This is a genomic window from Sphingobacterium sp. NGMCC 1.201703 (assembly GCF_047784615.1).
GTDB lineage: Bacteria > Bacteroidota > Bacteroidia > Sphingobacteriales > Sphingobacteriaceae > Sphingobacterium.
Genome location: NZ_JBLOHD010000004.1, coordinates 403699 through 519041 on the forward strand (window position 1 = coordinate 403699; position 115343 = coordinate 519041).

99 protein-coding genes and 1 pseudogene (2 of these 100 only partly in view) are annotated in these 115343 nt (G+C 39.1%); 46 read left to right on the top strand and 54 right to left on the bottom strand.

Features of this window, described 5'->3' with window-relative positions; all coding sequences use genetic code 11:
- From ACK8HY_RS10075 to msrB, 10 genes and pseudogenes are all read left to right on the top strand, one after another.
- A protein-coding gene (locus ACK8HY_RS10075; protein ID WP_416133555.1) for a DUF1772 domain-containing protein crosses the window boundary here: on the top strand, positions 1-112 show its final stretch. Its footprint begins 386 nt before the window's first position; the window shows 112 of its 498 coding nt (coding positions 387-498); the start codon falls outside the window, past its left edge; the stop codon is at positions 110-112.
- Positions 113-454: 342 nt separating this feature from the next.
- Complete coding sequence (locus ACK8HY_RS10080) at positions 455-958, top strand: hypothetical protein (protein ID WP_416133556.1); 504 nt, start codon at positions 455-457, stop codon at positions 956-958.
- Between the two features lie 44 nt (positions 959-1002).
- Positions 1003-1182: a hypothetical protein gene (locus ACK8HY_RS10085; protein WP_416133557.1), complete on the top strand. Its 180-nt coding sequence runs from the start codon at positions 1003-1005 to the stop codon at positions 1180-1182.
- 180 nt (positions 1183-1362) lie between these two features.
- A complete protein-coding gene (locus ACK8HY_RS10090; protein WP_416133558.1) occupies positions 1363-2445 on the top strand; it encodes a hypothetical protein in 1083 nt (360 codons plus the stop codon).
- Between the two features lie 67 nt (positions 2446-2512).
- The gene (locus ACK8HY_RS10095) at positions 2513-2914 is read left to right on the top strand and encodes a DUF3784 domain-containing protein (RefSeq protein ID WP_416133559.1); all 402 of its coding nucleotides are present in this window, start codon (positions 2513-2515) and stop codon (positions 2912-2914) included.
- An 82-nt stretch (positions 2915-2996) separates the two neighbouring features.
- Entirely contained in the window at positions 2997-3548 is a 552-nt protein-coding gene (locus ACK8HY_RS10100) for a sigma-70 family RNA polymerase sigma factor (protein WP_077438588.1), read from the top strand.
- Positions 3549-3559: 11 nt separating this feature from the next.
- The gene (locus tag ACK8HY_RS10105; RefSeq protein ID WP_077438587.1) at positions 3560-3829 is read left to right on the top strand and encodes a hypothetical protein; all 270 of its coding nucleotides are present in this window, start codon (positions 3560-3562) and stop codon (positions 3827-3829) included.
- Positions 3830-3906: 77 nt separating this feature from the next.
- Positions 3907-4359, top strand: a complete 453-nt coding sequence (locus tag ACK8HY_RS10110) for a DUF417 family protein (protein ID WP_077438586.1) — start codon at positions 3907-3909, stop codon at positions 4357-4359.
- A 6-nt stretch (positions 4360-4365) separates the two neighbouring features.
- Positions 4366-4935: pseudogene (msrA, locus tag ACK8HY_RS10115) on the top strand (peptide-methionine (S)-S-oxide reductase MsrA); the annotation flags it as partial.
- Positions 4936-5022: 87 nt separating this feature from the next.
- Positions 5023-5460 carry a peptide-methionine (R)-S-oxide reductase MsrB gene (msrB, locus tag ACK8HY_RS10120; protein WP_416133667.1) on the top strand — a complete coding sequence of 146 codons (438 nt, stop codon included), beginning with the start codon at positions 5023-5025 and terminating at the stop codon, positions 5458-5460.
- Between the two features lie 696 nt (positions 5461-6156).
- Here the strand turns inward: msrB and ACK8HY_RS10125 are convergent.
- Positions 6157-6963, bottom strand: a complete 807-nt coding sequence (locus tag ACK8HY_RS10125; RefSeq protein WP_416133560.1) for a hypothetical protein — start codon at positions 6961-6963, stop codon at positions 6157-6159.
- Positions 6964-7327: 364 nt separating this feature from the next.
- Between ACK8HY_RS10125 and ACK8HY_RS10130 the strand changes: the two genes are divergently transcribed.
- Positions 7328-7951 (top strand): hypothetical protein, encoded by a 624-nt coding sequence (locus tag ACK8HY_RS10130; RefSeq protein ID WP_416133561.1) that lies wholly within the window; start codon positions 7328-7330, stop codon positions 7949-7951.
- Positions 7952-8037: 86 nt separating this feature from the next.
- On the opposite strand, the gene ACK8HY_RS10135 is transcribed toward ACK8HY_RS10130, so the two are convergent.
- The 3 genes from ACK8HY_RS10135 to ACK8HY_RS10145 are packed head-to-tail and all read right to left on the bottom strand — an operon-like array spanning position 8038 to position 9351.
- The gene (locus ACK8HY_RS10135; RefSeq protein ID WP_416133562.1) at positions 8038-8535 is read right to left on the bottom strand and encodes a hypothetical protein; all 498 of its coding nucleotides are present in this window, start codon (positions 8533-8535) and stop codon (positions 8038-8040) included.
- On the bottom strand, positions 8492-8869 hold the full coding sequence (locus tag ACK8HY_RS10140; protein ID WP_416133563.1) for a hypothetical protein: 378 nt from the start codon (positions 8867-8869) through the stop codon (positions 8492-8494). The genes ACK8HY_RS10135 and ACK8HY_RS10140 overlap by 44 nt, the downstream gene beginning before the upstream one ends.
- A gap of 2 nt (positions 8870-8871) precedes the next feature.
- Positions 8872-9351 carry an N-acetylmuramoyl-L-alanine amidase gene (locus ACK8HY_RS10145; protein ID WP_416133564.1) on the bottom strand — a complete coding sequence of 160 codons (480 nt, stop codon included), beginning with the start codon at positions 9349-9351 and terminating at the stop codon, positions 8872-8874.
- Between the two features lie 470 nt (positions 9352-9821).
- Between ACK8HY_RS10145 and ACK8HY_RS10150 the strand changes: the two genes are divergently transcribed.
- The 7 genes from ACK8HY_RS10150 (at position 9822) to nudK (ending at position 17854) form a co-directional block, all read left to right on the top strand.
- Positions 9822-10550 carry a phytanoyl-CoA dioxygenase family protein gene (locus ACK8HY_RS10150; RefSeq protein WP_416133565.1) on the top strand — a complete coding sequence of 243 codons (729 nt, stop codon included), beginning with the start codon at positions 9822-9824 and terminating at the stop codon, positions 10548-10550.
- A gap of 214 nt (positions 10551-10764) precedes the next feature.
- Positions 10765-10896 carry a hypothetical protein gene (locus tag ACK8HY_RS10155; RefSeq protein ID WP_416133566.1) on the top strand — a complete coding sequence of 44 codons (132 nt, stop codon included), beginning with the start codon at positions 10765-10767 and terminating at the stop codon, positions 10894-10896.
- A 143-nt stretch (positions 10897-11039) separates the two neighbouring features.
- Positions 11040-13235 (top strand): ATP-binding protein, encoded by a 2196-nt coding sequence (locus ACK8HY_RS10160; RefSeq protein WP_416133567.1) that lies wholly within the window; start codon positions 11040-11042, stop codon positions 13233-13235.
- A 210-nt stretch (positions 13236-13445) separates the two neighbouring features.
- On the top strand, positions 13446-14336 hold the full coding sequence (locus ACK8HY_RS10165; protein WP_416133568.1) for a hypothetical protein: 891 nt from the start codon (positions 13446-13448) through the stop codon (positions 14334-14336).
- A gap of 53 nt (positions 14337-14389) precedes the next feature.
- The gene (locus ACK8HY_RS10170) at positions 14390-15211 is read left to right on the top strand and encodes a DUF2071 domain-containing protein (protein ID WP_416133569.1); all 822 of its coding nucleotides are present in this window, start codon (positions 14390-14392) and stop codon (positions 15209-15211) included.
- A 782-nt stretch (positions 15212-15993) separates the two neighbouring features.
- The gene (locus ACK8HY_RS10175; RefSeq protein ID WP_077438574.1) at positions 15994-17220 is read left to right on the top strand and encodes a hypothetical protein; all 1227 of its coding nucleotides are present in this window, start codon (positions 15994-15996) and stop codon (positions 17218-17220) included.
- Positions 17221-17272: 52 nt separating this feature from the next.
- A complete protein-coding gene (gene nudK / locus ACK8HY_RS10180; RefSeq protein ID WP_077438573.1) occupies positions 17273-17854 on the top strand; it encodes a GDP-mannose pyrophosphatase NudK in 582 nt (193 codons plus the stop codon).
- A 23-nt stretch (positions 17855-17877) separates the two neighbouring features.
- Here nudK and ACK8HY_RS10185 read toward each other — a convergent pair whose 3' ends face one another.
- From ACK8HY_RS10185 to ACK8HY_RS10205, 5 genes are all read right to left on the bottom strand, one after another.
- Positions 17878-18306, bottom strand: coding sequence for a hypothetical protein (locus ACK8HY_RS10185; protein WP_077438572.1), 429 nt, complete (start codon positions 18304-18306; stop codon positions 17878-17880).
- 77 nt (positions 18307-18383) lie between these two features.
- Entirely contained in the window at positions 18384-18815 is a 432-nt protein-coding gene (locus ACK8HY_RS10190; protein ID WP_077438571.1) for a MarR family winged helix-turn-helix transcriptional regulator, read from the bottom strand.
- 45 nt (positions 18816-18860) lie between these two features.
- Positions 18861-19496, bottom strand: a complete 636-nt coding sequence (locus ACK8HY_RS10195; protein WP_416133570.1) for a nitroreductase family protein — start codon at positions 19494-19496, stop codon at positions 18861-18863.
- 13 nt (positions 19497-19509) lie between these two features.
- Entirely contained in the window at positions 19510-19878 is a 369-nt protein-coding gene (locus ACK8HY_RS10200) for a DUF1304 domain-containing protein (protein ID WP_416133571.1), read from the bottom strand.
- A gap of 3 nt (positions 19879-19881) precedes the next feature.
- Complete coding sequence (locus ACK8HY_RS10205; protein ID WP_416133572.1) at positions 19882-20307, bottom strand: organic hydroperoxide resistance protein; 426 nt, start codon at positions 20305-20307, stop codon at positions 19882-19884.
- Between the two features lie 392 nt (positions 20308-20699).
- Between ACK8HY_RS10205 and ACK8HY_RS10210 the strand changes: the two genes are divergently transcribed.
- From ACK8HY_RS10210 to ACK8HY_RS10220, 3 genes are all read left to right on the top strand, one after another.
- The gene (locus tag ACK8HY_RS10210) at positions 20700-21266 is read left to right on the top strand and encodes a Crp/Fnr family transcriptional regulator (RefSeq protein ID WP_077438568.1); all 567 of its coding nucleotides are present in this window, start codon (positions 20700-20702) and stop codon (positions 21264-21266) included.
- Positions 21267-21325: 59 nt separating this feature from the next.
- Positions 21326-21907: an NAD(P)H-dependent oxidoreductase gene (locus tag ACK8HY_RS10215; protein WP_077438567.1), complete on the top strand. Its 582-nt coding sequence runs from the start codon at positions 21326-21328 to the stop codon at positions 21905-21907.
- A 121-nt stretch (positions 21908-22028) separates the two neighbouring features.
- A complete protein-coding gene (locus tag ACK8HY_RS10220) occupies positions 22029-22733 on the top strand; it encodes an adenylosuccinate synthetase (RefSeq protein ID WP_416133573.1) in 705 nt (234 codons plus the stop codon).
- 158 nt (positions 22734-22891) lie between these two features.
- Here ACK8HY_RS10220 and ACK8HY_RS10225 read toward each other — a convergent pair whose 3' ends face one another.
- The 13 genes from ACK8HY_RS10225 to ACK8HY_RS10285 form a co-directional block, all read right to left on the bottom strand.
- A complete protein-coding gene (locus ACK8HY_RS10225) occupies positions 22892-24127 on the bottom strand; it encodes a porin (RefSeq protein WP_077438665.1) in 1236 nt (411 codons plus the stop codon).
- A 301-nt stretch (positions 24128-24428) separates the two neighbouring features.
- Entirely contained in the window at positions 24429-25793 is a 1365-nt protein-coding gene (locus tag ACK8HY_RS10230; protein ID WP_416133574.1) for a RagB/SusD family nutrient uptake outer membrane protein, read from the bottom strand.
- A gap of 13 nt (positions 25794-25806) precedes the next feature.
- Positions 25807-28815, bottom strand: a complete 3009-nt coding sequence (locus ACK8HY_RS10235) for a SusC/RagA family TonB-linked outer membrane protein (RefSeq protein ID WP_416133575.1) — start codon at positions 28813-28815, stop codon at positions 25807-25809.
- Positions 28816-29534: 719 nt separating this feature from the next.
- The gene (locus ACK8HY_RS10240; protein ID WP_416133576.1) at positions 29535-30224 is read right to left on the bottom strand and encodes an energy transducer TonB; all 690 of its coding nucleotides are present in this window, start codon (positions 30222-30224) and stop codon (positions 29535-29537) included.
- A 115-nt stretch (positions 30225-30339) separates the two neighbouring features.
- The gene (locus ACK8HY_RS10245) at positions 30340-31272 is read right to left on the bottom strand and encodes a DUF1735 domain-containing protein (RefSeq protein ID WP_416133577.1); all 933 of its coding nucleotides are present in this window, start codon (positions 31270-31272) and stop codon (positions 30340-30342) included.
- Between the two features lie 10 nt (positions 31273-31282).
- Positions 31283-32869, bottom strand: coding sequence for a SusD/RagB family nutrient-binding outer membrane lipoprotein (locus tag ACK8HY_RS10250; RefSeq protein ID WP_077438559.1), 1587 nt, complete (start codon positions 32867-32869; stop codon positions 31283-31285).
- Positions 32870-32879: 10 nt separating this feature from the next.
- The gene (locus ACK8HY_RS10255; protein WP_416133578.1) at positions 32880-36017 is read right to left on the bottom strand and encodes a SusC/RagA family TonB-linked outer membrane protein; all 3138 of its coding nucleotides are present in this window, start codon (positions 36015-36017) and stop codon (positions 32880-32882) included.
- 564 nt (positions 36018-36581) lie between these two features.
- On the bottom strand, positions 36582-38177 hold the full coding sequence (locus ACK8HY_RS10260) for a SusD/RagB family nutrient-binding outer membrane lipoprotein (RefSeq protein WP_416133579.1): 1596 nt from the start codon (positions 38175-38177) through the stop codon (positions 36582-36584).
- A gap of 15 nt (positions 38178-38192) precedes the next feature.
- Positions 38193-41384 carry a SusC/RagA family TonB-linked outer membrane protein gene (locus ACK8HY_RS10265; protein WP_416133580.1) on the bottom strand — a complete coding sequence of 1064 codons (3192 nt, stop codon included), beginning with the start codon at positions 41382-41384 and terminating at the stop codon, positions 38193-38195.
- Positions 41385-41964: 580 nt separating this feature from the next.
- On the bottom strand, positions 41965-43551 hold the full coding sequence (locus ACK8HY_RS10270) for a SusD/RagB family nutrient-binding outer membrane lipoprotein (RefSeq protein ID WP_416133581.1): 1587 nt from the start codon (positions 43549-43551) through the stop codon (positions 41965-41967).
- A 10-nt stretch (positions 43552-43561) separates the two neighbouring features.
- Complete coding sequence (locus tag ACK8HY_RS10275; protein WP_416133582.1) at positions 43562-46759, bottom strand: SusC/RagA family TonB-linked outer membrane protein; 3198 nt, start codon at positions 46757-46759, stop codon at positions 43562-43564.
- 645 nt (positions 46760-47404) lie between these two features.
- The gene (gene serS / locus ACK8HY_RS10280; RefSeq protein ID WP_416133583.1) at positions 47405-48676 is read right to left on the bottom strand and encodes a serine--tRNA ligase; all 1272 of its coding nucleotides are present in this window, start codon (positions 48674-48676) and stop codon (positions 47405-47407) included.
- A 447-nt stretch (positions 48677-49123) separates the two neighbouring features.
- On the bottom strand, positions 49124-50197 hold the full coding sequence (locus tag ACK8HY_RS10285) for a class I fructose-bisphosphate aldolase (RefSeq protein WP_416133584.1): 1074 nt from the start codon (positions 50195-50197) through the stop codon (positions 49124-49126).
- A gap of 91 nt (positions 50198-50288) precedes the next feature.
- Between ACK8HY_RS10285 and rsmI the strand changes: the two genes are divergently transcribed.
- From rsmI to ACK8HY_RS10305, 4 genes are all read left to right on the top strand, one after another.
- On the top strand, positions 50289-50954 hold the full coding sequence (rsmI, locus tag ACK8HY_RS10290; protein WP_077438550.1) for a 16S rRNA (cytidine(1402)-2'-O)-methyltransferase: 666 nt from the start codon (positions 50289-50291) through the stop codon (positions 50952-50954).
- A 36-nt stretch (positions 50955-50990) separates the two neighbouring features.
- On the top strand, positions 50991-51716 hold the full coding sequence (locus ACK8HY_RS10295; RefSeq protein ID WP_416133585.1) for a PH domain-containing protein: 726 nt from the start codon (positions 50991-50993) through the stop codon (positions 51714-51716).
- Positions 51717-51730: 14 nt separating this feature from the next.
- Positions 51731-53353 carry an apolipoprotein N-acyltransferase gene (gene lnt / locus ACK8HY_RS10300; RefSeq protein WP_416133586.1) on the top strand — a complete coding sequence of 541 codons (1623 nt, stop codon included), beginning with the start codon at positions 51731-51733 and terminating at the stop codon, positions 53351-53353.
- Positions 53354-53678: 325 nt separating this feature from the next.
- Positions 53679-54815: a cysteine desulfurase family protein gene (locus ACK8HY_RS10305; RefSeq protein WP_077438547.1), complete on the top strand. Its 1137-nt coding sequence runs from the start codon at positions 53679-53681 to the stop codon at positions 54813-54815.
- A gap of 86 nt (positions 54816-54901) precedes the next feature.
- Here the strand turns inward: ACK8HY_RS10305 and ACK8HY_RS10310 are convergent, their stop codons facing one another.
- Complete coding sequence (locus ACK8HY_RS10310; RefSeq protein WP_416133587.1) at positions 54902-55321, bottom strand: copper resistance protein NlpE; 420 nt, start codon at positions 55319-55321, stop codon at positions 54902-54904.
- Between the two features lie 85 nt (positions 55322-55406).
- Entirely contained in the window at positions 55407-55778 is a 372-nt protein-coding gene (locus ACK8HY_RS10315; protein ID WP_416133588.1) for a tetratricopeptide repeat protein, read from the bottom strand.
- A gap of 474 nt (positions 55779-56252) precedes the next feature.
- Here ACK8HY_RS10315 and ACK8HY_RS10320 point away from each other — a divergent pair, with 474 nt between their 5' ends.
- From ACK8HY_RS10320 to ACK8HY_RS10340, 5 genes are all read left to right on the top strand, one after another.
- On the top strand, positions 56253-56990 hold the full coding sequence (locus ACK8HY_RS10320; protein WP_416133589.1) for an electron transfer flavoprotein subunit beta/FixA family protein: 738 nt from the start codon (positions 56253-56255) through the stop codon (positions 56988-56990).
- A 21-nt stretch (positions 56991-57011) separates the two neighbouring features.
- Positions 57012-57986: an electron transfer flavoprotein subunit alpha/FixB family protein gene (locus ACK8HY_RS10325; protein ID WP_416133590.1), complete on the top strand. Its 975-nt coding sequence runs from the start codon at positions 57012-57014 to the stop codon at positions 57984-57986.
- A 199-nt stretch (positions 57987-58185) separates the two neighbouring features.
- On the top strand, positions 58186-58812 hold the full coding sequence (locus tag ACK8HY_RS10330; RefSeq protein WP_416133591.1) for a bifunctional nuclease domain-containing protein: 627 nt from the start codon (positions 58186-58188) through the stop codon (positions 58810-58812).
- 45 nt (positions 58813-58857) lie between these two features.
- A complete protein-coding gene (locus ACK8HY_RS10335; RefSeq protein ID WP_416133592.1) occupies positions 58858-60228 on the top strand; it encodes a nucleoside permease in 1371 nt (456 codons plus the stop codon).
- Between the two features lie 38 nt (positions 60229-60266).
- Positions 60267-61580: a mechanosensitive ion channel family protein gene (locus tag ACK8HY_RS10340; RefSeq protein ID WP_416133593.1), complete on the top strand. Its 1314-nt coding sequence runs from the start codon at positions 60267-60269 to the stop codon at positions 61578-61580.
- Between the two features lie 546 nt (positions 61581-62126).
- Here the strand turns inward: ACK8HY_RS10340 and ACK8HY_RS10345 are convergent.
- The 3 genes from ACK8HY_RS10345 to ACK8HY_RS10355 form a co-directional block, all read right to left on the bottom strand.
- Positions 62127-63686 (bottom strand): calcineurin-like phosphoesterase C-terminal domain-containing protein, encoded by a 1560-nt coding sequence (locus ACK8HY_RS10345; protein WP_416133594.1) that lies wholly within the window; start codon positions 63684-63686, stop codon positions 62127-62129.
- A gap of 455 nt (positions 63687-64141) precedes the next feature.
- The gene (locus ACK8HY_RS10350) at positions 64142-64561 is read right to left on the bottom strand and encodes a hypothetical protein (protein WP_077438663.1); all 420 of its coding nucleotides are present in this window, start codon (positions 64559-64561) and stop codon (positions 64142-64144) included.
- Positions 64562-64736: 175 nt separating this feature from the next.
- Entirely contained in the window at positions 64737-65402 is a 666-nt protein-coding gene (locus ACK8HY_RS10355; protein WP_416133595.1) for a C40 family peptidase, read from the bottom strand.
- Between the two features lie 200 nt (positions 65403-65602).
- Here ACK8HY_RS10355 and ACK8HY_RS10360 point away from each other — a divergent pair, with 200 nt between their 5' ends.
- The gene (locus ACK8HY_RS10360) at positions 65603-66499 is read left to right on the top strand and encodes an EamA family transporter (RefSeq protein ID WP_416133596.1); all 897 of its coding nucleotides are present in this window, start codon (positions 65603-65605) and stop codon (positions 66497-66499) included.
- A 163-nt stretch (positions 66500-66662) separates the two neighbouring features.
- Here the strand turns inward: ACK8HY_RS10360 and mtaB are convergent, their stop codons facing one another.
- Positions 66663-67985: a tRNA (N(6)-L-threonylcarbamoyladenosine(37)-C(2))-methylthiotransferase MtaB gene (mtaB, locus tag ACK8HY_RS10365; protein WP_416133597.1), complete on the bottom strand. Its 1323-nt coding sequence runs from the start codon at positions 67983-67985 to the stop codon at positions 66663-66665.
- A 157-nt stretch (positions 67986-68142) separates the two neighbouring features.
- Between mtaB and ACK8HY_RS10370 the strand changes: the two genes are divergently transcribed.
- The 3 genes from ACK8HY_RS10370 to ACK8HY_RS10380 all read left to right on the top strand — a co-directional run bounded on the left by ACK8HY_RS10370 (position 68143) and on the right by ACK8HY_RS10380 (position 70784).
- A complete protein-coding gene (locus ACK8HY_RS10370) occupies positions 68143-68964 on the top strand; it encodes a thymidylate synthase (RefSeq protein WP_077438538.1) in 822 nt (273 codons plus the stop codon).
- Between the two features lie 72 nt (positions 68965-69036).
- Positions 69037-69531 carry a dihydrofolate reductase gene (locus ACK8HY_RS10375; RefSeq protein ID WP_416133598.1) on the top strand — a complete coding sequence of 165 codons (495 nt, stop codon included), beginning with the start codon at positions 69037-69039 and terminating at the stop codon, positions 69529-69531.
- Positions 69532-69575: 44 nt separating this feature from the next.
- Positions 69576-70784, top strand: a complete 1209-nt coding sequence (locus ACK8HY_RS10380; RefSeq protein ID WP_416133599.1) for a serine hydrolase — start codon at positions 69576-69578, stop codon at positions 70782-70784.
- Between the two features lie 135 nt (positions 70785-70919).
- Here the strand turns inward: ACK8HY_RS10380 and ACK8HY_RS10385 are convergent, their stop codons facing one another.
- Entirely contained in the window at positions 70920-71930 is a 1011-nt protein-coding gene (locus tag ACK8HY_RS10385; protein WP_416133600.1) for a D-alanine--D-alanine ligase, read from the bottom strand.
- A 116-nt stretch (positions 71931-72046) separates the two neighbouring features.
- On the opposite strand from ACK8HY_RS10385, the gene ACK8HY_RS10390 reads away from it, so the two are divergent.
- The 6 genes from ACK8HY_RS10390 (at position 72047) to ACK8HY_RS10415 (ending at position 78658) form a co-directional block, all read left to right on the top strand.
- Positions 72047-73048 carry a PASTA domain-containing protein gene (locus ACK8HY_RS10390; RefSeq protein WP_416133601.1) on the top strand — a complete coding sequence of 334 codons (1002 nt, stop codon included), beginning with the start codon at positions 72047-72049 and terminating at the stop codon, positions 73046-73048.
- A 95-nt stretch (positions 73049-73143) separates the two neighbouring features.
- Positions 73144-74184, top strand: coding sequence for an endolytic transglycosylase MltG (mltG, locus tag ACK8HY_RS10395; protein WP_416133602.1), 1041 nt, complete (start codon positions 73144-73146; stop codon positions 74182-74184).
- Positions 74184-74591, top strand: a complete 408-nt coding sequence (locus tag ACK8HY_RS10400) for an acyl-CoA thioesterase (RefSeq protein ID WP_077438532.1) — start codon at positions 74184-74186, stop codon at positions 74589-74591. The genes mltG and ACK8HY_RS10400 overlap by 1 nt, the downstream gene beginning before the upstream one ends.
- Before the next feature lies 1 nt (position 74592).
- Positions 74593-75561: a YihY/virulence factor BrkB family protein gene (locus tag ACK8HY_RS10405; RefSeq protein ID WP_077438531.1), complete on the top strand. Its 969-nt coding sequence runs from the start codon at positions 74593-74595 to the stop codon at positions 75559-75561.
- Between the two features lie 229 nt (positions 75562-75790).
- Positions 75791-77722, top strand: a complete 1932-nt coding sequence (gene rpsA / locus ACK8HY_RS10410; protein ID WP_077438530.1) for a 30S ribosomal protein S1 — start codon at positions 75791-75793, stop codon at positions 77720-77722.
- A gap of 99 nt (positions 77723-77821) precedes the next feature.
- On the top strand, positions 77822-78658 hold the full coding sequence (locus ACK8HY_RS10415) for a sulfurtransferase (RefSeq protein ID WP_416133603.1): 837 nt from the start codon (positions 77822-77824) through the stop codon (positions 78656-78658).
- Here the strand turns inward: ACK8HY_RS10415 and ACK8HY_RS10420 are convergent, their stop codons facing one another.
- From ACK8HY_RS10420 to gyrB, 4 genes are all read right to left on the bottom strand, one after another.
- Complete coding sequence (locus ACK8HY_RS10420; RefSeq protein ID WP_416133604.1) at positions 78659-80560, bottom strand: ATP-dependent DNA helicase RecQ; 1902 nt, start codon at positions 80558-80560, stop codon at positions 78659-78661.
- Entirely contained in the window at positions 80557-82647 is a 2091-nt protein-coding gene (locus ACK8HY_RS10425; protein WP_416133605.1) for a ComEC/Rec2 family competence protein, read from the bottom strand. Before ACK8HY_RS10425 ends, ACK8HY_RS10420 begins: the two co-directional genes overlap by 4 nt.
- Positions 82644-84626 (bottom strand): ComEA family DNA-binding protein, encoded by a 1983-nt coding sequence (locus ACK8HY_RS10430; RefSeq protein WP_416133606.1) that lies wholly within the window; start codon positions 84624-84626, stop codon positions 82644-82646. Before ACK8HY_RS10430 ends, ACK8HY_RS10425 begins: the two co-directional genes overlap by 4 nt.
- Positions 84627-84841: 215 nt before the next feature.
- A complete protein-coding gene (gene gyrB / locus ACK8HY_RS10435; RefSeq protein WP_077438782.1) occupies positions 84842-86800 on the bottom strand; it encodes a DNA topoisomerase (ATP-hydrolyzing) subunit B in 1959 nt (652 codons plus the stop codon).
- Between the two features lie 191 nt (positions 86801-86991).
- Between gyrB and ACK8HY_RS10440 the strand changes: the two genes are divergently transcribed.
- Entirely contained in the window at positions 86992-87609 is a 618-nt protein-coding gene (locus tag ACK8HY_RS10440) for an OmpH family outer membrane protein (RefSeq protein WP_077438781.1), read from the top strand.
- Positions 87610-87772: 163 nt separating this feature from the next.
- Positions 87773-88678: a CorA family divalent cation transporter gene (locus ACK8HY_RS10445; protein WP_077438780.1), complete on the top strand. Its 906-nt coding sequence runs from the start codon at positions 87773-87775 to the stop codon at positions 88676-88678.
- Here ACK8HY_RS10445 and tsaB read toward each other — a convergent pair.
- The 5 genes from tsaB to mscL all read right to left on the bottom strand — a co-directional run bounded on the left by tsaB (position 88673) and on the right by mscL (position 90887).
- Positions 88673-89374 carry a tRNA (adenosine(37)-N6)-threonylcarbamoyltransferase complex dimerization subunit type 1 TsaB gene (tsaB, locus tag ACK8HY_RS10450; protein ID WP_077438789.1) on the bottom strand — a complete coding sequence of 234 codons (702 nt, stop codon included), beginning with the start codon at positions 89372-89374 and terminating at the stop codon, positions 88673-88675. The genes ACK8HY_RS10445 and tsaB overlap by 6 nt on opposite strands.
- 13 nt (positions 89375-89387) lie before the next feature.
- On the bottom strand, positions 89388-89642 hold the full coding sequence (gene yidD, locus ACK8HY_RS10455; RefSeq protein ID WP_077438779.1) for a membrane protein insertion efficiency factor YidD: 255 nt from the start codon (positions 89640-89642) through the stop codon (positions 89388-89390).
- Positions 89605-90021, bottom strand: a complete 417-nt coding sequence (locus ACK8HY_RS10460) for a ribonuclease P protein component (protein WP_077438778.1) — start codon at positions 90019-90021, stop codon at positions 89605-89607. Before ACK8HY_RS10460 ends, yidD begins: the two co-directional genes overlap by 38 nt.
- Positions 90022-90081: 60 nt before the next feature.
- Positions 90082-90240: a 50S ribosomal protein L34 gene (gene rpmH, locus ACK8HY_RS10465; protein WP_075991291.1), complete on the bottom strand. Its 159-nt coding sequence runs from the start codon at positions 90238-90240 to the stop codon at positions 90082-90084.
- Positions 90241-90479: 239 nt separating this feature from the next.
- Positions 90480-90887: a large-conductance mechanosensitive channel protein MscL gene (gene mscL, locus ACK8HY_RS10470; RefSeq protein WP_077438777.1), complete on the bottom strand. Its 408-nt coding sequence runs from the start codon at positions 90885-90887 to the stop codon at positions 90480-90482.
- Positions 90888-91169: 282 nt separating this feature from the next.
- On the opposite strand from mscL, the gene ACK8HY_RS10475 reads away from it, so the two are divergent.
- The gene (locus ACK8HY_RS10475) at positions 91170-91811 is read left to right on the top strand and encodes a response regulator transcription factor (protein WP_077438776.1); all 642 of its coding nucleotides are present in this window, start codon (positions 91170-91172) and stop codon (positions 91809-91811) included.
- A 44-nt stretch (positions 91812-91855) separates the two neighbouring features.
- Here the strand turns inward: ACK8HY_RS10475 and ACK8HY_RS10480 are convergent, their stop codons facing one another.
- From ACK8HY_RS10480 to mraZ, 14 genes are all read right to left on the bottom strand, one after another.
- Entirely contained in the window at positions 91856-92998 is a 1143-nt protein-coding gene (locus tag ACK8HY_RS10480) for a sugar phosphate isomerase/epimerase family protein (RefSeq protein WP_077438775.1), read from the bottom strand.
- Between the two features lie 89 nt (positions 92999-93087).
- Complete coding sequence (gene ftsZ, locus ACK8HY_RS10485) at positions 93088-94788, bottom strand: cell division protein FtsZ (protein ID WP_077438774.1); 1701 nt, start codon at positions 94786-94788, stop codon at positions 93088-93090.
- 140 nt (positions 94789-94928) lie between these two features.
- Positions 94929-96302, bottom strand: a complete 1374-nt coding sequence (ftsA, locus tag ACK8HY_RS10490; RefSeq protein ID WP_077438788.1) for a cell division protein FtsA — start codon at positions 96300-96302, stop codon at positions 94929-94931.
- A gap of 25 nt (positions 96303-96327) precedes the next feature.
- A complete protein-coding gene (locus ACK8HY_RS10495) occupies positions 96328-97164 on the bottom strand; it encodes a cell division protein FtsQ/DivIB (protein WP_077438773.1) in 837 nt (278 codons plus the stop codon).
- Positions 97157-98512 carry a UDP-N-acetylmuramate--L-alanine ligase gene (murC, locus tag ACK8HY_RS10500; RefSeq protein WP_077438772.1) on the bottom strand — a complete coding sequence of 452 codons (1356 nt, stop codon included), beginning with the start codon at positions 98510-98512 and terminating at the stop codon, positions 97157-97159. The genes ACK8HY_RS10495 and murC overlap by 8 nt, the downstream gene beginning before the upstream one ends.
- Before the next feature lie 9 nt (positions 98513-98521).
- Positions 98522-99625: an undecaprenyldiphospho-muramoylpentapeptide beta-N-acetylglucosaminyltransferase gene (gene murG / locus ACK8HY_RS10505; RefSeq protein WP_077438771.1), complete on the bottom strand. Its 1104-nt coding sequence runs from the start codon at positions 99623-99625 to the stop codon at positions 98522-98524.
- A gap of 13 nt (positions 99626-99638) precedes the next feature.
- On the bottom strand, positions 99639-100838 hold the full coding sequence (locus ACK8HY_RS10510; protein WP_077438770.1) for an FtsW/RodA/SpoVE family cell cycle protein: 1200 nt from the start codon (positions 100836-100838) through the stop codon (positions 99639-99641).
- 31 nt (positions 100839-100869) lie between these two features.
- Entirely contained in the window at positions 100870-102243 is a 1374-nt protein-coding gene (gene murD, locus ACK8HY_RS10515) for a UDP-N-acetylmuramoyl-L-alanine--D-glutamate ligase (protein WP_077438769.1), read from the bottom strand.
- Between the two features lie 2 nt (positions 102244-102245).
- Positions 102246-103490 (bottom strand): phospho-N-acetylmuramoyl-pentapeptide-transferase, encoded by a 1245-nt coding sequence (gene mraY, locus ACK8HY_RS10520; RefSeq protein ID WP_077438768.1) that lies wholly within the window; start codon positions 103488-103490, stop codon positions 102246-102248.
- Positions 103491-103494: 4 nt separating this feature from the next.
- Positions 103495-104955: a UDP-N-acetylmuramoyl-L-alanyl-D-glutamate--2,6-diaminopimelate ligase gene (locus ACK8HY_RS10525; RefSeq protein ID WP_077438767.1), complete on the bottom strand. Its 1461-nt coding sequence runs from the start codon at positions 104953-104955 to the stop codon at positions 103495-103497.
- Complete coding sequence (locus tag ACK8HY_RS10530) at positions 104955-107072, bottom strand: penicillin-binding protein (protein ID WP_077438766.1); 2118 nt, start codon at positions 107070-107072, stop codon at positions 104955-104957. The genes ACK8HY_RS10525 and ACK8HY_RS10530 overlap by 1 nt, the downstream gene beginning before the upstream one ends.
- Before the next feature lie 8 nt (positions 107073-107080).
- Complete coding sequence (locus ACK8HY_RS10535; protein WP_077438765.1) at positions 107081-107494, bottom strand: FtsL-like putative cell division protein; 414 nt, start codon at positions 107492-107494, stop codon at positions 107081-107083.
- A gap of 15 nt (positions 107495-107509) precedes the next feature.
- Entirely contained in the window at positions 107510-108424 is a 915-nt protein-coding gene (rsmH, locus tag ACK8HY_RS10540; RefSeq protein WP_077438764.1) for a 16S rRNA (cytosine(1402)-N(4))-methyltransferase RsmH, read from the bottom strand.
- A gap of 4 nt (positions 108425-108428) precedes the next feature.
- Entirely contained in the window at positions 108429-108890 is a 462-nt protein-coding gene (gene mraZ, locus ACK8HY_RS10545; protein WP_077438763.1) for a division/cell wall cluster transcriptional repressor MraZ, read from the bottom strand.
- Positions 108891-109324: 434 nt separating this feature from the next.
- On the opposite strand from mraZ, the gene aspS reads away from it, so the two are divergent.
- Positions 109325-111076 carry an aspartate--tRNA ligase gene (aspS, locus tag ACK8HY_RS10550; RefSeq protein WP_077438761.1) on the top strand — a complete coding sequence of 584 codons (1752 nt, stop codon included), beginning with the start codon at positions 109325-109327 and terminating at the stop codon, positions 111074-111076.
- 96 nt (positions 111077-111172) lie between these two features.
- Positions 111173-112561, top strand: a complete 1389-nt coding sequence (locus tag ACK8HY_RS10555) for a LutB/LldF family L-lactate oxidation iron-sulfur protein (RefSeq protein ID WP_416133607.1) — start codon at positions 111173-111175, stop codon at positions 112559-112561.
- Between the two features lie 354 nt (positions 112562-112915).
- Here the strand turns inward: ACK8HY_RS10555 and ACK8HY_RS10560 are convergent, their stop codons facing one another.
- Both ACK8HY_RS10560 and ACK8HY_RS10565 read right to left on the bottom strand, forming a co-directional pair.
- Positions 112916-113422: a hypothetical protein gene (locus ACK8HY_RS10560; RefSeq protein ID WP_416133608.1), complete on the bottom strand. Its 507-nt coding sequence runs from the start codon at positions 113420-113422 to the stop codon at positions 112916-112918.
- 128 nt (positions 113423-113550) lie between these two features.
- Positions 113551-114459: an energy transducer TonB gene (locus ACK8HY_RS10565; protein ID WP_416133609.1), complete on the bottom strand. Its 909-nt coding sequence runs from the start codon at positions 114457-114459 to the stop codon at positions 113551-113553.
- A 72-nt stretch (positions 114460-114531) separates the two neighbouring features.
- On the opposite strand from ACK8HY_RS10565, the gene ACK8HY_RS10570 reads away from it, so the two are divergent.
- Positions 114532-115343, top strand: the 5' portion of a protein-coding gene (locus ACK8HY_RS10570; protein WP_416133610.1) for a hypothetical protein. The gene runs 10 nt beyond the window's last position; only the first 812 of its 822 coding nucleotides appear in the window; the start codon lies at positions 114532-114534; its stop codon lies off the right edge, out of view.

Consider the following 115343-nt stretch of genomic DNA (forward strand, 5'->3'; position numbering starts at 1 on the left):
CGTTCTGATTGAGGAGCCTTGGGTATTCTGGAATAATTTGCGAACGCTGTTCTCTTTCCTGACGTTAGTTTGTTTAATTGTCAGCCTTATATTTTTTAAATCCAAAGATTAATAGTGGCGTGTGAAACGTTTTTCTTCACTAACGTTCACAAGTACATTTTCACTTTTAAGGGGCTGCTCAATCAATGTAGTCCGCTTTTCATCCCCAACTTATCTGTCAGGCTTCAACCTCTTCAGATTATAGCTTCCGGTATCGCCATTCCGGATAAAAGTCCCACAGCTAAACGTCATATAAAATACGAAAAAGGCAGAAGCGTCTACGAATTTAAATTCATTGATAGCGGATTTAAATCGGCCGGAAAATGCAACTTATTCTATTGTACTTTTATAAAAAATAAGAAGGAAAGATTTGGATAAAATCATCTTAAGTATAAACTGATCAAAAAAAACTCCAATGAAAACACAAAAAATAATCCCGGCCCTATTAGTTGCCGCCCTAGGTCTAACGTCGTTATCATCCTGCAATGGAACATCTGTAGACACGATAAAAGCAATGGAATCCAACTACGATAATCACAACAAAACTATCGAGCTAACGGGTGAATTTGACGCACCTTCTTTTACCTTTTCTTCGGGCAAGTCGAAGACCATGGCGATGCATTTTGTCGTGAAACCTCATGCCTTCAGTTCCGAGGAATTTACGGCATTCAGTGTGATATTGCCAGTGGGGACAGAAAAAAACAGTGTCCTATTTGAACTACCGGAGGACCAGAAAAACTACAGCCTAAAAAATTTCTACGTCATTGACAAAAACGGAGAAAAAATCAATCTCGATACCCATACTACCTTTAAAATGAAAGGAACCGTCCATTACAGCGAATTAGAAAAACCGGAAGCTGAACAGGACAAAAGTAATTTCTCCTATAAAATAACTGACGTAACCTTTGAAAAGGACTAAAAAATCAATTTATAAACGCGTTTACGCACCTTAATAAATGAAATATGATTAGTATTCAGCTCGGAGACAGCCTTTCTTTTGGATGGATAATTATTGGATTTGCCCTTATCATGGCTCTAGGAATTTACATTACTTACAGAAAACAACAGGTGATCAAAATAAAGTATGTCATTGCGGTTATCATTATGCTTATTGTAGGTATCAAATGGCTGTTTGAAAATTAAAAATCGCGTTCTTCGGAAGTGCGTTTTTAGAAGAAGATAACGAATTAGAAAAAGTAACTTAAGCTCCAACAAATTGGTAAGAGCACTTTAACACTTGAATAAATTTAAATTTGTAAATTTATTCAAGTGTTAACATTCTAATCGATGGGAATTGATGCCATTGTCAGCTATAAGTTTATTATGAAATTTATTTTCACCTTTGTTGTCTTTTTTATGCTGCTCGCTGTGTCCGCTCAAGATCGACCGCAGCTTGTTCCGTTCAAATCGGACGGTAAATTGGGATTGATGAGTGTATCCGGAATGGAACTTGTCTACCCTGCTTCTTTACGGGATGGCTCCAGTAGGTATGATGTCATTGAAGATTTTCGTAGTTATATTATCCAAAAAAATGAAAACGAAGACTGCGTCATTGATGCTTACTCAGGACAGGAACAGCTTTCCGGACATTTTGACCAAGTATGTGGACGTTTAAAGATTAACAAAGACAGTTATTATCACTTTGTCGTTAATGGAAACTCCGTTTTCCTAAAGCAAGGAAGCCCTCCAATAAAACTAACAACCCTTTACCGACAAATTGAACCCAATCAGGACGCTTGGAACAATGAAAGCCTTGATGGAAAGCAGTATATCTGGGCGCTGAAAACGGATGAAACCTATGATGTATTAAGTGCGGACAACAACTTTGACCGTATAAATTCCCTGCCAAATTTTGAAAGTTTTGATCTTGTATATCGGATAAATGAAGATGCCCCGGTAACTCTCGTGGGATTTGTTTTGGGGAGCAAGAATGCGATCCAACGTGTTTCTGGGCAGAAGTATGGTATTCCTGAATCCGACCAAATGGTTGAAGTCTATGATATCCATTTTAAAAAGTTAGGCACTACAGCTTACCAAGCTGTAGCAATCAAACAATTATTCCATCACGAAATCGAACTACAGGGCGGTATGATGCCACCGCCAAGCTTAGAAAATCAGATCATAATCCCTCAAAATAAAACAATTGTACTGAGCAACGAATTCAGCTTAGTCCCTAAAAAAGATGATCAGACACAATTGATACTCATTAACACACAACAAGAGAACACTCCTGTCTTGGGAAATTCCCGCTTCGACTACAGGTATATCAGTACACCTCAAAATTTGAAAGCACTCCTTCAGATAAGGCATGCCGAAACCGGAACTTTCTTTTATTTTGATTTTAATGGGCTGTATTTCCCGAAAGGAATCCCTTTAATCCCAGAGAATTATCAAAAATGGAACTGATGAAAGCAAAAAGAGCTTTAAATAAAGACTCTTCAAAATACAATTATAAAAACATCGCTTTTTACAAATGATTACTTTGGTTTTAATATTAAGCGCGGTGTTCGCGATAGTGGCTTTCCTCGTCACTGAAGAAAATGCGGACTCATCACTTTCTGGATATAATACACTTTCAACAGCCGAAAAACAGCAATTCAATATCAAGGAGTTTATTCCATTTTTTAAAAAGTTCCATCTGTTGCTGGCTCTCTCCTATTTGGTGATTTCTCTCCTTCTTATTTTCGCCATCAGTTCATATTGGGCAAAGATTTTTATCGTAACTTACCCTTTACTTGCTTATATATTTTTTATTTGGAAAGCGAACAGTTTCTTAATAAAAAGGAACAAAAAGCAACATATCCACTCCCTTATTGTTGAATGCCTTCTTTTTATTATGCTTTTAGTGATTATGATCCAGTTTTTTAAAAACTGAAACGCTAATTGATTTAAACCATTTTGATAAGATAGGAAGTATCCAAAAACTATTTTTATTTTTATAGGATTATATAGATTACATGGACAAGCGCTCGGAAGATATACAGCAATGGATTGATACCTATAGTGATATACTGCTCAATAGTGCTCTTTTTTTGCTATCTGACCGTCAGGATGCGGAAGATATTGTCCAAAATGTATTTATATCCGCATTCGAATCATACCACTCTTTTCAGAACCGGAGTACTGTAAAGACTTGGCTAATGGCGATTCTCAAAAATAAAGTCGCGGAGTTTTATCGTAAAAAATACCGACAAACGGGCAAGATTTCTTTAGATCAATATTTTGATCCTGATGGGTCATGGAAATATGATGATATACTGCAAGACTGGGATGATAAAGACGGCAACCTACTTGACAACAGCGATTTTAACCGTGTTATGAATGAATGTATGGATAAGTTGCCCATAAAATGGCTTATTCCCGTAAAACTCTATTATTTAGAAGAAAAAAAAGCGGATAATGTATGTCAGGAAACGGGCATTACGACAACTAATCTCTGGAAGATCCTCCAACGAAGCCGAATGCAGCTCCGGGAGTGCCTGGAACTTAACTGGTTTAATATTTCATGATCTCGTAAGAAATGATAAGACGACTCATTCATGCATTGATAATGCCCTGCAAGCAAGCAACATTGCTTATTGAACAGCGAAATGCTGATGAGATTCCATTTTTCCAAAAGATACGTTTAAGGATACATCTTACAATTTGTAAGTGGTGCCGTGCATATAACCGCAAAGTACAGACAATGGAGGGCATGATGAAAAACATGTTCACACAAGATGCTCCTGAAAAATTCACCAAAGATGAACTACAGCTCTTTAAAGACAAATTAAAAAACAAGCTAAAATAATAGGACTTTTTTGTCAGGATTTTGATGTACGTGCTACTAAGAGGAAAACAGTAAGTGCAAATTAAAATTTTAGAAAAATGCGTCTCATTACTCAAACAAAAAATGCTCCATCACCATCGTCGCCATGGGGCTTTTACATTTCCACATTTGGCATTGTCTTCATTCTCCTATGGCTTGGGATTTTTAAATTTACGCCTACCGAAGCGCTGGCCATAAAGCCATTGATCATGAATCATCCACTCTCTTCATGGTTATACAGATTATTGAGTGTACAAGCTGTCTCCAATATAGTTGGAATTGTCGAGATCGCTGTAGCCCTACTCATCTTACTGTGTTTGAAATTTAAACAGCTGAGACGATACGCTGGAATTGGGGTATGTATTATTTTTATAACGACTTTAAGTTATCTCTTTACCACACCAAATATGTTTAAATATGTGGACGGAATTCCTGTGACGGATTTCTTTATCCTTAAGGATATACTATTTCTTGGATTTGGAATCAATTTACTGCAATCTGCTAAAAAATAAAAAATCATGAAAATTATATGGACCATCACTGTGCTTGCGTTATTAGGCCTGGCACTAGTAAAGATCGGCTTTTCCCAAGGCGAGGAAAAAGCGTCAACTCCCGAAAAGGGCACAGCCTACAATGGTCAAACCAGGGAAATTTATTTTGCTGGAGGCTGCTTTTGGGGAACGGAGCACTACTTCAAACAAATAAGGGGTGTAATCGCCACTGAAGTTGGCTATGCGAACGGAAATCTCGCTAAACCGTCCTATGAACAGGTATCAGCAGGCAATACTGGTTTTGTTGAAGCCGTAAAAGTTCATTACAATCCTGAAGTAATTGATTTGAAATTGTTGATCGACTTATACTTTAAAACGATTGACCCAACAAGCCTGAATAAACAGGGAAACGATATTGGCACACAATATCGAACCGGAATTTATTTTACAAAGAAAGAAGATGAAGCAACAATCCGGGAAGAGATTGAACAGCTTGCGAAGAACTATAGCGCCAAACTTGTTATAGAAATTGGTCCGCTACGTAATTTCTATACTGCTGAAAATTATCATCAAAATTATCTAGAGAAAAACCCTCAGGGTTATTGCCATATTCCGGCTGGCCTATTTGAGAAAGCCCGGCAAGCAAACCCACAGCCTGCTAAATATAAGAAAGCTGACAAAAAAATCCTGAAAAAGGAGCTGACAGCGCTACAATACGACGTCACTCAAAACAACGCTACGGAAAGGGCTTTTGACAATGCTTATTGGAACGAATTTAGGGAGGGCATTTACGTTGATATCACTACTGGCGAACCCTTATTTATTTCTACCGATAAATTTGAGTCTGATTGTGGATGGCCGAGCTTCTCCAAACCGATCAGTGACCGTTTAATTGCTGAGAAAAAAGATAATTCTTTTGGGATGAATAGAACCGAAGTGAGAAGCAAAACCGGTGACGCTCATCTAGGTCATGTTTTTAATGACGGTCCCACAGAACAAGGAGGACTGCGCTATTGTATCAACAGTGCTTCGCTACGTTTTATTCCCAAAGACCAAATGAAAGCACAGGGGTATGAACAGTTTATCCCTTTGCTACAGACAAAAAATGATAAGTCGAAATAGACAATATCTTACCTTCAAAACTAATCAACCGTAACTTAAGATTAGATCTGGCAATCTATTCCTGGACAGCACAGGTTTATTATTTGGAGAGCTGCGTTTAAACACAAAAGCCAGGTTGAAAAACCTGGCCTTAAAAATAAACATATGATGGATTAGTAAATGGCAGCTTTGACAACAACCGATCATTATCCGGTATCCCTAGAACAATTCCCGAGTTGCTCTATGCGCACTTTTTATAGCATAGATCCAAGGAAATTGAAAGCAATGAACATGTAAGAATAATGAGCAACCACTGTTCTTTATGTATACCTATCTATGACAGCGTTTGTTATATATACTGTTCGACGCTAAGTCAGCCTACATTATACATGTTCATTTGCCTCCAACTCTATTCAAATATAGTAAATAAAACTAATTAAATTAGTTTTATTTACTATATTTTTTAGCTGCCAAACTTAACAAGTTAAGAACCATGGGTTTTATTTTTTCAGGATGAGGTAACACTCCTTTATTATTCCAATCCATTCAAAAAAGAAAAGCATTATTCGGCTACAAGCAGGTTAGTGAATGGCCCGATCCAGCAGCAATTGGAATCAGCTCTTTCAATAATACCTGTTTTATGGGGACAACAAGGTTTCATTGATCTTGGATCCTGAAAAGCTGTGGTCAAAGGCAATCTTCTATCTTCGTACAATTTTATAAAGAGCGACTGATATCAACCACATTAAAGATCTGATCTACATCATCCAGACTTACTTCAAAGTCGGGATAGGTAGCTTTGTCCGTATTGAGGGAACGCAATGTAAGTATCCCATTGGCGACATCATGATGTGCGATTTCCTTAATAATCACCCCTTCATATCGGTGTACGACAACCCAATATCTGTATTTATGGGTATGAAATTTCGACTGCCACAATTCGCGTTTAATCAACCTTCCGGTAACGATATCACCATCCAGTATACTGGCATCCGTTCCATCTGTCATACTATCTCCGCTAACTTCAAAAGAACGGTATGCGCCTTTGTGAAATTCGTTCACGGTAATAAAATGAGCCGGCAAATCATCCATGTATTCCGCATCCGAAAATCCAGAAAGATAACCAGCTTTTGCTTTCTCAGTTACGAGCTTGGTCTGCATTAAATAACGTCCGGGGGAAACCTCAAAAAAAATATTGTTTTTATTTTCGTCTATAAATTTAACATCATTGGAAAAATATCCAATAGACTTTCCATTCCCCACATGCACCATGGATACCGTGTCGGACTGAATAACGGCACCAGGCTGACTCCGCTCTCCCTTTCCGTAAAGCAACCAATCGTATTGAACATAAGGAAATGCATTTTGAATCCGGGTTTTCATTGTAAGCCCGATCGGATATTCGCCTTTTTTAATACGAGAATATACTTGTTCACGCACCCCCAATAAACCAGCAAATTCCCGATTGGTGATTCCCATCTCCAAGCGCAAAACCTCAAAATTATTATCCGGATAAGTTTCCATGTTTTTATAGGCATTTTAACAAATGTTACACTAATTCATAACATTCTGACACTAAGTTACACAAGATATTAAACCTAAACAAATAAATAAATCAAATAAAATCACTAAAACCTCATTATCAATGAATTAATATTAAACAAATAAGTTTAATAAATTTTATAAATGACAAATAATTTAAAAAAAATAGTATTAAAACCATTAAATGATTAACAAATTTGTTTAACTTTGTTTAACAAAAGCTACTGCTATTTATAGCTTATCATTGGGAAATCATCAAAAAGAAAAATGAGCCATATATGAGGTTGGGGTAACTAGTAGCTAGAAGACAGAAGAAAAAATAGATATACTTAAAAAGAACATCACAATGGAACGCTTTATCACAACAAATTTGCAGCTAAACAGGTCGACAGGAATGAACGATGAACATATCAGGAAACATGGTATGATTTCCGAAGAGCCCCAGCATAAGGAACTGATGACTATCCTAATGAAACAAGAAAATTTAACAACAATTACGAGTCAACGAAATGAAAAGACCAATGCCCAACGTATGAACACATTATATTATTCTTTCATTATGAGCTTCTTAAAAGAGAACCATCCTGAAATATTGAGATCAATTGATAAAATATATGAACCTGATCTTTCCAAGATAAGCCAGGTCATCGACTGTTATTGTGAGTTTAAGGGAATCCCTCCACAGCAAATTATGGGTGAATATATCAACTATAAAGATATACAGCATCGCTATAAGGCCATCGCAGTTGTATTACGTATTTTTCAGCCTGAAAAACTTGACAATCTAAAAGCGAAGGTAAAAAGTATGATATATAAAGAATTGGGGCCATATTTAAAGATAAATAGCGACACCTTGCAAAAATCTATTATCTGTGCATGTAACCAATTTGACTTGTATAACGATTTTAAGAAAGATATCAAACAGGCGGCAAATTATTATTTCATTAATAAACGTTTCAATGATAAATAAGGTTGTTTTTACAAGAATTATACCGATCATAAAACAGACGCGCATCATGTTTTCTTTGATCGGTATAATAGCGTTTTATTTAGTCATTACACCCTCTTTCGCTTCCACCATACCACAAGGATTATCGCTAGCAGACCTATCAAAAAATACAGAATATTTATTGCAGCCGGCTGCGCGGTTCGTTTTGAAGCCTTTGTATCCAGACGTAGTTTATCTTCTTTATACTGCGCACTGTGAACAAGCTCCCGACGCTGCTCGAAAAGATATCTGTCCTTTGCGATGGAGCTGTCGGAAGAATGTATCCGTTTTTTATTGACCTGTCCCCTGCCTATCCGTACCACACCATTTGGCCTGATCTCAATTTCTTCGCCCGCGATCTGGATCAGATCTTCAGTTTGCGTTGAAAGCCGATTATAGGTTTGCTCCATATCCAAGCGTTGTTTATTGGAATCCACATTTGACAGTATGGCCATTTTTTCTCCGGTTTCCAGCGTTTGCGACTCCTTTGTTTTAACATTTTTTTTAAATAGACCGCAGCTACTAACGAGCAGTAGCATTACGGTCAATCGAATTATATTTTTCATTTTTTACTCTTTTTAGTTCAATCTGTAATTCATTATAAAGCTTCATTAGATCATCGTATTTCAACTGCAATTCAGCCAATGTTTTTGAACAGGCGACACGGTCCTCATTGGCTAATTTCAGTCCTTCATTCAGATCTTCGATAATAGCTCTTAAATGTTCTATATCTTTTTCCAGCCGGTTTGCATACGCTTCCCATTTATCGATAACCTTTCCGGCATTCTCCACATTTGTAGCTTCTACTTCCGCCTGCTGTTTGGGACGGCCAACAAAATAACCTCCGACAGCAGTAGCAATAGGAATAAGTAGCTTTTCAAAAATTTCAAGTAGTTCCATAGTCATTCTTTTTTTAGTAGTGGCTTAAACTTCATCCAAGGGAACTGTATTCCCGGATCCTCCTTTCTCCCCGGAGCTATATCACTGTGCCCTAAAATTTCCCGAATGGGGTAATAGGCGATAATCGCCTGACAGACTTCGACAGCTGCATTGATCTGCTTTTCGGTGTACAGCTCTGATCCATTATTTTGTAGCTCAATCCCGATACTGTATCTGTTCAGATCAGTCAATCCAGCCCAGGAACTCCGGCCTGCATGCCAACATTCGACATTAAATGGTGCCAGTTGTGTCACTACCCCCTCACGGCTGATGTGTACGTGAGCCGAAACTTTACTCTTTGGATCTGACATCCAATAGAGCGCACTCGTGGCATTGGAAGCCCCATCATAATGCATAATGATATAAATAGGTCTTATATTACCGTTCTTATTGGGCGTATCCCGATAGGAAACCCCTGTCAATTGATGTTCTTTAATGTTCATGTCTACTTCTATTATATTGATGATTTACTTTGATAATAAGCGTTTCGCTTTTCGTCCTGGATCCTGTTACCGGCATTCCGGTTTATTCCAATAAGGACTGCCAATATTTATTTCAGGCCTTATCTCTATACAAATTTAAGTGGGGGCCAAGCCTAAAAAGTAGAATTTCAGGGGTATATAAGCGGTATGGAGCAGCTACCGAATATTAGCACAAAATGGGAAGCTTAATACCAATTAGCTCAAGACAAGAGCCACATCTGGAGGATGCGGCTCTTGTCTTTTTGGGATATAAAAAGTTAAACTTTCGACACTATCTATTAATTTAGTATCAAAGACTATGATTATGCCTATAAGTAAAAACGCAGTGTATATCGAACAAAATGGAGACTCCATTTCATTTGTTATTAAACAGACACAGATAATACCGTAAGTGTTAGAATAAAAAACACATCCAATAAAAGACAATCGCTATGCTTACAAACGAACACCTAACAATCAATAAAAACAAGATAAAAAAAGACGGTTTCACCATTATAAAAGATGTTTTTAGTAACAATGAAATTCGTGAACTAGCAAGGTTAATTGAACAAACAGACCAGTCAAGAGATACCTTTAGGCGCTCCTCTGAGCTGTTTGCAATTCGTCAGGTGATTAAAGAAATACCAAATTTAAATTCCATAATTTTCAATGACAATCTTAGAGACATCATTTCGCAGTTATTCGGATCAGATTATTTCATTGTAAAAAGCATTTATTTTGATAAACCAGAAACCTCCAATTGGTATGTATCCTATCATCAGGACCTGACGATATCCGTGCTCAAAAAAATCAATACAGAAGGTTTTTCAAACTGGACTATAAAACAGAAGCAATATGCTGTACAGCCACCATTAGAAATTTTGGAAAATATAGTTACCATAAGAATTCACCTCGATGACACTGATGCGGAGAATGGCGCATTAAATATTATTCCCGGATCGCATAACAAAGGAGTATATCGCCCTGAAACCATTGACTGGACAATCGAACGGGAGGAAAACTGCTCTGTTCCCGCGGGTGGAATAATGATCATGAAACCGCTCTTGCTCCATAGCTCCAAACGCACAAGTAATAACAAACGCAGAAGAGTAATTCATATTGAATTTGCTAATATAGAACTACCAAATAATTTACACTGGGCCGAAAGACGCAGCTATTAAATACTGTCCTACAATGATGGATAAAACATTTCAGTTATTTCTTTGTTATTTGATCGTTATAGCATAGGATGAGTTATATCGTGAAGGCTAGGAAATCGGTTCGCCTAGCCTTTTTTAATATGCTCATCCCGTTGCCAAAATTCATACAAATTATTAAGTCCCATTGTCGAACTCCTATGTTTCAATTTTGAAGGCTCTGGGGCAGGAATATTAGATGAATCAGTCCATCTTGTTCATAGATATGCGTATCGATCCGCAACAATTCCTGGTATCCCGCGAGATCAAATCCTGGTTTGAGCCGTTAGGCATCAACAACCGTAACGACAAAAAACAGACCGCTAAATAGCCGATATTTTATCATAGCAATACTTCTATTTGTGTAAACAACTTCAAAAAATAAGTTTCAATATATAATTAACACTTGTTCAACAGCAATAGCTATGCCTTAATTATTTATTTTGTACTTTAGGAGAATATATCAAAATGCGTATGATGGACTATAATCATTTTTCTAATTGTGATCAGGAACCGATCCATCTTTGTGGTCAAATACAGCATTTTGGTTGCCTCATCCTATTTGATGAGGCTTATAATTGCATAGGCTGGAGTGAAAACTGGACAGAAACAGGTTTACCCAAACAAAGTGTATTCCTGGGACAAAGCTTAACAAAATTTATAGACTGTCTGGATATTCAGCATGCAATCGATCTTGATCAGATTTTACATGATTATAGTGGCAGCTTCAAGCATCGTTATGTCGCTGATATTTATCTGGAACAGATCCCATATTATCTAAGCATCTATCCCTTTGACAATAAAATATATATTGAAATAGAACAACACCGTTCGCAATCGCATCAATTTAAAAATACATTCTTTTACGCCAAGCATATCAATGACAGTGAGGATATATGGAAGGCGCTGGCGGAGAATATTTTTACAGTAACGGGGTATGATCGGGTTATGATCTATAAATTATCAGAAAATGGAGACGGCCAAGTGATTGCAGAACATGTTGTCGGCGGCTTAGAACCGTTATTGGGTTATCGTTATCCTGAGTTTGATATTCCCCAGCAGGCACGCCAACTCTATACCAGGATATTTGCCAGGGTGACACCCGATATAGATGCCCCCCCGATACCTATCTGGGGCCTTGAACCAGAAAAATTAGATCTCTCTATGACAGGGATCCGTGCGATGTCCCCCATACATCTTCAATATCTTCGAAATGCGCAAGTAAAAGCAAGTGGTAGTTTCTCCATCATCATCAACGGAAAATTATGGGGATTGGTCGCCTGTCAGAATAGACTTCCCAAGTACATTGATCTAGCACAAAGACATCTTTCGATTTTCATTGTTCAATATGCCGTAAATAGTTTTTTGGCCAATAAACATATCGAGGAGAATAACTTCAAACTTAAAACCAAGAGTATCGCATTTGAGATCAGACAAAATCTATTTACAAAGAAAGATTTATACAGAGTAATCAGCGCGCTGAGCACTAACTTAATGGAAATCTTTCGAACTGATGGAATCGCGTTTAAGTATCTAGACAAGTGGCATATCGTCGGCGACGCACCAAAGAAGGATATGTTATTAAAGCTAGATAGTCATTTCAGTAAAACAATTACCGATCAGTTATTCTGGCAGTCGGATTTCAAAGGACCTCAAGGCGGGCATGAAACTGTTTTTCCATTCCCGGGTATTGCCGGTATAGATTTGGAAAATAGGCTAGACTTCAAGATCTTTTTTTTCCGAAAGGAAGTAAAGATAGAGGAAACCTGGGCGGGAGAGCCGGAAAAGCAACTTATTTACGATCCAACAAAGACCATAAATTTCCCTTCTCCCCGCACGTCCTTCAATGCATGGAAGAAAATTGTCGAAGGTACTGCCCCAAAATGGAAAGAGCGAGAAATTAATTTCTTAAAAAGCCTGAGTATTACAATCCAGGAAGCCTGTTTAAAGAAAATTATCGAAATCCAGTCGCTCAACGAGAAATTGATTGAAATAAACAATATCCTGGAAACATTCAGTTACACGCTGAGTCATGACCTAAAAAACCCCTTGGCTGCCCTACAAATGACAGCCCAGATGATCCGGGACAGGTCTGGATTAAGTCAGGAATTTCTCGGGAAGGCAGGCAGAAACATGATGGAAGCCATCCAGTTAATGAATAGCATGCTAGATAAAACAGTGGATTTCGCTCGCAGTAAAAGCTATGAATTCGAATACGAAACTGTCTATCCGGAAAGGTTTATTGAAAACATCATTGATGATTGCAGCGTGCGATTTAATGTCCAAAATCTGCAATTTGAAAAAGGACGGATCCTTCCAATTGATGGAGAAAAGACCTTGATCTATCAATTGTTTCTAAATCTTTTGGGCAATGCAATCAAGTATAGCAGCAATAAAACCACACCTATAATTGGCATAAACAGCCAAATAGAAGAAGGGTATGTTTTGTATAAAATATGGGATAATGGGATCGGAATGTCTGTGGAAGAAACCGAGCGTATTTTCGAAATCTTCCATCGATTACCGAATGCGATGCAATTTGATGGGTCAGGAGTTGGCTTATCTATTGTAAAAAGAATTACAGACCGCCTTAACGCAAAAATTTCTGTGGACAGCAAGCCGAATCAGGGAACTATTTTCGAGATCAAGTTTCCAATCATAGAAAACTGATCCCTCTGCTAAAAAGCTAATAAATGTACTATATATTACAGGATTGTTTCTCCAGTAATGGTTCAATATTCCCATTCCATTCATTCTTTTTTATTAAATTAGAAACGGTCGATCAATAGATTCGAATCTAACAACCCGAAATTACAACGTGTATTGTTTCATTTGGTTTTATTGGTCGACGTGGAAATCTTTAATAAATATTAATTGCAAATGAATAAATTCAGCTTGCTAGTTGGAAATGATATCAATAATATTTCTCCTGGAATCAGTTGGAGTGACTTACTGGCCAATATTAAAACAAAATATCATGTCACAGCATTGGAAAATGGGCAAAAACCTTTTCCGATGTTATACGAAGAGATTTTTCTAAATGCAATTAAAATACAACATCTGAATGAGAAAGAACTTAAAACCTATATCTCGGAGAGTGTCTCAAAGATAAAGCAGAATGAGATACATCAATTGATCCGAACCCTTCCCACCCAAAATATAATCACCACAAATTATGAATTTAGCCTAGAAGGATTGACGTCGAGGAAGAATACGAGCCTGGTCCGAGAAACAACGTATAGTGTTTTTCGTCGGTATGAAACTGCAGACAAAACATTTTGGCACATCCATGGTGATTGTGACAGTCCAGGCTCCATCAACCTGGGTTATGAGCATTACTGTGGGCAGCTTCAAAAAATGAGAGATTATGTTGTAAACGGCACCAATTACACATCAGAAACAGTATATAAGGCTGCTCTGATAAAAAGGTTGAAGCAGCAAAAAGACCTGCAACTACAGTCATGGATAGATCTGTTCTTTACACAGGATATTCATATCTTGGGCCTCTCGCTGGATTTTGTAGAAATAGATCTCTGGTGGTTATTGACCTATCGTGCACGAAATAAGTTTTATAAAAAAAGTAACTTCATTCAAAATCAGTTGTTTTTCTATACAACGAAAAAATGGTTTCAAATCGCTGTAGATAAAATGCAATTGCTCAAAGCCAATGACGTAGAAATTATTGTGATTAACGAATCTGACAAAACAAAATACTATAAAAAAATAGTAAAAAAGATCAGTGAGCGATATCAGCTTTCTTCTAATAAATAATCCCCCAGGTTATGTCGCTGTTGAAAAAAAAGTTTCGCTCATCAAAAAGAAACATGCTTGCTTCATGCGTTGAACATGTTCTAAATGGCTCCTTTTTACAAAAAATAAAAAATATATTTCCACCTCCCTTTTCAGATGTAAAATTAAGGAGTGACATCAGCAACGTCGTGTATCTGAATTGGATGATACCACTAGATAAAATTCGACACTTGATTCCGGAAGGGATACAGGTTGATGTTATTCATGGGAAGGTATTATTTTCTATTTTGACTTATCGTCACGGCCATTTCGGCCCAGCTGAACCCAATGGACTAAGGTCATTTTATAGCTCTCCTTTACAAAGCAACTGGAGATTTTATATTGCTACAGATGCCAAACTATTTAAAGAACCTACGGTCTTATTTGTTTCCAATTGCATGAGCAGTTTGCTCTATTGTTTAGGCAGCCGTTTATTTAGCAATATGATGTATACACATCACCCTTTATCTTTTACGCATCGATGTATCGATGGCGATATCCACACAAAAATAGATCCCGGGGCTGGCAGTGCAGCAGATTTGGAGGTCATTTGCCATGCCATAGACGAATGGAAAATTCCCGGTGATTTTCTGCCCATATCAACTCATCCCCGTGATCTTCTTGAAAAGATTATCGTTCAGAACCGTGCATTAACATCACAAGCTTTAAATTTGTCACATATAGCGACCATTTCACTGGATTTTGATTTCAAGGAGATCAAACCTTTAAAAATTGACTTTTTCAAAAGTCATTCATTATATGAAATCGTAGACGAGGAAGAATGTTTCGCATTTCAGATACCATCACTGACATTTTTTATGGTTAACGAAAAAAAAATAACAAAATGTTTTACTTAGACTTTTTTATTGCAGTATTGATAGCAAACGCAATACCGCACTTTATTTTTGGAATCGCCAGAGTACGATTTTTAGGACTTTTCGGCTATTCATCAAAAGGCAATATCTGCTATGCATTTTTACAATGCATTATCGCCGTATTACTTTACTCTAATCAATACGGATTAACAACTATATACACAAACCCTTTTGTAATCGGTGGTTTAACCGTACTTTTACTCTATTTTATATTTGGAAGACTGCTCATCGACAAGTTTCGTAAAAAGTAATTTGAATGGCACTACCACAACATTAAACCCATTTTTTGCACTTCAGATGCTATCCGGATCGGAACACTCCGGCTTTTACCATAAGCTAGGAGCGATTTTTCTATTTCCCATTTTTCAACCGAAACAAAAATGGACTTCCCTGAGGTTTGCAGTTTTATCTTGTGAATTCAATAAAACATCACAGGATATTACTCCATCTGGTTATTTTTGATAGCATCAATATTCCAAAAAAAGCTGTTCGCATTATCCAAGATCAAAACAATCAGCTTGTGTTGCGAAATCCTCCTTAAGGACGGTAAAATACAAAAGCTACAGCAAAGAAAATATTTGAAAATGAATTAAGCCTTAAAACTAATAATAGACTAATTATCTGAATTAATTTAACTATTACCGCTAAAAAATATATTTTGCGAAATAAAAAAAATATATCAATTTTGGCTTAGCTAAAATTAACGGGAAAAGTAATACCAAAAAATTGCCATATCTATATTATCTTATTTTTATTCTTCGACCATGTTTTTCAAAAGATTCACCTATTTCTTTTTAGGTTTATTGTTGCTTATTGGGTGTAGAAAAGACATTTCACCTCACAATCCCCCAGTTGATCCCGAACCTGTCGATAAAAGTAAAATGCCTATTCCAGCAGGATTTACAAACGATTTGGCCTCAATTAAGATTAATGCGATTGCAAACGCAAATCCACCGGGATTGTCACAACCTGAATTGATTAAGGATATATCCGGGAAAAATGCGAGCTATTGCCATCCTGATGTGGAGTATTTTCCAAAAGGCTTCAACGGGTATAAATATTGGATGGTCTTTACCCCCTATTTTGGTATATTAGGCTCTGACCGAGCAGCCTCTTTATATGAAAATCCCAGTGTTGTGGTTTCGAATGATGGTAAAGAATGGATTACCCCAATTGGATTGACCAACCCAATACAACGTCGCCCTGCTTTGGAAGATTCGTATATTCCTCCTAGCGGTATGCCTAATCAAGGCTATTGGTCTGATGTCGATTGGAACTTTAACGGAAAGGAGTTTGAATTATATTATAGGGGATGTTTTTTCTCTACTAAAATTTTAAAACAATGGGGAGCGAAGAGTGATAACAATACGAAAAAACTAGTTCAAGAAGCCGAGCGTATCGTTGTGCGTCAAACTTCAAGTGATGGAATTCATTGGACTCCACTTGAAGTCGCATATGCGAGCAATGAACCCGCTTCTGTTCAGGACAATCATATCTTATCGCCATCCTTTATCAGAAATGAAAATGAAATGTTCAGCTATGAAGTTGATTTCAAGCCTACTTATCCATCACCAATCATAACCAACATCTTACAACGTTCGTCAACGAATGGGTTGGACTTTACGCCATATAGAAATAGTAAACAGGTTAAATTCATCAATAAACCTTGGCTTGAATTAAACAAGAATTATTCAACCTGGCACCTACAAGCAGCCTATATTGATGGTTATTATTTTCTTTGCCTTGCAATAGGAAATGTGGACAGATATTCTTCCGATTTAAATTATCTGGCGTATTCAAAAGATGGTATACATTTCCGTGTGTTTGAAACACCTTTAGCTTCATCAAATGTATATCGTTCGGCAGTGTTTGTCAAATCTTCTTCAACAAACGACATCGAATTTGGTGCTGTTATTGGCTATAAATCAGGGGCGTTTGGTTACAGGGAATTTAAGTTAACCAAAAAGGTTTTGGAAGATGGGTTAAAATAGAAGAATATGAGCAGTAATACTTACTTTTATAGCTTGACCTTAACACTAAAAAATGGCAATCAAAGATATCGAAATCGTAAAGACAGAAATTTTATCTGATAACTGGTATACTTTAAAAAAAGTTACTTATCAATACACAAAACCGGACGGAACGGTACAACAGCAGAGCAGGGAAGCATATGATCGTGGAAATGGCGCTGTAATACTACTTTATAATACAGAATACCAAACTGTTATATTAACAAGACAGTTCAGAATTCCAACCTATATAAATGGAAATGAATCTGGAATGTTGATAGAGGCCTGTGCCGGTCTGTTAGATCAGGATTCGCCACAAGATTGTATTCGAAGAGAAACCGAAGAAGAAACTGGCTATCAGATTAAGGAAGCAAAAAAAATATTTGAAGCGTATATGTCGCCCGGCTCAGTCACTGAAATCTTGCATTTCTTTATCGCGGAATACACGAACAATATGAAGGTCAGTGATGGCGGTGGTTTGCAGGAAGAAGAAGAAAATATCGAAATCTTAGAAATCAATATCCAAGATGCGCTGGCTATGATCGAAAGTGGTGAAATCAAAGATGGGAAGACAATTATGCTCTTGCAATATATCAAATTGAAAAATATCATGTAAGGAGTTCCTTTTACCCGATCATGTTAATGGTCCACGCTGCTGAAAATAAATTTAGCTCGCTGAAAACTGATGGTTGACGGTATATAATGAGGAATACCCATATATACTTGTTCGGTGCCGGTCCCTAAAATATATTGAGACCCTTTCTTAAGTAAAATAAAGGGTCTCCTTTTTTTTTGTCCCCAGCCAAATGGCGTGTAGTAATAATCACCGGCCAGTGTATCATTTTTGATATCCCCCCGAACCTCTCCTGAATCGATTTCCCCCCCTGGTCTATAAAACCGTAGTTTTCCATGAAACCGACTTTCAAAAAGATCGAGTTCCAGTTGGGCACTATCGCGATTGCTATACGCTATATATCTCAACAATGCAGTATCCCTTCTCTTTTCTTCGCAACCTGCAAAGGAGAATATCAGCAAGACACAATAGACAGCAATTGCAATTAAACGCATTCTCTTGATAAAATTTAAAACCTCCAAAACTAGCTAAAAAGACAAGATTGTAACGGGATCAACCGATCATTTAGATATCAGCTATTCCCTGCATTCGCGACAACTTTATCCGCCAAAGCTTTAAGCTGCTGCATATCTGAATACTCCAGTTTTAAAGCTTCAAAAATTTGCATCGGAATACAGCTTGCTTTCTCCTTCAGTTGCAGGCCCAGATCTGTAAGGCGGATCACTACAACCCTTTCATCGGTCTTACTTCGTGTACGAGTAAGTAACAACTTCCCCTCTAGTCTTTTCAGTAGAGGTGTAAGGGTACCATTATCCAGAAACAACTTCTCTCCCAACTGGTTTACAGTTTGTTCGTTATTTTCCCATAACGCCATCATTGTAATATATTGTGGATAAGTCAGATCTACGTCAGCTAATATAGTACGATACTGCTGCATAATCTCCCGATGCAGAACATATACAGAGAAACATAGCTGTTTGTCCAATTTCAATAAATCATCCATCTTGCAAAGATATTGTTTTCTTAAGGTTTGAAGTATATGCTGTTTCTATTTATACTCAACAACAAATTCTTCTTTCGGTATCCGAACTTTTTTCATCGTGGAGATCCAGTCACGGGAAGCATCGGCAACTCCTACATACATTAATGATACACTTTTCAAGCCGAGTTTTTCCAGCTGCAATACCTCATCCACAACGCTATTATCAAAGCCTTCTGCCGGAGTGGTATCAACCCTGAGTTCCGCAGCTTGTGCCAAAGCTAAACCAAGAGCAATATAAGTTTGTCTTGCTGTGTGTGCAAAATTATGTTCCGCTGCCTCCTTCAGATAGATGGATTTCAATTTTTCCGTATATGATCCAAAACGGCCACGAGGTAAATCTCGCTCGTCGGTCGTGAAATCATATACTTTATCGATACGCTCGGCGGTATACTTATCCCAAGCTGCAAAAACCAGTACATGGGAACATTCTCGCATACATTCCGGATTTAAAGCTCCTTTTGCCAATTCTTCTTTCAAGGCCTGATTTTCAACGACCAATACCTTAAAAGGTTGCAAACCCGAAGAGGTTGGCGCAAAGCGTGCTGCCTCCAATATCTTATCTATATTTTCCTGGGAAACTTTTTTTGTCGGATCATAAGCTTTCACAGCGTGTCTCCAATGTAAATCTGTTATTAATGACATTTTATTTGTTTATTTATTTTGAAAAAAGAACGAATAGTATTGCCAGTAAAGCAGGAACTCCCTGCACGAAGAATATCTTTTTAGTTGCAGTGAGACCTCCGAAAAGACCTGCAATAAGGACACAGCCCAAAAAGAACAGGCGTATATTTTCACTCCAGATCGGATCATTAATAAAAAATGACCAAGCCAAACCCGCTACCAAAAAAGCATTATATAAGCCCTGATTTGCAGCAAGACCTTTTGTAGGTTTAAATAAATCCGCAGGTAGGGCTTTACCAAAGCTGCGTCTTCCGGCGGTTTCCCATGCAAACATTTCCATCCATACGATATAGACATGTTCTATAAGTACCAGTATGGTGAGTACTGTGGCAATATGATTCATCTATTATTCGTTGTTTGATACTGTTAATTTCACCTCCATATTACCTCTGGTCGCATTTGAGTATGGACATACCTGATGTGCTTTTTCAATCAGCTGCTGCGCAACATCCAAACCGACCCCGGGAATATTAGCATGTAATGCTGCGGCCAAACCAAAACCACCATTCTCCAGTTGTCCGATACTCACTTGAGCCGTAACGCTTGTCTCCCCTGTTTTTACACGCTCTTGTCGAATTACCAAATTCAAAGCACTGTCAAAGCAAGCTGCATAACCCGCAGCGAAAAACATTTCTGGATTTGCGTACTCATCGTTCGCACCACCAAGACCCTTCGGCATACGAACAGCCAAATCTAATACTCCGTTTTCACTTTTCACTTGACCATTTCGTCCTCCTTTGGCTGTAGCGCCAGTTGTATACAATGTTTTCATATCTAAATATGTTTTGGTTTCAATAACACAAATATAGATTGAAAAATTATATTTTGCAAAATATAATTGGAATATTGACATTAATATGAAAATAGTAGCTATTACCATTTCGTGATACAATCGAAACAGCAATACCCAAACCAGACTTGCCAGCTCAATTGCACATAAGAGCTATTGATATATTGGTCTTGGATTATATTATACCCAAAGATGTGTAATCACATCTTTGACACTATCTTGAATACGCTACATGGGCATTTTCTTTTTCGGTGCCCAATGAAAGATAATGGTAATAACGTTTATACAAGGTATAAAAGCACTACTCACCCATAATATGAATCCGAGCAGATTTATTTTGTATTGCTAAAGCAATTTATTTAAGTTTGATCTCCATGATAGCAGCTTATTTTCAGTCTTTAGGTTTCTTCAATCCGGAAGAAATTACCGAGGTTGCTCAGCTTTTTGAATTCAGGAAGCTGAACAAAAATGACTTTTTTGTCAAGGAGAGCCAACCTTGCAACGAGGTCGCCCTCATCGCATCCGGAATCTTCCGTTCGTATTATACAACTTCAAGTGCTGTAGATGTTACTTATTGTTTCAGATTTCCCAATAGTATGATCGCCGCCTACTCATCTTTTATTACCGGCGGGCCAAGTATGGAAACCATGCAGGCTATCTCTCCTGCTGAACTATGGGTCATTAAAAAAAGCGCCATTGACAAACTTGCCTCGGAAAGTCTAGTATGGACTAAATACCTTAAAATGATTGCTGAACAGCAATACTTGGAACTCGAAAAACGTATCTTTCAATTGCAGAAAGAAACTGCATTACAACGCTATACGGTCTTGCTCCGGGATCAGCCCGAATTTGTGCAACAAATACCATTGCAATATTTAGCATCCTATCTAGGCATCACACAGCGGCATTTAAGCCGTATTCGCAGTGAAATTAAATTTTAGACATTTGTCCTATAGTTCAAGTACCAGCACCACTACTTTTGTGTTATCAAAAGAATAACATGAAGAAGAGAATACTTATCATCAACGGACACCCCAATAGGGAATCCTTTAATTTTGGCATTGCTGCAGCCTATAAAGATGGGGCAGAGGAATCTGGAGCAGAAGTCCGTTCAATTAACATTGCTGACCTAAATTTTAACCCCAACCTCCAGTTTGGATACCAGAAGCGAACAGAAGTCGAACCCGATCTCCTGCAGGCCTGGGAAGATATCCTATGGGCCGAACATTTAGTTTGGGTACATCCTGTTTGGTGGGGTGGTCTTCCGGCTATTATGAAAGGTTTTATCGATAGACTCTTTCTACCTGGTTACGCTTTCCAGTACCGCGAGAATTCTCCTTTTTGGGACAAATTACTTAAAGGGAAATCCGCCAGAATTATAACAACCCTAGACCAACCCAGTTGGTATTATGCCCTTGTCTATGGCAGACCGAGTGTAAATCAACTCAAAAGATCTACCCTACAATTTTGTGGCATATCATCCGTAAAAGTTACTTACATCGAAATTATAAAGACTTCGAATACGACAAAGCGAAATAAATGGTTATTTAAAATCAAACTACTCGGAAAAAAACAAGGATAAAAACTGGCCTGATTTCTTTTTGATCAATTTTCAGGGAATAAATACGATCGCCTTTTTTGTCAAATGGCAATTGCCTCCTCCTCGTTATCTTCTAGCTTTGTTCCATAAATTCAATCGTAATATGGATATTTTAACTGGACTCCAGTGGGGAGACGAAGGTAAAGGAAAAATTATTGATCTGATCAGCCGCGATTATGACATTATTGCCCGCTTTAATGGTGGTGCAAACGCCGGGCATAATATTTTTCATAATGGCAAACGGATTACCCTCAAATTACTGCCTTCGGGAATCTTTTATCCCCATGTCAAAAATATTATCGGTACCGGTATGGTGATCGACCCTATGGCACTCCATGCGGAGGTGGAATTACTTCAACCCATTATCCCTGAAGCAGAGATAATCAATCGACTCCTAATCTCGAAAAAGGCCCATCTCGTATTACCCACTTACAAGTACTGGGATATCTACTTCGAGGAATCCCCACGATATCGCGCTATCGGAGCGACCATAAATGGTATTGGCCCCACCTATTCCAATAAAACACTTCGGCAGAATGTACTGATGGGAGATATCTTTTCCAACGATTTTGAAACCTATGTTTTGCAAATTTTAAATAAACAGTATACCGAATTACTGGTTTTGGGGCAGGATGTGCCACCAATAAAAGAATTATATGACAATTTTCTAGAGGCATGCGGCTTTTTAAAAAAGTTACAAATTACGGACACAGAAATCAGCATAAATGAAGCACTTAAGAATAATAAAAAGGTATTGGCAGAAGCTGCTCAGGCCACATTATTGGACATCGATCACGGTACGTCATAGTTCCGCGCGAACTTATGAGTTGTCACGGAACCACTGGTCAAATTGAGGTTTGGCAATAAAAAAAACCAAGTCTTTTACTCCACCAGGCAATCAAACATCCTCCCAAGTCGTAGAGTTTGCTTCAATTTTTAAACATTCAAATAAATCACTGGTAAATTTTACCAGCGGTATAACAATCTGGTCGTAAAAACATTATCTTTGAGATCATCAGAAAAATTCTTCAAGCTCGTCTTCTCATTGGTCACATGTTCATTGTAGACTGTAAGCTTTAATCTATTACTGATCTGATAAGCAAGACCATAACCCAATGTGCTAAATTTCACATCACCGTCCGCTGTAAAATTATCAGGCATTCCTATCGTCATGCCACTTGCTTTTGTATTGGGGTCATACACATCGTAAGCTAATAGCGCTGTCACACCTGTTTTTGCAATTTCTTGCGTAAACCAAAGGTAGTAGCCGTTAAATCTCCGTTGATATAAGTCTGTCGCAGGTTGTGTCGTAAAACTTCTACTTGCGTAAGGCCCTTTGATATCGGCTCCTCCAGCAACGCCTGGTTGATCACCGGCCACATATTCCGTTTTGAAGCTGGATTTTCCGAAACTGTTATCCAGTTCAACCTGCAAGTTTGCCCCATAGTAGTTTCGACCAATGGCTTTTCCTACGTTATCATCACTGGTATGCGCTGTATAACCGTTTGTGAGAGCTGTATAATATGTTTTGGTATCATTACGGACAGAACCTTTATAGAAAGATCCACCAAAACCGACATGCAATTTTTTATCTGCGAGGCTATCGAATTTAAAGGCTAAGTTACCAATCAGATCCTTTTTTGAGTCATAATCTTTGGCCGAGTGCCCACTTCCATTAACCAAAGCTAAATCTAGATTTAAGAATTTTATTTTCCCGCCGGGATGATAACTTACCATTCCTCCAAGATCGCGTTCACGTGGCATTAAAGTTTGGAAAACACGTGCCCGCTCAGGAAAATCGCGGTAACCAGAAGAATAAACAATTGAATACCCGAACGGCCGGTTGAAGAGACCCGCAGTCAGGCTCAAGCCCTTTTGATCAGGGTGTCGCAATTGGATGAAAGCATCCATTAATTGTACCCCGTCCTGTGTTGCATCGAGCTGGAATACAATACTGGAATAAGTGTCCACACGGTCAATCTTAAGTCGGCCACGTCGGATCATAAAACGATTGTCAGAATTCTTGGAAAAATCCCCACCAGAAAAGGATGTTATCCCCGGTGATTGCGCCTTTTGAAACTGCGTCTGAAGGTATCCTGTGATTTTGATATCATGTGGATCATAACTTGAAGGTGCATTGTTATTTTGCGCCATGGCTATTGCTGGGCCTATCAGACTTGCGAGTAAAAGTGCTTTTTTCATTGAATAAATTTTTGAAGCAATGGATATCATACAGACTTGTAAACATGTGTATAAACAAATCTTCTGTCCAGAGGGTTCATCAGTATAATAATAATCTCTAATATAATGAATGAATTTTAAGAGGATTATGCTTCTTATTAAAAATTATAAGCCTCCTTATTTCAACGCCGTAAAATTAGACTCTCAATATTAAGTTAATATTAATAAATTGTTAGACTATTAATTTATATACATAAAATTAATGATTTGGTAACAAAAAAGGCTACTCTTTCGAGTAGCCTTTTTATAAGATTTGAAAATGTTAATTATAGCCTGGATTATTTGGTAACAATTTCGGGTTTGTATTAATTGCCGATTGAGGAATTGGGTAAAGTTGATCATTAACAGTTCGTTTTTTCGCCTCTAGGAAAACAGCGGCCATAGATTTTGACGGATTAGATGGTGATGGCGTTCTCTTCATATCCATCCATCTCAGATTTTCAAAAGCAAATTCGACACGGCGTTCTTTAATGATATCACTTAATGTTACAGAGGTTAAATTGCCCAATCCTCTATTTTTCCTAACAATGTTGATGTTTGTAAGCGCATTGGACGGTAATGTTGTCAAATCACATTCAGCGATAATCAAATACATTTCCGATAGTCTAAGAATGTAGTACGGGTGGGCCCCATTTCCCGAAGCATCTTGATATTTCTTTGAATACCACCCTGGATTGGCTAAAGGAGATTTAATCTCTTGAACAGAAGCTGCTTTACGCTGATCTCCATCTTCATACGCTGATATCAAACTTTCGTCAACAGGTAGTTCAGCTCGTCCGCCACCCGGCATAGATGGATGCTGTAGAAAAAAGTCTAAAGAATTGTCACCTTCAGTAGCGGTGTTAGCAATCTTGAATATATGCTCACGAGATTCATATGGCGTTGTAAACATATTTGCATAGTTGCTTTCAATTGCAAATTTACCAGAATTTATTACCTCCATTGCATATTGTTTAGCAAGAGCTTTTTCACCTTTTATTAAATATACGCGAGCTAATAAAGCTTTGGCAGCCTCTAGAGATACTTTATTGCTATTATCAAATGGCGCAGGGTTTTCGATACTTAATTTAAGATCACTAATAATTTGTGAATAAACTTCATCTACAGAATTTCGTGGCAATTCGACAATATCTCTATTCGCAACAATTGGAACTGCACCAAAAATTGTCACTAATCTATAATATCCATATGCTCTAAAAAAATAGGCACTACCTAAAAGCCTTTTCTTTGTTGTTTCATCAATTGTACTTGAAGCATTAACAATTGAGATTAAATCATTAGCTCTTTGAATAGCAACATAAGGAAAATTAAAATATCTAGAAACCAGAACATTATCAACTAAAATTGCGTTATTATCTATCTCACCATGTTGAAAAAAAGTAGCTCTATATTTTAAATTATCTGCAGATAAATCTTCAGTTACATAACTTAGATAAGCATATCCAGAATTGATATTTCCGTTTTGAAATGCATCATATATTCCGTTCAAAAGTTTATCTCCTTCTGATCCACCAACCAATTCTGGCGCAACTGAGTCTCTTGGCAATAATTCCAATTTGCTATCACATGAAGCAACTAATCCGGCAATTAATACCAATCCTAGTGATTTTGTTATTTTATTTTTCATTGTCATTTCTCTTTTATAGTCCCAAATTTACTCCCAACATAAAAGTCTTAAATTGAGGAATAGCGCCTTGATCTACTCCTAAGTTCGAAACAGTCAATTCCGAACTTACCTCTGGATCAAATCCTGTGTATTTAGTAAATGTTAGAAGATTATATGCTGTAGCATAAATCCGTACATTACTAAATTTTGCTTTCTGGGCTATAGATTTAGGGAGATTATATCCTAAAGTAACAGTTTTCAAGCGAAGATATGATCCATCTTCTAGATATCTTGAGGAACGCTGCGTATTATAAGTTCCTCTCGTTCCCCCCACAGCACGAGGATATTTCGCATTTTTATTTTCTGGAGTCCAGCGCTCATCATAATATTCTTTGAACATATTGGTCGCGGGAGCTGTTCCAGTCACTACACCTCCCATGCTTCCGTAACCTCCAGTTCCCTCAGCACCTAGATTGTAAAGATCATTACCATAACTGTATTGAAAGAAGACATTTAAATCAAAGCTTTTATAAGAAAGGTTATTAGTAATACCGCCATAGAATTTAGGCAAAGGATTTCCTAAAAACTGCCTGTCTGCCGAAGTAACTGTACCAGAACCATCAATATCCTCATATTTCATATCTCCTGTCTCAGGATCTACGCCTAAAGATTTGATTAAGAAAAAAGAGCCTAACGGCTGACCCACCGCATGTCTAACAACAAATCCTTGATCAATAGGTTGATCGTTATACAACTTCGTCACCTCGTTTTTATAGGTAGAAAGATTTAATGATGTTGACCAATTAAAGTTACTTCCAGTAAAGTTTCTTGAAGTAATTTGGAAATCAAAACCAGATCCTTTAATATTTCCAATATTTTCCAAGATGGTTGTAAATCCTGTAGTATTGGGAATTGGTCTATTTAGCAGTAAGTCTTTTGTCTTTTTATTATAATAATCTGCAGAAATCTCTAACCTATTATTAAATAATCCCAAATCAATACCAATATCAATCTGATCCGTTGACTCCCATTTCAGATTAGGGCTACCAATAGCAGATAAGGCAAAACCAGGAGTATCGAAATAATTAAAACCTCCACCAATGGTTCTACGATAAGCGAAATTACCTATCCCCTCTTGATTACCGGTTGAACCATAGGAAGCTCTAACTTTCAATAAGCTAATTGTTTCTACACCTTTTAAGAAATTCTCCTGAGAAACAACCCATCCAGCCGAAACTGATGGGAAGTAACCAAATCTCCCTGACTTTGGAAATTTAGAAGACCCATCTCTTCTTATCGATGCAGAGAATAAATATTTACCCTCCCATCCAAGATTTACACGAGCTAGTGCAGAAGCCATTGCATATTCCGTAAAATTAGCGGTTCCTCCCGTAATAGATGCTGCTGAAGTTATATAAGGCGTTAAATCAGAAGGGAAATTTGACCCATCGACCCTATTATTCTCCCTTTGATTCTTTTGATACTCGTAAACGGCAATTGCGTTTAAATCTAAACGATCATTATAGAAGGATTTATCATAAGATAATGTCTGTGTAGCTAAAATATTTCTTGTTTGCACGTACCCAGACGCGGCGGAACCACTACTGCCAGCTCCTGATAGTGAGGAAATTGGATTATATAATCGTTGATCCAAATAAGAGAGATCAATTCCCAAAGCCGTTTTAAATTTTAAGCCAGATACTAAATCAAACTCCAAATAAGACGAATTAAATACATTCGACAAATTTACTAGGTTTTGAGATTGAAACATATGTACTGGGTTATTATAACTGTTGGTAGCAAATGTTCCATCTGGATTATAAATTGGCTGGTCTGGTCTAGCCACCATGGCACGAGGGAATGGGGAGAAAATACTGTTATCTATTGGTGTTTCATCTCTTTCTGTTCTTGAAACAGCTGTATTTGAACCAAATCTTATGAAATCATTTATATGATGAGTAAGATTAGCTCTAAGTGCATATCTTTTAAACCCTCCACGGAGTAACGCGCCATCTTGGTCCAAGTAGTTAAATGATGTATAAAATTGCGTCTTTTCGTTTCCACCAGAAGTAAGGGAAACCTGTGCAGAATTTATCCTTGAATTATCAGCTAGAATTTCATCCAACCAATTTATATTGTTTTCTGGTTTTGCCACTTGATCATTTGTAAAAACAGGGGCAAGACCAGCATTTACTGCCGCTTCATTATATAATGAACGGTATTCTGTTGCATTAAGCAATTCCTTTTTCTTGGTCAAAGATTGCCAGCCGGTATATGCTGAAGCCGCAATTATGGATTTACCAGCCTTGCTTCCACTTTTCGTGGTAATAATTACTACACCATTCGATCCCCTTGAGCCGTAAATTGAAGCTGCCGCTGCATCTTTTAAAACTTCTATCGAGGTAATGTCTTCAGGGTTTAAATTAGCCAATGGTGAAATTCCCGCTCCGACGTCGTTAGGAGTAAATGAATTATTTGATGGCAGAATAACACCATCTACGACGTATAATGGATTGTTACCCGCATTGATAGAAGATCTCCCACGTATCTGTACCGCCAATGGAGCACCGGGACGACCTCCGCCTGAAGTGATCTGAACCCCAGATGCTTTTCCTTGTAGAGCCTGCTGAATATTAGCTACAGGCATCTCCTTTAGATCATTTGCTCCTACTGTGGCGATGGAAGTTGTCAAATTCTTTCTAAGCTGTGTGCCATATCCAACTACCACCACCTCTTCTAAAGCCCTATTATAATTATCTAAAATAACATTAAAAGTAGATTGTCCTTCCTTAACAATCAACGTTGTGTCAGTATAGCCGACAGAGCGAAATACAATGACTTTCCCTGTTGGCACAGATAGCGAATAGTTACCATTCTCATCTGTTTGGGTAGCTACGTTTGATCCTTGCACTGTAATTGTTACACCGACCAATGGTTTACCATCAGCTCCAGTTACACGACCACTTACTTTCTTCTCCTGCGCGAACGCAACTGAAGTCAGGATCATACTACCCACGAAAAAACTGAGTAATTTGTGTTTCATATATGTGTTTTATTTAAAATTAGTAAGTTTACTTTCTAAAAAATTTGGTCAGCACGATGTAGCCTTTCCATAATTAATATATGCTAGTTAGTAGTACATTTTACAATAATTAGCCAGGCCAATTAGTAAAAAATGTTAAATACAAATTTATAACTTTTTTTAACATTTGCAATGTATGCATAATTTTAACATAAAATTTAAACACCAATAAAACTACAATCTACTGATATTCAGGATATTAATACAAATAAATTTTCTAAACAGATAGACACTTTAAAGAAAGTAAATGCATCGTATGTAAAATAGAAGACACAAGCAGTATCTTAAGAAATGTTCTACTATGTTAGTTTCGAAAAATTAACCGGAAGTAGCAGAAGATTGTTAATGAGGGTATTTGAATTCGTCGATAGCAAATTTATTTTTATTAGCCTGTAACTCATAAAAAACTGTAAAACAAATGGTTACATAGTAAAACTAGTCAAAAAATACTTTAACAAAAGAACCAAGCTGGGTTTATGTTAAAATAGCTATACCGTACTACATTTAATCAAAGACGATAAATAGAGTTTAGGCAAAAAAAGAGTCTTGTTCCACAAACGAAAAAATAGCTAAATAAAGAGAAGGCGCCTATCATAGTGCCTCCAAAAATTAGCTACTTTTTTTTGGAGATAACCTATGTTTAGGCGCCTTCTATGCTTTAAAATTAAACTATTTCCCTTTTAAATGTGTGTTCTAAATTGTTTAAGATTTAGTTTAAGTGGTATTACAACAGAGGAACGAACAGGTCTTCCATTTTGGCTAGCTGGCTTCCATCTACCAGACTTATTGAGCGCTCTCTGCACACTTGTTAAAATACCATAACCTGGGTCATTCTTTAATTTAACCGATGTTATTTTCCCATCTTCCTTTACCACAAAATTTATCTCATAATCTCCCGATATCCCTGCTTTTATTGCTTCTGGGGGATATTGAAAGTTGTTATATAATTTTTCCATAAACACCTCCATTCCTTCCACTGGGTCCGCTTTCTTTGTCACCGATGAAGACTCAGAGTCTTTAAAACTTAAAACTCTATAGGGAAATCGAACCCATGAAGCGACAATCGCTCCTCCCTTTTGGGCTGGGGCCCAATCGCCGCTCCTCTTTAAAATATCTATCAAGCGTAAAGCAATTCCATCGCCCAAATCACGCACGACGTCTATTGAATCTATTTTTCCATTTTCATTTATTCGAAAATCGAGAATAACCTCGCCAGCTATATCCTTTTGCATTTCCGCATCGGTCAATTTCAGCTCGCTATTGATCTTTTTAACAAATTGTTCCTGTCCCATCTTCGGGGTAGCGCCCCTTTCCTGACCAAATCCATACGTAAAGCCAAGCAGAGAAATTAATGTATAAAAGAGTTTCATAAGATAACAGTTTATAAACAATGAATAAATATAGGTAACTCTTAACGATTCTTAAAACATAAAAATCCAAAGGCTATCAATATGATAGCCTTTGGATTTGTGAAAAATTAACATTTTAAGGTCGAGCCGAATCAAATTTAATCTGAAGATCTAATATCTCCCGTTTATTTGTTGTTTGTGCCCAATCGAAATTCAAGGTAAAAGTTTTTGTAGCTGGATCATATTTATTCACCTTACCAGCGATATTTTTCAATGTCGGCCCACCAATAGAGAACATGGTTACCTCATTTGTTGTTGGGTTTACGGTGGCACGGAGATTATCGATACCCGCAATACCTGAAGTTCCACCTGCCCATCTCATATTTGTAATTTCCACTGTATTCGCATCAATGGATTTAAGCGTAACATTTGGATTTCCAGCTAAACTTCCGTTTAAAGCGTCTCCCGAATTTAAAACACCTCCTGTGTAACGTTGTACCGTTCCTTTCTCAACTGTATAAATACCGTCATATAAGTTTTTCGGTACTACACCCAAGACAATAGCGCCAAAATTGCCAGAAATTGTTCCTTCACTAACCGATTTGATCTTCAAACCTAATGCATAGTTCGCTTTAAAATCAAACTTTTCAGGAAAAAACTTGATATTTAAATTACCTATTTTCTGTCCTTTTGGAATTGTAATTTCATATGAAGACACCGTATAATTACTTGTTTGCAAAGGAACATAAGTTGCATTATTTTGACTGTTATATGCTGTAAGAATACTGTTATCCAATTCAACAGTTATTTTAACGTCTGCTTTCGGATTGTAGACACCTGCAATCTGCACTGGCACAGCAAAATCTGTAGTCGGAACCATATCAAACGCTTGTATATAAAGCGGATACCGACTAGAAGTTCCTGATGAAGGTGCTACAAAATTTTTAAATTCAATAATATTCTCAACGTTCCCCGCTGCATCAGGTCCAATGATAGCATCGTCCTTCAGACAGCCTGTTAGTAAAAACGGTAATAACAATACCGTTATATAATTTATAATCTTTTTCATTTCAAATCATTTATTTTGCCCAAAATAGTTTAGAAGTGTACTTATCAACAACCGGGATATTACCACTATTGTAACTGAATTCACTCGCTGGATAAGGTAGTCTTGCTAGATTTTTATCTGGAGCTGTAGAGCGAGATTCTGTTGAAATAAAGTTGTTCTTAGCATTCCCCGCGACATTCGAACCTGTGATTTTAGGGTATCCAATTCGGCGGTATTCATTATAAGATTCATGACCAAATAAAAAATTCATTGCTATATATTTCTGAGTTATAATAGCCTCTAACTTTTGATCCTTTGTTGAAGCAGCGGACCAGTCAGCCAAATATTTACCCTCATTTGCAGCAACATAATTCTCTAAATACGTATTTGCATTAGCACCGTTTGCAACTACGTCAGATTCGTTCTTATTCAAATAAATATAAGATGCTTTGATACCATTTTCAAAATAAGTTTTTGCGTCACCACTTAACAAACCTTCAACAACTGCCTCCGCACCAAGAAAATTTCCCTCGGCACCTAACATGAGAGGTTGACCAGCTGACGGGCCTTTGATTGCCCCATAGCCGCGATAGTTAGTTGCGCTTATACTTCCCGAAGCAGGTCGCATTACCCAAGCGGAAGGAGCAACACCTACAGGTGGGTTCGTTGTATTACCCAGCTGGTTTACATTTGTAGAAATACCATTCGCAAAGAATAAACTGGCACGGGCCTCATCCGACAATTTAGAGCCATCGAAGAATGCCATAATGAATGGTGTTGGAATAAATTGTGTTCCCCAGGTTCCAACAGCAGCACCATCAGCTCCGTAAGCCCAAGTATTCCACATTGGGTTTTGTTTTCCCGCAATTTTCGTAAACCCTGGCTGAACAATAACATCATCAGTAATTACGCCAATAGGATCAATTGTCTTATTAGCAAAAGTTGCTTTGCTACCTGCCCGAAGTACTAATCTCAACTTCAATGTGTTCGCAAACTTAGCCCAAGACGTATTATTACCTTTAAAGATAATATCAGATTTTTTAAATACATCAGATGCTTGATTTGCTTTAAAATATGCGACCGCAGCATCCAATTTTTTTGCGAGATCTACATAAATATCACTTGCTTTGTCATACTTAGGGGTTAAAAATGCCGCCCCCTGTAATGCCTCTGAATAAGGAATATCATTATAAGTATCAACCAGGTTGGCAAAATTATAGGCCATTAATACCACAGCGGCCTGATTGAGATCTTTGTAGTTTGAATTCTCATTTGTATTCTTAACTACGTAATCCAAGTCGGTTAAAGTATTGTAAATTCCACTCCACAAGCCACCAAAAGCACTCGTCGCATAATCATAGGTCAATATATCTCCCCAACCGGACACGCCACCTGAAGTGGCATAATATCCGACGAAACGGCCACCGTAGGTATTAAATCCTGGTACTTGTTGTGCAGTGGCTACCATCGCCTGAGGTAATACCAATTCGGGTGTTGAATAAGTAGGTGAGTTGGGATTGGTATTAATATCCAAAGCTTTTTTACAGGATTGAATTGTCGGCACACCAAGCGCGACTGACAATCCCAATATGATGTATTTTTTAATATTTCGTTTCATTTTAGTAAAATTAAAAAGTTAAGCTAACGGAAAATCCTAGATATCTAGAAGGAGGTGTTTGACTTAATCCCGTCAAACCAATTGCATTACCATTAGATGATCCGTTTCCGTCAGAATATTCTGGGTCAGTATAAACGTTAGTGGCTGGTGTCCATAAGAACAAATTACGGCCTTGAGCGCTTACCCGAGCTCTTTTAATCACATTCTGCCCAGCTAACCAAGTCTTTGGAATATTATAGGTTACAGACATTTCCCGTATTTTCCAGAATGCTGCAGAAGTCACATAAGTTTCATCGATATCTCTTCTAACACTTCCCATTGTCCAATAATCTGCCCCACCATCATACACAGTGATATTGGTATTTGCGACATATGATTGCGACGCATCATCCCAATAGGAAGAGTTTGGAATAACAAAACGCTCCCTATCATAACCTACCGTATTAATTCCTGAACCGGAAAAATCAAAACTGCCGGCACCTCTATGGTAGATGTAGTTTCCTGTACGATATTCAGCACTTGTATAGAATGTCAGGTCTTTCCATGATAAACTCAAATTTAAACCAAGGGTATGTGTTGGCATAGCTGGTCCCATGTTGATTAGATTCTCCGTTTTCGTAGGGTATCCTGTAGTTTTATCTACAATAATTCGACCTTCGGGATCCCTATTATAACCATATCCCATGATTACAGGAAACTTTTCACCCGCGATTGCATATGAGCCTGTACTTCCACCATAGGTTCCTAAGGCCAACTGTGTCAAGCCTGCGCCTACGGCTTCAACTCTATTATCAATATAGGTAAAATTACCGCCTAACGTCAAATCCCAATCTTCAGTTCTGACAGGAGTTACAGTCAATTTGGATTCAATACCCTTACCTGTTGTAATACCGGCATTCACTAAATAATTACTATAGCCAGTCGCCCAAGAAATAATAGCAGGAACAGTGTTATCCGTCGTTCTATTGTTAAAATAAGTTGCATTAGCCGTAATTCGATTATTCCACCATTGCGATTCAAATCCAAATTCAATTGAACGAGTCATTTCAGGTTTCAATCCAGGCTGAACAATCTGATTTCCAATCGTAAATCCACCTACGCCATTGTATGGATAGCCTGCTCCTTGACTGAACGTTGGTACTGTAGCATAAGCACCAAAGGTTGATGTTGTTCCCACGTTAACCTGTCCCACTTTTGACCAGTTTGCAATCAACTTCAAAAAGTTCAAAGGTTCGAAATCCTTTAAACCTTCAATCGCGTCTGTTGCGACAAAAGAGAGTGCAACACCCGGATAGAAAAACGATCTATTTTGAGGATCCAAGATAGAAACCCAATCATTACGTCCGGTAAGGCTCAAGTACAAATAGTTTTTATAGGCCACATCAACTTTTCCAGATAAACCAAAGGTACGTGCAAGGTATGAAGATTGTCCTGCACTTGGATTATTTAATGAGTTACCTAAGTTGTAGATATCAGGTATAACAAGGCCACTCACCGAGGCATTCATACCAGAATATTGGTTCTGCAAAAATTGGAAAAGTAAGGTATAATCAAATTTAAAGTCACCATTGGTATGTGTAGCATGCGAAATAAAATCCGACGCAATGTTTGTAGTGTAATTAAAACCATCGGTAACACCTCCTGTAATGTTATTTGCTTTATATGACCCATGTAGTCCAGCCGCATAAGGTGTAAAAGAATATTTTCCAGTTGTATATTTATAGGACTGATTGGCCGTAGTCAAACCAACGCGGCCAGTAAAATCCAGCCATTCCAATGGTTTGAAACTAAGATCGACATTCCCCATAAAATAGTCGTTTCGAATGTTCTGGCGATTATTTGCTGCAACAAAGTAAGGGTTGTTGTAATACGCATTATAATAACCACTAGGATCCGCAAAAGGATTATTTTTCCAATCTTTATAACTTAATAAAGGGATATGTCCCGGTTGATTCAGTACAGCGTCATATATCGAAGAATTCACCGACGTCTGATCATAGCGATTTTGTGCATAATAGGACGAATAGGAAATATTCAATTTATCATTCAATTCCCGAGACCCGTTTACACGAGCTGCGGCTCTTGTGTATTTATCTCCAGGAACCGTTCCTGTGGAGTTAAGGTATTGACCAGAAAAGCGGAATGAACTTTTTTCAAGCTTTGACGCGACCGATAAATTCGTCATATTCGTTACTCCTGTTTCCCAGAAAGCATCTTTATCGCCATTATAGGAATAAGCGCCATATTGCGTCTGTCCATCCTCAAGAGGATCCCCAATTAGTACATTCGAACCATCGAATCGAGGACCATATTGTTGGTTCTCATAAGGTGTAAAAATTTGCACATATTTATCGGCCCCTGATCCAAATAATTTCTGCATTTTAGGCAGAAATACTGAGTTTTCAAAGGTCGTCGTGTTATCTATTGTAACCTCTAAGCCTTGGGAAGACGCACCTTTTTTGGTTTTGATAATTAATGCACCATTTGAAGCCTGAGACCCATAAAGAGCTGCTGCTGACGCTCCATTCAGTACCGTGATATCTTCGACATCATCAGGATTTAAATTCCCTAACATGGATGAGGGCGAAATCATATTGTCTATTACGATGAGCGCTTGGTTATTTCCCGTTAATGAACGCATACCGCGCAATACAACACGATAATTTGGGTTAACCCCACTACCTACCCCCTGAACGGTCAAACCGGCCACTTTGCCTGTCAGACCTGTAACAATATTGGTAGGTTTAGCTTGTTGTAAATCATCGGCTTTAATAGTCGTCTGGGTTACACCAACAGAGCGACGGCTCGCCTGAAGCCCTGCCCCTGTTACCACAACCTCATCTAGTACCGAATCATTATTGCTAAGTTCTACGTTATAAAAACTTGAGCTCGGGGATACTGTGATCGTCTTATCGGAATATCCAACAGAACGAAAGATCAATATCTTTCCAGTTGGCACGTTAATGGAATAATTACCGTTTGCATCGGTTTGTGTAGCTTGATTAGTACCTTGGACAACAATGGTTACACCTGGCAACCCCTCGCCATTTGCACCAGTTACTCGTCCACTAACCTTCTTTTCTTGAGCAAATGCTACCGATGTCAAGATAGCACCACCCAAAAGAAAACTGAGTAGTTTGTGTTTCATATGTTTATGTTTAATTTAAGTATGTTTATTTTAGCTCTTGGGGTATAAAATACCTTGGTTAGAATTTACTTTTCAATCTGTTTAATCTTTTGTCTCTTAGCCGTTAGTTAGTTAGTTAGTTAGTTAGTTAGTTAGTCAATAAGTCAGTCGACCACTTCAGAAGGTCAACTAAAAATATATCGGCATTTAATGTTTTTCAGGTCTCTGCGCTCTTTAATGCGAAGAGAGGCGGCATCACCAAAACTTTGTTAAAAGTGTTAAAGTTTTGTTAAAAACAAATATAAAACTTTGTTTTATATTTGCAACAATAATAATTTAATTTTCGTAGCCGATCCGCCACAAGGATAAAACCAAAAACGTAACAAGCTAATTTACAAAAGAATACATTAAACCATAGCGTCTTTTATGTTGTAACATCATACTTGTAAACTTTAAGCATTTTACAAGAGTAAAAAAAATTTGCTTGCTGAAACCGCTATAACTTGATACAGATAACTCAAAAAAAATACTCCCAGATTATCTGGGAGTATTTCCTTACATATTGATTGCTAGTTTAAGCAACTTTTATTTCGCAAACCATAGCTTTCTGTCAATTTCATCACCGCCAAGTTTAGTGGAAGCCTCCTTCCAATTTTGGCCGTTGAGCGTTTGTTGAGTGACCGGATATCTTACACGTGCCGGAAGATCCTTTGCAATGACGTTACCTGATTGGAGTGGAGTAAATACATAGGTAGATCCATCGTGAGGGCGTTTGGCTGTTTCGCCTGGCATTAACAACACCTGCGTATCAGGGTAACCAGTTCTCCGATATTCGTTCCATGCTTCATCGGGATTAAAGAACAAAGTCACATACTTCTGCGTAATGACATTTCTCTCATTGGCAGCGGGTAATGTTGTAATAAATTTATCGATTTCTAAATTAGATACACCTAAGCGCTCCATATTTGCTCTCACACCTTTTTCATAATTAACTTTTGACCAATTATTATTTTCACTTAATATAAATTCTACCTCAGCATATTCCATTAAAACTTCCCCTCTACTTGCAGTTAAAATGTCTTTAGAAAAGAAATTGATATTTTTCGCCTCCTGGTAATATGGTTCCACGTCAGGTAATGCATAAGGAACACCAATATAAAGTGTTAGATTAGGAGAATCACCATAGCTATTATTCTTATTGTATTCCAAAAATGTTAAACCCTTAGGTGCGGCTATCTTATAAAGACGTGGGTCAAATCCGAAGTTTGCTGTTTCTCCTTTTAGCAACTGTACAAAAGTACGGTTAGGCCAAAAATCTGTACGTGGTGTACCCGTATAAAACGTTTTCCACAAAGGATTACCTTCAACATCGGTTGAGCCAAACGCATGAATAGCGTTATCTTCATTGGACGTAAAGACACCACTAGCGATAGCATCTTTAATCTCCGCCGTTGCAGCAGGATATACTTTTTTGATACGGTTTGCTATACGGAGACGTAATGAATTAGCAAATTTTTTCCATTTAGCTGCATCTCCACCATAGATGTTATCGCCTTGAACGAACCCCGATTCTCCTGTCTTTAACTGAGCGGCAGCTTCCTTTAGTTCTTTTAACAGATCTTTATAGATCTCTTCCTCCGACGCATATACAGGCAGTGGATATTTATTCACGTTCAATGCTTGGAAATTTGGATTTTCTCTCTGCCCATAAGACCAATAAGGAACAGGTCCAAAATGGCTCACCAAATAGTCAAATGTGTAAGCCAACATAATACGAGCGGAAGCTATTTGATTATCCAGATTACCATTCTGTTCAGACTCTAATTTTCGTTCGGGTGTCTCACAAACATCAATAAGATCTTTAAAAGTATGCGCAGATCTGTACAAATAGGTCCAACCGTTAGTTGTTTGATTATCACGGTATTGATACTTATCTTCTTCCAAGTAGTTATTCTGCGCTGAATATTGCATCCAAGGCATCGACATCCTCGCCATTAACCATTCATCGCGCGTAAAATTGATTAAATATCTATTTGCCCCGTTGAACAAGGAATAAGTTGGCACCTTTTCCGGTGCATTCGGGTTTACGTTAATATCAGCAAGATCTTTTGTACAGGAGTTCATGGACAAAGCTGAAATTCCTATGACAGAAGACAACAATATAGCTTTTATATTTTTCATGTTAATATATTCTAGTTAGAATTGTAGTTTTAGATTGAAACCAAAGGTTTTAGAAGCTGGCAAATTTCCACCTTCAAAACCCTGGATATTACCACTACCTGTAGTCGCCATTTCCGGATCAAAGTTTTTATTGGCCAATCCCCAAGCAGCCAGATTTCTTGCAAAAGCTGAAATTGTAGCTCCTTTTAGATGGAATCTTTTAATAAAATCTGATGGCAGATTGTAACCTAGCGTGATTTCTCGTAATTTAATATAATCGGCATCAAAAACATTTTGTGCAGTAGGACCTGCGTAATAGTGTCTGAAATACGCTTTGCCAGTAACATTTTTAGTATTTTCGTTTACATCAGTAACCACATAAGATCCATCTGGATTAAAAGTGACTTTACCGGTTACTCCAGGAACAACTAGGCCATTTTCCCGCACACCATTAGCTGCTGTTTCTTCCAAAACACCTGTATAATGTCCAAACATATTAGAGATTGAGAAGAACTTTCCTCCTTTCTGCATATCGATCAAAGCGGATAACGTAATTGCTTTGTAAGTAAAAGTATTACGCCAGCCTGCATTGAAATCAGGCAAAATCGACCCTAAATTCTTATTCGGCGTTTTTAAATATAATCCAGAAGTTGGGGAAACAACTTTATTGCCATCGCTATCATAGACGAAATCCGATCCAAAAATCTGTCCGTAAGGCTGTCCCGGCTGTGCAATTAATGTCGCATTAAAAGGCGCGGTACCGATTGTTAAAGATTGTATTCCTTCGGCCAATTCCATTACTTTATTCCGATTCCGCGAGAAGTTAATGTTGGATGTCCATTCAAAATTTTCTTTGCGTACAGGAACCAAAGTCAGCATAGCCTCTATACCTTTGTTAACTGCCCGCCCAGCATTCAATACTCTCGAGCTATAACCGGTCTCAGCGCCGGAAGTTACCGCCATAATTAGATCGGTCGTTTCTTCGTTATAGTAGGTAACATCAATACCGACTCTATTTTGGAACATCTGTGCTTCCACCCCGAATTCATAAGATCTTTTAGTCTCCGGACGTAACGTTGGGTTCAATTTTGAAAGTCCCTTCAAAAAGTAAGGCGCATCTAGGAACGTAGTTCCTGTAAACACATTATTGAAATATACATCGGCTAAACGGTAGGGGTCAGTATCATTACCGACTTGTGACCATCCAGCACGAAGTTTTCCGAAATTCAACCAAGGTGCTTTCACGACTTGTGAGAAGACAAATGATCCGGTCACTGATGGATAAAAATACGAATTGTTGTTCTCTGGGAGCGTAGAAGACCAGTCATTTCTCCAGCCAAAATCTAAATAGACTAAGTCATTATATCCTGCGGAGAAACTTCCAAATACCGAATTCACACGTTTTTTTGTCGCGAATGTTTCGATTGTTGCTGTTTGCGTACTATTATTGATTGAATACAAGCCTGGTACAATCAAACCACCGGCTGTCGCAGCACTAGACCGATGGGTTGTTGTGTTCCGTCTATTTGCTCCTACAAATGAATTTAAAGAAAATTTATCCCATTTTTTGTCAAAATGAACGCGACCTTCGTAATTCATCTCCATAAACTCCCGAATGGCTTCCGAGAAAGATGATGTAGAAAGGGAGCCCACAGCTACCTGTTCGTTTATTTTCAAGGTATAATTATCACCATAGATATTTCCTGTAGCATACAATCCAGGAGCGATATCGTAACGCAATTCTACATTACCATAAAAACGGTCACGCTGATCTTTGGAAATGTTTTCATTGATTATCCAATAATGGTTATCCGAATAGTTTGGTGTCGGGTCGTTCCATGACTTTATATTCCAGGATTTTTGTGCCCCCGTAATAGTCTTATAGTTCTTAAGGCGAGAGTAATCCAACTGCGTTTGTCCCCATTGAAACATTTTTTGACCGATAGAGTTATCGCCATAACCTTGCTCAGGCCTATTAAAACCATTGGTCCGAATATAATTAATTGTTCCTCTAGCAGTCAGCTTATCTGAAAATTTGTTGTCCAAACTTAGGGCTACAGTTGTGCGTTTTAGATTACTATTTGGAACAATCCCCGATTGGCTTGTATTTGATAACGACAAACGAGCGGAGGTATTCTCATACGATTTAGCCAATGATAAGGAATTCGTATAAGTGGTACCAGTATTAAAAAATGATCTATAATCATTTTTTGGATAAACCCAAGGACGAGTTTTTAAATAATTATCTGGATCATTGGGATCAAAAGCATCCCAATGCAATACTTCTTGCCCATCCAATTTGGGTCCCCAAGACTCATCCGCAGAATAATCTACCAACTGATATTGCTTACCATTGATGGTTGCGGTATTAAACTCAGGTGTGAATCCACCACCATATAATTTCTGAAGTTTCGGGGTAATACCCAATTGCTCAAAAGCTACACCAGTATTAAAAATGATCTCATCCCGCCCTTTTTTTGCTGTTTTTGTTTTAATAAGCACTACACCATTGGATGCCCTAGCACCGTACAATGCTGATGCCGGTCCTCCTTTTAAAACACTAACGGATTCAATGTCGTCTGGATTAATATCAAAACCGGCATCTCCATAATCACGTCCTCCGGCTCCACGTTCGGCATTTGCACTATTGTAATTAGAATTATCCATAGGGATTCCATCTACCACAATTAGGGGCTTATTTTCGCCAGTTAAAGACCCTATCCCCCGGAGAACGATACGTGTAGAACCACCCAAACTTGAAGATGGTGCGGAAATCACTGCACCAGCTACATTTCCGGAGAGTGATTGTAATGCATTACCTCCCCTTGCCGCGGATAATACTTCCCCCTTAACTTCTTGGGTCGCATAACCTAGCGATTTTTTATCCCTTGTAATACCCAAAGCCGTTACCACAACCTCATCAAGCGCGTTATCAGAATTATCTAGCATAACGTTAAAAGCGGATTGTCCCTCTTTTACAATTAATGTCTTATCCGCGAAACCGACTGAACGAAAGATAATAACCTTTCCTGTTGGAACAGACAGGGAATAGTTACCATCCGCATCTGTTTGGGTAGCCGTATTCGATCCCTGCACAACGATCGTTACGCCCGCCAATGGTTTTCCATCAGCTCCAGTAACACGACCACTGATTTTTCGTTCTTGCGCGAACGCAACCGATGTCAGGATCATACTACCCACGAAAAAACTGAGTAATTTGTGATTCATATGTTTAGTTTATTAAAAAATTATTTCTAATGAAATATTGGTTAGCACGTTGCTATTTGTAATTTATTTAGTTAGCTGAACATCTTTTGATAAACGATCTTATGTTAAAAAATGTTAAGACAAATATTAAAATATAATTCTACTTTTACAATGCTAACATAACAATTTTAAAAAACCACGCTAATTTCACCCACAACATACACAAAATCAATTAATTAAATTCTAACTAAATAATTTCCAATTGTAACAGGATTTATTATTTAAGACAAATAAAAAGGCTTCCTCCCGTATGGAAAGAAGCCAAATACAATTAAACTTAATTACAGCGGATTTGGTAAAACAGCTGGGTTTATATCACATTTCCATTCTTTTCTGAACGATAGTTTATCTATCAAGGCTTGGCCAGCTTTTTATCGATTTTGAATTGTGGATCGCGTTTACTGGTAATTTCAGATAGCTGTACTTTTGAGTAGAGCTAGGTGTTTATTAAAACAAATGGAGCATTTGACACCAAAGATTGCAACAAAAAAAGCGGTCTCTTTCGAGACCGCTTTCCATTTTATAAGTTTAAATCGATAGACTAGCGCTTACCGCCTGCCCACCAAACATTTTCAGTGTACACATATTGTCCATCACCGTATGCTGCTTGGACATTCGGATTAGTCGTTGTGTCATCATTACCATATGGTAAACGTAATGGGAATTTACCTGGGTTTTTCAATTCAACAAGGTTCTCACCATTTGCTTTCCAACGGCGGATATCGTTATACATTTCTGTTGATTCACCAGACGCACCAAAGAATGCTAGATACTTTTCACTTGCGATAGCCTTCAAACCATTTGAGGCAAGCAATGGTTTTACAGAAGCATTGAAATAATTTTCAGCATCAACTGATGTTAGCGCTTTGGCATTTTCAGTGATACCAGCGCCTTTAGTCGCATCTTTTACGATCTGTGATCCAAAACTTGCCACAACCGAACTTTCAGCATTTGCAAAGGCTGCTACTACTGCAGCTTTCAAAACAGGTTCTACAGCTGAAGCGCCACGCCCCAAGCGTTGCAAAGCTTCCGCTTTTAAAAATAATAATTCGTGATAGCTCAATAATTGTGTGGATGCAGATTGCGCAAAGCTAAATATAGACATGTTATATCTGGACTGGCTTTGTTCAGGGCTACCATTAGGAGCTACTCCATTCGTATAGCTTTCTCCCTTTTTCGCTAAATCTGTTAATTGTTTCAAATCCTGGTTTACGAAGAATCTGTTCAATCTTGGATCTTTGCTATCGATCATTTTATCGACAAGGCTCTTACTCGCCATTAGCGCAGAACGAGACCATTGGAAATCGAAAAATGGGTTTATATTTGAACCAGTATATTTATTAAAAGCAGCCTGTTCGTTTGCTTTAGTGAAAGATAGATCGATATCTGCTAAAATACGGTTCAAAGCTGCAGTTTTATCCGTAGCTTTTGCTAGACTACGCATCGCATAGCGAGCTTTTAGTCCATGCGCAAATTTTAACCAATTGGCTGCATTTCCACCGAACAATAAATCTTGTCCACCAGTTGCACCAGAACCATGCGTATCACCTTTAGGTAAATTTACGATTGCAGCGTCCAAATAAGCGTTAACCTGCTTATACAATTCCTCCTGTTTATCTAATTTAGGATTCTTGATTTCCAACGGCTTAAAACCTTCAGAATAAGGAACATCACCAAACATATCTGTCAATAGCGCTAAATTATAAGCTGCCATCACCTGTCCCATACCTAAGGTCGTATAGTTACCGGCTTGCGATCCACCTTCGGAACATTTTTCGATAACGATTCGAGCATCACGTAAAGCAGTGTACATATTGCCCCATGAATTATTGAATGTAGATGATACCGTAGGCTCTCCTTGTCTTATTTCAGCATTATACAACTGATTATGGCTTCCCACTTCATGCTCCACATACGCGGATAAATATGTATTGAAATCACCCCCGACATTATAAAATGCAGTCCGTGTAATTACGTCAGTTAAAACAAATTTTGCCTGAACATCCTTTGGATTATTCACATTTTCGTTGACCTTGTCCATTGCATCTTCTGAACAAGATGTAAAGGTTATAGGCGAAGCTAAAGCTCCTAAGGCCAATAATCCTACTATATTTAGTTTTAATTTCATTGTCTTAATCTTAGAATTTAATGTTAACACCTAGACCATAGCTTGACGTTCCTGGAAGTGAAAAACGCTCAAAAGCTCCTGACATATTGGTATTACCTTGTGAAACCTCTGGATCATACCCCTTAAGTTCAGACCATAAGATGATATTTCGTGCGAAAGCATTCACGTCAACTTTAATTTTTGAATTCTGATATACCGGATATCCTACCGCAACTTCACGTAACTTTACAAATGAGGTATTCCGAACCCCAGCTTCCGAAATGTTACCCAATGCATTCAGATAGGCATTAGCATCTGCGCCGATTTGATTGCCATCCGCATCAAATACAGGTGTTGGATTAATTAAAATATCATTAACCGAACCGTCCGCTTTTACAGCAGGCAATTCAAATAAGAATTTATCTCCAGAACGTAAATCAGCAGATCTTTGTGTAACACCATAAATATCTAAGGTGTTAGAAGTACCATGATACATCTGTCCACCTTGTTTCCAATCCAATACTGCAGACAGTCTGACTTTTTTGTATTCAAAGTTGGTATTAAAACCTAAATTGAAATCAGGAGATACTTTACCGATCACTTGTGGAGCTCCAGCCTGAGGAAGACCATTCTCGTCGACAACTATTTGTCCTGCATCATTTCTTAAATATGAAACACCATAGATAACTGGGAATTTATATCCGATAGCGGCACGAACCTGTGGGTCAACAAATCCACCCATAAAGATGTTGTTTACACCTTCTGCTAGTTCGTCAACGTAATTATCTATTTTGGTAAAGTTGAATGCAAAATCCCATTTAAAATCGCCTGAACGATATGGTGCAACTGCTAAAGTCACCTCATGTGCATTGGTGTGAATCTTACCACCATTGGTCACTAGACTTGAATAACCTGTGGATGCGGCCAAAGGCACTTCAAATATTTGGTCTTTTACATTCTGACGGGAGAAGGTATAATTTAAGTTAACTAAACCATTCCAAAATGTCAGATCTGTTCCAACCTCAATCGCTTGTGTATTTTGTGGTTTCAGATTCGGATCATAGACGATAGAATATGGAGTGAACGACGCAATTCCATTTATAGGATAAAGGATCGGGGTTCCGGAAGAAAAACCACCACCATAACTAGGTGCGGCATAATAGCTTTCGTAATAATCACCTGCCTGTCCCACTTGCGCATATGAAGCTCTCAATTTACCCATTGTCAATACCGAATTTTTTACACTTTCGAGTTCTGTAAAGACAAAGCCTGCCGAAACGGATGGATAGAAGAACGAACGATTATTTCTAGGCATAGATGAAACAATATCATTACGCCCAGTAGCATTCAAAAACAACATGTTTTTATACGCCAGTGCTAAACTACCAAAAGTACCGAAAGTACGTGTATGGCGTAAAGTCTGTTCAGCTGTGAATGTCGTCGCGTTATTAATATTATTCCAATCTGCGAAATTGAAGTTGGTACCATATGCATAATCTCTTCTACGTACACGGTTCACAATCTCGTTACCAATCATTGCATCAAATACCAAATCATCATTGATCTTCCAGTTGTATGCAGCGGTTCCTAATGAGTTCCATTCAGTAACCGAAATATGGTAATTTTCTACTTCACCGCTTTTATTCGCATGTCCGTATCCCCAAAGATCGGTATAATTTGAAGTGTACGAGTCCACCCCCAATTGATACTTCAATGTTAATTTTTGGTTTTCACCTAAGTTAGTCGCATATTGCCCGAAACCATTTCCAAAAAAACGTTGTGTATCTTCAGAGAATTTATTGTTCTCCACAGCCCAATAAGCTCCATCAAAACCACTAGTTGCTCTGTAAGTATTTTGTTTTGTAGGATTTCCTGCATAGTAAGACGGAATACCTTTCAGGTCATAAGATGCTGGCGCACCATAGACTGTCGCAACAATACCATTGTTAGCTCCGGTCTGCTTAGTAATCCGAGAATTTACGTAATTACCAGTAAAGCCTGTTGTCCATTTATCAGACAATTTTGCTTCTCCGGACAATTTCGCAGTGTAACGGTCCATTCCAGTCGACGGAACAATACCATTGGCATTGGTAGATCCTAAAGACAATGCATAATTTCCTTTTTCAAATCCCTGTACAATATTAAAAGAGTTATTAAATGTATTGCCTACATTGAAGAAGTCTTTCGCATTATTGTAAACTTGTGGAGTAGCCCAAGGATCTAGACCGGCATTGGCACGCTGTGGAACATAATATTGACCTTGGTGCTTTCCATATTTTTTCGTGTATTCATTATCTTTGTTTCCACCAAAAGTCGCATCATTCGCTAAATCATCGATAAGTGGCCCCCAAGACATAGAAGATAATGGCGAATATTGACCATTGACTCCTTGCGCATATTTTGTTTGAAAATCAGGTAATACCGAAACCTTATCAAACGAAACATTCGAATTGTATGAAATCTGTGGTTTTCCTTGTTTTCCTTTCCCGCTCTTCGTTGTAATGATAATTACCCCATTCGATGCACGCATACCATACAAAGCAGAAGCAGCTTGACCTTTCAAAATATTGATGCTTTCGATATCATTAGGATCGATATCCATTCCTCTTGAAGAGTAATCAGCTCCTGAAACAGAATTACCAGTTGACACATCAGAAGTTGATGAAATAGGTAGTCCATCAACAACATATAATGGCGAGTTGTTTCCTGTAAATGAACGCGCACCACGGATGGTAATATTCGCAGATGCTCCTGGCATACCTGATGAAGGTGTTACTTGAACCCCCGATACTTTACCCTGTAAAGCCGTTGCCAAGTTGCTATTCGCTCCCTCGGTTAGTTTATCTCCTTTTACTTCTTGTGTAGCATAACTCAATGCACGTTTTTGGCGCGATTGTCCCATCCCTGTCACAACAACCTCTTCCAAGGCATTGTTGTGATTTTCCATGGAAACATTGAATACGGTACTGTTGTTATTAACAATGATGGTTTTATCGTCAAAACCAACTGAACGGAAGACAACAACTTTGCCTGCAGGTACATTCAATGAATAATTACCGCTAGCATCTGTTTGTGTCGCTTGATTAGTTCCTTGTACAACGACTGTCACCCCTGGTAACCCCTTACCATCAGCAGATGTAACACGACCACTAATCTTTTTTTCTTGTGCGAATGCGACCGAAGTCAGGATCATACCGCCAACAAGAAAACTTAGTAATGTTTGTTTCATGTTTTAGTTAGTTAATTTTATTATTTTTCTAATCCTTTTATATTGATATAAATTATATCCGTTAGCATAACTGTCTAAACACACATTGTTTAGACAATAAACAGCAATACGCAAAACAGCATACCGCTATTCATGTGGTAACAGTTGAAAATATTATTGGGAAAGTCAACCCTAGGTAGATGTAGAGTCAATCCGTTGAAAATACTCAGCTGTAAAATTTGCTCTTTTCAGCATTTACAGTATATAATAGTTAGTGCGATTTTTATTAGCGGTTCCAAATATATAAAGCCAAAGTTGCTTTTACAAGTTTTTTAACATTCACTCGGAAAAACAAGAAATACCGCAACAAAGACATCCGTATCTTACAAATTCAAACAGAAGATTCATTTTAGAATAAAAACTCTTCAAACAAATTTAAAACAGAATTTTATACGGAATCACTTATATTTAACAAAACATTAACAATGTAATAAGAAAACATTAACATAGAAGCTCGTTCGTTTTTTATCACCAAAAAAGTCGTAATTTATAATGATTCTAAAATCATTTCAAATCGAGTTATCCAAAAAAAGGGACTTTACCTGCTCAGGTAGAGTCCCTTTCAATACAAATCCCGAAAACAGGAATTATTATTTAATTATATCATTAATCAATATATTCGAATTTGGTATAAGGTACCAAAACCGCTGGTATCCGAATGCCTTTATCGGTTTGATTATTCTCTAAGATAGCCGCGACAATACGAGGTAAAGCTAAAGCAGACCCATTTAGTGTATGAGCTAATTGCATTTTTCCTTCAGCATTTTTGAAACGCACTTTTAGGCGATTGGCTTGATAGGTTTCAAAATTAGATACGGAAGACACTTCCAACCAACGCTTTTGGGCCGAGCTATACACTTCCATATCATATGTCAGAGCGGAAGTGAAACTCATATCACCACCGCATAGGCGTAGCACACGGTAAGGTAATTCCAGTTTTTTAAGCAAGCCCTGTACGTACAGGCTCATTTCCTCCAACACTTCATACGATTTTTCCGGATGAACAATCTGTACGGCTTCTACTTTATCAAACTGGTGCAGACGATTCAAACCGCGTACATGGGCGCCATAAGAACCGGCCTCGCGACGGAAACATGGGGTATAGGCACAATGCTTAATAGGGAATTGCGCTTCTTTAACAATCACATCCCTGTAAATATTGGTAACCGGAACCTCCGCTGTAGGGATCAGGTATAGATTGTCATTATTGACATAATACATCTGCCCCTCCTTATCGGGCAATTGTCCCGTAGCGAAAGCAGAGTCTTCATTCACCAAGATCGGCACCTGCACCTCTTCGTATCCTTGCTCAGCAGCCTGATCCAAAAAGAAATTGATCAATGCGCGTTGCAATTTTGCTCCCTTACCCTTGTAAATCGGAAATCCGGCTCCCGCGACTTTTACACCGAGCTCCAGATCCACGATATCGTATTTGCTTAACAAATCCCAATGTGGCAAAGCGTCCTCTGCTAAAGCAGGAATCTCCCCATTTGTTAAAACGACTTCATTATCATCAGCGCTTACACCAGCAGGAACTGATTGATGCGGTAAGTTAGGCAATTGAACAATCTTATCATTCAACTCGATTTCGATCGAACCTAATTTATCCAACAGTTGCTTCACCTGCTCTTTATATCCGGACGATTGCGATTTAACGGCTTCAGCTTCTTCTTTTTTCCCTTGGCGCATCAGATCTCCAATCTGTTTTGCCGCCGCATTAGCCTCTCCCGAAAGGGCGTCCGATTCCGCTTGGATCTTACGGCGGTCTTCATCCAAATGGATGATTTCGTCGACCAACCCAATTTCCTTGAAATGCTTGACAGCCAATCTTTCGATAACCGTATCCCTGTTTTCACGGATATAATTCAATTGCAACATAATTATGAATGTATTATTTAAAAAATAGTGAACAAACTTAGATAAATTTGCCCTCATATACAAGCAAATTTATTCGGCAATGCCTGTTTATAGCCTATTGATGCTTCTTTACACAGTCTCCTATACGGGCGGCATCCATAGGCATGGCACAGCTGTCGATTGCTTCTGAAAGCTAGCAGATACCCGAAGTATCCTTTATTATTGACAGTTTGACGAATACGTTCGATAACTTAATCACCATCGGAGCCAAGCTAATATTTATCGCCGGTAGTTATAGTTCAATAATAATGAAAGCGACACCCTTCACCTATTTATACTATTCTGCCTCCATAATAAAAAACGATCTCCAGAAAAACAGTTGCCCGGAGATCGTTCCAAACACTATTTTTTATCACTTTTAAATTAATAATAAAAGTTTCCTGCCGGCAGCATGATCATAGATCAGATTTAAGCGATCGTCACCTCTTTGCATAAATAGACATCCTGGATTGCATGTAATAATTCCACACCATCCTGCATTGGCTTTTGAAAAGCCTTCCGCCCGGATATCAGGCCTGTTCCACCAGCTCTTTTATTGATCACAGCAGTTTTTACAGCTTCCTGTATATCATTCTGCCCGGACGCTCCGCCCGAATTGATCAATCCCGCCCTACCGGCGAAGCAGTTGAGCACCTGATAGCGACAAAGATCGATCGGATGGTCTGATGACAACTGTGTATACATGCGTTCATCTAATTTACCATAACTGCTTTTGCCCATATTGAGCGCCTTAAAACCACCGTTTAGTTCCGGAAGTTTCTGTTTAATAATATCCGCTTTTATGGTAACACCGAGATGGTTGGCCTGTCCTGTTAGATCCGCAGCAAGATGATAATCCTTGTCTGTGGTCTTAAACGCCGAATTCCGCAAATAACACCATAAAACGGTAGCCATACCGAGTGAATGCGCTTCCTCAAATGCTTTGGCCACTTCGATAATCTGACGATCGGATTCTTCCGAACCGAAATAAATGGTCGCTCCGACAGCGACTGCCCCCATGTTCCAGGCTTCGCGTATGGTGCCATACAGAATTTGATCGGCCCGATTAGGATAAGTCAATAGTTCATTATGATTGATCTTGACCAGAAAAGGAATCTTGTGTGCATATTTTCGGGCTACAGCCCCTAAAACACCAAAAGTTGACGCCACGGCATTACAATTCCCTTCCAGGGCCAGTTTCACGATATTCTCCGGATCAAAATACTGCGGGTTTGGCGCAAAAGAGGCGCCCGCGCTATGTTCAATCCCCTGATCTACGGGCAATATGGATAGATAGCCTGTATGAGCTAATCGCCCTGTTCCAAAAAGCTGCCCTAAGCTGCGTAACACCTGTGGCGTACGGTCGCTGGCACCATATACCTGATCAATAAAAGTAGTTTCGGGAAGATAGAGCATGGTTTTTGAAACTGCCGGTTTGTCAAACGCTAATAGATAATCTGATTCCGCACCTAGATGTGCTTGTATTTTTTCTATGTATTGCATAATTTATTATTGCATTTATATAGAAAATAACTCCAAAATAGACAGAATGTTTTAGCACATATTATATAGTAAAAAAAACTTAACTTTGACCATGTTATATTTAGTTCCAACACCTATTGGCAATCTGGAGGACATGACTTTTCGTGCAGTCAATGTTCTGAAAGAAGTAGACATTATCTTAGCAGAGGACACCAGAACAAGTGCGCCCCTTTTAAAGCATTTTGGCATTGATAAAAAGGTCTTTGCACATCATCAGCATAATGAACACAAAGCGGTTTCCGAAATCATTAAGTTTCTGAAAGAAGGCCAAAACATTGCCCTGATTTCAGATGCAGGAACGCCTGCGATCTCAGATCCTGGCTTTTTATTGGTTCGGGCTGCTCTTAAAGAAGGATTGGAAGTGCAATGTTTACCAGGAGCCACAGCTTTTGTTCCGGCGCTTGTCAATTCAGGTTTGCCTAATGACCGCTTCTGCTTTGAAGGTTTCCTGCCCGTTAAAAAGGGGCGCCAAACCCGCCTGAAGGCATTAGCGGAAGAAAAGAGAACAATGATTTTCTATGAGTCACCACACCGCATCCTCAAGACGATAGAAGAGTTTATTACTGTCTTCGGTGCCGAGCGACAAGCTTCTATTTCCAGAGAATTGAGCAAGCTGTACGAGGAAAATGTCCGCGGAACATTAACTGATTTAAAATTACACTTCGAAAACAATCCAATTAAAGGAGAATTTGTATTTTGTGTAGGTGGATTGGAATAAATTTTGACAATCTTTGATTAATAAAACGAATTTGACATGAACATGGAACAATTTGCACAAGATGGACAGGATATAAAAATCATTGAAAAATTGATTACTAAAGTCCAGGACATGCTGACTCCAGGAGAAAAAATAGATTATATCGCAGTACAGAAAAAACCCGCGGTAACCATATTGCCAGACAGTATCACCATTAGTAATAAACGCATTTTTATGTGCGAATTTACCAAGTTGGGCTTAGCGACGGATTTTGAAATTTTCGGTTGGCAGGATATTAAGGATATTGCGTTCAAAGAAGAGATCTTTGGTTCAAAAGTTACCGTCATTCCCTTCACCGGAGAGAATTTAAGTATTGACTATATTCCAAAAGTTCAAGCGAGAAAGCTTTACCAATATATTAAAGCAGCTCTTGAAAACTATAAAAAAACAGAACTGGCCGCTGAGAAGGAAAAGATCGTGATAGCCCCCAGCAGTCCTCGTGAAGTCGTGGTTGAGAAAGTTGAAAGCAACCTACCAACTCCCGCACCTGTGGCTTCACCGACACCGGTCATCACACCTCCCTCTCCGGCAGTACAACCTACAGCATCTGCTCCAGGTACAGCTCCGGCGGCTCCTGCTCCTGCCCCGGTTGCCCCGATAGCAGAAGAGGAAGATGATGAAATTACATTAAAACTGAAAAAACTAAAGACGCTCTTCGACAAGCAATTGATCACTCAGGACGAATACGAGCAAAAGAAAAGAGAAGTTTTATCCAGTTTATAAAATAGACGGTTATTGTGAAGAACAACTATTTATTGGCACTTTTAAGTGCCTTTTTATTGTGGTTAGGATGGCCTCCTATCCCTTATTCCAGTCTGCTGCTCTTTATTGGATTTCTACCGCTGTTGATTGCACTGGAAAATATCATCCGCAGCGAAACAATCAAAAAAAAAGGTAAAAAGGTCTTTCTAACAGCAGGTCTAATGGCAGTTGTCTGGAATACTGCATCCATCTATTGGGTATACAATTCGATCTCATCAGTAATGCCGCCTTTCGCGGCAATTATGATCAGTTTGATCCCCTTCTGCCTAGGAGCAGCATTAATGGCTCTTGCCTTCAGCCTGTATTATCAATTAAGACGCAAAACCTCACTGCTGTTATCCCTATTTGGATTAATGGAATTCTGGATCAGTTATGAATTTCTGCATGCTTCCTGGGATCTGGCATTTCCATGGATGACTTTAGGAAACGGCTTTGCCAACTTCCATCAATTGATTCAGTGGTACGATATTACCGGTGTTTATGGAGGCTCAATATGGGTCTGGTTGGTCAATATCCTGATTTTCATTCTTTACCTCAACCGAAAAGGGATCTATCAGCTCAAAAACAGGCTTGTCCCAGCACTGTGCTTGATTTTCGCCTTAGTGGCTCCTGCTACTTATTCTTTGTTTCGTTATTTCAACTATGAGGAGCACCAAAATCCAGCCCAGGTGGTGGTGGTACAGCCAAACGTGAATCCTTACATCAAGTTTCAGCTCAGTCCTGAGGAACAATTAAACACCTTATTTTCGTTATCAAATTCGGTGGCAAAACCCAATACGGAGTTTTTTATCTGGCCCGAAACTGCGCTTTCTCAACATGGCGATTTTGACGAAGAAAACTTACGGGAGACCTACTCCTACCAACGGATTCTGAAATTTTTGGATCAATATAAAAATGGTAATGTCTTATCGGGCATAGAAAGTTATCAATTATATAATTATGCCAAGACACCCACTGCACGTGAAATTGCTCCCAATATTTATCAGGACAACTTCAATGCAGCAACACTGATCGATTACTCCTCCAAACTTCAATTTTACCACAAATCCAAATTGGTCCCAGGTGTCGAACAGATGCCCTTTGGCGCTGCAATGAATTTTTTAAAACCATTATTTAAAGCCTTTGGCGGCACCACTGGCGGCTATGGAAAGCAAGCCGAACCTTCGGTCTTCTACGCGCAGAGTGGTATTGGGGCCGCACCTGTTATCTGCTATGAGTCTATCTGGGGCGATTATGTAGCAAAATATATTAAAAAAGGAGCCCAATTTATTGCCATCATCACCAACGATGGCTGGTGGGGCAATACTTCCGGGAAAGACCAACATTTGCAATACGCAAAACTAAGAGCCATTGAAAATAGACGCTGGGTTGCCCGATCGGCAAATACTGGAATATCCGGTTTTATCAATCAACGCGGTGATATTGTACAACAGACAAAATGGTGGGTGCCTGCAGCACTGAACCAGGAAATCAATTTAAATGAGGAGATTACAATATATACCAAAACTGGTGATATTGCTGCCTATATAGGCTTAGCAATCGCCCTAGGTGGATTTCTTATCCTCATCATCCGTCGGCAACGTGCACCCTTACCATGACCTACGCGAATTCAAAAACAAAATATTTCCTCAAAAACGGGAAAAGATAAACAAAATCAAAAGATACCATAAAAAGAGCCTGCTATCAGGCTCTTTTCGTTCAATCTATTTTTTACTCCTTACAATGGTTATCGCATTTTCAAAACAGGATAAACTCCACGGCAACCTTAACAGTCTCGCTATGGCACAATTATCGACTCTTCCCTCGCTTCAAATGGAGTGCGTCCCGAAGATTTCAGTACGGCCTAAAAAAAACGACTAAATTCTGATGAAAATAAGTCATTTAATGCATTTGATTTACTTTTGAGATTTGTAATTTTGCAGCATGCAAGTATATTTTGACAATGCTGCGACTACAGCCTTAGATCCTGAAGTTATAAAAGTAATGGTAGATGTCATGGATAACAATTTTGGAAATCCATCCTCTATCCATAGTCACGGAAGACAAGTAAAAACAATCGTAGAAAAAGCCCGGAAAACTATCGCCAACCTACTTCATGTATCTCCGGCTGAAATTTTCTTTACTTCGGGCGGAACCGAAGCAGATAATATGGCTATCGTACGCTCGATTATGGACTTTGGCATTAGCCATGCAATTACTTCACCAATAGAGCACCATGCTGTCCTTCATACCCTGGAGGAGCTTGAGAAGCAAGGAAAAGTTCATCTTGACCTGCTCAATGTAGACAATAAAGGTAATTTAGATCTGAATCAACTGGAAGAGCTTTTAAGCAGCAATCCACGTACTTTTGTTTCCATTATGCACGCCAATAACGAAATCGGTAACCTCAACGATATCCAGCGCATATCACAATTATGCCAACAATATAATGCGATATTTCACTCGGATACCGTACAGACTATGGGCCATTATCCACATGACCTGAGTCAGCTAAAAATTGATTTCATTACAGGCGCAGCCCACAAGTTTCACGGTCCAAAAGGGGTAGGCTTTCTCTATATCAATGCAAATAATAAAATCAAACCGCTGATTTATGGCGGTGCCCAAGAACGAAATATGCGTGGTGGAACGGAGAATGTCTATGGTATAGCGGGCCTTGCCAAAGCATTAGAACTGGCCTATGAACATATGGATGAACATCAGGCATATATCCAGGGGCTCAAATCGTATATGATTGAAGAATTGCAGAAAGCAATTCCGGATATCGATTTCAATGGCGTTGTCGAACCCGATAAATCGCTTTATACAGTGCTTAATGTATCTTTCCCTTGCAGTGATCTTGCAGATATGCTGCTGTTCAATCTGGATATTTCCGGCATATCCTGTTCTGGCGGAAGCGCTTGTAGCTCAGGAACTGATATCGGATCTCATGTCTTAGGCGCTATTAAAACAAATTCAGACCGTCCATCCGTCAGATTCTCCTTTTGCAAAAACAATACAAAAGAAGAAGTGAATTTTGTGGTATCCACCTTAAAAGAACTTTGTACAAAAAGCAAATAGGACCAAAGACTAATAAAAACAAAAAAACGAAGAGAATTCTCTTCGTTTTTTTTGTTTTATGTAGATCATTTATCGTTCGACAGATTTCAATTTTTCGTTAGGATATAGTATTTGGAGATGTCACCAGTAATATCGTTTCCCGATAGATCGAGTTGGCTCAAAAAATGATTCCCCAATTTGAATTTATAATCGACGCCGTCCAGTGTAATAATGTTTCCGTCCAGTTTCCATTTACCTTCACGTACAAAAACATCATCACTTTTATTGAGATATTTGGACGAATATTTATAGGAATTATCTTTGTGCAATGAAATCAATGTTTCTATACCGTCACAATCCGCACAGGGCATAACCCCTTTATATTCGCCGATCACAATTTCTGCTTTGTCCCTTCCCTTTATTTCCTGTAAATTATCTTTATAGGCAGCCACACTTTGTTTGGGATTATCACATCCCCCTAACATAATCATTACCAACAGTCCCACTGTCCAAATAAACCTTTTCATCTCTTTCCAAATTCAAAAAAATCAGCATCTAATAGTTACACCCATATAGTTCATAACAAATTAAATACCAAAAATTTAGAACGGATTAAAATTCATCGTCCTCATCTTCTACTAAAAATGATAAAGCTCCCTGTAACTCTCCCAATGCATGGAAATTACGGCTTTTACGAGCAATTTCAATCCCATTTTTATAGGTGATGATTGCAACTTCCTGTTTGTCCAGTTTTTCATATAATTTTCCCAGATGATAATATGTTCCCACATAATCGGGATGTTGCTCTATCAGTTGCTCAAATCTCGCCAAAGCTTCTTGCTCATCTTGCTGCTTCAAATACTCCGCTGCAATCGCGTATTTTAAAAAAGGATCTTCGGGACTCTCTTTCAAAAATTCTTGGAGTTGATCCAATCGTGTTGACATATCTTTTTTTGTTTCAAACTTAACTAAAATTGCCTTCATCTGTCAACTATTATTTTAATGTCTATGTAGGGGCTATATCCTACATCGAATCAACCTACTCGTTTTACTAGGATTACTTAAAGGGAACATCGGAGCTCATGATAAAAACTGTTTCCTTTTTTAATTTGGCAAAACGTATGACATGTGAGAGCAATGATTTGTGCAGGCCTATCGAATATTAAAACCGGGCCGAGGAATCCACCGATTTAAAAAAAAATACTATGCTAGCATACAAAATGACACTATCCTGACGCAAGATTTTCATTAAAAAAAAGAGCATTGATTCAATAAAAAATTAACAAATTCAATTAAATACACGTACAAAATTACGAATACAACAAAAACAACTGCATTTATAGACTATAAATTCAAAATAACATAACATTAAAAAGAACTAGCAAGCCACAATTTTAAGAAGGCGGGGGCTTTTTATTTGACAGAAAATATGGTAAGTTTGGGTAAAACCAATCGTATATGAAAATATTAGTTTGTATAAGTAATGTCCCTGACACTACATCGAAGATCACTTTTACAAATGACAACACTGCCTTTAATACAGCTGGGGTGCAGTTTATTATAAACCCTTATGATGAGATTGCCCTTTCAAAGGCAGTTGAATTGGCTGAAGGTGGAAAAGGAACAGTGACTGTCATCAATGTTGGAGATGCATCCACCGATGCGACCATCCGCAAAGCATTAGCTATAGGCGCAGACAATGCCGTACGTATTAATGCTGTTCCAAGAGACGCCTGGTTTGTAGCCAATCAAATTGCAAATTACGCTAAAGACAATGCTTTTGACCTGATTTTGACCGGACGGGAATCCATCGATTATAATGGTGCTCAGGTCGGTGCAATTGTTGCCGAATTACTGAATATACCATCCGTTTCAATTGCCAAAAAGGTTGATGTCGCTGCTGATGCGGTCAGTATAGAACGTGAAATAGAAGGCGGAAAAGAGGTCTTAACCGCTAAGCTTCCAATTGTTGTCGGCACGGCTGAGGGAGTCGCTGAGCCTAAGATCCCAAATATGCGCGGGATAATGAGTGCGCGTACCAAACCCTTGGATGTGCTGGAACCATATACAGTGGATACGCTTTCCCACATTGTCAATTATGAGACGCCGGCTCCACGCGGTACTGTAAAACTCGTTGATGCTGCAGAGGTGGAAAAGCTGGTTTCCCTGCTACATGATGAGGCCAAAGTTATTTAATCATTAAATTCCGAAAAAACTATGTCAATACTAGTATATGTAGAAAATACCGATGGAAAATTCAAAAAGTCTGCTTTTGAAGTAGTTTCTTATGCGAAAGCCATCGCCGATAATACAAACACTGATCTTGTCGCCATTTCTATCGGCAATGTCGCTCAGGAAGAACTTGCTGCCCTGGGCAACTATGGAGCATCCAAAGTACTTACGGTCAATAACGAGCAACTCGCCTCTTTCGTCAATCAGGCTTATGCCAGCATTATCGCTGAGGCTGTCAAGAGTACAGGAGCAAATCTGCTTGTGCTTTCTAATTCGTTCTCGGGTAAAGGCCTAGCCCCGCGGATTGCGGCAAAACTCCATGCGGCACTTGCAGACGGCGCATTAGCCTTACCAACAATTGAAGGAGAAAAACTAACGGTTAAAAAGACTGCGTTTTCCAATAAAGCATTCGCCACAGTAGAATTGACCGCAGCAATAAAGATCATTGCCCTTAGCCCCAATGCCTATGAGACCAAGGAAACCGGAGGTCATGCGGTAGTAGAATCATTTACGGCAAATGTTGCCCAAGCCGACTTTTCGACGATTGTTAAAGAGATTGTTCGTGCTACAGACAAAGTTTCGCTACCAGAAGCCGAAATCGTTGTTTCCGCAGGTCGTGGATTAAAAGGTCCTGAAAACTGGGGGATGATCGAAGAGTTAGCAGATGTTCTTGGTGCTGCCACAGCCTGTTCAAAACCTGTTTCTGACGCGGGATGGCGTCCACATTCTGAACACGTTGGCCAAACGGGTATTGTTGTGAGTCCTAATCTGTACATCGCAATTGGTATCTCAGGTGCCATCCAGCATTTGGCTGGAGTCAGTTCTTCGAAAACAATTGTTGTCATCAACAAAGATCCCGAAGCACCATTTTTTAAAGTAGCCGATTACGGTATCGTTGGCGATGCCTTCGATGTTGTCCCCAAATTGACACAGGCTTTAAAAGCTTACAAAGGCAGTTAAACTTTATTAACATATTTTTCTCCCCATTCATAAAAAAATGAATGGGGAGTTTTTATTTGCCCTTGCATATTTACTATTTTCCTGATAAAAAGGTCTTGATTACGAACGAGAGAACGATAAATTTGTTTGACAAGTAACGCAATTATAATTGCATATAAAAGCAAATTTATCTAAGTTTGTAGACCGCTTTGGAATTAAAATGAAGAAAATCAGATTAGATATCGTTGGTTTATCCTATAGTCAAACACAATCTGGGGCCTATGCCCTTGTATTGGGAGAAGTGGAGGGCAACAGAAGATTGCCCATCATTATTGGTAGCCATGAAGCCCAAGCTATTGCTATTCGGATAGAAAAAATGATTCCAAGCCGTCCCCTTACACACGACCTATTTCAATCTTTCGCGGAATCTTTCGGCATTAAACTCGTTGAGGTACTTATCTATAACCTGATTGAAGGTATTTTCTATGCGAAGATTATTTGTTCTGACGGCAATAAAATAGTCGAAATTGATGCCCGTACCTCCGACGCCGTTGCTTTGGCTGTCCGATTCGAAGCCCCGATTTACGCCTACGAATTTATCATGTCATCTGCAGGAATTATTATTGAGGGACATGAATTCGCATTTTTGGAAAATCTGGACAAAGCGAACAAAGTACAAGACCCTAATATGGTTGAGATCGAAGAAAAGACTCCTTCCAAATCTCCTAACAACCCTTTTTCTTCGTTGACGGACGAGCAATTGGAACAGGCACTCAACCAGGCATTAATGGAAGAGAATTACGAGCAAGCAGCCTTGATTAGGGATGAGATTTCTAAAAGAAAATAACTCCTCTCACTAAAGCGAAACAAAAACTCTAAATAATATCGTTTTATGTCTATTAAATTAAGATTGACCATCATGAGCTTCTTTCAGTTTTTTGTCTGGGGAGCATGGTTGATTACAATAGCTAACTATTGGTTTGGCACAAAGCAATGGGATGGCACCCAATTCGGCGCTATCTTCGCGACAATGGGAATAGCCTCGTTATTTATGCCAACACTGATGGGGATAATTGCAGACCGCTGGATAAATGCTGAAAGACTATATTTTATCCTGCATCTGTGTTATGCTGCTGTTCTTTTTTATCTACCGGAAGTCAATGACCCCAATACTTTTTTTTATGCGATGCTCGCAGCGATGTGTTTTTATATGCCGACCCTGGCTTTATCCAACTCAATTGCTTATACTGCATTGAATGAAAACAACTACGATCTGGTCAAGGCATTCCCCCCTATTCGCGTATTCGGAACCATTGGATTTATTGTCGCGATGTGGATCACAAATCTAACAGGTAATAAAGCAACTGCCTACCAATTTTATATTGCTGGAACAGCAGCCTTGGCCTTAAGTCTCTATGCCTTTACTTTACCCAAATGTCCGCCTAAAAAATTGCAACAGGAAAATGCTTCTTGGACACAATTATTGGGCTTAGAAGCTTTTAAATTATTTGGGAACTATAAAATGGCTTTGTTCTTTATATTTTCCATGTTCTTAGGAGCTGCATTGCAGTTGACCAATGCCTATGGAGATGTGTTTCTTGACGAATTTAAATTCTACCCGAAATTTGCCGAATCTTTTGTTGTGAAATATTCAACAATCATTATGTCGATTTCACAGATATCAGAAACACTTTTTATCTTGGCAATCCCCTTTTTCCTAAAGAGATTTGGGATAAAGAAAGTTATGCTGATCTCCATGTTTGCCTGGGTATTACGTTTTGGACTGTTCTCATTCGGAGATCCTGCCGGTGGCCTATGGATGATCATTCTTTCCTGTATCGTTTATGGAATGGCGTTTGACTTCTTCAATATTTCAGGTTCATTATTTGTGGAAACATCGACAACATCAAGCATACGGAGTTCTGCACAGGGTTTATTTATGATGATGACAAATGGTTTTGGAGCCGTATTCGGCAGTTTTGCTTCCGGATGGATTATCGATCATTATTTCACCAGAAGCTTTCAGAATGGACAGGATCTTGCCGGCTATCTGGATACAGATATCAACGATACACACTTTCTGGACTTCCTAAAAGAAAAAAGTATCTCGCTATTGCCAGACGGCACACTGAACAATAGTCTTATGCTCAAGGACTGGCATGACATCTGGCTTGCCTTCGCGATCTACACACTGGTTATCGCAGTCCTTTTTGCGCTATTCTTTAGACATAAGCACGAACGTGAGTCGCCAAATTCAAAATAACAAAAAGCCGCAAATGCGGCTTTTTGTATATTTGCAGGATGCAAAACACATCAACGGAATTGTTAACGGACTCTCAATCCCAAATTTATAACTGGACTTTTCAATGGATTAAAAATCTAGGGTTGGACAACCAAACCAATCATTTTATCAACTCCATTATTTTATTATTGCTGGTCATCTTATTTTTGATCATTGTTGATTATTTCAGCAAAAAAATACTGCTGTTACTGACGATCAAAGCGATCCGGCGAAGTGCCAATAGATTTGATGATTTGTTAATCCGGAATAAAACCTTAAAGCTGATAGCCCATTTCGTTCCCATATTAGCTGCGCAATACATCATCCCTATTATCTTTATGGGCTTTCCAAATTGGAAAGAAAATATCAACAAATTATTGGCTATTGCCACCACAATCGTCAGCTTGTTGATTATTCATTCCCTATTAAAAAGTATCCGGGATATCTTACGCACAAAGAAATCCTTTGCCGACAAACCGCTGGAGAGCTACCTACAGGTGTGTCAGATTGTTATGTACTTCATTGGCGGTACGATCTGTTTTTCGATCTTGACAGGCAGTTCCCCTTGGTCATTTCTCTTATCACTGGGTGCAGCCTCGGCAATCCTAATGCTGGTCTTTAAAGACACCATCCTAGGTTTTGTGGCAAGTATCCAGGTATCGGCCAATGACTCGATACGGGTGGGCGATTGGATTGAAATGCCCAAATACGGTGCAGACGGAACCGTCAAGGAAATCAATCTCAACAACGTTAAAGTGCAAAATTTTGACAAGACCATCACGACAATCCCCACACATACGCTGTTATCCGATTCCTTTAAAAATTATAGAGGTATGCAACAATCTGGTGGAAGACGCCTGAAAAGAGCAATCAATATTAAAATCTCCACAATCCGTTTTTTATCGAATGAGGAGATCGAAGGATTAAAGAATATACAGATTCTCCGTCCCTATATCGAAGACCGTGCAAAGACAATCGATGAATTCAACAGTAGGCATCAGATTGATCCTTCCAGTCCAATAAACGGGCGAAAAATGACCAACCTGGGCATGTTCAGGGCCTATGCGCTAACCTACCTGCGTCAGAATCCCAATATTCACAAAACAATGCCGCTAATGGTGCGACAACTGGCATCGACCGAACATGGGGTACCAATCGAACTTTACTTTTTTGTCAATGATATACGTTGGGAATACTATGAAGGGATTGTCTCTGATGTGTTTGACCATCTTTTTGCTGCAACAAAATACTTCGATCTCGAAATCTTTGAAAATCCCGCCTCAGATGATTTTAGACAGTATGTAAGCGCACATAAAATAAGTCTATTGAATTAATAACAATAACAGGCGCTATCCATAAAAACAGTGAAAGGTAATCCGGGGAGATTACCTTTTCACTTTAAAAACAAACTAAATTTTTAGACGTGTTTCACAACAGATCTACACATTAACCCTAACTCTTTATGAATCAAAAATTACTCTACACAAATATAGAGCTGCTATGTTAAGTGCATCTTAAGTTAACTTTAAACTTAAAACAATTCGATAAATAGTTATTTAAATTATTTATTCTGCATCGTTTATCAATAAAACGGTTTCTGCTTGATAAAACCAAAATTCGACCATTCTATCAAACCAATACACTGCTATTAAAAACTGAACGGGTTATCCTTATTCACTGTAAATAACATACGATTTCAATCGCTATAAATCAAGGGGGCTAATCTGGATTAGAATAGGCATCCAAAAAATCAAGTCAATCTATTAGAGAATGAAATAGCTGAAATGATGTTTTTGGTAAGCGGGGGTAAAATCGCATAAAAATGGGGCTATCCAACCTTTTTTCGGATGGCCCCATTTCCTGAAACAGTAAAGATGTATTTACTTCACAACAATGCTTTTCGTAGCAAAATGTTCCCTGTTAAACATATCGGTAGCCCTGATTTCAAGCTGATATGTTCCAGTTTTAAGTTTCGGCAAATTCATCATCCATAGATGGCTGGATTTTTCTGGGTTGGATGGACGGCGCGTTGTCATCAACTCTTCAGCATTATCATATTTTGCCAGCGCTTTTAAGAAAGCGGGATCACTCTCGTTAACATATTCCATCTCTTTCCAATCTCCTTGGTTAATTCTATAGGCAACTTTATCGCCTTCCCTACCAATGAAGAAGTTTGCATAAATCGGGTATCTTTTCGTGTACTTCTCCGGTACTACTGACGCGCCATAGATATCGATCTGATAGCTTGCTGGCTTTCCTACGACTTTGTAATCGAAACTATATTGATTACCTTCGATTTTCAACACGGCATAACCCTTTGGTGTACCGTCCCGCATGGTGGAAACCGGAATTCCTTTCTCATTTAGTTCGCCTGAATACCAATCCCCGGATGTGGTTCCGACATTATATTCGTGGTGTGGCTGCTCCTGCTTCCAACCATCTTTCTGTCCATAAAAATATTGACGTTGGAAATGTGTATGTGCTGAAAGTGAAAGTGTATGTTTAAAGGGAGCTAAGATATCAAAAAGACGCTGCCTATCTTCATTGCGAAACACATTCGAATTTTCGTGGTATAACGGAATATGGAAGGAAAGGACAATCAATTTGTCTTTATCCACCTGTTTTAGATCATTTTCAACAAAATCCAATTGATCTTTTCTAAAACCGCCGAGATACCCTTTTCCCGTACGTGGATTGGGATAAATGATATCGTCCAATACGATAAAGTGTGCATTTCCATAATTAAAGGAATAATTATTGGGGCCAAAAGTACGCTCAAAAGATTCATCTGAAAGACTGTCAGTTTTGGCATCATAATTCATATCGTGATTCCCCATCACATTATACCAAGGTAGGCCCATCGTCGAAATGACCGATTTATATTTTGGTTGAAGGGATAGATCGTCACCCACCAAATCCCCTAAGCTGATTCCGAATTTAGCGACAGATTTATCAGCGATTTCATTAATGATGCCATCCTTAAAAAATCCCAATTCTTCCTCGGTATAGGCTTGTGGGTCACCAAACACAAAAGCAGAAAAATTAGGTTGCTCTTCCTGTTGATATAAAGCAAAGTTCAAGCTAGCAGGAATTTTCCCTGTCGCCGCAACACCGGGGTATTTTGATGCAGGACTGCCATTGACTTTGTGTATAGAATAGAATTTCGGGTGGTTATTTTCATCAAGGGGCAGGGCATATCCAGAAGGTTTGACAACAAAAATGATATTATCATTTCCAACTGGTAATTGATAGTTACCATCTCTATCTGTAGCAACTACTTCGCGACCGTTGCTGATCGAAACAGATGCTATCCCCTTCTCATTCTTATCTAGTTTTCCATTTCTGTTTACATCGAGAAAAACTTTTCCCTTTGCAAATTCTTGTGCTTGCACTGTCTGGGTCAGCGCCAAAGAAATGGCCAATGCCATAAATGTTTTCATATCGAACGTTAGTTTTGCCGCTAAAGTACCCTATTACCATTAAGACAATATCAATTGAATATAAAGAATTCGTAAACATAAACACGTATCAAAGAGCGGACAACTTTACAAATAACACTTAATTAGTTCTTATATAATAGGGATTTAAATCGGACTTTATACGTATTTATCCGAATGAGGTCCGAATGAAGTCCGAATGAGGTCCCTATCAAGTCCCTGTTAGTATACTGTTTATTATGAATTTGCCTTCCACTTGATATCAAGTTTTCCCAAAGCATTTTCCTTGAATTTTCTGTTATTATTACATCGAACGTGTTGCTCAATTTCAGCCTTTGCATAAGTATGAAGGGCAATACCGCTCTGTATACAAGAAAATCAACATTAAATTGATAGAAAGAATAAAAAAAGGAGCGACCAAATGATTGGTCGCTCCTTCAAAAAAATAATTATCGTTATTATCTAGCTTGTGCGGTCGCTAACATACGGTTTACTTCGTCTATCATCGATTTCGCGGCATCATGCATCCGTGGGTTGCCTGCAAAGTCTGCATCTAAAGTGACACGTTTTGATTTATCTTTGTAATTATATTCCAGATAAAAACGGGGCACTTTGGAATTAATGGAATCTTTCTTCCACTCTGGACCGGTCATATCTGTATCCAAATTCCAAAATCCTAGCTCCATTGCCTTACGGTGCAGGTACAATAGATCGTCTTTTGTAAACTTTACGGTATCGGTAATTAAAGAATCTTGTTTGTCCAAATATTTATAGATACGCGTTTTTGAATTGTATTCATTGACCATGTGATTCGGTTCGCCATATTTGAATTCAATTGATTCAAAATCAGCAAAACGGAAGGGCGCATTTTTTATCATATTGCTGTAGTAATAAACACAATACATCAAAAATGGCACAATAATACAAAGGCCTAAAAAAATCTTTTTACTCTTTATTGTCATTTCTATAAAATTTTGACAAAAATAAGGATTTATATAGGGTATAAAAGTTTATGTCAAGATATGACATAAAAGCTACATGGATTTCATCTTGTTAGATCTTTGGAGAACCTGCATCTACAAAAGTTCTGGCATACCAGCTATCCGTAAGATCGGAAATAATAACCCCTTTGCGTGTGGATACATGTACAAATTTATTATTGTGTAAATACACTCCCACATGGTCTATTCCATTTTTACCAAAGGAAAAAAACACCAGGTCACCCTCCTCTAGTTTTTCAGGTTTCTTTCTTTTTACGATACCCTCCATATCTCGGGATGTCCGCGGGAGATTGCCTTTATACACTTCAATATATAGCAGGTTGACAAATCCGGAGCAGTCCACACCACGTTTGGTCTGCCCGCCCATGCGATGTGGTATACCCATCCAGTCATCTATAAAAGAATAAAGCTGCGGGTTTAGTTTTTTGACACTTACATTCAGTAAAGAAGCGTAATTATTAAGACTGGAACCTGAAAAGGTTTTCCCGCGTGCCGAGCTTGCATCGGTCAGCACTGAGCCATTGGCGGAACGGGATCCCGAGGTCATTACTTTTTTCTTCGTTGAACAGCTGCTCAAGAATAGTAGTGCGCTTAAAAAGAAGATAAAATAAGACTTTGCAATCATGCTGTACGATTTACTTTCCTGCAGGACAAACTTAAATAAATTGCCCTTGATATACAACCTATTTACCTCCTTCGTAAAAAACAATTTATTCATTCGCTCTATTTTATTCAAATACGATCAGTAGCAAAAAGATGATTCCATAGATCCGGCAACCATTATTGTTTCACTTTCTTTAAGGTCTCAATAGATACCTCATCAATAGTTCCGGGTTTATCATTTTTCCTTACCAAGAACGTCGGATCGGAAAAAGAATTGTCCAGAAATCGTAACTTTGCCGCCTAATTTATTTGAGAATGGAAAAATTAAAAGGTGCATTAGCCGTCTTTTTAGGTGCGAGCAGTTTTGGGATATTATCAACATTTGTAAAAAAAGCATATGGCCAAGGACTTACTTTGGGAGAGGTAACAGGTATTCAGGTATTATTTGGAATGCTTATGCTTTGGCTTATCTTTATAGCGATCAAGTTATTTTCTGGAAAAACCTTCCAATCTTCAACTAAAAAATCTTCATGGATAAAAATCTTAATCAGCGGCACATCAACAGGGCTGGTGAGCGTCTTATACTATAAATGTGTGCAGCTGGTTCCCGCTTCACTGGCTATTGTTCTGCTGATGCAGTATATATGGATAGGCGTGGTCATTGAGTTTATCTTTTTCAAAGCAAAGCCATCAAAAAATAATCTGATCGGCATCGGCATTGTACTGCTTGCAACATTATTCGCCACAGGTCTCATCGAAAAGGGATTGGAAGATCTCAATTTAACCGGCCTACTATTTGGAATTCTGGCTGCAACGGCTTATTCTGTTTTTATGATCGTGAATGGACGCGTAGGTAATGATTACCATCCGATACAAAAGAGTGCAATCATGGTAACAGGTTCCTGTATTTTGATTTTCACCTTATTTCCACCGACCTACTTATTTAATGGTCAATTTGATGGTAATTTTCTACATTTTGGATTGATACTATCGCTATTTGGCACCGTTATTCCACCATTGCTATTTGCTTATGGTTTGCCAAAAACGGGCTTCTCCTTAGGTGGAATATTAAGTTCCGCGGAATTGCCTGTCGCCACCTGCATGTCCTATTTTATATTACATGAATCCGTTTCGTTTGTACAATGGATCGGTGTCCTTTTGATTTTGGGTACGGTGATCTGGTTAAATGCTGCAAAAAGCAGTTCACACTAATCAAAAATATTTATTTAAAACCTGATGACAGGTTTTCCCTACTCTAATATCTAACGGAAAACCAACAATCGTCTAAGAAGAAGGAAATAAAGCTTTGGATCATGAAAAAGGGGTAATCTTCTGAAAGATTACCCCTTTTTTATCCTATAAAGTTCCTGAAGAACTAATGTGCCAATGTCTCTGGAACTTCTTCTATCTCTACTTCACAGGTATCTGTGACTTCCATAAATTTAACGGGTACAACTTCGTTCACCAATAATGGATCATACAACGTCCGCACCTTGACATAATTTTTGGAGAAACCGTGCATATAACCATCTTTTTCATCTGCTTCGAAGAGGACATCTCCCTGGGCGCCAAGCTGTGATTCATAAAAGGCGCGACGTTTCTTCTCTGAAAGAATATGTAACATCTTACTTCTATCACTACGCTGTGCTCCCGGTACTGCTCCTTCCATTTGAGCTGCAATCGTATTTTCACGCTCAGAATAGGTGAAAACGTGCAGATAGGAAATATCCATATTATTCAGGAAATTATAAGTATCTAAAAAGTCCTCACGTGTTTCACCCGGAAATCCAACAATCACGTCAACACCAATACAACAGTTCGGCATTAAAGACTTGATAAATTCCACTCGCTCGGTATACAGTTCGCGTTTATATCTCCGACGCATCAGACCCAAAATCTTATTGCTTCCGGACTGTAATGGCATATGAAAATGTGGAACAAATCTTTTGGATTGCGCAACAAACTCGATAATATCGTTTGAAAGAAGATTAGGTTCTATAGAAGAAATACGTATCCGATCGATACCTTCAACCTCATCCAGCGCCTTTACTAAATCCAGGAAGCGGTCTTCGCGTTTACCATCGCGGATACCAAAATCCCCGATATTAACACCCGTCAACACAATTTCCTTTACACCCGAAGCCGCAATTTCTTCCGCCTGTTTCACAATCTCTTCAATCTTTCCTGAACGGCTTCCACCACGTGCCAGGGGAATTGTACAGAATGTGCAGGAATAATCACATCCATCCTGAACTTTTAAAAAGGTACGGGTACGATCACCAATGGAATAGGCTGATACAAATTGATTGGTTTCATCAATCGGGCCATTATAAACAATTGTTTTTTCCTGTTTGGTCAAATCATTGATATGTTCAATGATATTAAATTTCTCGGCAGCTCCCAATACCATGTCCACCCCTGGGATCTCTGCGATTTCCTTTGGTTTTAGCTGGGCATAACAACCTACAATGGTAATATAGGCATTCGGAGAGTGCTTTAAAGCTTCCTTGACCACTTTTCTACACTTCTTGTCAGCATTGTCCGTTACAGAACATGTATTGATTACATAGACGTCCGCACGGCTATTGAACGCTGTTGTATCATAGCCCGCTTCCTTAAATAAACGTCCTATGGATGATGTCTCCGAATAATTCAGTTTACATCCAAGTGTATAAAAAGCTACTTTTTTATTCTCCATAATATTTTGCAAAATTACATTTTTTTTCAGTAACCCTTCTTATCATTTTAAGTTTTGACTTTCTCGTTATAAGGATTTTCCTTAGTTTTGACTATCTTGAAAGGTCTTAGGCGCTAGAAGATTTAAAGATTAAGCATTTAATAAATACAACGTACAGATGAAACAATATTTAGATTTACTCAGACATGTATACACGAATGGTGTTGTAAAAACGGATCGTACCGGTACTGGTACCAAGAGTGTCTTTGGGTATCAGATGCGTTTCAATCTTCAGGAAGGATTTCCTTTAGTAACCACAAAGAAGCTGCACCTTAGATCCATCATCCATGAGCTGATCTGGTTTCTGAAAGGCGAAACCAATATCCAGTATTTGAAAGAAAATGGAGTAAGCATCTGGGATGAATGGGCAGATGAGCAGGGCAACTTAGGCCCGGTTTACGGTTCGCAATGGCGCTCGTGGCCAACGCCTGACGGTCGTCATATCGATCAGATCACACAGGTTATCAACCAACTAAAAAACTCGCCGGATTCCCGTCGGATCATCGTATCAGCATGGAATGTCGCCGAGATTGAACATATGGCCTTACCTCCATGTCATGCTTTCTTTCAATTTTATGTAGCACCGGCACAACCTGAAAAAGGGATTATGAAACCCCAATTGTCCTGTCAGCTTTATCAACGTAGCGCTGATATATTTTTAGGCGTACCTTTCAATATTGCTTCTTATGCGCTGTTGACGATGATGGTGGCACAGGTCTGTGATATGGAAGCTGCTGAATTTATTCATACATTGGGCGATGCACATATCTATAGCAATCACTTTGAACAGACAGAACTGCAGTTGAGCCGCGATCCAAAGCCACTGCCTCAAATGAAGATAAACCCCGAGGTGAAAGATATTTTTGATTTCAAATTCGAAGACTTCGAATTGTTAAATTACGAATCACATCCACATATAAAGGCTCCTGTTGCGGTTTAAGAAGGCCTTTAGGAAGCTTTTCCATGCATGATACCACTTTACACAAAATACGACTAATCTACACGACACAAGATGAGTAACCCAACGATCACATTAATCGTAGCTGCTTCGGAAAACAATGCGATCGGCATCAATAACCAGATGCCCTGGCATTTACCCAACGACTTTAAGTATTTTAAAAGAAATACCATTGAACATTCGGTCCTGATGGGCAGAAAAACCTTTGAGTCAATAGGAAAAGCCTTACCCGACCGAAGAAATATCGTCATCACACGTAATGCAGATTTCCAAGGAGCAGATATCGATGTTGCCAACAGCATCCAGGAAGCCCTTTTATATTGCCGCGATGAACGTGAGGTATTTATCATAGGTGGAGCTAATATCTATCAACAAGCCTTACCGCTGGCTAACAAGGTGCTGTTGACCCGTGTACACACAACGATTCAGGGAGATGCGTTTTTTCCTGCATTATCATCGGAAGACTGGGAAATGATTTCTGCGGAACCGCATCAGGCAGATGATAAGCATGCATTCAACTATACCTTTGAGGTGTACAAAAGAAAATAACCATTGTAATGTTAAAATATTTATCTCTTGTTTTCATTATACTAATGTCCAAGACATATGCTCAAAAGATAGATACCGTATACCTGGAAAAATTACTTCAGAGCCGCCCTGATCTGTTCCAGCAAATATTAAATCATCCAACAAAACATGAGGTACAGATCCTGTACACACAAATTGACCGTGATAAATCCAATATTCCGCATTTCCGGTCTTATAGTTATCGGCTGAATCCCAATTGGTACTTCTATCCAGCGAGTACTGTGAAACTGCCAACTGCGATTTTGGCACTGGAAAAAATTAATGACTTACATATTAATGGGCTGACTAAAGATACGCCGCTGCGTATTGATTCTGCTTTTGAAAAACAAACCAAAGTAGCTGTAGATGAGTCAGCGGCCAACGGACTGCCATCTATCGCCCAATATGTAAAAAAGATACTATTGACCAGCGATAATGATGCCCAAAATAGGCTATTCGAATTTATTGGCCGTGCTGAATTAAATGCAAAATTGAAAAAATATAGGACCAAATATAGCCGGATTGTCAACAGGCTTGCTATAGGTGACAAAGGAATCTGGGCCAAGCATACGAATCCCTTCACGTTCTATAAGGATGACCATATTGTCTACCAGCAGAAAGAACAATTTGACCCCAAAGACTATGATATCAAATTAGCCAATACGCTTCAGGGAAAAGGTTACATGAATGATAAAGATGAACTTATCCATGAGCCATGGAGCTTCGAAGGTCTCAATGTGTATGCGCTAGAGGATCAACAACTGGTCCTGAAGAAATTATTATTTCCAGAGGCATTTAAAAGCAAAGACAGGTTTAATTTACAAAAAGAAGATTATAACCTGCTCTACGATTATATGTCCCGCTATCCGTTTGAATCGGATTTCCCAAAATATGATACCACAGAGTTCTGGCCAACCTACAGCAAATTGCTCTTCTATGGTCGCGAAAAAGAGGCAAAGCTAAATCCCAATATCCGTATTTTCAATAAATATGGTGACTCCTACGGCTATAATATAGATAATGCCTATATTGTAGATTTCGAACAGGGTGTTGAATTTCTCCTTGCTGTTGTTGTCCAATCCAATGAAAATGGAATTTACAACGACGGCATTTATGAATACGAGACCGTCACCTATCCATTTTTGAAAAACATCGGCCAGCTTATCTATCAGGAAGAATTAAAAAGAACAAAAAAAATCAAACCTGATTTATCCAAGTTTGATTTCAGAAAATAATACAAAAGGGCTTTCAGATTTTTGAAAGCCCTTTTATATGTCAAAATTGATATTTTTTGTTACCCCGACACTAAGGTAGTTCATTTCTATACATGCGGATGAAATAGAATCAGGAAAACAACCCCCGTCCATTAGCTATTTAGCGGACAACAAAGCACTTTCGATCAATTCGGCATAGAAGTCACCTTCTTTCATACCAAATGCACGTACCTGTTGTGGGATAAAACTTTGTGCTGTCTGCCCCGGAATAGTATTGATCTCAATAAAGTAAAAGTTATCGGTACCATTTTCCAGGAAGAAGTCTACACGTACCATACCTTTACAATTTAACCTAACATAAATTTCTTTCAGAATGCGGGCGGCACGTTCTTGCTGCTCTGTCGTCAGGTCTGCTGGTGTAATTTCTTCTGTCAAACCAGGGATATACTTCGCCTCAAAATCAAAAAATTCACGGGTTGTTCGAACCTCTGTAGCTGGCAATACGACCAATTCTCCTTTTACATTACGGAATATTCCTTCCGAGAATTCCCGCCCCGTTACAAATTCCTCAACAATGACCTGCTTTCCTGTATTCTCAGCATCAAAGGCTTTGTCAATAGCTTCCTGTAGCTGAACGGATTCTTTCACTTTTGTCATCCCTATACTGCTACCACCAGCGTTCGGTTTTACAAAATATGGGAGGGAAAGATTACTTTCTACCGTGCTAAGGGCTTCCCCTCGTTGGGATTCAAATAATAAAACCGATTTGGCCAGATACAATTCAGGAATATCACTTAAGATCGCCTTCGTATAGCCCTTGTTCATCGTCAGAGCTGACGTCAGTGCATCGCATGAAGTATAAGGAATATCCAGCAAATCAAAGTAGCTCTGTAGTCTTCCATCCTCTCCGGGTACGCCATGAACCATAATAAAGGCTAAGTCGAAACTTATTGTTTCTCCATTTAATGGTAATGTAAAGCTTTCGCGCAGGATCGGATGCTGCTGACCATCTTTATCTGTATAAAACCATGCGTCTTTTGATATGGTAATCAAGTACACATCGTATTTGTCATGATCGAGTTGGGAGTTGACAAAGGCAGAACTTTTAAAAGAAACTTCGGCCTCTCCTGTATAACCTCCAGTTATTAATGCTATTTTTGCTTTCATAAATTTTAGCGATTCGAATAGCAAATATAATTTGCTATACACGGAAAAACGAATAATTTTGTGAGGAATAATTTTATTTAACCATTCTGCAAAATTGGCTTCAATATTGCGGTTCTATGCAGAATTCATTTTTATCAAATACAGTAATGTCCAAAGTCGTACAATATCTTCAGACACCCACATTCAGAAAAAATCTCATTGCCGCATTCGTCGCGATAGTCTGCCTATTTCTTGCGGTATATGTCGGGCTGAAAATATATACTAAACATGATGAATCCATTGCAGTTCCGAAAATAAAGGGCCTACATATCAACGCTGCCATCCAGGCACTGGAAGATGCTGGATTGGAATATCAAATTGACTCCGTTTATCAGATGGACGCCAAACCGGGACTCGTGATCGAACAGGATCCCGAGCAGGGATTTCACGTGAAATCTGGTCGAACAATTTATCTGACCATTATCACTCAGGTGGCACCAGAAGTCTCTTTTCCGAATATTAAAGATAAGACCCTGATCGAAGCAACAGCTATTTTAAAAAATCATAATCTTAAAATAGGTGACACTACTTATGTCGCTGATATTGCCCGGGATATTGTGTTAGACGCTCAATTTGCAGGTCAGTCCATTCGAAATGGCCGAATGATCCCGAAAGGCTCTAGGATAGATCTTGTCCTTGGTAATGGCCTCGGGGCGAATGAAGTTGAAATTCCCAACCTGATCGGCCTCCCTTTGAACGAAGCTAAATTTGCGCTTTCTGGTGCCGGACTTGGCTTGGGAACAGTAACCTACGATCCCAACGTAACCGATACCACAACAGCTGTGATCAGTGTTCAATCTCCAGGGGTAGAAAAGGGATTAACGAGCTTGGGGGCAAAAATAGATGTGACACTTTCACTGACAGCACCTTCACCTACAAGCGGTAGCTCTGGGGGGACAACGACTCCAAAGCCACAGGTGAATCCGACACAGTCGACCCCTCCTGCGGCGAAGCCAGTTGCGACGAAGCCAGCTGCTACAACAAAAACGACAACAAATACCCCTCCCGCCAAGTCTTCAAATACAGCACCTGCAGCGGGGCAAAAAAAGGAAAATAAAGCAAATAGTCTAGGCTTCTAAAGCCAGTGTGAAACCTTCATGAGCATAGATCATTTGCATAAATGATGAGTCATATGTCCATGAAGGTTTCATTACAGATCTAAAAAGTAATTCTGATGGAAAATAAAAAAGGAATACCAAGTTGGTTAAAAATTGTTGCATTAATCGTCATTCTTGTAGGGGGGTATTTTGCATGGACATTTTATAAGGCTTTCTTTGCCTCAAACGTTTCTGGAGAGAAAAAATACCTTTACATTCATGAAGGCGCTAAATACGAAGATGTTCTCAAATCGATTCAAGACTCCAGTCTTTTGGATGATATCGCCTCTTTCGAACGTGCAGCACAATATAAAAAGTACGAACAAAGCGTAAAACCGGGCCGCTATCTATTAAGTCCGGGGATGAACAACCGGCGTTTGATCGGCAATCTGATCGGCGGCTACCAGGAACCTGTGAAGTTTAGATTTGCCAATGTCCGACTAAAGGAAAATATGGCTGCGTTATTAGGCAAAAACTTTGAGGCGGATTCTGCACAATTTATTGCGGTACTGAATGATGAAGCCATTGTTCAAAAGTTTGGTTTTACCAAAGAGAACCTGATTTCAATTTTCATTCCTAATACCTACGAAATCTACTGGAATACAAGTCCAGAAAAGGTGATTGCCCGATTTGATGATGAGTGGAAAAAATTCTGGAATGCAGATCGCATTGCTAAGGCAAAAGCACTTAACCTCACTCAACAACAGGTGAGCACATTGGCTTCTATCGTTAAAGGGGAGGCTTTGCACCAGGACGAAATGCCCATGATCGCTGGCTTATATTTAAATCGCCTCAAAAAGGGCATGCTCTTACAGGCTGATCCAACAGTGATTTTTGCGAACAATGATTTTACGATCCGAAGAGTCCTAAATAAACATTTAAGAACAGACAATCCCTACAATACCTACATCTATAGGGGCTTGCCTCCGGGCCCTATTTCGATCCCGAGTATCGCCGCTATTGATGCTGTTCTAAATTTCAAGCAACATGACTACATCTATATGTGTGCAAAGGATGATTTTTCGGGTTATCATAATTTTGCAAAAACAGAAGTAGAACATCTGGTCAATGCGCGAAAATTCCAACAAGCCTTAGACGCCAGAAATATCAAGAAATAATGTTTGTATTTGACCATCAGATCCGCGTCCGCTATGCCGAAACAGACCAAATGGGTTATGTTTATTATGGCAATTATGCTGCCTTTTACGAGATAGCGAGAACTGAAATGCTGAGAAGTACAGGAATATCTTATAAAGAACTGGAAGAAATGGGCGTCATGTTACCTGTCACAGAGATGAAAACAAAGTATTTCAAACCGGGCAAATATGATGATCTGATAACAATCCGGGTAACGATTCGTAAGAAACCGGCGGTACGTATTATTTTCGAATATGAGCTTTTTAACGAAAGTGGCGAACTGCTTAATCAGGGCGAGACAACATTGGTGTTTGTTAATATGGAAAAGAACAAACCTTGCATGCCGCCCCAGATCTTCCAGGATAAGATGAGTAAATATTTTAATTGATATGGGGAAATTCCACCAATGGCTATTAAATTTTGAACCTTATTTTAGACTAATCGAATGGAGCAAAGGGGTTGTGTTGCCCGGCTTTGGTTCGCTTCCCCTTTACACGGTGGCCGTATTCTTCTTTCAGGAACTCTCCAGGGACTCAATCGTCAGTAAGGCCTCCTCATTATCGTATAGCTTTTTGTTGGCCATATTTCCCGGCATCATCTTTCTATTTACATTAATTCCCTATATTCCGATCAACAACTTTCAGGAACAATTACTGGATTTTTTAGCGGTGGTGATTCCAAAAAATGCGTTCCTTGTCGTCGAAACTACCCTAGAAGATATCATTAAAAACCAGAACGGGGGGCTCCTTTCCTTCGGTTTTCTTTTCGCAGCCTATTTTGCGACGAATGGTATGGCATCCTTAATGAATGCATTCAATAAAGCTTCCTTAATGACGGAAAAAAGACCTTGGGTAAAAAAAAGACTCATTGCGCTAACATTAGCTTTTCTGATTATTTTTGCCCTCACCGTTGGGATGACCGTATTTACCATCGCGGGTGTAACAATAGACTATCTTAAAGAAACTACAGGTATTAAATCCAGCATGTGGGCGACCTTGTTAAAGCTTGCACGATGGATTATTATCTTTGCTATTTATTTCTTTACGGTAAGCTGCATCTATAAGTTTGGTCCTTCTACATCTAATAAATGGAAATTGTTTAGCCCGGGCGCATCCATGGCTACGATTTTAGCTATTTTGACCTTCTCGATTTTCACGTTCTATATTAATCATTTCGGTGCATACAATAAATTATATGGATCGATCGGAACGCTGATCGTCATTATGCTATGGATCTACCTCAATACGCTGATACTATTGTTGGGCTATGAGTTGAATGCAGCAATAGCATTGTCCAAACAGACCATCGTAATTGCCAAGCCTCGGATCTTCAACTCATTTAAAAAAAACAACGAATAGGCTGTACCTGTGTTTTAAGGGCGATTTTTTGACAAATAGAACGTGCTTATGGGGTTCAGCTCGCTCGCGGGTCAATGAAAAACGTATTCTGCCCTCCGCAGCCAAGATATTCGACAGCAAGCTATAACTGAAAGTCCTTCAATAAAATAAGAAAAATAAAATTTTGCATTAAAAGTTTTTTTGTACCTTTGCAACTCCTACAACGTAGGAAAAAGGAGAAAATTAATTAATGGCAAAAAAACAAGAAGCAGAAAAAGAATTAGCAGCGAAAAACGCAGAGCTACAAGGTGCTGACACTAAAGTAGTGAAAGACACTGAAAAAATTGAATCAGAAGCTGATTCAAACTTAATCGACGAAATCAAATCAAACACTTGGATCACACCAGAAGGTGAATTTGACTGGGATGCAAATGACAAAGGTTTCGGAAATTATAGCGATGCTGAACGCGCTAAACTTGAAGCACAATACGCTGATACTTTCAACCAAGTTAACCAAGGTGAAATTATCGAAGGTACTGTCGTTTCTATCAACAACAAAGACGTTGTCTTAAATGTTGGTTTCAAATCTGACGGTTTAGTTTCTTTATCCGAATTCCGCGACTTACCAGAATTAAAAATTGGTGACAAAGTTGACGTATTCGTTGAATCTCAAGAAGATGCTAACGGTCAATTAGTACTTTCTCGTAAACGTGCTAAAACTCAAAAATCTTGGGAAGCTATCAATGAGGCATTGGAAAATGATGCAATCATTACTGGTTTCGTTAAGAGCCGTACTAAAGGTGGTCTTATCGTTGACATCAAAGGTGTTGAAGCATTCTTACCTGGATCTCAAATCGATATCAAACCTATCCGTGACTACGATGTGTACGTAGGTAAAACAATGGAATTCAAAGTTGTTAAAATCAACCACGAGTTCAAAAACGTTGTCGTATCACACAAAGTGTTAATTGAAAACGACTTAGAGAACCAAAAATCTGAGATCGTTGCTAAATTAGAAAAAGGTCAAGTATTAGAAGGAACTGTTAAAAATATCACTGACTTCGGTGTATTCATCGACTTAGGTGGTGTTGACGGTTTGTTGCATATCACAGATATCTCTTGGGGCCGTATCGAGCATCCAAAAGAAGTTTTATCTCTAGATCAAACAATCAACGTTGTTGTATTAGACTTTGATGACGAGAAAAAACGTATCGCTTTGGGCTTGAAACAATTATCTGAGCACCCTTGGGAATCTTTAGATACAGCATTAGAAGTTGGTTCTAAAGTGAAAGGTAAAATCGTAACAGTTGCTGATTACGGTGCTTTCTTAGAAATCATCCCAGGTGTTGAAGGTTTGATCCACGTTTCTGAAATGTCTTGGTCTCAAAACTTACGTTCTCCACAAGAGTTCTTAAAAGTTGGTGACGAGATCGAAGCACAGATCTTAACTTTAGATCGTGACGAGCGCAAAATGAGCTTAGGTATCAAACAATTGACTCCAGATCCTTGGAAAAACATCACTGAGCGTTACCCTGTAGGCTCTAAACAAACAGCTGTTGTTAAAAACATGACTAACTTCGGTGTATTTGTTGAGTTAGAAGAAGGTATCGACGGTTTGATCCACATCTCTGATCTTTCTTGGTCTAAAAAAATCAACCACCCTAACGAATTCACTAAAGTTGGTGAAACATTAGACGTAGTTGTATTAGAATTAGATGAAGAAAACCGTAAATTATCTTTAGGTCACAAACAATTGGAAGAAAACCCTTGGGATACTTTCGAGACAATCTTCACTGAAGGTTCTATCCACGAAGGTACTGTGATCAAAGTTGGTGACAAAGGTGATATCGTTGCGCTACAATACGGTGTTGAAGGTTTCTGTCCTTCTAAACACTCTGTTAAAGAAGACGGTTCTTCATTGAAAGTTGATGAAGTTACTTCATTCAAAATCATCGAGTTCAACAAAGAGAACAAACGTTTGGTAATTTCTCACTCTCGCATCTGGGAAGAAGAGAAAGAAGAAGCTCGTAAAGAAGAGTCTAACAACCGTAAAAAAGACGCTAAAGCTGAGTCTTCAGCTGTTAAAAAAGTAAAAGATTCTGTTGAAAAATCTACTTTAGGTGACTTAGACGTGTTAGCTCAATTGAAAGAGCAAATGGAAAATGACAAAAACGCTAAGTAATTAGTATTTTCAATCCATAAAAAGCGGCTGTTCCAAAAGGACAGCCGCTTTGTTTTTAAAGGTCTGCTTTGTAATTTTGTATACATAAGAATAATTGTTATGTCATTCAGATCAGCCTTAATTAATCCATCCGAACTTCAGGATACATTGACAAAAGACGGCAATGTGATCCTACTAGACTGTACCATCGATAAAGTCGGCCAATCCTTAAAAGATTCAAAATTAGAATTACTTCCAAATTCATTATTTTTTGATATCGAGGGAAAGTTTTCTGACCACACAGCTAAATTACCACATACGCTAGTATCAGAACAGGTGTTTGAAACTGAAGCCCAAGCTCTGGGTATTGATCAGGACAGCATCGTAGTTTTATATGATAGATGGGGGGTATATTCCAGCCCGCGTGCTTGGTGGATGTTTAAGGTGATGGGGTTTGATCAGGTGTATATTCTAGATGGAGGAGTGCCCGCCTGGAAAAAAAACAAATTTGAACTAGCAGATAATTATAGGCAGCAGCGCAATAACGGAAACTTTAAAGCACATTTTCAGAAAAGCCTGTATGCTGACAAGGAGTATATTCTGGCACACTATAAGTCCTCAGATATAAGCATTTTCGATGCCAGAAGTAAAGGAAGATTTATTGGCTTAGTTGCTGAGCCCCGAAAAGGACTGAACGGCGGGCATATCCCCCACTCTAAAAATTTGCCTTTCGAGGAATTGCTTGACGGTATTTACTATAAACCAGTTGACCAACTCAAGCAGCATTTTGATCAATTCAAAACAGGAAAGGAATATGTATTTTCCTGTGGTTCGGGAGTGACAGCCTCTATCCTAGCCTTTGCATCCTATATTTCAGGTCACGCAGACATACGTGTATACGATGGATCCTGGTCTGAATGGGGCCGTGAAGAACTTAATCTTCCCATAGAAAAGTAATCAAAATACCGTATTCCAGGAATAGAGCTTATCCTCCAAACGAATTACTTCGGCATCCAGTAGTTCCCGGATAACCTCTATTCTTCTTTTTTCAGTTCCAAGGGTTAAACTATCAACAAGATCGTGAAGATTTTTAGATGTGGCAAGTAAGCTGTTCTTTATCTCTTCCTTGATTTGAGCTCGTTGGTTTTCTTTGTGTATACGTATTAAACAAAGATCACATACCTGGCAAAAACCAGCATTCTTTTCTCCAAAATAAAGTAATAATGACTGACTACGGCAATTTGCTTGTTCCAAATAATTTATCATTCCATTGACCTGCTCCTCTTTCACCTGATGACGATCCCGGATGAAAATATGATCGATATGCAGATGTTTGTAATCAACTCGATTTTGCAAAAAAGTCAACTGCGGAGCGTCCGTAGAAGGGAGATAACTAGCTATTTCCAATGCTTCCAGCGATTTGAGAAGCTCTACTACCCGACCGTATGGAACGCCAAGTTTATTTGCAAATTCATATTCGTTAATTAGGATATAGTTGTCAAAAACGCCGCCATAGGTACGTAAAATTGCTTTGATCAATTTATCATATTTGACATATTGCACCTGAATCTTGTACAACTCTGTGCTGTCAATTTCAAATTTGAAACGTGAAGGTATCGTCACTGCTTCTGACAATGTCAACCAGCCATCGCGTTCTAGAAATTTCAATGCATTCATTACCGGCACCAAAGGCAATTGATATTTTTTAGCAAAGGTAACGACATCAAAATCCACCGTAAGCCCTTCACCAGCACCATACGGAATCTGGAAATGATTACATAAATAATGGTAAGTCTGCTGTATGAAAGGAACATCTGGAAAACTAGCCTCCAATGTATCAACAAGTTTTCTTTCATCGTTCTTTTGATAAAGAATAACCGGATAAGCTTTTTTACCATCACGTCCTGCCCTACCGGCTTCCTGATAATACGCTTCCAGCGAATCAGGTAGGTCCAGGTGAATGACAAAGCGAACATCGGGTTTATCGATTCCCATACCAAAAGCATTTGTAGCAACAATTACACGTACAGCATTCGACATCCATTCATCCTGCTTACGATCCCGCTCCTGCCCCGGTAATCCCGCATGATAATAGTCAGATGCAATTCCATTGTTGATCAAAATACGGGCTATTTCCTGCGTCTCTCTTCGATTTCGAACATATACGATACCTGACCCGCCTAGTTTATGAATAATACGCAGCATCCGGCCCATTTTGTCCTCTTCCTCAATCGCCATATAAGCCAAGTTGTCCCGAAGAAAACTTTTGACAAATACATTTTGCTTTGGAAAATTGAGTTTCTGTTGTATATCGGCAATAACCCGTTCGGTCGCTGTTGCGGTCAGTGCCAAAAATGGTACTTTAGGGTGAAGCTCTTTCAGTTTGGCCAGCTCCAAATAGGGCGGTCTAAAATCATATCCCCATTGCGAAATACAATGCGCTTCATCTATGGCAAACAGATTAACATTCATAAACCGGATCCGCTCTCTAACAAGATCACTATACAAACGTTCCGGGGAAAGGTAAAGAAACTTTATCTTTCCATAGACACAATTATCTAAAGTGATATCCACTTCTCTTTTTTTCATCCCCGAATAAATAGCGACAGCCTGGATACCATTTTTCTTCAGATGTTCCACCTGATCCTTCATTAACGCAATCAGGGGTGTCACAACAATGCAGATGCCCTCCATCATCAATGCCGGCACCTGAAAACAGATGGATTTCCCCCCTCCTGTCGGTAGTAAAGCAAGTGTATCTTTACCAGAAATTACTGACTGAATAATTTCTTCCTGCAATGGCCGAAAGGATTCAAACCCCCAATATTGTCTTAAGATTGATATGCTATCTAAAGTCATAAGCTCTCCTTATCCCAAACATACGCAAAATTATCTTTTATGATATAATTCTTTATCCTTAGACTGTCGAGTATGACCTTTGCGCGGAGTGATTTCTTCAAAGAATTGGAGCCATCGAGAATAACCTGTTTGGGTGAAATAAGGGATACTGCAGCAGCTAATTTTTGAATGGCATTTTTTCTGACAATCAGTAGATCTGCGGTTGGTAATACCTCTTCAAAATGTTCCATAATGATTACCTTTCCTATTGGCAACGCGATCAAATAATTCACTCTTTTCCCTGCATTTCCCAATGGAATAAATTGAACATTATCCTCAGCGGTCAACACCTGGATTTCGCGGCCGCAAGCATATTGCAGGGCTTTATGATTCAAGGAATCAAAAGTACTGTAAATAACAGCCTGTTGATGCTTGAAATAAGCCATGGTCAACTCATTTCTCGTATTATATACCCGAAATCGCTCAATATTCCTTTCGATAACCCGACCGTGGATAGCTATTATCAGCATCCCAGCGACACAAAAGAATCCTAAATAGTGATACTTATTGTCCTTCCATTGATAGGCATATAAAAAGGAAAAAATAGCAGCATAGGAAAGAAAAAGTAGGCCCTTATCAATGATATTGATTTTGATCGTTGAAAAGGCAAGACTATCAACAAATTGCAGACAATAAAGCATAAATCCGATTAAATTTCCCAAAAGTATTCCCAGGATCTCATTGAGCCAATCCAAAGGATTGACCGTCATTACAAAGCCTAGATACATAGCTAATGTTGAAGGGAAATCGACGAGTAAATTTGCCAGTAAAAAATAGGTGGGAAACTGGCCAAAATAATAGAGGGTCAGTGGTGTCGTTAAGATCTGCGCAGCGATGGAGATACTCACTGCGTCCCTAAAAAAACGCATCAACGGCTTTTTTACCACAATAATTTTTTCAAAAATGGGCAAAAACAATATCATGCCTAAAACCGCCAAAAAGGAGAGCTGAAACCCAACATCCCTAAGCGCTCTGGGAGAGCAGAGCAAAATAATAGTTGCAGCTGTTACCAAAGCATTGAGTGATGAGCTATTTCGTTTAAAGTACTGCGCAGATAAAACAAAACTGATCATAATAGCCGAACGCACAATAGGCGGCCCCAGCCCAGCAATAAAAGCATATAGCCAAATAACGGAAAATGTTATTACAAAAGGTAACCAGGGCAACATTGAAGGCAGCGGCACAAACCTGAAAACCAATGACAAAAAACCAAAGAGTACAGCTACGTGCATTCCAGAAACGCTCAATACATGTATGGTACCCGTGTTTGTAAATGCTCTTAGGATTTCCTCATCAATATCGCTACGAAAACCATATAACAAAGCAGCTGCAATGGAAAAGTATTCCTCATTCTGGAAGTAAGGCTGTAGTTTTCGTAAAAAATATCCACGTGTTTCCAGCGCCTTACCTCTCATATCATTGGATTGTGAAACTCCTTTTGCAATTACCGTATAGTTATCCGTATGCAAGAAAATTTGATGGTAGATATCAGCTCGTTCCAGGTACCCTCTATAGTCAAACTCCAATGGATTCAATGGCGGGGCGACACGGGCCATACTGCCCTTTACCCAGAGCCGATCGCCATATTGAAACTGGATTTTCAATTTCGATTTTATTGAAACCATGATCTTGCCCGTAGTCTGAACAAAAGTTCCGTGCTTATAACCGCCAATTACCTCAGCTTCGAATCGGACGATATCGGCCTTTGTTTTAGGTTCATCGATAATATCGACAACATAGCTATCCAGCTGAAAATGCGAAAAATGATCTTTGACAAACAATGGGTCGCTACGCCAAAATTGCCATATGCCAAATAGCAGGACCAGCACATAATATCCGAAAAGATAGCCATATCTAAATCCTGTTTTTCTGAGCAAATAGCAACAAAGAGTTAGCCCCACGAATAGGAATAAGCTATATTCCAGGTATTGAAACCATTTGGGGGAGAATTTTAGCAGCGGTGCTAAAAAGAGCCCGATAACGTAAACAGAGGTAATCTTTAATATCGGAATTCGCTCCAGCTTTTGATAAAAGGTTAATTCTTTCATAGTTGCCATCTCAACTGTAGCTTAATTTCGGACTTTCTGTTACCGCTGATCTCCTCCAAACCAGAACCTATTGTGTCTTTATCCGGATAATAATAAACCCCATACTTTGCCCATATATCGAGATTAGGATTTATTTTATATCTCAAATTCACATATGCACGCCATCCTTTCGTATGATACATTCCAAATCCTGAAGCATATAACACATCATTCTCATAGGCATAAAACCTATTGTCATATGAATCGGTCTGAAAGTAGGCTATCCGGGTATTTAGCTGAATCTTATTGATGTCGGGCTTCCAAAAAACATCCTGATAAAATAGATAGCCCAAGCTATTGTCCTCATATTCCCTCTTGAACAGGTTCGCTTCAGCGCGGGACCGAATCGTCCAGATAGCATTCAACTTATATTGAAATTCTATGCGTAACTGCTGCTTTGAACTATTTACCAGTCCTGATTCAGTTTGTCCCTGCCCAATATAATTCGTCTGCTTTAATCGATTTCTATACCTTAAAATGAGTTGTCCTTTCTTATACCAGATATAACTGAGCTGGCTAAAAAAATCTGCTCCCACAGATCCGGTATCCGCTTGGTATTTAGCTTCCGGAAACCGAAAGATATCCATGTAACTGGACCAAACTAATTTTCTTGCCAATTGATAGGTAAGTCCTGCATACATCCCCTCTTCATTTGCGGTATTGCCTGATTCCCCAAAACCCTGCCCGTAAAAAGTATGATAGTTTTTTCTATAGTTCCGGACGAGAACAACAGTAGAGAGTCTTGGATGTAAACTAACGATTGATCCCAATAATATAGCCGATCCCCCGTCTAAACTATTGGCATACTCTCCAAAGAGATGGGCGTTTCGGAACGTATAATTTGTATACAGGCTTATATTCTGCAACACATCACCTTCAAAATCATACTGCTGCCTTTTGGCCGCTCCCCGGAGCCTAATCGCATCCAATTGGGATTGATTGACATGAATCCCAATCTTGAAACGATTATATCGCCACAGAACATTCAGTCCATAGGTCATTTGATGCGCAGCATTTCTGTAGCGCTGTTCTGTTGCTGTTCGATGCAGGCCTGACTGCGCAATCGTCTTAATTACCCTCGTTCCTGCTGAATCATCGACTACATTGGCATCAATGGGTCGGTAAGAAAAATAGGGAGTGACCTCAAATCGCTGCAGCTGCAAGGTTCCTGTGATACCACGCATAAAATTAACCTCGTTTAAAGAAGTGTATTGTTTTACACCAATGCCCTGTCGGGCAGTATTCTGTACCAGCCCGCCCTTGCCGAAGCTTAAACCATTCCACATACTGAGCCCCTGGCCGAACTGCAATGCATAATCCCCAACGACGAGATTGCGAATAGGACCAATCGATTTAACGAATAGGCTTATTCCATAAAAATCAAATCCTAATTTTTGCTTATCCCTAAAAAATGGCTCACCGGCATCCTTTTCCATATTAATTGCTAGGCGGATTTCATCTTTTAGATTAGCCCGGTATCGAATAGCAAATCGATTGGGATCTCCCAAGTACCGAGATCTTGTCGTATCTGTAATCTGGTACCCTTTTGTTAGCTCCAGGGGCCGGCCATAACGCAATATAAATTCGTGGGATACATCTTTGAATTTGTTTCCTGTAAGTGGACTAGCTTCTCCGACCTTAACGAAAGGTAGCAATAAGGATACGAGCCGTGTATTAAAACCGGCTATGGACTGAATCTCTAAGGCATTTATAAAGTTACCAGAAACCTGACGGTGTTCGATCAACCGCTGTATCAACAGCGGATCTATAAATTGTAATTCGATTAATTCCATCCCATCTGTCTTGTTCAGATCGATGGGGTGTTTGAGATAATACTGCCATTTTTCACTTAATTCACTTAAATCAGTGTCTTCGGGCAATTCCTCCGATAAACTTTCAAATAATTCTTCGAGGTTGATTTTTTCATTTGTTTGCGCCATACAGGTTATCCCAATAAAACAACCTATAAAGAGCAAAATTTTGCTACAATATTTCATAATAGGTTTTATTAAATATTGGTTATCCGTTGGTTGAAGAAACAGCTATCCCGGCAGAAAGTTAGATTCCTCTAGATTAAGTTAGAAAATAAAATGAAATAAAAAAAGGCCTGATGAAAAATTCATCAGGCCTTTCTATTTTCGTTATAAAATTGGTATTAGATATCAATTTTTGCGTAACGTGCATTTTTCTCAATAAATTCACGGCGCGGTGCTACTTCATCACCCATTAACATAGAGAAAATACGGTCACATTCAGCGGCATTTTCGATAGTTACCTGACGTAAAGTACGTGTTTCAGGGTTCATTGTTGTATCCCACAACTGCTCCGCATTCATCTCACCTAGACCTTTGTAGCGCTGTACATGTACACTATCCTCTTTACCTGTTCCTTTTAAGCGTTGGATCGCATTAATACGTTGGTCTTCATTCCATGCGTACTCATGCTCTTTCCCTTTTTTCACAAGGTACAAAGGAGGCGTAGCGATGTATACATATCCTCTTTCGATCAATTCTTTCATATATCTGAAATAGAATGTCAGAATCAATGTTGTAATGTGGGAACCATCCACATCGGCATCGGTCATGATAATGATACGGTGGTAACGCAATTTCTCAAGATTCAGTGCTTTGGCATCTTCGGCAGTACCAACGCTTACTCCTAAAGCAGTAAACATATTTTTGATCTCTTCATTTTCATAGATCTTATGCTCCATTGCTTTTTCAACGTTCAGAATTTTACCCCTTAATGGCATAATAGCCTGGTGTTTCCGATCACGGCCAGACTTGGCTGTACCGCCCGCAGAATCTCCCTCAACAAAATAAATCTCACATTTGGTAGGGTCATTATCCTGACAATCGGCCAGTTTACCTGGAAGCCCGGAGCCGCCCATGACCGTTTTGCGTTGTACCAGGTCACGTGCTTTACGTGCCGCTGCGCGTGCTTGAGCTGCGATGACAACCTTTTGAACAATGGCTTTCGCTTCACGAGGGTTTTCTTCAAGGTAAACACCTAAAATCTCACCAACAGCAACATCCACAGCTCCCATTACCTCAGAGTTACCCAATTTGGTTTTTGTCTGTCCTTCAAATTGAGGCTCTGCAACCTTCACAGAAATAACAGCAGTCAATCCCTCACGGAAATCATCACCTGTAATTTCGACTTTTAGGTTTTTAAGTAAACCTGATTTATCAGCGTATGCTTTCAGGGTACGTGTCAACCCTCTACGGAACCCTGCAACGTGTGAACCACCTTCGATCGTATTGATATTATTTACATAGGAATGGACATTCTCCGAATAAGTATCATTATATTGTAAGGCTAGCTCCACAGGAATCCCCTGTTTGATTCCCTCTACATAGATCGGTTCAGGAATCAACGCCTGGCGCGTGCCATCCAAGAACTTAACAAATTCTTTCAGACCGCCTTCAGAATAAAAAGTTTCTTTCTTTTCAGAACCGTCTTCATTGGTTTCACGTTCGTCCGACAATGTCAGGCTTACCCCTTTATTCAGGAATGCAAGCTCACGAAGCCTATTGGCCAATGTATCGTAATTATAGACGGTAGTCTGTGTAAATATCGTTGCATCCGGATGAAACGTTACAATTGTACCTGTTTTATCAGAGACACCGACTTCTTTAACATCGTATAAAGGCTTACCGATTTGATATTCCTGTTGATATATTTTTCCATCACGGTGTACCTCAGCTTTCAAAAGTGTAGACAATGCGTTCACACAAGATACCCCCACACCATGTAGACCACCAGACACCTTGTAGGTATCTTTGTCAAACTTACCACCAGCATGTAAAACCGTCATTACGAGTTCCAACGCTGATTTATTCTCCTTTTTGTTGATTCCGGTAGGGATACCACGACCATTATCCCGAACAGAAATTGAATTGTCTTTATGGATAGTAACAAAGATATCTGTACAGTATCCTGCTACAGCTTCGTCGATTGAATTGTCTACAACCTCGTATACCAAGTGGTGTAATCCTTTCACACCGGTATCACCAATATACATGGATGGACGCTTACGAACCGCCTCTAAACCCTCTAATACCTGAATATTATCGGCCGAGTAGGTGGATGCATTTTTCTTTTCTTCGCTCATTGAAAAACTGTTAAATGTAATATTCAAAAATACGAAATTTTGGCCGATTTATCAAGTCTAGGGCAAAGTATTAAACGGATAATCCGAAACAACCAAATGCTCAATAATTTTATTTTTTTAGGATTAAAAATTAGAATTTCGATTTTTTTATGTTAGGTTTGTTTCAGTATTAATTTGCAAATAATAAAAAAATGAACACTATATTTTCAATTGTATCGAAAGTTTCCTTTGGTCTTTTACTGGCCGGAACCATCGTATCGTGTAACCAAGGTGCCAAAACACAAAATGAGCCTTCAAAAAATGATTCAAATACTGTAAGCAAAGAGAGTCAAGGCAGTAACAAGGATAAAATTGTCTATTTAAATTCTGATTCTCTTTCGGAAAAATATCAATATTTTAAAGACATCAAGTCAAAGCTTGAAAACAAAGTAAAAAAAGCACAAACTGATCTTCAAGCCAAAAGTGCAGCATTTCAACGCGAGGTTGCAGATTACCAAAAAAATGCTGCAACGATGTCTGCAGCAGATAGACAGGCTACCGAACAAAAATTAGCTCGTAAACAAGATGAACTGGCAAGATTAGATCAGACGGCATCTTCATCACTCGCAAAAGATGAGTCGGAAGAATTCAACAACGTGTATAATAAAATCACTGAGTTTTTGAAAAAGCACGCCGCAGATAACGGTTATAAGCTTGTACTGACTTATTCTAAATCCAACCCTACGGTATTGTATGCTGATCCTTCTCTGGAAATTACCAATGAAGTCATCAAACAGTTAAATGACGAATACAAATCTTCTAATAAATAAGAATACCAAAATTATAACAAGGAAGCCATCATAGTATTTGATGGCTTTTTTGATTTATGACGCTTCCTAGCCTGCTGATAAAAAAACATCCCTCGTTTGCCTTCTACAAGTATTGGCAACAAACAAAATTGTTTAGTATCTTGTCTTTGTATAAATTAGATTTATGATCAAAACGATTGTTGAAAAGGAAATCGCAAACTACGAATGGATTGATATCTCTGAACCTACCGCAGAAGATTTTGCATTCATCAAGGAAAGATATAATCTAAATGATGCTTCCATAAAAGATTCTAAAGAACCAGAGCATCTTCCTAAAATAGAAGAATTCGAAAACTATACGTTTATTATTCTTCGGGTCATGTCCGACAATTTCAAGGAAAATTCGGATAGCATAGGGGAAGTAACGGATCGTCTCACAATCTTTTATGGCAGTGACTTTGTGATCACCGTACACAAACGTCGTATTGAGTTTTTAGAGAAACTCAAAAACATCGAGTTTACGAACATAAAGACAAAAAATAGCCGAAAATTGGCTGTATTTATTACTACCGCTGCTGTCTTCACATTCAGTAAAACGCTGGAACAACTTTCCACACGTATCGACTCCTACGAGGAACTGATTTTTCTGAAACGCATGAAACAACAACCCGTGCTCAAAAATCTTTATTTTATCAAACGGCAAATAGATGTTGCCAGAAAAGTTATTTTCCTCTATAAGGAGGTTGTTGAGCATTTTCATTCGTCATCCAAAAAAGACGTATACACGCGTGATTTAAAAGATCTTCAAATACGTACCTCGACATTGTATGAAAACTTATCTGAAAATGTAGCGCAATTACTCAACGTATTCTTTAATATATCATCAAATCATACCAATGAAATCATGCGTATTTTGACAATTTTCTCGGTATTTTTTATGCCGATTACATTTGTCGCCGGCGTTTATGGGATGAATTTTAAAAATATGCCAGAACTGGAATGGTATTACGGTTACCCCATTGCTATGGGAATCATGGTGGTTATATCGATGGCTATTTACTTCTGGTTCAAAAGAAAAGGTTGGCTATAAGCCAACCTTTTTCTTTGTCATTACTACAAAGTCTTTTAGATAAAAAGGCTCAAAATAGGCAACATCTTCGAATTTTTTATGTTGGAATTTATCAAACGCCAATTGTGATAAAAAAGCAGCTGAATTTTTAAATCCTGGTTGTACATTCACGCGATCATCGCTTTCAAACAATGTCTCAAATTTATCAGCACCAGAGCCAAATAGATGAACACGCTTGTATGTAACCAACAGTTCATTGTAATAATCTGCATCGATGATTTCTGCAGAAGTAGGTTTTATAAGTTCACCGTTATGGTCATATACTGCTGCGTATACTTCCATACGACGCGCGTCCAGCATAGGAATATAGGCTTCCTTCTCTTGTAGGTCAAATTGTTCCCGGTACCCGGCGAACAATGCATCAAGTGTGTTGACTGCAACCAAGGGTATATCTAAACCATAGCAAAGACCTTTTGCCGTGGACACCCCTATACGTAACCCCGTATAAGATCCTGGGCCCATGCTCACCGCTATTCCAGCAAGCTCCTTTATAGAACGTCCTGACTGACGTAAGATCTGTTCAATCAAAACAGTCAATTTAGCGGCATGTGCATTCGGTTCATCAAGATTAAGTACAGCCAATGTCTGTCCATTTTGACTTAGGGCTACCGAACAAACCGTGGTTGAAGTATCAATTTGTAAAATTAAATTATTCATCGTTATATTGAAATCAAGGTACAGGGTCATGACCATGGCCGCCCCAAGGATTACAACGTCCTATCCGCTTCAAAGCCATCCAGCCCCCCTTAAAAGGACCATATTTTAGAATAGCCTCTTTGCCGTATTGAGAACAAGTAGGTGTATACCGACAATTAGCTCCCAAAAACGGCGAAATAAACAGTTGATAGAAACGAATTATGGCTAAGAAAATAAAACTAAAGAAAGGTTTAATTCCCTTTTTCCAAATAAGCAGCAGCACATTCATCCTGTAATTTTTTCAGCATTTTATTCATCGCGGTATGGAACACATCATATGCTAAGATCTGTTTTCCCACGTACTGAATAGCTAAATACAAAGTTACATTATGTTTCAACAAAAAAGGAATCAAATTATCCGATTTCTGCAGACGATAGCTTTCACGCATCATACGTTTTATCGCATTGCGGTCTACTGCTCTTTTAAACCTACGTTTGGAAACGGATATAATAGACTGACAAGGGGGGGGATTTTCAGTCTCTTTGTTTTTCTCGAAAACAAAAACAATTCTAAAAGGGTACAAAACAAAAGAAGAACCGCTTTTAAAAAGCGTATCAATACGCCTTTTCGCACATAACCGTTCTTCTTTTGTAAATGTATTTCTCATCCGATGACTTAATCTTATCAGAAAAAGCTCTTATAAGCGGCCACCGATCCTTATCAAAGATTAACCTTTGTGACGGTATTCGTCAGACACTGTAAGACGTTTTCTACCTTTAGCTCTACGTGAAGCTAATACTCTTCTACCGTTTGCAGAGCTCATGCGCTCTCTAAAACCGTGTTTGTTTCTTCTTTTTCTTTGCGATGGCTGAAATGTTCTTTTCATGACGCTATTATGCTAATTTGTTCTTACTTCAATTAATACAAAACTCCCCAAGAGGAATGCAAAAGTAAAGTTTATTTTAGACAAAAACAAACAATATTGAGAACATTTAGACTTTAAGTAAAAAGCGGTCTCTAAATTATTCATTGACAGCCTAAAAAAACCAATTTACAGATTACAGAAAATATAAAACAGAGAAGCGCTGCCCCTCTGTTTTATACGAAATCAAACATGAGTTAGAATTATTTGGTTTTCAGAATATCTCTGATCTCTGTCAACAATGTTTCTTCTTTTGTCGGTGCAGGTGGTGCAGCAGGAGCAGCTTCCTCTTTACGTTTCAAAGAATTTAAACCTTTAATAACACAGAAAATACAAAATGCAACAATCAGAAACTGGATAATTACATTGATAAAATTACCGTAGTTAATAGAAACTTCGGCTTGTTTCGCAGCCTCATCAGCAGCTTTCAGTATAATTTTTTTCGAGGAGAAGTCAACTCCGCCTGTCAAATATCCTATGGGAGGCATGATAATATCGTCAACCAATGATGTCACAATTTTACCAAATGCCCCACCGATCACAACACCGACAGCCAAATCAACAACGCTACCGCGCATTGCGAACTCTTTAAATTCTTTTAGAAATCCCATATTAAGCCATTTAATCGTTTAAAATTTTACCAAAATTAATAATTGTCACATAAATCTAATTAAAATAAACCACTTTTTTAACGCGAGTCATCTATTATCCTATATTTTCTCGCTTTAATCCTATTTTTAAATTTATGGCCTAAAACGATATGCGCAAGTTTTTTATTAACTTAATTTGCTATATTTGCTCGTTAACTAGGGCAAAATATCAAGATATATTGTATATTGATAGTACTTTAAATTTCATACGGTAATTAAAGCCCAGAATAAGATAAAGTATCTATGAAAAAGATTCTTATTGCAGACGACCACGGTATTGTACGACTTGGAGCCTCCGTTATTATTAAGGAAACACTTAAAAAAGCGGAAATTTTTCAAGCGGAAAATTTCGATGAGGTGCTTGAAAAGCTAAAACTGGAAGATTTCGATCTACTATTACTGGACATCAATATGCCCGGGGGAAATAATATTAGAGTAGTTGAGGAAATCTTACAGATCCAGCCTGCTATCAAAATTTTAATCTTCTCATCGTATGATGAATCCTTATATGCTTTACGCTATATTGAAGCTGGAGCAGTAGGTTATCTCAATAAAACAACAGCAATGGCGGAATTAAGTCATGCTATCTTGGCTATTCAAGATAGAGGTAAATATATGTCGAGCAATGTGCAAGATCTATACGTCCAAAAACTGACTCAGAGCAAATCCGAATTAACAAAATTAAATCCATTGGCGCGCCTGTCAAACAGGGAAGTGGATGTGGCCAAACAATTGATAAAAGGCCTGGGAATTATCGAGGTATCAAATCTACTTGAGCTAAGTCCATCAACTGTAAGCACTTATAAAAGCAGGATATTTGAGAAATTAAATGTTTCCAATATTCCTGAACTGATTGAACTTTTCAGAATACACTCCAACAATTAGCAGAATACACTCCAACAATTAAAATATTGTTGGAGTGTATTTTTTTAGATGAGATCATCCATCGTAATAACCGGAACATCTTTTACATTGATATCTTTTAACGGCTCGGATTTTTTATAAGCATACCCTACCTCAGCTTCTAAATCCCATAACATAGGGGCTAGAAAATTAAGGCAAGTTGTAAATCCCTGTACTGTTGCTGAGAAATCACCCGTATCTTTTGAATTTTTTGCCTCGTTTTCTATTTCGAATGGCCCTTTGAATCCACGTTCCTGAAGTAGATCGACAAAACCGCGCCAGTCCATACTATCTGATCCACCAAATCCGGGAAGCATTGCTTCATAGTGATGTCTGTCCCAGTCATGGCCCGGAATGCTCACATTGGCCTTTTTTGCCAGTTCGGCATCCACATGCTGCATCGGATACATCCCACCCCAATCCACACGGGCAGCTGTCTGTAGGTTGCGTGTGGTTTTCACATGTATACGTTGCAATCGACTGATGTCGGTATTGTGAATGACATCAATTGGATTTGTATTTTGCCAGACATCATGGGAAGGATCGTAAATTTCACCATGTGCCTTGCTAGGTATCATTGCATACATTAATTTACGCGCGGCTAAGACAGCAGGCAAATTATTATAGGTAGAACTATAACGTGAAGAGCGCCAGCCCTCCATTGGACAGTTTTCATAGAGTATAGTTACCCCAAGGCTTTCGGCATAATTAACAATCGGTGCAAATACGCGTTTATATTCATCCAGGTTTTTCTGAAATCCATCAAGCTGATTTCCCAATTCATGATTATAACCGACAAAAGTACCCACCTTAACATTATTCTCGTCACCACCCAACAAATGGGCTATCCGGATCAGTTTCAATAAGTGATTCTGATTTTTTACACGTTGTTCAGGATCTCCGCCAATCATATTCTCAAAGGCTCCAAGTGAAAGCTTTAAATCAGCCTGATTAAATAACTCAAGCGTTTCTCTTGCTTTTACGGGTGTAAACTCATCATAATCCAAATGCGTCGCTGTATGATCTTCGCGCGTACCATCTTTTCTAAAAACACATAAGTCAATTCCACCAGCGCCAATTCTTTTTGTTGTCTGAATCAATTCTGGTAATGACAATTTATCAAAGGCAGAACTCATCACCCATACAGGGTTATTTAATTTTGTAGTCATAGCTTGTATAATTGTATTATATCGGTATCTAAAGATACTAAAAAAGCCATCCGATTGGATGGCTTTTTTAGTATTTTATGTCAATTCGATTAATCTACATTATCATGTAAAAATGAATTATTTGGACGAATCTCCGTATTTCCATCCTCAAATGACAATGTAAAGCGAGATACTTGTGATTGTGAAGAATGTGGTGTATCTTCCAATGACATTTGCTTTCTCTTATAAGCCGGTTCATTTTCCAACTCATGCAGGCCATTTGAAGATTTCAATTTCATACTCAATTCTTTCAATCTCAAGATACGCTCTTTTGTACGTACCAATTGATCTTCAAAGGAAACCTGTTCTTCCTCTACCTGAGGAACTTCGATCTGCTCATTGGTTGTACTCGAAGAAAACGTAGGTCTTTCATCATAGTCTGATGACGATGGAGCAGTATATGAATCAAATACGGTCGGCATTTGAAACTGGAAAACCGAAGGCGAAGTTTTCAGTTGAAAATCACTTTCAGCAAATGAAGTTTCTTCCTCATAAGCGCCGTCAAAACCCAAATCATGACGTATTACTTGCGGTTCTTCAATCGCTACCTGTTGTTGTTGCACAACATTTCTAGGTGAAGTAAACAAGTCAGACTGTAAATTATTTGGGGTCGAAGTATTTGTTGAAGGAGCTTGTGTATCCACACGTTGAACCGGAGTGACAAAACTATTGGCAACTGGCGCCTCTTTTGGGGCAACCTGAGAAACAGGTTTTACAAAAGAATTTACCGGTTCAGGTGTCAAGGGCATAGATACCTTCGTATTTTCACGTTCTTTATCACGCTCCTCTGAAGTCTGAAAACCTGTCGCGATAATAGTTACGGACAATTCATCTTCAAAATTTTCATCGATACAGTTACCCCAAATCAAGTCAGCTGACAAACCCGCTTTTTCCTGAATATAATCGGTAATAATTGCAACTTCATCCATGGTTACTTCTTTTGTACCAGAAGTAATATTCAACAGAATATAACGGGCACCTTCGATCTCATTGTCTTTCAACAATGGCGAAGCTAAAGCACCTTCCACTGCTCTCAATGCGCGGTCTTCACCTTCCGCAACAGCATTACCCATGATGGCAACACCACTATCGTTCATTACAGTTCGAACATCTTTAAAATCGACGTTCACATAACCTGGAATCGTTATAATTTCAGCGATACCTTTTGCCGCTGTAGTCAATATATCATCCGCTTTTGCGAATGCTGCAGTCATTGTTAAATTTCCGAAGATTTCACGTAGGCGATCATTGGAAATAACAAGATAAGAATCTACATACTTACGCAATTCTGAAAGTCCTTCTTCTGCCTGTGAGCGACGACGCTTGCCTTCAAATGTAAATGGTGTTGTGACAATAGCGACAGTAAGAATACCAAGCTCTTTGGCTGCTTTTGCCAAGACTGGACTAGCGCCGGTACCTGTACCACCACCCATACCTGCAGTGATAAACAACATCTTGGTATTGGTTCCCAGCATGCGTTTGATATCCTCAATACTTTCGATAGCAGAATTTTCACCTACATCAGGATCTGCTCCAGCACCCATACCTTCAGTCAGACTTATTCCCAATTGAACTTTATTTGGGATCGGGCTTAACTCCAACGCTTGCGCATCGGTATTACACACGATAAAATCCACCCCACTGATTCCTTGTTTATACATGTGGTTTACGGCATTGCCGCCACCACCACCAACCCCAATAACCTTGATTATTGAAGATTGCTCTTTTAACATTTCAAACTGTATTGACATAACTTATCCCTATTTAACTTATAATGAACACGATATCAAAATGAACCAAACCCACTATATGTAATGTAATAATAATATAATTTCAACAAAAGTTTTCCACATTTGTGAAATTGTGGAAAACTTCAAGCATTGTGGAAAACTTACTTTTTATCTAAAAAACTTGCGTCATCAATTTCGTTACCATCCTTAATAAATCGTTTGAACCACGACAACAGTCCCTGCTCCTTTTGCTGCTGTTCCGATACCTCTTTCGTGGTCATGGTTACCTGCACTTTTTTGGCTGGAGCATGTGCTTCTCTACGACTATCTTCCTCCTCTTCGTGCGATTGAATTCCTTTAATCAACAAGCCAATACTGGTTGCATATAGAGGGCTTTTCAATTCCTCAAAAAGTGGTTTAGGCAACACCTCATTCTTCGACAGATATTCGTTCGGAAAACCTACACGACAATCAATCCCAGTAATATACTCAACGAGTTGTACTAAGTGTTTCAATTGAGCGCCACCACCTGTGATAACGATACCACCGATCAGTTTATTCTCATAACCAGAGGATTTGATCTCATAATACACATGTTCGATAATCTCTTCCATTCTAGCCTGAATGATATAAGCCAAGTTTTTCACAGAAATTTCTTTCGGCTCACGACCTTTCAATCCCGGCACACAAATCACCTCGTTTTCTTTATTCTCATCGGCCAGGGCAGATCCGAATCGGGTTTTCAGCAATTCTGCCTGAGAACGCAATACAGAACAGCCTTGGCGAATATCCTCAGTCACAATATTACCGCCCAATGGGATTACCGCGGTATGACGAATAATTCCTTCATGGAAGATGGCAACATCCGTCGTTCCACCACCAATATCAACTAATACAACACCAGCATTTTTCTCATCTTCATCCAATACAGCTTCTGAAGATGCCAAAGGCTCAAGGATCAGTTCAGCAACTTCCAAGTTGGAATTATCAATACATTTTTTAATATTCTTGATATCGGTAACTCTTCCCGAAATAATATGGAAATTTGCTTCTATACGACGTCCAGCCATGCCGATAGGTTCACGGATACCCGGTTCATTATCTACGGTAAACTCCTGCGGTAACACATGTATAATTTCTTCTCCTGGAGGCAGTACCAGTTTATACATGTCCGAAATCAAACGTTCGATATCTCTTCGAATGATTTCATCATCGCCATCTGTTTTAGTAAATATTCCACGGTGTTGGATGCTCTTAATGTGTTGACCGGCAATCCCCACATTGACAACCTTGATATCGACATTAGATTGTGCCTCGGCAATTTCTACCGCTTCCAAAATACTTCCCACAGTCTTCTGGATATTGGCAACCACGCCTCTGCTCACACCAGCAGATTCGGCTTTACCGACACCTAATAATTCGATTTTGTTTCCTGAGCTACGTCTCCCAACCGTAACACAAATTTTGGTAGTACCAATATCGAGTCCCACGATAATTGGGTTTTCTCTTTCAATTTCTGCTGCCTTTGAGTTCATAATTTCCTGTATTGTTGCTGTATTACTATAATGTATTATTTGCTGTTTTTTTTGTTTGATCATCTGAAAAGCTCCAGTTTCCGCGCTTTTCACAAATGATCTGTCCTCCGTATTTTACGTTCACCACTCCGTAGGCATTAATTCCCACTTTTGGCATGATCTGCGTATAAAATGTCTTTAATAATTCAAATTTCTGTTCCAACGAATCTGCAGATCCAACAATCAATTGCTGTGTTCCGACACGGGGAACAAGTTCGATATCATGGTCCGAATTGACATAAATCTGTACCACCTGGTTACTCCACAATTCGTCTTTTCCAATAAATTCCGCCACCTTCACCAAATCTTTTACCAAGGGGGTCGAGATTGTATCCAATGCCTCGTTATATCCCTCGGCTATATTACCGGTCGCCACCATGATGTGCGGAATATACTTTAATGTAGTCGGTATCTTTAAACCTTTGGGATCAACATAGAATTCGCGCCCATTTTTATTGATAATTCGCATAACAGCCTCGCGCTGATCGATATTAATCTGTATTGTTCCATCCATATCGGCATGGATGCTCGCATTCGATACATAAGGCAATTTTTTCAGCGTCTTTTCCACGCGCTGAAAGGGAATACCATTCAGCTTCTTCCCTACAAAACTTCCGTAGTTCTGCTCAATCAGTTTTGAAATATCCGCCTGATCAATAAAAGCCTCTGTACCTTCTATCACTATCTTCACATCCTTGCAAAGCTGTTGTTCATCACGTTTACCCACAATGGTCATGATCACAACAACTACAATAACCCCAATAAAAAATAGGGTAAAATAGAGTACACGATTCCATTGTATGTCACGTAATTTTTTAAGCATGCTCAAAAATCGCTTTCAATGGTTTTACCAATTTATCTATATCTCCTGCGCCGACTGTCACAATCAGATCCGGTTTTTCGTTCCGTGCAAAATCCAATACTTCTTCGGCAGTAACAACCTGTTTATGCTCTGCTGTAATTTTATCCAATAACCAACTTGAGTTAACACCTTCAATAGGAAGTTCCCGTGCAGGATATATTTCCATCAATAATAGATTATCTGCCATAGATAACACCTCGGCAAATCCATCCACAAAATCTCTGGTGCGCGTAAACAAATGCGGCTGAAATACAACATTTAGCTTCTTTGACGGATATAACTTTCGCATGGAAGTCAAAAAGGCACGCAACTCTTCCGGATGGTGCGCATAATCGTCGATATAGACCACCTCCGGTGTACGAACAATATATTCAAATCGTCTTTTTACCCCCTTGAATGTTGTCAATGCCGTCTTAATTGCCTCAGCTGAAATTCCCAACAAACGTGCTACCGTAATTGCTGCAACTGCATTTTCAACGTTGTGAATCCCGGGGATACCCAAATGAATATCTTCAATTTTTCCGTTCGCGTCCTGGTAGTCGAAAAAGAACTCCCCTTCCCTTACGTGAACGTTCGACGCATAGGCATCGGCTACCTCTTGGCCAGAATAACTAATCTGACCTTTAAATTCCAATCCTTTCCTAATAATTCGGGTACCACCATCAACGACTTTATCCAAAAACAACTGGAAAGATTCGAGCAGATGACTCTTGTCACCATAGATATCCAAATGATCCGCATCCGAGGATGTCACGATCGCGATATTCGGATGAAGTGTCAAAAATGAACGGTCAAATTCATCCGCTTCAACTACTACCGTATTATTTGCTCCATAAAGTACGTTGGTATCATAATTGGAGCTAATACCACCCAAAAAAGCTGAACAATCATATCCTGAATCTTTCAACAAATGGGCTACCATCGTTGACGTAGTTGTTTTGCCATGTGTTCCAGCCACTGCAATTGTAAATCTGCTTTCACTGATGATACCGAGTACCTGTGATCTTTTATACAATACATGACCTTGAGATTCAAAAAAAGCTTTAATCTTAGAATCTTTAGGGATCGCAGGTGTAAATATCACCAATGTGGCAGCGGAAGGCTGATGGAAAATAGGATCAATAGAATTCACATCATCCTGATATGTAATTGAAAGACCTTCATTGACCAATGTTTTGGTCAATTCGGTTTCCGTACGATCATATCCATTCACCTCACAGCCCAAATGCTTAAAATAGCGCGCAAGGCCACTCATGCCTATCCCGCCTATTCCGATCAAGTAAACTTGTTTTATTGCATCTAGATTCATACGCTTTATCTATTTCTTATTTGCCAATTTATATACGAGCTCAGCAATCTGAATATCAGCATTCAGCTTACCAAGTGATTTTATATTTTCACTCAACTGCGCTACCTGATCCGGATTTTTAAATAAATCCAGCGCTGTTGGAATTAATGTCTTTATAGCGTCTACATCTTTCACTAGAAGCGCCGCATGCTTATTGACCAATGCCATTGCATTTTTGGTCTGATGGTCTTCCGCAACATTTGGTGAAGGAACAAGAATAACCGGCTTACCTACCACACACAGTTCGGAAATGGTTCCCGCCCCTGCACGACTGATAATCAGGTCGGCCGCTGCATAAGCATAATCCATTTTTTGAAGAAAAGCCATCATCTTCACGTTTTCAGGCAGTTTTCCCTCCAGATCTCTCCGAAGTGAGTCTATGTAAAAGCTACCGCATTGCCAGATCACCTGTACCTCATCCTTAGCTAAAGTCTCCAAATAGGCAACGACACTTTCATTCAATGTTCTCGCCCCCAAGCTTCCGCCCAATATCAGGATAGTCTTTTTATGTTGTTCCAACCCAAAGAACGCTAAGGCCTCCGTTCTTTTGCCTTCGATCGCCACAGATTCCCTGCGTATAGGATTTCCGGTCAACAATACTTTATCAGCTGGGAAGAATTGTTCCATCCCCTCATAGGCTACGCAAATCTTGGCTGCTTTAGCACCAACTTTCTTGTTTGTGACACCTGCGTAAGAGTTTTGCTCCTGAACCACGGTAGGGACTCCCAATTTATTTGCCATCATCAACAAAGGACCTGAAGCAAAACCACCAACACCTACAGCCACGTCGGGTTTAAAATCCCGGATTACCTTTTTTGCCTTACTCAGGCTCTTCATTAATTTAAATGGTAATAGGATATTTTTCCACAACTGCTTCCTATTGATTCCTTGGATATCAAGTCCAACAATAGAATACCCTGCAGCAGGCACCTTATCCATTTCCATCCGACCATTGGCCCCTACAAATAATATTTCATTTGCAGGATCAATCGTCTTCAATGCATTTGCAATTGAAATCGCCGGAAAAATATGTCCTCCGGTACCACCCCCACTTATTATTACGCGAATTGCCATGCTCAATATTTATTTAAGCTGGAATTGAGCCGACGACCACTTTCTTCGGCTTCTGTTTTTCTTCCAACTGTTCTTTTCCTTTTAATTCCTCAATATTTCTACTCACACTCAGGATAATTCCCAGAGCCACACTTGTAAACAAAATCGAAGTTCCCCCCATACTCACTAAAGGTAAGGGCACCCCAGTAACCGGCCCCAATCCTACCGCAACTGCCATATTCGCCAGAGCCTGTATGGTCAAGCTGAATCCTAAACCGGCTGCAAGAAATGTCCCAAACGCTTTGGGACTCATCGTGACGATACGTATACATCGATACATAAAAGCCAGGTATAGAAATAGCAAAATCACTCCACCAACAGTCCCGTATTCCTCAATAATAATTGCATAAATAAAATCAGAATATGGGTGGGGCAACACATTGCGCTGTACACTATTTCCAGGCCCTTTACCAAACAGTCCACCTGTGGCGATTGCAATCTTCGCATTATTTGCCTGATAATTCTTATCATCCTGAAACGAGACAGTCTTGTCTACTTTTTCAGTATTAAAGAAGGATTTCACCCGGCTAATATAAGTTGCCCGTCGCGGACCAAAGAAGATAACCATCATCAATAGGACAGCACCTCCACAGCAGACTATCGCAATCTGCTTAAAACTAATCCGACCAATCAACAACAACAGCACACTAACACCAAATAACATGAGTGCTGTAGATAAATTGGCTAATGCTATAAGTATAAATACCCCACAAACCGACCCCATGATTGGTAAAAAAGACTTTTTAACATCCTTAATTTCTTCCTGCTTTCTAGACAGCATCCGTGCAAGAAAAACAATCAACGAAAGTTTTGCTAAATCCGACGTTTGAAATGTCAATCCAATCCCAGGAATAGTCAACCAACGACTTGCCTCATTAACTTTACTTCCAAACAACAGCGTAAACAACAATAAAGGAATAGTAATTCCCATCATTATTTTAGATATACCGGCATAATAACGATAATCCAATTTATGAGAAAGATACATCAGGATAAATCCCACAGCAATGATAGAAAAATGCTTCAACAGATACATTTCTGTCCCCTTTCCCTCCTTATAGGCCAGGGTTCCGACCGAACTGTATACAGCCAAAAGTGACCATCCCGATAAGATAATCACAATGATCCATATCCATCGATCACCTTTCAATTTAGACATTATGTTCTGTAACATATCCTTCTCCCTTTATGGTTGTACCATTTATTTATAATTCCATTACAGCAGCTTTAAATTTATCGCCACGATCTTCATAATTTTTAAACCAATCAAAGCTCGCACAAGCCGGGGACAATAACACCGTATCACCTTTCTTAGCTAAATGTGAAGACAAGACAACGGCATCCTGCATAGATGTGCTGTTAACAATAATTTCAACATCCTGCTCAAAGGCCTTATGAATTGGGGCAGTATCCTTTCCTAAACAAACGATAGCACGTACTTTGTCTTTCACCAAATCAGCAAGCATCGAATAATCATTACCCTTGTCTACACCTCCCAATAACAATACGATCGGTGTTGAAAAACTCTCCAGCGCATACCATACCGAATTAACATTGGTAGCCTTTGAATCATTGATATAATTGATTCCTCCAATACAGGCAACATGTTCAAGACGATGTGGAATATTCACATACGATCCCATACTCTCTTTCATCGCTTGATTTCTCAACTCCTGCACTTTTGCAATCAATCCGGAAGCCATACTATTATAAATATTATGCTTCCCCTGCAATGACAATTCCTCAGTTCTCATAGTGAATGTATCGTTATTTGGTGTATTAATAATCATTGTTTTATTGGCAGTTAAGTAAGCTCCCAATTCAACAAGCTGCTCTTGTGTAAAGGGTAAATATGTCCCTTTACTATGGTGTCTCTCCAATCCTTTAATTGTCTCGGGATCGTCTAAACAGTATATAAAATAATCTTTCTCTGTCTGATTTTGGATCATTCTGAATTTGGAATCCACATAATTCTCCATTTTATGGTCGTAACGATCCAAATGATCTGGCGTGATATTCAGAATGACAGCAATATCTGCTCTAAAATGATACATATCGTCCAACATAAAGCTGGAAATTTCCAATACGTAACAGTCAAAATTTTCACGCGCCACCTGAAGTGCAAAGCTTTTTCCAATATTCCCCGCCAAACCAACATTAAGGCCACCATGCTTTAGCATTTCGTATGTCAACATGGTTGTCGTAGACTTGCCATTTGATCCTGTGATGCAGATTAATTTAGCAGCAGTATATTGGGCAGCAAATTCTATTTCGGCAATTACAGGAATATTTTTTTTCTTTAAAGCGACCACCAAGGGTACCGTCTCCGGAATTCCGGGACTCTTTACAACCAGTGCAGCGTTCAATATGCGTGATTCGTCATGGTTGCCCTCCTCGAAAGCGATGCCTTCCGCTTTCAACTGTTCCTTATAGTGATCAGCTATCAGGCCTTTATCCGATACAAATACATCATACCCCTTCTCCTTCCCCAGGATTGCAGTTCCCACACCACTTTCACCTGCGCCTAGAACGACCAAGCTGCCGGATTGAGGATAATATGTTGTTGCAATATTTGACATCGTTATCTAATTTTTAATGTTACAATTGTTAGAATGGCTAGAATAATACCCACAATAACAAAACGAGTTACAATTTTGGCCTCATGATAGCCCTTCTTTTGAAAATGGTGATGTAGCGGCGACATTAAGAAAATCCGTCTTCCTTCTCCGTATTTCTTTTTTGTGTATTTGAAATAAGAGACCTGCAAGATAACAGACAGATTTTCCAATAAGAATACACCACACAAAATTGGGATCAACAATTCCTTACGGATTAGAATAGCAAATGCTGCAATGATACCTCCAATGGCCAAGCTTCCCGTATCCCCCATAAAAACCTGCGCGGGATAGGTATTATACCATAGAAAACCTACACAAGCTCCTACAAATGCTCCCGCAAAAATTACAAGCTCACCGGAATTGGGTATATACATGATATTAAGGTAATCCGAAAAAATTACGTTACCGGATACATAAGCTAAAATAGCCAAAGTAACCCCAATGATCGCGGAAGTACTCGTGGCGAGACCATCTATACCATCTGTAATGTTAGCGCCATTGGAAACCGCCGTAACGATAAAAATGACAACAACTAAAAACACAACAAAAGTCAGATAGTCACTTTGCAAGCCAAACACTTTAAACACCTTGGCGTAATCAAATTCATTATTCTTATAAAAAGGGATATTTGTCTTAGAAGATTTTACATTTTCAGCATAAGTTTTTTCCCCTGTCCCCTCATTGATCACCACTTCCACCGGTTTGGTTGAAGTTGGCTTATCCACACCTTTGCGTACCACAATATCTGGGTGAAAATACATCGTACAGGCAATAATAGCGCCTAGACCAACCTGGCCAACAACCTTAAATTTACCAGCTAACCCTTCTTTATTATGTCTAAAAACTTTAATATAATCATCCAAAAAACCTATAGCGCCCATCCAGAGTGTTGTTACAATCATGATGATCACATAGATATTTGTCAACTTGGCAAATAATAAGGTAGGAATCAAGATCCCAGCAATGATAATTATCCCCCCCATTGTAGGCGTACCAGCTTTCTTTTTCTCACCTTCCAGCCCCAAATCACGAATTGTCTCGCCAACTTGCTTATTATGCAAGAACTGGATCAATTTCCCCCCAAAAACCGTGGTAATAATTAATGAAGCGATTACAGCCATAGATGTTCTAAAGGAGATATATTGAAAAAGACCTCCTCCAGGTATATGGATATATTCGCTAAGCCACGTAAATAGATGGTACAACATATTTCTATTTTTCGTTAAATGTATTCTCTAAAATTTCTTTATCATCAAAATGATGTTTTACACCATTCACATCTTGATATTTTTCATGTCCTTTTCCTGCAACCAAGATAATATCTCCCGGGCTTGCCAACTGATACGCAGTGCGTATCGCCTCCTTCCGGTCTGCTATAGAAAGCGTTTTTGCTCGCTGATCAGCTCCTACACCAGCCTCGATATCTTTAATAATCTGATATGGATCCTCTGTGCGCGGATTATCAGATGTAATCAAGAAACGATCGCTATAGCGTAAAGCCGCTTCTGCCATCTCAGGTCTTTTGGTTTTGTCGCGATCACCACCACAGCCCAAAACAGTAATAATCTTTTGCTCCGGACGTCTCAAAGAACTAATAGTTTTTAAGACATTTTCAACAGCATCAGGAGTATGTGCATAGTCCACAATACCAAAAACACCGGAGGTGGATTTCATCGTCTCAAAGCGTCCTTCAGCCCCTTTCAATGTACTTAAGGCAGTCAATACCTTGACCGTCTCTTGCTCCAATAAGATGGCTGCAGCATATACCGCTAAAAGATTATAGGCATTGAAATCGCCGATTAATTTGACCCACACTTCCTGTCCGTCAATACTCATCAACATGCCATCAAAATGGCTTTCAATGACCTTAGCTTTAAAATCAGCCCCAGAACGTAAGCCATAGCTTTTTTTATGGGCAACCGTATTTTGCAACATGACCTGACCATTTCTATCGTCAGCATTGGTTAATGCAAACGCGTGTACGTCCAGGTCATCAAAAAATTTCTTCTTGGCTTTGATATAGTTGTCAAAAGTCTTGTGAAAATCCAAATGATCATGTGTAATATTCGTAAATATTGCACCGGCAAACACTAAGCCTGCAATACGCTCCTGCACCACCGCATGTGAACTGACTTCCATAAAAGCGTAGTCACAACCATCATCCACCATATTCCGCAACAACTGGTTCAACTGGATAGGATCTGGTGTCGTGTGTGTAGCAGGAATTATCTTTGAACCGATTTGATTCTGTACTGTAGACAGCAGACCGACATGATATCCAAGTTCGGTAAACAATTGGAATAACAACGTCGCCACCGTAGTTTTTCCATTGGTTCCTGTCACACCAACCAATTTAAGTTGCTCAGATGGATTTCCATAGAAGTTAGCCGAGGCTACTCCCAGCGCATACGCAGAGTCTGCCACTAAAATATAAGCCACAGAGTCCAATGTTTCAGCAGGAAGTTCTTCCACGATGACTGCCCTTGCTCCCGAAGTGATGGCCTTATCCACAAATAAATGCCCATCAGTCTGAACACCACGCACAGCGATAAACAAACTTCCCAACTCCACTTTTCTGGAATCAAAGCACAAAGAGTGCACTTCGACCTCTTCGAGGTTTCCCACCACCTGCTGAACAGGGATAGCATGCAATACTTTTTTTAAATCCATCATTACTTAAGTTCTAAATTTATCGCTGTTCCAAATGGGAGTTTTTGACCTGCGGCCAAAGACTGTGCCCCCACTCTTCCCTTTCCGGATACATGCGTTTTAAATCCCGCATTCTCCATCACATACAATGCATCCATTAATCCCATTCCCACCACATTTGGAACAATTCCTTCCTTATATTTCAAATCCACAAATGGCACACCTCTATTCGATGTGTCCACTTCACCTCTCGCCACCATATCCCAATTTATCGTATTAATTCCCAACTTATCATACACTTTCTTACTCGCTTCTCTTGATCCTTGCAAGGTCAAAGGCATCCTTCCACCTACATTAACCGCTTTGAATGATTTCTTCCCTTGCATTTCCATATCATTGGCATAGACCATATCCGCTAACTCTTTAAAAACAGGCCCAGCGATTGACGCACCGTAGTATCCATTCCTCGGGTTTCGAATCACCACAATAATGGAATATTTTGGATCTTCTGCTGGGAAATAGCCCGCAAAAGATGACTGATATCTACGCGCACCATATCCTCTCGAACCATCGGCCATCTGTGCCGTCCCGGTTTTCCCGCCCGATGTATACAATGGGCTGGCAACACTTCTGCCGGTACCCTCAGTCATAACACCTTCCATCATCCCTCTTACCTCTGCCAAGGCATGATCTGAAGCAATCTTTTCATTAATAACCTTCGCCTGAAAGGTTTGTATCGTATTACCCAGATGCCTAATTTCTTTGACGAATAGCGGTGCAATCAATTTACCATTATTTGCAACCGCATTATAAAATGTCAAGGTCTGTAATGGAGTAATCTTCATCTCATAACCATAAGCCATCTGCACCAATGACAATCCGCTCCATGATTTACTTTTCGACGTTTTCACCAGTGGAACACCTTCCCCCGGAATCTGTAGATCTAACGTTTTTCCAAAACCAAAAGAATGTAGTTTCGATGTAAACTGATCTGGATTATCTTTATAAGCTTGATAGACAAATTTTGTAACCCCAACATTTGAAGACTCTTCAAAAGCCCGCTTCGCTGAGACTATAGATTTTTTAGGTGCATGCGAATCGCGAATTGTATGCTTGTAAATCGGCCAGTTACCATTCCCGATATTGATCGTTGTACTGGAATCGATTTTCTTGTCATCAATCAGTGCCAGATAAGAGGCCAGTTTAAAAGTTGATCCTGGATCCGCGCTTTGCGCAATTGCAAGATTGAACTTTTCACGATAGACTCCATCTTTATCCCGCATAAAATTTGCTACCGCCCGTACCTCACCGGTCTTCACTTCCATCATCACAACACACCCTTCATCCGCATTACTCACAATCATCTGCTTCTCCAGTGCTCTTTGCGCCATATCCTGCATATTAACATCAATCGTAGATATGATATCCGAACCATCAACCGGTGCAACTTCAATATCTCTATTGACAGGAATCCAAACCCCTCCAGCAATACGCTGCATCAATCTCTTCCCACTTTTTCCATCGATATATTCACCATATGCCCCCTCCAATCCAACATGGATATTCTCTTTTACATTTTTGTAACCAATGGTCCGGGCCGCTAGATTCACGAAAGGCAAGATCCGCTTATTCTGTCTATCCGTAATTAAACTACTTGGATAGCGATCTTTACCAACCCGAGCCGCTTTAAATAACGGAAATTGCTTTACTTTTTTTAGATCCTGATGCGATACATTCCGTTTGATCAGTAGATAACGCTGTTTTTTATTCCGCGCCTGTTTTAATAATGTCAAATATTGCCGGGACGATTTATCCTTAAAAAAATCAGCCAATTTAATCGCCAGAGAATCAACCTTGAGATTGAAATATTCATTTTCTTCTTCAGGAATAGCCATAGCATCAAAACGAAGTTCATACTCAGGGACAGAAGTCGCCAACAGACTACCATCATTGGAATAGATGTTTCCTCTTGCAGCCTCAACTTCACGTTCCTGAATAGAAAGACTATCCGCTAAAGCTTTCCAATGTTGCCCGTCCACATATTGCAACTTCAGCATTTTCCCAAATACCATAAATGCAAGTAGCACAATAAGTCCAAAGGCAAAATAGACGCGAATAAGAATCGTGTTTCTGATACTCATAACTCTCTCTATTTATCTTCTTTTTTCTCTACAACTTCAATCTTGATCGGCGGCTCTACCCGCTCTTTCAAACCCAAAGAGTCCACGCGTTTTGCGATTTCCGTTTGCGTGGACATTTTCATAAGCTCCGCAGATAGCGACTTGTGATCCCAGCCCAACTCTTTGACTTCCTTGCTCACCTTATCGATACTCCGAATAGTTCGCTCAGCGAAGTGACGATTAGAAATATACAACAGCATCAGAAAAGCAACGAAAGCCCCAAAAGGTAGGTACTCCAATATTTTGTTTAAGGAAAGGTCTCCAACGGTAAAAAGCGTTTTAATAAACGCTTCTGTTTCTTCCGCCTTTTCCTCGACAGTTTCTTGCAGTTCCTCTTGAACTTCCTCACTCAATTCTTTCTGTCTTATTGTATTCCTACTCATCTTTTCACGCCATTTTTAAGACAAATCCAACCTTTCAGCAATACGCAGTTTCGCACTGCGCGATCTATTATTTACAGCCAGTTCCTGCGGCGATGCTGTAATCGCCTTACGGCTCAACACATGGAACGGCTTGATTTCATTTCCAAAAAAATCTTTCTCAACATCGCCTTTAAATTTCCCTTTGGCCATAAAATTTTTCACCAAACGGTCCTCTAAGGAATGATAGGACATCACCACCAATCTCCCTTCACTTTTCAACACCTCAACAGTCTGCAACAAAAACTCTTGCAAAGCCTCCAATTCACGGTTAACCTCAATGCGCAAAGCCTGAAAAACCTGCGCATGATATTTATGCTCTTTTCCTTTTGGAACCATGCGCTGGATAGCTTCTTTCAATTCAGCGACAGTATGTATCGGCTGCGCCAAACGAGCTGTCACGATTGTTTTTGCCAGTGACTTTGCGTTCATAATCTCACCATACATACCAAAAATCCGATGAAGATCTTCTTCAGCATAATTAGCCAACACTGCCTTTGCATCCAAATCCCCCACCTGATCCATACGCATATCCAGATCCGCATCAAATCGAATTGAAAAACCGCGATCAGCCGCATCAAACTGATGCGATGAAACACCCAGATCAGCCAAAATACCATCCACTGTACGCACACCATGCAGACGGAGGCTATTCTTTAAGAACCTGAAATTTTGATGGATCAATGTAAAACGAGGATCATCAATCACATTCCCCAACGCATCGGGATCCTGATCGAAAGCAAACAACTTACCCTCCGGCCCCAGTCTTTTCAGTATCTCTCGGGAATGACCACCACCACCAAAAGTTACATCCACATAAACACCATTAGGCTTAATCGCCAAAGCATCCATGCATTCTTGCAACATTACCGGAACATGATAGACATTCTCCATATTACTATATTCCAAAATTAATATCCCCCATTACCTCTGCCGCCAAAGATGATATATCCTCTACTCCGCCATCACCCATCAAATCTTCATACCCTTCTTTCGACCAAACTTCGATCTTATTAAACTGGCAGGCCAAAACCAAGTCTGTTGTTATTCCTGCAAATTCAAGCAAGCTTTTTGGCAACAGAACACGTCCTGCCGCATCCAATGTCAACTCTGTAGCCCCACGCGTAAAAGCACGCACAAAAGCCCGCACCTTTGGATCAAATTGATTTAACTTAGCCAGCTTAGCTGTCATCAAATCCCACTCCTCACGCGGATAAAAAACCAGATGCTTCTCAAAACCACGATTCACAACAAGCCCATCACGCTCAACATGAGGCATCTGCCTCTTGAGCGCAGCCGGCAACACCATCCTTCCTTTGGCGTCTAGCTTGCATTCGAATTCTCCGATTAACTGAGTCATGTAGTCAATTATCCTATTCTAATTTAAATGTAAAAGTATACACTTTCTCCCACTTTCCCCCACTTTACAACATAAAAAAGTTTTCCACATCGAAAAATCGCTACAAGAAAAAATACAACGCACCCACCTTACAACACATAAAACCTTATTTACAAGCAGTTAAACTGCATTTTCCATTCATATATATACTGAAAACAAGGACAGATATTTTTCTATTTTTTTCCGAAAACGGGAAAGGAATTGTAAAAATTTCCCCTCTAGAAATTTAATTTTGATCCATTTTTGCAAAAAAAATGGGAGAAAGTGGTGGATGGAAAAACAGATATCTACGGGTGTGGTTGAAAGTGGGAGAACGGCATTCAAATAAGAACAGTAGAATTCGTTATTGTCGAGTAAAACCAATAATTTTGTATAAATTTTATTTTTATTAAGATATGCACAGAACACACACTTGTGGAGAATTAACATTAGCTGACTTAGGGAAAACGGTTACCCTAAGTGGATGGGTTCAAAAATCCCGCGATTTGGGCGGTATGACTTTCATCGATGTTAGAGACCGCTATGGTATCACACAATTAACGTTCAATGCAGATGATGACGCGTCTTTACGTGCTAGTGCCCGTGAACTGGGAAGAGAATATGTCATAAAGGTAACCGGAGAGGTTATTGAACGTTCCAATAAAAATTCCAAAATCTCCACCGGAGATATTGAAATCAAGGTTTCAAACCTTGAGATATTAAATGCAGCGAAACTACCTCCCTTCACAATCGAAGACGAAACAGACGGTGGTGACGATATCCGGATGAAATTCAGATACCTGGATTTACGTCGTAATCCGGTACGTGAGAACCTTATTTTACGACATAAAACTTCTCAGGAAGTACGTCGTTATCTTGACTCTCAGAATTTTTTAGAAGTAGAAACACCTTATCTCATCAAATCGACTCCGGAAGGAGCACGGGATTTTGTCGTTCCTTCCCGTATGAACCCAGGTGAATTTTATGCATTACCTCAGTCACCGCAGACATTCAAACAACTTTTAATGGTATCAGGTTTTGATCGCTATTTCCAGATTGTCAAATGTTTCCGTGATGAAGACCTACGTGCCGACCGTCAACCGGAGTTTACACAAATCGACTGTGAAATGTCATTTGTTGAACAAGAAGACGTGCTCAATATTTTTGAAGGATTGGCAAAACACATCTTCAAAACGATCAAAGGCATAGACCTTGGGTCCGTACCTCGGATGACCTATGCAGACGCTATGCGTCTTTATGGCTCAGATAAACCAGATATCCGTTTCGGAATGCAGTTTGTAGAATTGAATGATGTCGCAAAAGAAAAGGGATTCCCTGTATTTGATGCAGCGGAGTTGGTTGTTGGTATCAACGCCGAAAATTGCGCGCATTACACAAGGAAACAATTGGATGCCTTAACCGATTTTATAAAACGACCTCAAATCGGCGCTACAGGTTTAGTCTATGCACGTGTGAATGAAGATGGTTCAGTTAAATCTTCTGTTGATAAATTTTTTACACCAGAACAATTAACAGCTATCGCCGCTAAGTTCCACGCGAAACCAGGCGATCTATTATTAATTATGGCGGGCGGCAAGGATAAAGTTCGTAAGCAATTAAACGAACTACGTCTAGAAGTTGCTTCGCAACTCGGTCTTCGCAACAAAGACACTTTTGCTCCCCTATGGGTTGTTGACTTCCCTTTATTGGAATGGGATGAGGACAGCGCACGTTACCATGCTATGCACCACCCTTTTACCTCTCCAAAACCAGAGGATATCCCTTTACTGGACACAAACCCCGGTGAAGTAAGGGCTAATGCTTACGACTTTGTCTTAAATGGTGTCGAAGTAGGTGGCGGATCTATCCGTATTCACGACAGAGAGCTGCAATCCCTTATGTTTAAACATCTTGGATTTAGTCCGGAAGAGGCACAGAAACAATTTGGTTTCTTGATGGAAGCATTTACCTATGGCGCTCCTCCGCATGGTGGCTTAGCATTTGGCTTCGACAGACTTGTCTCACTATTAGCTGGACTAGATACGATCCGAGATGTGATTGCCTTCCCGAAAAACAATTCCGGAAGAGATGTCATGATTGATGCTCCATCAACTATTCACCAGGAACAATTGAATGAATTAAGCCTGAATATCGATATAAAAGAATAAATTTCAAGCTCGATTTTCGAGAAACAATTTATTAACACTATATTTAAAAGTTGGTAGGAAACGACCAACTTTTTTTGTGAAAAATCAGCAGATTAGATGTCAGAGAGTACGGCAAATACGTTTTTAAAGGAAAGTGCGCAGAAAGCATTTGACACCAAACATCGCGATATTATCAATTACAATATCGACAAATACAGTATTGCTTTTGAAAAAGGGAAAAGCAAATTTGCAGATCTCGAAAACACCAAAATAAAAGCAAATTTGATCAAATGGAAAGTAATGGAAAATCTAGACCGATATCTATTACAGTTTGAAGCAAATTTTACCGCACGTGGTGGGAAAGTAATCTGGGCTAATGATGCCGACGAGGCACGGGAGGAGATTTATAAAATCATCGAACGAAAAAGAACACGGTCGATTGTAAAATCTAAATCTATGGCTACGGAAGAAATTGAGTTAAATCATTTTTTGGAATCGAAAAACATAGAAGCCATTGAGACTGATCTGGGAGAATATATTATTCAGCTATTAGATCAGAAACCCTACCATTTTGTCACTCCTGCTATGCATCTAAGCCTGGAAGATATCGCTAAGCTTTTTCACGAAAAATTTGAAACCCCATTGGATGCCTCCGCAGAACAGTTAACACTGAAAGCCCGTGAACTCCTAAGAGACAAATATTTAGCAGCAGAAGTAGGAATTACTGGAGCTAATTTCTTAATCGCTGAAACAGGCAGTATAGCGATTACAGAAAATGAAGGAAATGCACGTCTGACTTCTACTTTTCCAAAAACACATATTGCCGTGGTCGGTATCGAGAAGATTATTCCGACGATACAGGATCTTGAGGTATTTTGGCCACTATTATCCACCCATGGTACTGGTCAAAATCTAACGGTATACAATACCTTACTGACCGGACCAAAACAATCCTATGAATCCGATGGACCTGAAGAAATGTATGTTATCCTGCTTGACAATGGCCGCAGTAATCTGCTTGCACAAAAAGAACAACGCCAGGGCCTGTATTGTATCCGCTGTGGCGCTTGCTTAAATGTGTGTCCCATTTATCAAAATATAGGCGGGCATACCTATGAGACAACCTATCAAGGCCCAATCGGATCGCTCATTTCTCCCCATTTAAATGGGATGAAGGAGTTTAAGCACTTGAGCTATGCGTCTACTCTTTGTGGCAAATGTACAGAAGTTTGCCCAGTGGGCATCGATATTCAACGTATGCTTCTTGTCAACAGAAAAGACTCCGTAGAGCAGGGTTTATCAACTAAAACAGAACAAAAAGTCTGGAGCTGGTTTACATACGGAATACAACGTCGAAAATTGATTGATTTCTTTGGCGGAAAATTCAAAAACTTCTTCCTCCGAAAGTTTTTTAAAAAAACCTGGGGCGATCAACGGGAACTACCCAAGCTAGCTGAAAAATCTTTTTCAAAACAATGGAAAGAGCAACAAAAAAACAAAGAATAACAAAAAGTGGCATTAGCTTATCAGACTAATGCCACTTTTTATTGGCTTCGCTCCGTCTACTGCTGATAACCTAAAAAAGATAAATTGAATGACTGATAGCGCTTACTCCCCCGCTAGAATCGGCTTAAGGAGTTTATATGGAGACCATATGACACAAATATGGATTAATAGAACATACCTTTCAGAAAAAACCTATATGCTCTTATAAGCAGCAACAGTCATGAAAATCAACTGAAGGTTCTTTCTGATCAATAGAAAACAGACAATTCAGAAAAATAAAAAAGGGGACCAATGATCCCCTTTTCAACTAACACTCACCAATTATTAATATGAAAACTATTCTTTCTTTTAACCTTAAGTTGTTTTTGCTTCAGCATCAACTACTTTTTCACCCTCGCCTTTCTTAAAATCACCTTTTCGCATTTGTCGATCTTTTCTCCAATTTTCTCTATGCTTTTTATGATTCTCAGCGTAAGAATCTTTTAATGTTTTTTGCTGTTCTGGAGTCAATAAGCTCATCATTTTTTTATGATCCGCAGCACGTTGTTTTCTCATTTTTTCGCGATACAATTTGCGCTCAGCCGCGATTTTTTTATGATCCTCTGCTTGCTTCAAATGAAATGCATACACATCTTTGCGCTGTTGATCTGTAAACTTCAACTTTTGGTCCAGGCAATCTGTTTTGATCTTAGCCAATTCTTCAGGGTTTTTATTTTTTAAGCCATCGTGCTTTCTATCCTTTGAATGCTTGTGCAATGGAGTGGTCATTTCTTTAGTATCTGATTTAAGATCCTTTTTCTCCTGCGCGAAACCTGTCAACATTAATCCGGATAACGCCAAACTTAACATCAATTTTTTCATCTCTCTATTTTTTAAATCAACAATCTTTCAATTCTACTAGATTGACTTTCCAACCTATTTATCTATAAGAGTATTATTGACCATCAAAAGTTTAAAACGCCATCTGTTAAATAAAGTTAAGAAAGGTACTATTGAGATACTGCACTTAAACGGATAGGCAAAGTATAGGCCACTCGAACGGCACGTCCATTCTGAACACCGGGTTTCCACTTCCTCGCCTTTTTCAATAAACTAACGGCAGCCTCCCCTGTTCCAAAGTTCATATCGCGTTTTACAGCAATATCAGTCAAAGATCCGTCCCGTTCTACCACAAAAGATACTTCAATAACACCCGATACCCCCTGATCCAAAGCCGATTGCGGAAAACTATAGTTTTCTGAAACCCACTTCATAAAAGCGGGAAGTCCTCCCACAGGGGTAGGCATGATTTCCACCGTAACAAAAGGCTGGTCTAAATTTCCATCTGTTCCACCACCCGACTCAGACCCCACGCGATGCCCCGTAATTTCGCCATTCTTGGTAGATGGCCCAAATTCACCCCTAGCGATATGTGTACCCGCCGCGTTCGCTTTCAATGTGATACGCGCTGTCATTGTATTCGGTTTCTTCAATTCATCCTGCGTAGCAACATCTTCGGTAACGTTACTTGCTTTCGTAATCTTAGGTTCTGGCATCCGTACAAGATTAAACTTTGACACATCCTGCGCAATCTGTTGTGGTGCTTTCTCCTGCATTAAAACAGGTTCCTTTTTTACCTCGTCTTTTTTGTCGGCTTCTTTCTGAATTTCGTCTAGATGCTCAGGAGTTAAAACTACCACTGTAGTCGTTGTTTCCGTTATAGTTTTTTTGAAATATTTGTTATAGGTATAGGATCCCCCAATCAAAAGGAACGCAAAGGATGTAACAATGGCCAATCCCATATTGGTTGCTCTGTTTGACAAATTTCGTAATTCATAAGCACCATACATTTTGTTGCGGTCTGCAAAGATAACATCCAGCCATTCCTTGCGATAGATATTCAATTTTGAGTTCATCATAACATTAAAGTTTAAATCTTTTCATTATGATGCGGGAAAGCCTTATATTTCATAAAAATTTTGCACACTCTTATGAAATCACTTTTTTTAGCTATTCTTCTATTTACATTATATGGTTGTGGCAACAGTCAAAACCAATCCAAACCATCCGATAAGAGTGAAAATAAAGAGCAATTAATTTCACCTTATTTTGGCTTTTTGAATCATCAAAAAGATTCGTTAATTGCCCTTCCAATGGACCAGGCGATGGAGAATCCCGAAAAATACAACTATGTCATTATTGAAAATCAAGTTAGCCCATTGGAATTTATACAGAACAAGACGGATAATAAAGAAAGCAACGGCAGGCAAACAGCCCAGAATTTTGCCAATAGCGAAGGCTCATTATTTACGATAAAGAATGAAATTAAATCGGGTGATTTCGGGATGCTTGTCAATCAGGCGTTCATAAATCAATATAAAGTTGAACCCTTTACAAAGGTACACCGGGAAACGAGTACAGAGGTAAGGGAAAAGCTTGAAAAAAAATATAATCGGAAAATAAGTAAAAGTACAACAGTTGCTGTTCTGAAAGATAAAGCTGAATTCAATCTAACAGTTTTTGAAAACCAGCAAGATTCGGCACTTGCCGTTTTTTCCTATACAAAAGAAGATCAATTGATTAACCTTGATTTCCCGGCCACTTATGATGACATTAGCACCTGGCGGGTTGACGATGGTGGTCAATTTGATAATGAGGCCTTTCAGATTCTGACCGTACTACGTTCGGAAGTCGGAATTAGTTTTGTTAGTATCTTTTTGGGAGCTGAAGGTTATGAATTGAACTTTTATCAACCCAAAAAAGATAAATTTAGTTCAACAGCACAAGCCTACGGTTACAGTTC

What these genes read in the sequence shown, in the direction of transcription:
- ACK8HY_RS10080 (WP_416133556.1), top strand. Translation starts at nt 455, where the DNA reads ATGAAAACACAAAAAATAATCCCGGCCCTATTAGTTGCCGCCCTAGGT.
- ACK8HY_RS10085 (WP_416133557.1), top strand. Translation starts at nt 1,003, where the DNA reads ATGATTAGTATTCAGCTCGGAGACAGCCTTTCTTTTGGATGGATAATT.
- ACK8HY_RS10090 (WP_416133558.1), top strand. Translation starts at nt 1,363, where the DNA reads ATGAAATTTATTTTCACCTTTGTTGTCTTTTTTATGCTGCTCGCTGTG.
- ACK8HY_RS10095 (WP_416133559.1), top strand. Translation starts at nt 2,513, where the DNA reads ATGATTACTTTGGTTTTAATATTAAGCGCGGTGTTCGCGATAGTGGCT.
- ACK8HY_RS10100 (WP_077438588.1), top strand. Translation starts at nt 2,997, where the DNA reads ATGGACAAGCGCTCGGAAGATATACAGCAATGGATTGATACCTATAGT.
- ACK8HY_RS10105 (WP_077438587.1), top strand. Translation starts at nt 3,560, where the DNA reads ATGATAAGACGACTCATTCATGCATTGATAATGCCCTGCAAGCAAGCA.
- ACK8HY_RS10110 (WP_077438586.1), top strand. Translation starts at nt 3,907, where the DNA reads ATGCGTCTCATTACTCAAACAAAAAATGCTCCATCACCATCGTCGCCA.
- ACK8HY_RS10125 (WP_416133560.1), bottom strand. Translation starts at nt 6,963, where the DNA reads ATGGAAACTTATCCGGATAATAATTTTGAGGTTTTGCGCTTGGAGATG.
- ACK8HY_RS10130 (WP_416133561.1), top strand. Translation starts at nt 7,328, where the DNA reads ATGGAACGCTTTATCACAACAAATTTGCAGCTAAACAGGTCGACAGGA.
- ACK8HY_RS10135 (WP_416133562.1), bottom strand. Translation starts at nt 8,535, where the DNA reads ATGAAAAATATAATTCGATTGACCGTAATGCTACTGCTCGTTAGTAGC.
- ACK8HY_RS10140 (WP_416133563.1), bottom strand. Translation starts at nt 8,869, where the DNA reads ATGGAACTACTTGAAATTTTTGAAAAGCTACTTATTCCTATTGCTACT.
- ACK8HY_RS10145 (WP_416133564.1), bottom strand. Translation starts at nt 9,351, where the DNA reads ATGAACATTAAAGAACATCAATTGACAGGGGTTTCCTATCGGGATACG.
- ACK8HY_RS10150 (WP_416133565.1), top strand. Translation starts at nt 9,822, where the DNA reads ATGCTTACAAACGAACACCTAACAATCAATAAAAACAAGATAAAAAAA.
- ACK8HY_RS10155 (WP_416133566.1), top strand. Translation starts at nt 10,765, where the DNA reads ATGAATCAGTCCATCTTGTTCATAGATATGCGTATCGATCCGCAACAA.
- ACK8HY_RS10160 (WP_416133567.1), top strand. Translation starts at nt 11,040, where the DNA reads ATGATGGACTATAATCATTTTTCTAATTGTGATCAGGAACCGATCCAT.
- ACK8HY_RS10165 (WP_416133568.1), top strand. Translation starts at nt 13,446, where the DNA reads ATGAATAAATTCAGCTTGCTAGTTGGAAATGATATCAATAATATTTCT.
- ACK8HY_RS10170 (WP_416133569.1), top strand. Translation starts at nt 14,390, where the DNA reads ATGCTTGCTTCATGCGTTGAACATGTTCTAAATGGCTCCTTTTTACAA.
- ACK8HY_RS10175 (WP_077438574.1), top strand. Translation starts at nt 15,994, where the DNA reads ATGTTTTTCAAAAGATTCACCTATTTCTTTTTAGGTTTATTGTTGCTT.
- nudK (WP_077438573.1), top strand. Translation starts at nt 17,273, where the DNA reads ATGGCAATCAAAGATATCGAAATCGTAAAGACAGAAATTTTATCTGAT.
- ACK8HY_RS10185 (WP_077438572.1), bottom strand. Translation starts at nt 18,306, where the DNA reads ATGCGTTTAATTGCAATTGCTGTCTATTGTGTCTTGCTGATATTCTCC.
- ACK8HY_RS10190 (WP_077438571.1), bottom strand. Translation starts at nt 18,815, where the DNA reads ATGGATGATTTATTGAAATTGGACAAACAGCTATGTTTCTCTGTATAT.
- ACK8HY_RS10195 (WP_416133570.1), bottom strand. Translation starts at nt 19,496, where the DNA reads ATGTCATTAATAACAGATTTACATTGGAGACACGCTGTGAAAGCTTAT.
- ACK8HY_RS10200 (WP_416133571.1), bottom strand. Translation starts at nt 19,878, where the DNA reads ATGAATCATATTGCCACAGTACTCACCATACTGGTACTTATAGAACAT.
- ACK8HY_RS10205 (WP_416133572.1), bottom strand. Translation starts at nt 20,307, where the DNA reads ATGAAAACATTGTATACAACTGGCGCTACAGCCAAAGGAGGACGAAAT.
- ACK8HY_RS10210 (WP_077438568.1), top strand. Translation starts at nt 20,700, where the DNA reads ATGATAGCAGCTTATTTTCAGTCTTTAGGTTTCTTCAATCCGGAAGAA.
- ACK8HY_RS10215 (WP_077438567.1), top strand. Translation starts at nt 21,326, where the DNA reads ATGAAGAAGAGAATACTTATCATCAACGGACACCCCAATAGGGAATCC.
- ACK8HY_RS10220 (WP_416133573.1), top strand. Translation starts at nt 22,029, where the DNA reads ATGGATATTTTAACTGGACTCCAGTGGGGAGACGAAGGTAAAGGAAAA.
- ACK8HY_RS10225 (WP_077438665.1), bottom strand. Translation starts at nt 24,127, where the DNA reads ATGAAAAAAGCACTTTTACTCGCAAGTCTGATAGGCCCAGCAATAGCC.
- ACK8HY_RS10230 (WP_416133574.1), bottom strand. Translation starts at nt 25,793, where the DNA reads ATGAAAAATAAAATAACAAAATCACTAGGATTGGTATTAATTGCCGGA.
- ACK8HY_RS10235 (WP_416133575.1), bottom strand. Translation starts at nt 28,815, where the DNA reads ATGAAACACAAATTACTCAGTTTTTTCGTGGGTAGTATGATCCTGACT.
- ACK8HY_RS10240 (WP_416133576.1), bottom strand. Translation starts at nt 30,224, where the DNA reads ATGAAACTCTTTTATACATTAATTTCTCTGCTTGGCTTTACGTATGGA.
- ACK8HY_RS10245 (WP_416133577.1), bottom strand. Translation starts at nt 31,272, where the DNA reads ATGAAAAAGATTATAAATTATATAACGGTATTGTTATTACCGTTTTTA.
- ACK8HY_RS10250 (WP_077438559.1), bottom strand. Translation starts at nt 32,869, where the DNA reads ATGAAACGAAATATTAAAAAATACATCATATTGGGATTGTCAGTCGCG.
- ACK8HY_RS10255 (WP_416133578.1), bottom strand. Translation starts at nt 36,017, where the DNA reads ATGAAACACAAACTACTCAGTTTTCTTTTGGGTGGTGCTATCTTGACA.
- ACK8HY_RS10260 (WP_416133579.1), bottom strand. Translation starts at nt 38,177, where the DNA reads ATGAAAAATATAAAAGCTATATTGTTGTCTTCTGTCATAGGAATTTCA.
- ACK8HY_RS10265 (WP_416133580.1), bottom strand. Translation starts at nt 41,384, where the DNA reads ATGAATCACAAATTACTCAGTTTTTTCGTGGGTAGTATGATCCTGACA.
- ACK8HY_RS10270 (WP_416133581.1), bottom strand. Translation starts at nt 43,551, where the DNA reads ATGAAATTAAAACTAAATATAGTAGGATTATTGGCCTTAGGAGCTTTA.
- ACK8HY_RS10275 (WP_416133582.1), bottom strand. Translation starts at nt 46,759, where the DNA reads ATGAAACAAACATTACTAAGTTTTCTTGTTGGCGGTATGATCCTGACT.
- serS (WP_416133583.1), bottom strand. Translation starts at nt 48,676, where the DNA reads ATGTTGCAATTGAATTATATCCGTGAAAACAGGGATACGGTTATCGAA.
- ACK8HY_RS10285 (WP_416133584.1), bottom strand. Translation starts at nt 50,197, where the DNA reads ATGCAATACATAGAAAAAATACAAGCACATCTAGGTGCGGAATCAGAT.
- rsmI (WP_077438550.1), top strand. Translation starts at nt 50,289, where the DNA reads ATGTTATATTTAGTTCCAACACCTATTGGCAATCTGGAGGACATGACT.
- ACK8HY_RS10295 (WP_416133585.1), top strand. Translation starts at nt 50,991, where the DNA reads ATGAACATGGAACAATTTGCACAAGATGGACAGGATATAAAAATCATT.
- ACK8HY_RS10305 (WP_077438547.1), top strand. Translation starts at nt 53,679, where the DNA reads ATGCAAGTATATTTTGACAATGCTGCGACTACAGCCTTAGATCCTGAA.
- ACK8HY_RS10310 (WP_416133587.1), bottom strand. Translation starts at nt 55,321, where the DNA reads ATGAAAAGGTTTATTTGGACAGTGGGACTGTTGGTAATGATTATGTTA.
- ACK8HY_RS10315 (WP_416133588.1), bottom strand. Translation starts at nt 55,778, where the DNA reads ATGAAGGCAATTTTAGTTAAGTTTGAAACAAAAAAAGATATGTCAACA.
- ACK8HY_RS10320 (WP_416133589.1), top strand. Translation starts at nt 56,253, where the DNA reads ATGAAAATATTAGTTTGTATAAGTAATGTCCCTGACACTACATCGAAG.
- ACK8HY_RS10325 (WP_416133590.1), top strand. Translation starts at nt 57,012, where the DNA reads ATGTCAATACTAGTATATGTAGAAAATACCGATGGAAAATTCAAAAAG.
- ACK8HY_RS10330 (WP_416133591.1), top strand. Translation starts at nt 58,186, where the DNA reads ATGAAGAAAATCAGATTAGATATCGTTGGTTTATCCTATAGTCAAACA.
- ACK8HY_RS10335 (WP_416133592.1), top strand. Translation starts at nt 58,858, where the DNA reads ATGTCTATTAAATTAAGATTGACCATCATGAGCTTCTTTCAGTTTTTT.
- ACK8HY_RS10340 (WP_416133593.1), top strand. Translation starts at nt 60,267, where the DNA reads ATGCAAAACACATCAACGGAATTGTTAACGGACTCTCAATCCCAAATT.
- ACK8HY_RS10345 (WP_416133594.1), bottom strand. Translation starts at nt 63,686, where the DNA reads ATGAAAACATTTATGGCATTGGCCATTTCTTTGGCGCTGACCCAGACA.
- ACK8HY_RS10350 (WP_077438663.1), bottom strand. Translation starts at nt 64,561, where the DNA reads ATGATAAAAAATGCGCCCTTCCGTTTTGCTGATTTTGAATCAATTGAA.
- ACK8HY_RS10355 (WP_416133595.1), bottom strand. Translation starts at nt 65,402, where the DNA reads ATGAATAAATTGTTTTTTACGAAGGAGGTAAATAGGTTGTATATCAAG.
- ACK8HY_RS10360 (WP_416133596.1), top strand. Translation starts at nt 65,603, where the DNA reads ATGGAAAAATTAAAAGGTGCATTAGCCGTCTTTTTAGGTGCGAGCAGT.
- mtaB (WP_416133597.1), bottom strand. Translation starts at nt 67,985, where the DNA reads ATGGAGAATAAAAAAGTAGCTTTTTATACACTTGGATGTAAACTGAAT.
- ACK8HY_RS10370 (WP_077438538.1), top strand. Translation starts at nt 68,143, where the DNA reads ATGAAACAATATTTAGATTTACTCAGACATGTATACACGAATGGTGTT.
- ACK8HY_RS10375 (WP_416133598.1), top strand. Translation starts at nt 69,037, where the DNA reads ATGAGTAACCCAACGATCACATTAATCGTAGCTGCTTCGGAAAACAAT.
- ACK8HY_RS10380 (WP_416133599.1), top strand. Translation starts at nt 69,576, where the DNA reads ATGTCCAAGACATATGCTCAAAAGATAGATACCGTATACCTGGAAAAA.
- ACK8HY_RS10385 (WP_416133600.1), bottom strand. Translation starts at nt 71,930, where the DNA reads ATGAAAGCAAAAATAGCATTAATAACTGGAGGTTATACAGGAGAGGCC.
- ACK8HY_RS10390 (WP_416133601.1), top strand. Translation starts at nt 72,047, where the DNA reads ATGCAGAATTCATTTTTATCAAATACAGTAATGTCCAAAGTCGTACAA.
- mltG (WP_416133602.1), top strand. Translation starts at nt 73,144, where the DNA reads ATGGAAAATAAAAAAGGAATACCAAGTTGGTTAAAAATTGTTGCATTA.
- ACK8HY_RS10400 (WP_077438532.1), top strand. Translation starts at nt 74,184, where the DNA reads ATGTTTGTATTTGACCATCAGATCCGCGTCCGCTATGCCGAAACAGAC.
- ACK8HY_RS10405 (WP_077438531.1), top strand. Translation starts at nt 74,593, where the DNA reads ATGGGGAAATTCCACCAATGGCTATTAAATTTTGAACCTTATTTTAGA.
- rpsA (WP_077438530.1), top strand. Translation starts at nt 75,791, where the DNA reads ATGGCAAAAAAACAAGAAGCAGAAAAAGAATTAGCAGCGAAAAACGCA.
- ACK8HY_RS10415 (WP_416133603.1), top strand. Translation starts at nt 77,822, where the DNA reads ATGTCATTCAGATCAGCCTTAATTAATCCATCCGAACTTCAGGATACA.
- ACK8HY_RS10420 (WP_416133604.1), bottom strand. Translation starts at nt 80,560, where the DNA reads ATGACTTTAGATAGCATATCAATCTTAAGACAATATTGGGGGTTTGAA.
- ACK8HY_RS10425 (WP_416133605.1), bottom strand. Translation starts at nt 82,647, where the DNA reads ATGAAAGAATTAACCTTTTATCAAAAGCTGGAGCGAATTCCGATATTA.
- ACK8HY_RS10430 (WP_416133606.1), bottom strand. Translation starts at nt 84,626, where the DNA reads ATGGCGCAAACAAATGAAAAAATCAACCTCGAAGAATTATTTGAAAGT.
- gyrB (WP_077438782.1), bottom strand. Translation starts at nt 86,800, where the DNA reads ATGAGCGAAGAAAAGAAAAATGCATCCACCTACTCGGCCGATAATATT.
- ACK8HY_RS10440 (WP_077438781.1), top strand. Translation starts at nt 86,992, where the DNA reads ATGAACACTATATTTTCAATTGTATCGAAAGTTTCCTTTGGTCTTTTA.
- ACK8HY_RS10445 (WP_077438780.1), top strand. Translation starts at nt 87,773, where the DNA reads ATGATCAAAACGATTGTTGAAAAGGAAATCGCAAACTACGAATGGATT.
- tsaB (WP_077438789.1), bottom strand. Translation starts at nt 89,374, where the DNA reads ATGAATAATTTAATTTTACAAATTGATACTTCAACCACGGTTTGTTCG.
- yidD (WP_077438779.1), bottom strand. Translation starts at nt 89,642, where the DNA reads ATGAATGTGCTGCTGCTTATTTGGAAAAAGGGAATTAAACCTTTCTTT.
- ACK8HY_RS10460 (WP_077438778.1), bottom strand. Translation starts at nt 90,021, where the DNA reads ATGAGAAATACATTTACAAAAGAAGAACGGTTATGTGCGAAAAGGCGT.
- rpmH (WP_075991291.1), bottom strand. Translation starts at nt 90,240, where the DNA reads ATGAAAAGAACATTTCAGCCATCGCAAAGAAAAAGAAGAAACAAACAC.
- mscL (WP_077438777.1), bottom strand. Translation starts at nt 90,887, where the DNA reads ATGGGATTTCTAAAAGAATTTAAAGAGTTCGCAATGCGCGGTAGCGTT.
- ACK8HY_RS10475 (WP_077438776.1), top strand. Translation starts at nt 91,170, where the DNA reads ATGAAAAAGATTCTTATTGCAGACGACCACGGTATTGTACGACTTGGA.
- ACK8HY_RS10480 (WP_077438775.1), bottom strand. Translation starts at nt 92,998, where the DNA reads ATGACTACAAAATTAAATAACCCTGTATGGGTGATGAGTTCTGCCTTT.
- ftsZ (WP_077438774.1), bottom strand. Translation starts at nt 94,788, where the DNA reads ATGTCAATACAGTTTGAAATGTTAAAAGAGCAATCTTCAATAATCAAG.
- ftsA (WP_077438788.1), bottom strand. Translation starts at nt 96,302, where the DNA reads ATGAACTCAAAGGCAGCAGAAATTGAAAGAGAAAACCCAATTATCGTG.
- ACK8HY_RS10495 (WP_077438773.1), bottom strand. Translation starts at nt 97,164, where the DNA reads ATGCTTAAAAAATTACGTGACATACAATGGAATCGTGTACTCTATTTT.
- murC (WP_077438772.1), bottom strand. Translation starts at nt 98,512, where the DNA reads ATGAATCTAGATGCAATAAAACAAGTTTACTTGATCGGAATAGGCGGG.
- murG (WP_077438771.1), bottom strand. Translation starts at nt 99,625, where the DNA reads ATGGCAATTCGCGTAATAATAAGTGGGGGTGGTACCGGAGGACATATT.
- ACK8HY_RS10510 (WP_077438770.1), bottom strand. Translation starts at nt 100,838, where the DNA reads ATGTTACAGAACATAATGTCTAAATTGAAAGGTGATCGATGGATATGG.
- murD (WP_077438769.1), bottom strand. Translation starts at nt 102,243, where the DNA reads ATGTCAAATATTGCAACAACATATTATCCTCAATCCGGCAGCTTGGTC.
- mraY (WP_077438768.1), bottom strand. Translation starts at nt 103,490, where the DNA reads ATGTTGTACCATCTATTTACGTGGCTTAGCGAATATATCCATATACCT.
- ACK8HY_RS10525 (WP_077438767.1), bottom strand. Translation starts at nt 104,955, where the DNA reads ATGATGGATTTAAAAAAAGTATTGCATGCTATCCCTGTTCAGCAGGTG.
- ACK8HY_RS10530 (WP_077438766.1), bottom strand. Translation starts at nt 107,072, where the DNA reads ATGAGTATCAGAAACACGATTCTTATTCGCGTCTATTTTGCCTTTGGA.
- ACK8HY_RS10535 (WP_077438765.1), bottom strand. Translation starts at nt 107,494, where the DNA reads ATGAGTAGGAATACAATAAGACAGAAAGAATTGAGTGAGGAAGTTCAA.
- rsmH (WP_077438764.1), bottom strand. Translation starts at nt 108,424, where the DNA reads ATGGAGAATGTCTATCATGTTCCGGTAATGTTGCAAGAATGCATGGAT.
- mraZ (WP_077438763.1), bottom strand. Translation starts at nt 108,890, where the DNA reads ATGACTCAGTTAATCGGAGAATTCGAATGCAAGCTAGACGCCAAAGGA.
- aspS (WP_077438761.1), top strand. Translation starts at nt 109,325, where the DNA reads ATGCACAGAACACACACTTGTGGAGAATTAACATTAGCTGACTTAGGG.
- ACK8HY_RS10555 (WP_416133607.1), top strand. Translation starts at nt 111,173, where the DNA reads ATGTCAGAGAGTACGGCAAATACGTTTTTAAAGGAAAGTGCGCAGAAA.
- ACK8HY_RS10560 (WP_416133608.1), bottom strand. Translation starts at nt 113,422, where the DNA reads ATGAAAAAATTGATGTTAAGTTTGGCGTTATCCGGATTAATGTTGACA.
- ACK8HY_RS10565 (WP_416133609.1), bottom strand. Translation starts at nt 114,459, where the DNA reads ATGATGAACTCAAAATTGAATATCTATCGCAAGGAATGGCTGGATGTT.